Origin of the sequence: Devosia sp. Root436 (genome assembly GCF_001426345.1) — a bacterium.
Classification (GTDB): domain Bacteria; phylum Pseudomonadota; class Alphaproteobacteria; order Rhizobiales; family Devosiaceae; genus Devosia.
In genome coordinates this window covers 658,389-773,731 of sequence record NZ_LMEM01000001.1, presented here as the reverse complement: position 1 = coordinate 773,731, position 115,343 = coordinate 658,389, and the positions used below count along the sequence as shown (strand labels likewise).

At 64.2% G+C, this 115,343-nt stretch carries 103 protein-coding genes, 1 tRNA gene and 2 riboswitches (2 of these 106 cut by a window edge); of the genes, 56 read left to right on the top strand and 48 right to left on the bottom strand.

Translation table 11 applies throughout. The features are described from left to right. Nucleotides 1–1,983: the 3' portion of a molybdopterin oxidoreductase family protein gene (locus ASD04_RS03795; RefSeq protein WP_056252668.1), read on the top strand. The gene continues 111 nt to the left of window position 1, outside the view; 1,983 of the gene's 2,094 nt are visible here — the last part of the coding sequence; its start codon lies beyond the left edge, outside the window; its stop codon occupies nt 1,981–1,983. A 167-nt stretch (nt 1,984–2,150) separates the two neighbouring features. Here the strand turns inward: ASD04_RS03795 and ASD04_RS03790 are convergent, their stop codons facing one another. After that, the gene (locus tag ASD04_RS03790; RefSeq protein WP_244488234.1) at nt 2,151–2,918 is read right to left on the bottom strand and encodes a sulfite exporter TauE/SafE family protein; all 768 of its coding nucleotides are present in this window, start codon (nt 2,916–2,918) and stop codon (nt 2,151–2,153) included. A gap of 296 nt (nt 2,919–3,214) precedes the next feature. On the opposite strand from ASD04_RS03790, the gene ASD04_RS03785 reads away from it, so the two are divergent. Next, nucleotides 3,215–3,655 (top strand): glyoxalase superfamily protein, encoded by a 441-nt coding sequence (locus ASD04_RS03785; RefSeq protein WP_056252666.1) that lies wholly within the window; start codon nt 3,215–3,217, stop codon nt 3,653–3,655. A gap of 100 nt (nt 3,656–3,755) precedes the next feature. Further along, nucleotides 3,756–4,454 carry a glutathione S-transferase N-terminal domain-containing protein gene (locus ASD04_RS03780; RefSeq protein WP_056252663.1) on the top strand — a complete coding sequence of 233 codons (699 nt, stop codon included), beginning with the start codon at nt 3,756–3,758 and terminating at the stop codon, nt 4,452–4,454. Between the two features lie 277 nt (nt 4,455–4,731). Here ASD04_RS03780 and ASD04_RS03775 read toward each other — a convergent pair whose 3' ends face one another. Then, the gene (locus ASD04_RS03775) at nt 4,732–5,256 is read right to left on the bottom strand and encodes a DUF2147 domain-containing protein (RefSeq protein ID WP_156461104.1); all 525 of its coding nucleotides are present in this window, start codon (nt 5,254–5,256) and stop codon (nt 4,732–4,734) included. A gap of 269 nt (nt 5,257–5,525) precedes the next feature. On the opposite strand from ASD04_RS03775, the gene ASD04_RS03770 reads away from it, so the two are divergent. Further along, nucleotides 5,526–5,618 (top strand) — tRNA-Ser (locus ASD04_RS03770). Nucleotides 5,619–5,638: 20 nt separating this feature from the next. On the opposite strand, the gene ASD04_RS03765 is transcribed toward ASD04_RS03770, so the two are convergent. From ASD04_RS03765 to ASD04_RS03735, 7 genes are all read right to left on the bottom strand, one after another. Further along, a complete protein-coding gene (locus tag ASD04_RS03765; RefSeq protein WP_056252657.1) occupies nt 5,639–6,577 on the bottom strand; it encodes a BadF/BadG/BcrA/BcrD ATPase family protein in 939 nt (312 codons plus the stop codon). Nucleotides 6,578–6,579: 2 nt separating this feature from the next. Next, on the bottom strand, nt 6,580–7,245 hold the full coding sequence (locus tag ASD04_RS03760; RefSeq protein WP_056252655.1) for an N-acetylmannosamine-6-phosphate 2-epimerase: 666 nt from the start codon (nt 7,243–7,245) through the stop codon (nt 6,580–6,582). Then, nucleotides 7,242–8,105 (bottom strand): carbohydrate ABC transporter permease, encoded by an 864-nt coding sequence (locus ASD04_RS03755; protein WP_200940219.1) that lies wholly within the window; start codon nt 8,103–8,105, stop codon nt 7,242–7,244. The genes ASD04_RS03760 and ASD04_RS03755 overlap by 4 nt, the downstream gene beginning before the upstream one ends. Beyond that, nucleotides 8,102–9,022 (bottom strand): sugar ABC transporter permease, encoded by a 921-nt coding sequence (locus tag ASD04_RS03750; protein WP_056252653.1) that lies wholly within the window; start codon nt 9,020–9,022, stop codon nt 8,102–8,104. The genes ASD04_RS03755 and ASD04_RS03750 overlap by 4 nt, the downstream gene beginning before the upstream one ends. Nucleotides 9,023–9,092: 70 nt before the next feature. Continuing rightward, the gene (locus tag ASD04_RS03745; protein ID WP_056252650.1) at nt 9,093–10,334 is read right to left on the bottom strand and encodes an extracellular solute-binding protein; all 1,242 of its coding nucleotides are present in this window, start codon (nt 10,332–10,334) and stop codon (nt 9,093–9,095) included. Nucleotides 10,335–10,364: 30 nt separating this feature from the next. Further along, entirely contained in the window at nt 10,365–11,438 is a 1,074-nt protein-coding gene (ugpC, locus tag ASD04_RS03740; protein WP_056252648.1) for a sn-glycerol-3-phosphate ABC transporter ATP-binding protein UgpC, read from the bottom strand. A 268-nt stretch (nt 11,439–11,706) separates the two neighbouring features. Beyond that, complete coding sequence (locus tag ASD04_RS03735) at nt 11,707–12,555, bottom strand: MurR/RpiR family transcriptional regulator (protein ID WP_056252645.1); 849 nt, start codon at nt 12,553–12,555, stop codon at nt 11,707–11,709. 201 nt (nt 12,556–12,756) lie between these two features. Between ASD04_RS03735 and murQ the strand changes: the two genes are divergently transcribed. The 9 genes from murQ to ASD04_RS03690 all read left to right on the top strand — a co-directional run bounded on the left by murQ (nt 12,757) and on the right by ASD04_RS03690 (nt 21,148). Next, complete coding sequence (gene murQ, locus ASD04_RS03730; protein ID WP_056252643.1) at nt 12,757–13,692, top strand: N-acetylmuramic acid 6-phosphate etherase; 936 nt, start codon at nt 12,757–12,759, stop codon at nt 13,690–13,692. Between the two features lie 5 nt (nt 13,693–13,697). Next, nucleotides 13,698–14,186, top strand: coding sequence for a GNAT family N-acetyltransferase (locus tag ASD04_RS03725; protein WP_200940227.1), 489 nt, complete (start codon nt 13,698–13,700; stop codon nt 14,184–14,186). Beyond that, nucleotides 14,183–15,205, top strand: a complete 1,023-nt coding sequence (locus ASD04_RS03720) for a glycoside hydrolase family 3 N-terminal domain-containing protein (RefSeq protein ID WP_056252637.1) — start codon at nt 14,183–14,185, stop codon at nt 15,203–15,205. Before ASD04_RS03725 ends, ASD04_RS03720 begins: the two co-directional genes overlap by 4 nt. 33 nt (nt 15,206–15,238) lie before the next feature. Beyond that, nucleotides 15,239–16,894, top strand: a complete 1,656-nt coding sequence (locus tag ASD04_RS03715) for an ABC transporter substrate-binding protein (protein ID WP_056252634.1) — start codon at nt 15,239–15,241, stop codon at nt 16,892–16,894. A gap of 243 nt (nt 16,895–17,137) precedes the next feature. Then, on the top strand, nt 17,138–18,115 hold the full coding sequence (locus ASD04_RS03710) for an ABC transporter permease (protein WP_056252631.1): 978 nt from the start codon (nt 17,138–17,140) through the stop codon (nt 18,113–18,115). Nucleotides 18,116–18,118: 3 nt separating this feature from the next. After that, complete coding sequence (locus tag ASD04_RS03705; RefSeq protein ID WP_056252627.1) at nt 18,119–19,006, top strand: ABC transporter permease; 888 nt, start codon at nt 18,119–18,121, stop codon at nt 19,004–19,006. Beyond that, the gene (locus ASD04_RS03700; RefSeq protein ID WP_056252624.1) at nt 19,003–19,821 is read left to right on the top strand and encodes an ABC transporter ATP-binding protein; all 819 of its coding nucleotides are present in this window, start codon (nt 19,003–19,005) and stop codon (nt 19,819–19,821) included. Before ASD04_RS03705 ends, ASD04_RS03700 begins: the two co-directional genes overlap by 4 nt. Continuing rightward, nucleotides 19,818–20,726: an ABC transporter ATP-binding protein gene (locus ASD04_RS03695; RefSeq protein WP_056252619.1), complete on the top strand. Its 909-nt coding sequence runs from the start codon at nt 19,818–19,820 to the stop codon at nt 20,724–20,726. Before ASD04_RS03700 ends, ASD04_RS03695 begins: the two co-directional genes overlap by 4 nt. Nucleotides 20,727–20,731: 5 nt before the next feature. Beyond that, on the top strand, nt 20,732–21,148 hold the full coding sequence (locus ASD04_RS03690) for a GNAT family N-acetyltransferase (protein WP_056252618.1): 417 nt from the start codon (nt 20,732–20,734) through the stop codon (nt 21,146–21,148). Nucleotides 21,149–21,351: 203 nt separating this feature from the next. Here the strand turns inward: ASD04_RS03690 and ASD04_RS03685 are convergent, their stop codons facing one another. From ASD04_RS03685 to ASD04_RS03645, 9 genes are all read right to left on the bottom strand, one after another. Next, nucleotides 21,352–22,470 (bottom strand): anhydro-N-acetylmuramic acid kinase, encoded by a 1,119-nt coding sequence (locus tag ASD04_RS03685; protein ID WP_056252615.1) that lies wholly within the window; start codon nt 22,468–22,470, stop codon nt 21,352–21,354. Nucleotides 22,471–22,479: 9 nt separating this feature from the next. Then, the gene (locus ASD04_RS03680) at nt 22,480–23,481 is read right to left on the bottom strand and encodes a serine hydrolase domain-containing protein (RefSeq protein ID WP_056252612.1); all 1,002 of its coding nucleotides are present in this window, start codon (nt 23,479–23,481) and stop codon (nt 22,480–22,482) included. Continuing rightward, on the bottom strand, nt 23,478–25,208 hold the full coding sequence (locus ASD04_RS03675) for an ABC transporter ATP-binding protein (RefSeq protein ID WP_056252610.1): 1,731 nt from the start codon (nt 25,206–25,208) through the stop codon (nt 23,478–23,480). The genes ASD04_RS03680 and ASD04_RS03675 overlap by 4 nt, the downstream gene beginning before the upstream one ends. Then, nucleotides 25,205–26,044: an ABC transporter permease gene (locus tag ASD04_RS03670; protein ID WP_056252607.1), complete on the bottom strand. Its 840-nt coding sequence runs from the start codon at nt 26,042–26,044 to the stop codon at nt 25,205–25,207. Before ASD04_RS03670 ends, ASD04_RS03675 begins: the two co-directional genes overlap by 4 nt. Then, complete coding sequence (locus ASD04_RS03665) at nt 26,044–27,003, bottom strand: ABC transporter permease (RefSeq protein ID WP_056252604.1); 960 nt, start codon at nt 27,001–27,003, stop codon at nt 26,044–26,046. Before ASD04_RS03665 ends, ASD04_RS03670 begins: the two co-directional genes overlap by 1 nt. Nucleotides 27,004–27,052: 49 nt before the next feature. Then, entirely contained in the window at nt 27,053–28,567 is a 1,515-nt protein-coding gene (locus tag ASD04_RS03660) for an ABC transporter substrate-binding protein (RefSeq protein ID WP_056252602.1), read from the bottom strand. 217 nt (nt 28,568–28,784) lie between these two features. Next, nucleotides 28,785–30,029 carry a DNA polymerase IV gene (gene dinB, locus ASD04_RS03655; protein WP_056252601.1) on the bottom strand — a complete coding sequence of 415 codons (1,245 nt, stop codon included), beginning with the start codon at nt 30,027–30,029 and terminating at the stop codon, nt 28,785–28,787. An 82-nt stretch (nt 30,030–30,111) separates the two neighbouring features. Further along, the gene (locus ASD04_RS19670) at nt 30,112–31,356 is read right to left on the bottom strand and encodes an HAD family hydrolase (RefSeq protein ID WP_200940218.1); all 1,245 of its coding nucleotides are present in this window, start codon (nt 31,354–31,356) and stop codon (nt 30,112–30,114) included. A 184-nt stretch (nt 31,357–31,540) separates the two neighbouring features. Beyond that, nucleotides 31,541–32,569, bottom strand: coding sequence for a LacI family DNA-binding transcriptional regulator (locus ASD04_RS03645; protein ID WP_082530950.1), 1,029 nt, complete (start codon nt 32,567–32,569; stop codon nt 31,541–31,543). A gap of 248 nt (nt 32,570–32,817) precedes the next feature. On the opposite strand from ASD04_RS03645, the gene ASD04_RS03640 reads away from it, so the two are divergent. From ASD04_RS03640 to ASD04_RS03615, 6 genes are all read left to right on the top strand, one after another. After that, nucleotides 32,818–34,812 (top strand): ABC transporter substrate-binding protein, encoded by a 1,995-nt coding sequence (locus ASD04_RS03640; protein ID WP_056252595.1) that lies wholly within the window; start codon nt 32,818–32,820, stop codon nt 34,810–34,812. A 249-nt stretch (nt 34,813–35,061) separates the two neighbouring features. Beyond that, nucleotides 35,062–36,054: an ABC transporter permease gene (locus ASD04_RS03635; RefSeq protein ID WP_056252593.1), complete on the top strand. Its 993-nt coding sequence runs from the start codon at nt 35,062–35,064 to the stop codon at nt 36,052–36,054. A 257-nt stretch (nt 36,055–36,311) separates the two neighbouring features. Continuing rightward, complete coding sequence (locus tag ASD04_RS03630) at nt 36,312–37,460, top strand: ABC transporter permease (RefSeq protein ID WP_082530949.1); 1,149 nt, start codon at nt 36,312–36,314, stop codon at nt 37,458–37,460. 5 nt (nt 37,461–37,465) lie between these two features. After that, nucleotides 37,466–39,547, top strand: a complete 2,082-nt coding sequence (locus ASD04_RS03625; protein WP_056252590.1) for an ABC transporter ATP-binding protein — start codon at nt 37,466–37,468, stop codon at nt 39,545–39,547. 64 nt (nt 39,548–39,611) lie between these two features. Further along, a complete protein-coding gene (locus ASD04_RS03620; RefSeq protein WP_056252587.1) occupies nt 39,612–41,285 on the top strand; it encodes a Na/Pi cotransporter family protein in 1,674 nt (557 codons plus the stop codon). Between the two features lie 14 nt (nt 41,286–41,299). Then, on the top strand, nt 41,300–42,103 hold the full coding sequence (locus tag ASD04_RS03615; RefSeq protein ID WP_056252583.1) for an inositol monophosphatase family protein: 804 nt from the start codon (nt 41,300–41,302) through the stop codon (nt 42,101–42,103). Nucleotides 42,104–42,301: 198 nt separating this feature from the next. On the opposite strand, the gene ASD04_RS03610 is transcribed toward ASD04_RS03615, so the two are convergent. The 6 genes from ASD04_RS03610 to ASD04_RS03585 all read right to left on the bottom strand — a co-directional run bounded on the left by ASD04_RS03610 (nt 42,302) and on the right by ASD04_RS03585 (nt 48,052). After that, nucleotides 42,302–43,135, bottom strand: a complete 834-nt coding sequence (locus ASD04_RS03610) for a glycerophosphodiester phosphodiesterase family protein (RefSeq protein WP_056252581.1) — start codon at nt 43,133–43,135, stop codon at nt 42,302–42,304. Continuing rightward, nucleotides 43,132–44,172: an ABC transporter ATP-binding protein gene (locus tag ASD04_RS03605; RefSeq protein WP_056252574.1), complete on the bottom strand. Its 1,041-nt coding sequence runs from the start codon at nt 44,170–44,172 to the stop codon at nt 43,132–43,134. Before ASD04_RS03605 ends, ASD04_RS03610 begins: the two co-directional genes overlap by 4 nt. Nucleotides 44,173–44,181: 9 nt before the next feature. Continuing rightward, the gene (locus ASD04_RS03600; RefSeq protein ID WP_056252571.1) at nt 44,182–45,003 is read right to left on the bottom strand and encodes an ABC transporter permease subunit; all 822 of its coding nucleotides are present in this window, start codon (nt 45,001–45,003) and stop codon (nt 44,182–44,184) included. A 1-nt stretch (nt 45,004) separates the two neighbouring features. Then, entirely contained in the window at nt 45,005–45,883 is an 879-nt protein-coding gene (locus tag ASD04_RS03595; protein WP_056252568.1) for an ABC transporter permease subunit, read from the bottom strand. After that, complete coding sequence (locus ASD04_RS03590) at nt 45,880–47,028, bottom strand: extracellular solute-binding protein (RefSeq protein ID WP_056252562.1); 1,149 nt, start codon at nt 47,026–47,028, stop codon at nt 45,880–45,882. The genes ASD04_RS03595 and ASD04_RS03590 overlap by 4 nt, the downstream gene beginning before the upstream one ends. A 541-nt stretch (nt 47,029–47,569) precedes the next feature. Then, on the bottom strand, nt 47,570–48,052 hold the full coding sequence (locus ASD04_RS03585; protein ID WP_056252559.1) for an SRPBCC family protein: 483 nt from the start codon (nt 48,050–48,052) through the stop codon (nt 47,570–47,572). A gap of 153 nt (nt 48,053–48,205) precedes the next feature. Between ASD04_RS03585 and ASD04_RS03580 the strand changes: the two genes are divergently transcribed. Together ASD04_RS03580 and ASD04_RS03575 are read left to right on the top strand one after the other, a co-directional pair. After that, a complete protein-coding gene (locus ASD04_RS03580; RefSeq protein WP_056252555.1) occupies nt 48,206–48,526 on the top strand; it encodes a hypothetical protein in 321 nt (106 codons plus the stop codon). A 23-nt stretch (nt 48,527–48,549) separates the two neighbouring features. Further along, on the top strand, nt 48,550–50,970 hold the full coding sequence (locus ASD04_RS03575; protein ID WP_056252554.1) for a beta-mannosidase: 2,421 nt from the start codon (nt 48,550–48,552) through the stop codon (nt 50,968–50,970). Nucleotides 50,971–51,104: 134 nt separating this feature from the next. Here the strand turns inward: ASD04_RS03575 and ASD04_RS03570 are convergent, their stop codons facing one another. Further along, on the bottom strand, nt 51,105–52,001 hold the full coding sequence (locus tag ASD04_RS03570) for an N-acetylmuramic acid 6-phosphate etherase (RefSeq protein ID WP_056252551.1): 897 nt from the start codon (nt 51,999–52,001) through the stop codon (nt 51,105–51,107). Between the two features lie 264 nt (nt 52,002–52,265). On the opposite strand from ASD04_RS03570, the gene ASD04_RS03565 reads away from it, so the two are divergent. The 3 genes from ASD04_RS03565 to nagA are packed head-to-tail and all read left to right on the top strand — an operon-like array spanning nt 52,266 to nt 55,272. After that, nucleotides 52,266–53,054, top strand: a complete 789-nt coding sequence (locus ASD04_RS03565) for a GntR family transcriptional regulator (RefSeq protein ID WP_056252548.1) — start codon at nt 52,266–52,268, stop codon at nt 53,052–53,054. Between the two features lie 20 nt (nt 53,055–53,074). Next, nucleotides 53,075–54,085 (top strand): SIS domain-containing protein, encoded by a 1,011-nt coding sequence (locus ASD04_RS03560; protein WP_056252878.1) that lies wholly within the window; start codon nt 53,075–53,077, stop codon nt 54,083–54,085. Further along, nucleotides 54,082–55,272 carry an N-acetylglucosamine-6-phosphate deacetylase gene (gene nagA / locus ASD04_RS03555; RefSeq protein WP_056252540.1) on the top strand — a complete coding sequence of 397 codons (1,191 nt, stop codon included), beginning with the start codon at nt 54,082–54,084 and terminating at the stop codon, nt 55,270–55,272. Before ASD04_RS03560 ends, nagA begins: the two co-directional genes overlap by 4 nt. A 110-nt stretch (nt 55,273–55,382) precedes the next feature. Here nagA and ASD04_RS03550 read toward each other — a convergent pair whose 3' ends face one another. Then, entirely contained in the window at nt 55,383–56,126 is a 744-nt protein-coding gene (locus ASD04_RS03550; RefSeq protein WP_056252538.1) for an SDR family NAD(P)-dependent oxidoreductase, read from the bottom strand. 447 nt (nt 56,127–56,573) lie between these two features. On the opposite strand from ASD04_RS03550, the gene ASD04_RS03545 reads away from it, so the two are divergent. The 3 genes from ASD04_RS03545 (at nt 56,574) to ASD04_RS03535 (ending at nt 62,143) form a co-directional block, all read left to right on the top strand. Further along, nucleotides 56,574–57,917, top strand: coding sequence for a hypothetical protein (locus ASD04_RS03545; protein ID WP_056252535.1), 1,344 nt, complete (start codon nt 56,574–56,576; stop codon nt 57,915–57,917). 228 nt (nt 57,918–58,145) lie between these two features. Then, entirely contained in the window at nt 58,146–61,418 is a 3,273-nt protein-coding gene (locus ASD04_RS03540; protein WP_056252531.1) for an OmpA family protein, read from the top strand. 134 nt (nt 61,419–61,552) lie between these two features. Next, entirely contained in the window at nt 61,553–62,143 is a 591-nt protein-coding gene (locus tag ASD04_RS03535; RefSeq protein WP_056252528.1) for a hypothetical protein, read from the top strand. A 32-nt stretch (nt 62,144–62,175) separates the two neighbouring features. On the opposite strand, the gene ASD04_RS03530 is transcribed toward ASD04_RS03535, so the two are convergent. Then, entirely contained in the window at nt 62,176–63,108 is a 933-nt protein-coding gene (locus ASD04_RS03530; RefSeq protein WP_162245098.1) for an alpha/beta hydrolase, read from the bottom strand. A 257-nt stretch (nt 63,109–63,365) separates the two neighbouring features. Continuing rightward, on the bottom strand, nt 63,366–65,390 hold the full coding sequence (locus tag ASD04_RS03525) for a lytic transglycosylase domain-containing protein (RefSeq protein ID WP_056252524.1): 2,025 nt from the start codon (nt 65,388–65,390) through the stop codon (nt 63,366–63,368). 253 nt (nt 65,391–65,643) lie between these two features. Between ASD04_RS03525 and dapA the strand changes: the two genes are divergently transcribed. Together dapA and smpB are read left to right on the top strand one after the other, a co-directional pair. Then, nucleotides 65,644–66,519: a 4-hydroxy-tetrahydrodipicolinate synthase gene (gene dapA, locus ASD04_RS03520; protein WP_056252522.1), complete on the top strand. Its 876-nt coding sequence runs from the start codon at nt 65,644–65,646 to the stop codon at nt 66,517–66,519. Nucleotides 66,520–66,671: 152 nt separating this feature from the next. Next, nucleotides 66,672–67,169: an SsrA-binding protein SmpB gene (smpB, locus tag ASD04_RS03515; RefSeq protein ID WP_056252519.1), complete on the top strand. Its 498-nt coding sequence runs from the start codon at nt 66,672–66,674 to the stop codon at nt 67,167–67,169. Nucleotides 67,170–67,310: 141 nt separating this feature from the next. Here the strand turns inward: smpB and ASD04_RS03510 are convergent, their stop codons facing one another. Continuing rightward, nucleotides 67,311–67,874 (bottom strand): NYN domain-containing protein, encoded by a 564-nt coding sequence (locus ASD04_RS03510; protein WP_056252516.1) that lies wholly within the window; start codon nt 67,872–67,874, stop codon nt 67,311–67,313. Between the two features lie 248 nt (nt 67,875–68,122). Here ASD04_RS03510 and rpoZ point away from each other — a divergent pair, with 248 nt between their 5' ends. From rpoZ to ASD04_RS03460, 9 genes are all read left to right on the top strand, one after another. Further along, a complete protein-coding gene (rpoZ, locus tag ASD04_RS03505) occupies nt 68,123–68,491 on the top strand; it encodes a DNA-directed RNA polymerase subunit omega (RefSeq protein ID WP_056252514.1) in 369 nt (122 codons plus the stop codon). Between the two features lie 327 nt (nt 68,492–68,818). Beyond that, on the top strand, nt 68,819–71,107 hold the full coding sequence (locus ASD04_RS03495) for a bifunctional (p)ppGpp synthetase/guanosine-3',5'-bis(diphosphate) 3'-pyrophosphohydrolase (RefSeq protein ID WP_056252507.1): 2,289 nt from the start codon (nt 68,819–68,821) through the stop codon (nt 71,105–71,107). Between the two features lie 8 nt (nt 71,108–71,115). Next, nucleotides 71,116–71,532 carry a holo-ACP synthase gene (gene acpS, locus ASD04_RS03490; protein WP_056252500.1) on the top strand — a complete coding sequence of 139 codons (417 nt, stop codon included), beginning with the start codon at nt 71,116–71,118 and terminating at the stop codon, nt 71,530–71,532. An 88-nt stretch (nt 71,533–71,620) separates the two neighbouring features. After that, the gene (lepB, locus tag ASD04_RS03485) at nt 71,621–72,424 is read left to right on the top strand and encodes a signal peptidase I (protein ID WP_056252497.1); all 804 of its coding nucleotides are present in this window, start codon (nt 71,621–71,623) and stop codon (nt 72,422–72,424) included. Further along, a complete protein-coding gene (rnc, locus tag ASD04_RS03480) occupies nt 72,421–73,128 on the top strand; it encodes a ribonuclease III (protein ID WP_056252493.1) in 708 nt (235 codons plus the stop codon). The genes lepB and rnc overlap by 4 nt, the downstream gene beginning before the upstream one ends. Then, nucleotides 73,125–74,048, top strand: a complete 924-nt coding sequence (era, locus tag ASD04_RS03475; RefSeq protein WP_056252490.1) for a GTPase Era — start codon at nt 73,125–73,127, stop codon at nt 74,046–74,048. Before rnc ends, era begins: the two co-directional genes overlap by 4 nt. 78 nt (nt 74,049–74,126) lie before the next feature. Then, complete coding sequence (gene recO / locus ASD04_RS03470) at nt 74,127–74,834, top strand: DNA repair protein RecO (RefSeq protein WP_056252486.1); 708 nt, start codon at nt 74,127–74,129, stop codon at nt 74,832–74,834. A gap of 480 nt (nt 74,835–75,314) precedes the next feature. Then, the gene (parC, locus tag ASD04_RS03465) at nt 75,315–77,585 is read left to right on the top strand and encodes a DNA topoisomerase IV subunit A (protein ID WP_056252483.1); all 2,271 of its coding nucleotides are present in this window, start codon (nt 75,315–75,317) and stop codon (nt 77,583–77,585) included. Next, entirely contained in the window at nt 77,582–77,896 is a 315-nt protein-coding gene (locus ASD04_RS03460; protein WP_056252480.1) for a Dabb family protein, read from the top strand. The genes parC and ASD04_RS03460 overlap by 4 nt, the downstream gene beginning before the upstream one ends. A 119-nt stretch (nt 77,897–78,015) precedes the next feature. Here the strand turns inward: ASD04_RS03460 and ASD04_RS03455 are convergent, their stop codons facing one another. The 5 genes from ASD04_RS03455 to hemB form a co-directional block, all read right to left on the bottom strand. Beyond that, entirely contained in the window at nt 78,016–79,005 is a 990-nt protein-coding gene (locus ASD04_RS03455) for an endonuclease/exonuclease/phosphatase family protein (protein ID WP_056252477.1), read from the bottom strand. 116 nt (nt 79,006–79,121) lie between these two features. Continuing rightward, the gene (locus ASD04_RS03450) at nt 79,122–80,147 is read right to left on the bottom strand and encodes a hypothetical protein (protein WP_056252474.1); all 1,026 of its coding nucleotides are present in this window, start codon (nt 80,145–80,147) and stop codon (nt 79,122–79,124) included. Between the two features lie 149 nt (nt 80,148–80,296). Further along, a complete protein-coding gene (locus ASD04_RS03445; protein ID WP_056252471.1) occupies nt 80,297–81,025 on the bottom strand; it encodes an arginyltransferase in 729 nt (242 codons plus the stop codon). A 59-nt stretch (nt 81,026–81,084) separates the two neighbouring features. After that, nucleotides 81,085–81,594: an RDD family protein gene (locus ASD04_RS03440; protein WP_056252469.1), complete on the bottom strand. Its 510-nt coding sequence runs from the start codon at nt 81,592–81,594 to the stop codon at nt 81,085–81,087. Between the two features lie 65 nt (nt 81,595–81,659). Further along, nucleotides 81,660–82,673 carry a porphobilinogen synthase gene (gene hemB, locus ASD04_RS03435; RefSeq protein WP_200940217.1) on the bottom strand — a complete coding sequence of 338 codons (1,014 nt, stop codon included), beginning with the start codon at nt 82,671–82,673 and terminating at the stop codon, nt 81,660–81,662. 97 nt (nt 82,674–82,770) lie between these two features. Between hemB and ASD04_RS03430 the strand changes: the two genes are divergently transcribed. From ASD04_RS03430 to ASD04_RS03390, 9 genes are all read left to right on the top strand, one after another. Then, nucleotides 82,771–83,160, top strand: coding sequence for a DUF6163 family protein (locus tag ASD04_RS03430; protein ID WP_056252466.1), 390 nt, complete (start codon nt 82,771–82,773; stop codon nt 83,158–83,160). 181 nt (nt 83,161–83,341) lie between these two features. Further along, entirely contained in the window at nt 83,342–83,851 is a 510-nt protein-coding gene (locus ASD04_RS03425; RefSeq protein ID WP_056252463.1) for a MarR family winged helix-turn-helix transcriptional regulator, read from the top strand. Between the two features lie 280 nt (nt 83,852–84,131). Continuing rightward, nucleotides 84,132–85,349: a L,D-transpeptidase family protein gene (locus tag ASD04_RS03420; protein ID WP_056252459.1), complete on the top strand. Its 1,218-nt coding sequence runs from the start codon at nt 84,132–84,134 to the stop codon at nt 85,347–85,349. A 221-nt stretch (nt 85,350–85,570) separates the two neighbouring features. After that, nucleotides 85,571–85,777: a hypothetical protein gene (locus tag ASD04_RS03415; protein WP_056252456.1), complete on the top strand. Its 207-nt coding sequence runs from the start codon at nt 85,571–85,573 to the stop codon at nt 85,775–85,777. A gap of 37 nt (nt 85,778–85,814) precedes the next feature. After that, nucleotides 85,815–85,897, top strand: a riboswitch (ZMP/ZTP riboswitch). Between the two features lie 119 nt (nt 85,898–86,016). Then, nucleotides 86,017–87,321 (top strand): serine hydroxymethyltransferase, encoded by a 1,305-nt coding sequence (gene glyA, locus ASD04_RS03410; RefSeq protein WP_056252451.1) that lies wholly within the window; start codon nt 86,017–86,019, stop codon nt 87,319–87,321. A gap of 9 nt (nt 87,322–87,330) precedes the next feature. Then, nucleotides 87,331–87,807 carry a transcriptional regulator NrdR gene (gene nrdR, locus ASD04_RS03405; RefSeq protein WP_056252446.1) on the top strand — a complete coding sequence of 159 codons (477 nt, stop codon included), beginning with the start codon at nt 87,331–87,333 and terminating at the stop codon, nt 87,805–87,807. Continuing rightward, nucleotides 87,804–88,907: a bifunctional diaminohydroxyphosphoribosylaminopyrimidine deaminase/5-amino-6-(5-phosphoribosylamino)uracil reductase RibD gene (ribD, locus tag ASD04_RS03400; RefSeq protein WP_056252443.1), complete on the top strand. Its 1,104-nt coding sequence runs from the start codon at nt 87,804–87,806 to the stop codon at nt 88,905–88,907. Before nrdR ends, ribD begins: the two co-directional genes overlap by 4 nt. 99 nt (nt 88,908–89,006) lie before the next feature. Next, entirely contained in the window at nt 89,007–89,510 is a 504-nt protein-coding gene (gene nusB / locus ASD04_RS03395; protein ID WP_056252440.1) for a transcription antitermination factor NusB, read from the top strand. Nucleotides 89,511–89,561: 51 nt separating this feature from the next. Next, nucleotides 89,562–90,758, top strand: coding sequence for an MFS transporter (locus ASD04_RS03390; protein WP_056252437.1), 1,197 nt, complete (start codon nt 89,562–89,564; stop codon nt 90,756–90,758). On the opposite strand, the gene ASD04_RS03385 is transcribed toward ASD04_RS03390, so the two are convergent. Together ASD04_RS03385 and bamE are read right to left on the bottom strand one after the other, a co-directional pair. Next, nucleotides 90,755–91,846: a peptidoglycan-binding protein gene (locus tag ASD04_RS03385; RefSeq protein ID WP_082530946.1), complete on the bottom strand. Its 1,092-nt coding sequence runs from the start codon at nt 91,844–91,846 to the stop codon at nt 90,755–90,757. The two genes, ASD04_RS03390 and ASD04_RS03385, sit on opposite strands and share 4 nt — an antisense overlap. Nucleotides 91,847–91,924: 78 nt before the next feature. Further along, on the bottom strand, nt 91,925–92,374 hold the full coding sequence (gene bamE, locus ASD04_RS03380; RefSeq protein WP_056252431.1) for an outer membrane protein assembly factor BamE: 450 nt from the start codon (nt 92,372–92,374) through the stop codon (nt 91,925–91,927). A 122-nt stretch (nt 92,375–92,496) separates the two neighbouring features. Between bamE and ASD04_RS03375 the strand changes: the two genes are divergently transcribed. The 7 genes from ASD04_RS03375 (at nt 92,497) to iolG (ending at nt 97,851) form a co-directional block, all read left to right on the top strand. Further along, complete coding sequence (locus tag ASD04_RS03375; RefSeq protein ID WP_056252429.1) at nt 92,497–93,024, top strand: ubiquinol-cytochrome C chaperone family protein; 528 nt, start codon at nt 92,497–92,499, stop codon at nt 93,022–93,024. Then, a complete protein-coding gene (locus ASD04_RS03370) occupies nt 93,021–93,569 on the top strand; it encodes a DUF177 domain-containing protein (RefSeq protein ID WP_056252426.1) in 549 nt (182 codons plus the stop codon). Before ASD04_RS03375 ends, ASD04_RS03370 begins: the two co-directional genes overlap by 4 nt. Before the next feature lie 79 nt (nt 93,570–93,648). Beyond that, nucleotides 93,649–94,710 (top strand): phosphate acyltransferase PlsX, encoded by a 1,062-nt coding sequence (plsX, locus tag ASD04_RS03365; protein WP_056252423.1) that lies wholly within the window; start codon nt 93,649–93,651, stop codon nt 94,708–94,710. A 5-nt stretch (nt 94,711–94,715) separates the two neighbouring features. Continuing rightward, nucleotides 94,716–95,693 (top strand): beta-ketoacyl-ACP synthase III, encoded by a 978-nt coding sequence (locus ASD04_RS03360; RefSeq protein ID WP_056252420.1) that lies wholly within the window; start codon nt 94,716–94,718, stop codon nt 95,691–95,693. Between the two features lie 248 nt (nt 95,694–95,941). Further along, on the top strand, nt 95,942–96,253 hold the full coding sequence (locus ASD04_RS03355; RefSeq protein WP_056229170.1) for an integration host factor subunit alpha: 312 nt from the start codon (nt 95,942–95,944) through the stop codon (nt 96,251–96,253). A 24-nt stretch (nt 96,254–96,277) separates the two neighbouring features. Continuing rightward, nucleotides 96,278–96,733: a MerR family transcriptional regulator gene (locus ASD04_RS03350; protein WP_056229168.1), complete on the top strand. Its 456-nt coding sequence runs from the start codon at nt 96,278–96,280 to the stop codon at nt 96,731–96,733. An 80-nt stretch (nt 96,734–96,813) separates the two neighbouring features. Further along, nucleotides 96,814–97,851, top strand: a complete 1,038-nt coding sequence (iolG, locus tag ASD04_RS03345) for an inositol 2-dehydrogenase (RefSeq protein ID WP_056252418.1) — start codon at nt 96,814–96,816, stop codon at nt 97,849–97,851. Between the two features lie 136 nt (nt 97,852–97,987). Here iolG and iolB read toward each other — a convergent pair whose 3' ends face one another. From iolB to ASD04_RS03285, 12 genes are all read right to left on the bottom strand, one after another. After that, complete coding sequence (gene iolB / locus ASD04_RS03340; RefSeq protein WP_056252415.1) at nt 97,988–98,788, bottom strand: 5-deoxy-glucuronate isomerase; 801 nt, start codon at nt 98,786–98,788, stop codon at nt 97,988–97,990. After that, nucleotides 98,733–98,984, bottom strand: coding sequence for a hypothetical protein (locus ASD04_RS03335; RefSeq protein WP_200940216.1), 252 nt, complete (start codon nt 98,982–98,984; stop codon nt 98,733–98,735). The genes iolB and ASD04_RS03335 overlap by 56 nt, the downstream gene beginning before the upstream one ends. Nucleotides 98,985–99,031: 47 nt before the next feature. After that, nucleotides 99,032–99,949: a myo-inosose-2 dehydratase gene (iolE, locus tag ASD04_RS03330; protein ID WP_056252412.1), complete on the bottom strand. Its 918-nt coding sequence runs from the start codon at nt 99,947–99,949 to the stop codon at nt 99,032–99,034. 157 nt (nt 99,950–100,106) lie between these two features. Continuing rightward, nucleotides 100,107–101,954 carry a 3D-(3,5/4)-trihydroxycyclohexane-1,2-dione acylhydrolase (decyclizing) gene (gene iolD / locus ASD04_RS03325; protein WP_056252409.1) on the bottom strand — a complete coding sequence of 616 codons (1,848 nt, stop codon included), beginning with the start codon at nt 101,952–101,954 and terminating at the stop codon, nt 100,107–100,109. A gap of 18 nt (nt 101,955–101,972) precedes the next feature. Beyond that, on the bottom strand, nt 101,973–103,910 hold the full coding sequence (gene iolC, locus ASD04_RS03320; RefSeq protein WP_244488233.1) for a 5-dehydro-2-deoxygluconokinase: 1,938 nt from the start codon (nt 103,908–103,910) through the stop codon (nt 101,973–101,975). 108 nt (nt 103,911–104,018) lie between these two features. After that, nucleotides 104,019–104,861, bottom strand: a complete 843-nt coding sequence (locus tag ASD04_RS03315) for a MurR/RpiR family transcriptional regulator (RefSeq protein WP_056252405.1) — start codon at nt 104,859–104,861, stop codon at nt 104,019–104,021. Nucleotides 104,862–104,979: 118 nt separating this feature from the next. Continuing rightward, nucleotides 104,980–105,957 (bottom strand): DMT family transporter, encoded by a 978-nt coding sequence (locus tag ASD04_RS03310; RefSeq protein WP_056252402.1) that lies wholly within the window; start codon nt 105,955–105,957, stop codon nt 104,980–104,982. Between the two features lie 101 nt (nt 105,958–106,058). Continuing rightward, a riboswitch (FMN riboswitch) is annotated at nt 106,059–106,207 on the bottom strand. A 358-nt stretch (nt 106,208–106,565) separates the two neighbouring features. Continuing rightward, a complete protein-coding gene (locus tag ASD04_RS03305) occupies nt 106,566–108,572 on the bottom strand; it encodes an aldo/keto reductase (protein WP_056252399.1) in 2,007 nt (668 codons plus the stop codon). A 141-nt stretch (nt 108,573–108,713) separates the two neighbouring features. Continuing rightward, nucleotides 108,714–109,793 carry a sn-glycerol-3-phosphate ABC transporter ATP-binding protein UgpC gene (ugpC, locus tag ASD04_RS03300; protein WP_056252398.1) on the bottom strand — a complete coding sequence of 360 codons (1,080 nt, stop codon included), beginning with the start codon at nt 109,791–109,793 and terminating at the stop codon, nt 108,714–108,716. 11 nt (nt 109,794–109,804) lie between these two features. Continuing rightward, nucleotides 109,805–110,683, bottom strand: a complete 879-nt coding sequence (locus ASD04_RS03295) for a carbohydrate ABC transporter permease (protein ID WP_082530944.1) — start codon at nt 110,681–110,683, stop codon at nt 109,805–109,807. Further along, nucleotides 110,680–111,489: a sugar ABC transporter permease gene (locus ASD04_RS03290; RefSeq protein WP_156461103.1), complete on the bottom strand. Its 810-nt coding sequence runs from the start codon at nt 111,487–111,489 to the stop codon at nt 110,680–110,682. The genes ASD04_RS03295 and ASD04_RS03290 overlap by 4 nt, the downstream gene beginning before the upstream one ends. 192 nt (nt 111,490–111,681) lie before the next feature. After that, complete coding sequence (locus ASD04_RS03285; RefSeq protein ID WP_056252391.1) at nt 111,682–112,956, bottom strand: extracellular solute-binding protein; 1,275 nt, start codon at nt 112,954–112,956, stop codon at nt 111,682–111,684. 105 nt (nt 112,957–113,061) lie between these two features. On the opposite strand from ASD04_RS03285, the gene ASD04_RS03280 reads away from it, so the two are divergent. Together ASD04_RS03280 and ASD04_RS03275 are read left to right on the top strand one after the other, a co-directional pair. Beyond that, nucleotides 113,062–113,976 carry a helix-turn-helix domain-containing protein gene (locus tag ASD04_RS03280; protein WP_056252390.1) on the top strand — a complete coding sequence of 305 codons (915 nt, stop codon included), beginning with the start codon at nt 113,062–113,064 and terminating at the stop codon, nt 113,974–113,976. A gap of 3 nt (nt 113,977–113,979) precedes the next feature. Beyond that, nucleotides 113,980–115,343: the 5' portion of an adenylate/guanylate cyclase domain-containing protein gene (locus ASD04_RS03275; RefSeq protein WP_056252387.1), read on the top strand. 736 nt of this gene lie beyond the right edge of the window; 1,364 of the gene's 2,100 nt are visible here — the first part of the coding sequence; it begins with the start codon at nt 113,980–113,982; the stop codon falls past the right edge of the window.

The window sequence follows — 115,343 nt, the reverse complement described above, 5'->3', positions numbered from 1 at the left end:
CGTGGTGCCAAGGACGACCCCTATACGGCCGGGGTCATCTGCGAAAAGGTCGCCCGCTATGCCGAGCGCGTCCACCATCCCGAGCGGCTGCTGCACCCTCTGCGCCGCACCGGCCCCAAGGGCAGCGGCCAGTTCGAGCGGATCACCTGGGATGAAGCGCTCGACGAGATCGCCGCCCGCTTCACCCGGATCGAAGCCGAACACGGCGCCGAAGCCATCTGGCCCTATTTCTATGCCGGCACCATGGGCCATGTGCACCGCGATGGCATCGATCGCCTGCGCGCTGCCAAGGGCTATTCCCGCCAATACGAAACCATCTGCATCGGCACCTCCTGGCCGGGCTATATCGCCGGCACCGGCCTGCTCGGCGGCGTCAATCCCGAGCAGATGGCCGAGAGCGATTGCGTCGTCATCTGGGGCACCAACGCCGTCCACACCCAGGTCAATGTCATGACCCACGCCATGCGCGCCAGGAAGGAGCGCAAGGCCAAGATCGTCGTCATCGATATCTATGAAACCGCCACCATGGCCCAGGCCGATCTCGGCCTCGTGCTCCGCCCCGGCACCGATGGCGCCCTGGCCGTATCGGTCATGCACATCCTGCTGCGCGACAACCTCGCCGACCGCGCCTACATGGCTGGCTACACCGATTTCGGGCCGGATTTCGAAGCCCACCTGGCGACCCGGACGCCCGAATGGGCCGCCGAAATCACCGGCCTCACGGTGGAACAGATCACCACCTTCGCCCATCTCGTCGGCACCACCCCACGCACTTATTTCCGCCTCGGCTTCGGCTTCACCCGCCAGCGCAATGGCGCCACGGCCATGCACGCCGCGCTCTGCATTCCCGCCATGACCGGCGCCTGGCAGCATCGCGGCGGCGGCGCCTTCCATTCCAATTCCGGCACCTGGCAGCTCGACAAATCCGCCATATCGGGCGACGCCATGCAGAAGGGCGAGCCGCGCTGGCTCGACATGTCCGAGATCGGCCCCATCCTCACTGGCGATGCCAGGGCCCTCAAAGGTGGGGGCCCGGTCAAGGCCATGATCGTCCAGAATACCAACCCGGCCGCCGTCGCCCCCGACCAGACCCTGGCCCATGCCGGCTTTGCCCGCGACGACCTGTTCCTCGTCGTCCACGAGCAGTTCATGACCGAGACGGCCGAATTCGCCGATATCGTGCTGCCGGCCACCATGTTCCTCGAACACAACGACTATTACACCCGCGGCGGCCATACCCGCGTGCTCTATGGCCCCGCCGTGATCCAGCGCCCCGGCGAAACCCGCTCCAACCATGAAGTCATCAACGCCCTGGCCTTGCGCCTCGGCCTCGATGACGACAGCTTCCGCACTCTCGACCGCGACGTCGTCGCCGAAACCTTCCGTCGCTCGAACTATCCGCCTTTGGACGAGGTCGAAAAATCAGGCTTCGTCGATCGCGAACGCCCCGATGCTGCCGCCCGCTTTGCCGATGGCTTCGCCTGGCCCGACAAGCGCTTCCGCTTCGCGCCGAACTGGCAGGATGTCGCTGACAAAAAGGGCTATCTCTGGGTCTGCGACCCCCAGGACATGCCGCGCTTCGCCGATCACTGGGCCATCAACGAGCCGACCGATGCCGAGCACCCGTTCCGCCTCGCCACCAGCCCGGCCCGCGCCTTCCTCAATTCGACCTTCAACGAAACCCCCGGCAGCCAGAAGCGCGAGGGCGTACCCTCCGTCTTCATCCACCCCGATGACGCCGCCCGCCTCGGGATCCTCGATGGCGAATTCGTCACCGTCGGCAATATCAGGGGCAGCGTCGATCTCACCGCCCGCATCCGCACCGGCCTGCCGTCAGGCGTGCTCATCGCCGAAGGCCTGCACCAGAACAAGTCCCACCGCCGCGGCAAGGGCATCAACACCCTCACCAACGCCACCCCAGCCCCGCCCTACGGCGGCGCCACCTTCCACGATGCCGCAGTCTGGGTCCGGCGGGCTGACTAACGCCGCCGCCCACTTTTCCCCCTCTCCCCTTGAGGGAGAGGGACGGCCTGACGCGTTCAGCGGAAGGCCAGGGTGAGGGATGCTGCGTGCAGGTATGCCAGAGATGAAGGAAGAAACCCCTCATCCGCCCTTCGGGCACCTTCTCCCTCAAGGGGGGAAGGAAGAGCTCAGAGATAGGCGCCCCAGAAGAAATACCCGGTCATGACGACCCCATATACAATCACCGCCACTCGTATCCATTGCGTCGGGATTCGATGGGCGTTCTTCGCCGCGAGATACCCCCCCACGGTCACCCCCACCAGCGCGATGGACCCATGATACCAGTCGATCGACCCGCTCACCGCAAACCGCGCCACCGCCACCAGCGCCACGATGCTCGACACCCAGAGCTTGAGCCCGTTCATCGCATGGATATCACTCAACCCCGCCGTGGCGAGAAAGGCCAGCAGCAATATGCCCAGGCCGGCATTGAAGAACCCGCCATAGACGCAGACCCCGGCCAGGCACACCATCAGCAGCATGGCGCCCAGCACCTTCATGCCGCGCCCGCCACCACTTCTGGCCGCGACAAAGCCGTTGATCTGGTTGCCGAAGACGAACAGCAGCACCGCGAAGGCCATCAGCCACGGCACGACCAGGTCGAACAATTCATCCGACACCACCAGCAGCAGTTCCGCGCCAACATAGCCGAACAAAGCCGCCACCACGCCATAGAGCACCAGCCGGTCCTTGTATGGAGCCATGGCATGCCAATAGCCCAAGGCCCCGCTCGCATAGCCGGGCAGGGCGGCATAGGTGTTCGACGCATTGGCGATCACCGGCGGTATGCCGACGAACAGCAGCGCCGGAAATACGATGAACGAGCCACCGCCCGCCAGCGAATTCACCGCCCCGCCCAGCAGGCCGGCAATCAGCAGGAATATGGTTTCGACCACTTCGGTTTCCCCAACCACGATATCCCCGCATAGCCCGAACGGTCCGGCCCGCCCAACACAAATCGCTGATCGCCCCATCACCGGGATTGATCGCATACCCGCCATGCCGTTGACAAAACCACCCTCCGCGCGCATATCCCGCTCAGGTCGCTGGCACCCGCCGCTCGCCGGAAGCAATTCCGATGGTGAAGTCCAGTCTCCGAGCAGGACACGAACTCCGGTTCATCTTTGCAAGGCGCCTCATGGCAATGCGAGCCCCCATGGAACAGTCGCCTCATGCAATGAGAGGACCTATCATGTCGTTTTCGCTCGATACCCCATCCGCCCAGACCCTGAAATCGGAAGCCAAGGCGCTCCGCGCCGAGCGCGAACGGGCCGGCGAAACCCTGTCGCATGGCGCTGCCCTCGAACAGGTTGCCCGCACGCATGGCTACCGCGACTGGAACACCGCCCGCGCCGCCTTGCCCGATCGCGTCGCCTCGCCATGGCAGGTCGGTCAGCGCGTCAAGGGCCTCTATCTCGATCAGCCCTTCGCCGGCATGCTTATTGGCGTCCAGCTCCTGGGCAACATGCAGAGCTACACCGTGACCATCCAGTTCGATAAACCGGTCAATGTCACGCCGACCTTCATGTTCGCGGCCCTGCGCCATCGCGTGGTGTCCACCGTGGATGTCCACGGCATTTCCAGCGCCATGCGCGGCAACGGCAATCCGCAGATGATCCTGCGGCGGGCCTGACCGTGACGGCCAACGGCGGGGCAGGGCGACCGCAAGTCGCCTTGCCTTGCATCGTAAAACGCCGATATATGGTGCAGCATCAACACCAATGGAACCGGCAATGACCATCCAGACCAAGCCGATCGAGGCCTATTCCCTGCCCACCCCAAACGGGCAGAAAGTCCATATCATGCTCGAAGAGCTTGGCGTTCCGTGGATTTATCACCGCGTCGATATCGGCAAGGGCGACCAGTTCAAGCCCGAATTCCTCGCCATTTCGCCCAACAACAAGATTCCCGCCATCGTCGACCCCGAGGGGCCTGGCGGCGCGCCGATCTCCATCTTCGAATCCGGCGCCATCCTCAAATATCTCGGCCTGAAATTCGGCCAGTTCTACCCCACCGATCCGCGCCAGCAGGTCAAGGTCGATGAATGGCTGTTCTGGCAGGTCGGCGGCTTCGGCCCCATGCTCGGCCAGAACCACCATTTCGCCATCTACGCCCCCGAGCGCATCCCCTATGCGACCAAGCGCTATATCGATGAAACCCACCGCCTCTATGGCGTTCTCGACAAGCAGCTTGAAGGCCGCGACTATGTCGCCGGCGATTATTCCATCGCCGATATCGCCTCCATCGGCTGGGCCCAGGGCTGGCAACGCCAGGGCCAGGACATCGCCGATTTCCCCAATGTAAAGGCCTGGCTCGATCGCCTCGCCGCGCGCCCCGCCGTCGCCAGCGGCCTCGCCTGGGGCAAGGACACCCCCTCGGCCGACCTCTCCAAGGACAAGGACGCCCAAAAGGTCCTGTTCAACCAGCGCTGAGACCGGACGACCGCCGCCCCGCCCGCCGTGGCAGGGCTATCGCATATCGAGTGGGTACGGAGTCACCTCTCCCCTGAGGGGAGAGGTCGACCCGAAGGGTCGGGTGAGGGGTTCAGCGCTACGTCGGGCACCGTGCATTTCACCAGCACTGAACCCCTCGCCCCACCCTCTCCCCTCAGGGGAGAGGGAGCCCACGCTCGGTGGGACTGTTGCAACAGGGCGATGGCCCTGTCTGACAGGGGGAGGGAATGAGGGTGGGGGTGCCACGAGCACCGGCCTACTGTCCCTCGACCACGGGGATCACCCGGACCCAGTCCTGCCCCTGACAGATGATGTTATAGAGCACACAGCCATTGAGCCGGATCAGGTCGGGCCCCAGCATTTCGACATAGCCCGAATAGGTATTGCCGTCCTCGGGATTGTAGATTTCCCCATCATAGACATTGGGCTTGGCGCTGGGCAGCAACGTCAATATCTGCAGCCCCAGCATCGGCCGGCCGCGCAAGGTGGGGTCGGGGTTGCGGATATCGGTATAGCTTTCGGGCGGCATTGCCAGCGCAGCGGCATATTCTTCTTCCGTCAGCCCCTCGCGCGGCACCACGATCTTGCTCAGTGTCCCGCAAAAGCCGTCGAGGCACAGCGCGATGGTGATTTCCGACAGTTCAAGCGTCTGCCAGTTGCCTTCGATCGGGTCGAGCACGCGGTTGGGGGCGGGCACAAAGGGCTCCTGGGCCCACGCACCCGCCATGCCGGCCAGCATCACGCCCGTCCCGACCCAAAGCCTCAAGCCGCCGTTTGCCATGCGTTCCACCCGCCGCCCGAGCACCAATCGCGATTCGCCGCGCCACACGATCTAGAGCATGTCTCCCCAAAGTGGGCACCGGTTTCGGGACAAAGACATGCGCAACGTCAAGAGCTAAAGCGTTTTGAGCGAATCTGAAAGGTCGCGACACGGCTTTAGCCGCCATTCATGGCGGCCATAAAGCAAATACCGCAACAATCGCGCCGCAACCCGCGCCGCGCCAAAAACCGCTTGCCATCCCACCCCCCGCCCGCTATCCACCCCCTGCCGGAGAGGTGGCCGAGTGGTCGAAGGCACGCCCCTGCTAAGGGCGCAGATGGTGATGAACTGTCTCGTGGGTTCGAATCCCATCCTCTCCGCCATTCCCCAATACTCGCGAAGATCAGGCGATCGATGATCGTGCAGCCAGAATCTGGCGCCAGCCTGCATTTCCGACAGTCTGGAGCCGTGCCGCGGCAAGGGCGGCATCTGCCCCAACCAGGCGGACATCGTGGCCGGCTAGGTGTTCCCTTATCGCCTCGACGATCAGCGGGTGCAGGGCAAGCACCCCGCCCGTGAACCCGATTGGCCGGCTGCCGGCGCGGGCGATCAGTGCCTTGGCCAGCTCTGCCAGTTCGGCGCCGGCCTCGCGCAGGATGGAGACCGCGACGGCGTCTCCCGCCTCGGCGGCGCGCGCCACGGCCACGGCGAGCGAGCCGATGCGGCCCCGGTCGCCGGCATAGATGAACTGGCGGGTGTCGTGCCACGCATCGCCGCCGATTTCCGCGAACAGCTGCTGCGCCAGCCCGGCCACGGCGGCGAACGAGCCGGAATGGTCGAGCGCGCGATAGACAAGGTCCAGCGCCCGCAACGCGATCCAGCTTCCCGAGCCGGCATCGTCGATGAGAATGCCGCGCCCGCCGACGCGCACATAGTCGCCGCCCTCGCCGATATGGAGCCCGATCGATCCGGTTCCGGCCGATACCAGGTGGCCCTCGCCGGGAGCGAAATTGGCCATATAGGCCAGCACGATATCGTCGGTGACGACGATATCGTCCGCCGCGGTGCCGAATACCTGGCCGAGCAGGGCTTCGATATCGCCGGCTACGGCGGCCCCATAGCCGGTCAGCCCCGCCACGATACTGCCCGCGGCCAGGCCCGCCTCATCAAGCGCTCCCGCGATACTGGCCAGTGCCGCCAGCAGCCGCTCTTTCTCCGCAGGGTTGAACACATGGGCGGTCGCCCCCGCCGCCTTGCCGCGGGCCAGGATGGTGCCCTGGCCGTCACAGGCCACCCAGCGGCTGGCCGTCCCGCCCACATCGATTCCCAGTTGCGCGGTCACCCTCAACGGGGCACGCCTTCACCCACGAACAGGCGGGTGATTTCGCGCGGATTGGTGATCATCGTGCCGACGACCACGGCATGCGCCCCGGCCTCGAAACCCCGCCGCACCAGAGCCGGCGTGTTATAGCGGCCTTCGGCGACAACCGGCACGGACAGCCGCGCAGCGAGCGTTTCGAGCAAGGCCAGGTCCGGCTCCGCGGGTTTGGGTTGGGTGGCCTCGGTATAGCCCGAAAGCGTCGTCGCCACATAGGTTGCGCCAAGATCGGCGGCGGCCAGCCCTTCGTCAACCGTGGAGATATCGGCAAAGACCTCGGCGCCCAGTTCTTCGCGAATGCGGCGCACCAGCACGGCAGGGGCCTCCCCGTCGCGTGGGCGATTGGTGCAATCGAGCGCCACGATGGTCGCGCCGGCCGCGACGATTGCCGCGGCGGCGGCGAAGTGGGGCGTAATATAGACCGGGTAGCGGTCGGAAAACACCTTGTGGATGCCGATGACCGGCAGGCCCGCCGCCCGGACCGCAACAATGTCCTCCGGGCCGTTGGCGCGAATGGCCACCGCCCCGCCGTCACGCGCCGCCAGCGCCATGGCGCCCATGAATTGGGGGCCGTGCAGCGGATTGTCGGCCCGCGCCTGGCAGGAAACGATGAGGCCGCGCGTCAGCTTCATTTCACCGCTCCCGATGTCATGCCGGCGATGAACTGCCGCGACAGCACGATATACAGCACCACGATGGGCGCGGCCGACAGCGTCAGCCCCGAGAACAGCACGCCCCAGTCGGTGGTATATTCCCCCATGAAGGTGGTGAGGCCCTGGGGCAGGGTCTTGAGGTCGTCGTTCTGGATGAAGACCAGCGGGAAGAAGAAATCGTTCCAGATTGGCACCACGTTCTGGATGCCGGCAATCACCATGGCCGGCCGCACCAGCGGCAGCATGATCGACCACATGATGCGCGCTTCGCTGGCGCCATCCATCCGCGCCGCATCTTCCAGCTCGCTGGGCAGCGTGCGGATGAAGCCGGTCATGATGAAGACCGTCGTCGGCAGGCCCATCGCCGTATAGACAAAGATCAGCGACAGCTGATTGTTGAGGATGGACAGATCCCGCATCAGCATGAACAGCGGGATGATGGCCAGCTTGAGCGGCAGCGTCAGCCCGGCGAGGAAGAACATCAGGATGAAGCTCGCCCCGCTGAACTGGTAGCGCCCGATGGCATAGGCGGCCATGGTGCCCAGCGTCAGGATCAGCACCATCGAGGCGCCGGTGACGAAGAACGAGTTCAACAGGTAGCGCAGGAAATTGGTCTGCGTCCAGATTTTGGCGAAGTTCGCCACCTGGCCGAAATCGGGAATCCCAAACGGCGACTGGAAGATTTGCGGCGTCGTCTTGAACGCCGAGAATACCATGATGACGATGGGCGCCAGCATCAGGATGGTGTTGGCGATGAGGATGATCTGCAGCAGCCCGTCCCGGCCCAGCGTGCCGAGCAGTCCCCGGCGATCATAGTCGATTGTGCCGGCGGCGCTCACAGCTGGATCTCCCTGGCGCGCAGCCGCACCGTGATGATGCCGGCGATGAGGGCGATGAACACGAAGATCAGCACAGCCAGCGCGCTGCCGAGGCCGAAATCCTGCTGGCCGGACGAGACGTTGCCAAAGGCGGTGCGGTAGAAATAGAGCCCCAGCACGTCAGTCGAGCCGAATGGCGAGCCATCGAGCCCGGCCATGATATAGGGCAGCTCGAACCAGTTGAACGCCCCCACGAACAGCAGCGTGAAGACGATGGTGGCGCTGGGCGCCACGAGCGGCCAGACGATCCTGGAGATTTTGACCCATTCGCTCTGGGTTTCCATACGTACCGCGTCGAGGATTTCCCCCGGAATGCGCTGCATGCCGGCCAGGAATACCAGGGTCGGAAACCCCACCATATGCCAGGATTGCGCGGCGATCAGCGACCATAGCGCCGTGTCGCTCTGCCCCAGCCACGGCTGGGCCAGCCAGCCGAGCCCGATGCCCTTGAGGCTGACATTGACCACCCCGAACAGCGGATGCAGGAACAGCTTGAACAGATAGGCCACGATGATGGTGGACAGCACCACGGGCAGGAACACGGCCACGCGATGGAAGCGCGCGCCCGGCAATTCCCGCCACAAGGCATAGGCCAGGATGAAGCCCAGTCCGTTCTGCAGCACCATCAGCGCGAAGAACACCATGATATTGTGGCTGAAGGCGTTGATGGTCCAGCTCCGGTAGGGCTCGACGAACAGCACCGTGAAGAAATTGTCGAAGCCGACGAACTCGCCCCGGCGCAGCCCCTGCCAGTCGAAGAAGGCATAGGCGAAGGCCGACAGGATCGGGTAGACGATGAACACCGCCACGAACGCCAGCGGCGGCACGATGAGGGCGGTGATCCAGAGGCCTCGGCCGGTCATCCGAAGGTGGGGCATTGGGTTCGCTCTCTTCGCGAGAAATACCCCTCCCCCGGGACAGGGGAGGGGTGCCGCCGGGAGGGCAGGCTTAGTTCTGGAAAGGCTCGTACCAGGCCGCCAGGCCGGTGGTCAGCGCCTCGCCGATCGCTTCGGGCGTGGTTTCGCCCGCGAACAGCTTCTGCATCTCGCTCTGGATCAGCACCGAGCCGGAGGGCTCGCCATAGCGGAAATGCGCCAGCATCAGATAGGGGATCGAGGACTGGTTGAGCTCGTTGACCTCGGCCAGCAGGGGATTGTCGAAGCTGACGCCCGGAACGGTCGAGATATTGCTCAGCGTATTGGCGAAGGCCTGGCCGAATTCCTTGCTGGCGAGATAGTTGAGGAACTTGATCGAGGCTTCCTTGTTGGCGCCGGCCGCATTGGCCGCATAGCCGCCGTCGAAATAGAGCCCGACCAGCTTGGCATCCTCGGCGGTCTTGCCCGGCGCGGCGAACACGCCCAGCTCGATATCCGGATTCTGCGCCTTGAACGTCGCCATCTCATAGGAGCCGCCGATGAACATGCCGGCCATGCCCGAGCTGAACAACTGCTGGGCGGAAGGGTAGTCGAGGCCGATAAAGCCATCGGGGAAGTAGTCCTGCGCCACCGCGTTGACCGCAGCCAGGGCGTCGGTGAACCGTGCATCGGTAAAGTCGGCGGTGCCGGCCATCAGCTCGTCATAAAACCCCTTGCCCATCAGCGAGGAACCGAGCCCGAAGGTCACGGTCTCGTTCTGCCAGGCAGTCGCGGTGCCGTTGGCAAAGGGGATCACGCCGGCATCCTTGAGCGTCTGGCTTGCGGCAACCAGCTCATCCCAGCTCTGCGGTTCGCTGAGGCCATTGGCGTCGAAAATGGCCTTGTTGTAGATGACCAACTGGGTCTGGCTGGCAAACGGCACGGCATAGATCTTGCCGTCCGAGCGCATCGACTCCGCCGCCACGGCCGGGGCCGCAAACTCGGCCAGCGCCGGCACCGATTCAGTGGTGAGCGGCTCGAGATACCCGGCCGAAGCCACGTTTTCGAGCCCGCCATAGGCGCGCACCATCATCACGTCGGGGCCGACGCCGCCGGCCAAAGCCGTCGACAGGATGGTGTTGTAATTGGCCGCTTCGAAGGTCTCGAACTTCACCGTAATGCCAGGATTGGCCGCCTCGAACGTATCGATGAACTGTTCATAGGCGGCGCGGTCTTCCTGGCGCCAGCTCCAGAATGTCAGGTCCTGGGCGAGCGCCGGGGCGGCGACGAGCACGGCCCCCAGGGCTGCGCCGATGCGGATGAGATTGGTATTCATTTTTCTCCCTCTCTTTTATCTGGCATGGACTTATTCTGCCGCTTGTTGCGTCAGCCGCCGGCCATCCTCGGCGGAAAAGAAATGCACCGAGCCCGGATCGACGCGGACGGTCACCGGTTCATCGGGTGCGAAACTGTCATTGGGGGCGGTGCGCGCGGCCAGCAGCGTGCCGTCGGCGAGGCGCACATAGACATAGGCATTGTCGCCCAGGTATTCGGTATAGACGACCTGCCCGGCAAAGCCGTCGCCCTGGCCCCTGGCCAGCCTGACTGCATCGGAGCGCAGGCCGAGCCTGAAGGCCGAACCTGCGGGCAGGGCGCCCACCGCGATACTGCCACCATCCGCCATCACCAGCCGCTCGCCATCCCGCGTCACATCGAGCAGCGTCATGCGCGGCGAGCCGATAAAGGTGGCGACGAAGGTATTGGCCGGCGTCTCGTAGAGTTCGCGCGGCGAGCCGACCTGCTCGATGCGCCCGGCATTCATCACCACGATCTTGTCGGCCAGCGTCATGGCCTCGACCTGGTCATGCGTGACATAGATCATGGTGCCGCCGATATCGTGATGCAGCCTGGCAATCTCCAGCCGCACTTCCGAGCGCAAGGCCGCGTCGAGATTGGAAAGCGGCTCGTCGAGCAGGAACACTTCGGGCTTGCGCACCAGCGCCCGGCCGATGGCCACGCGCTGCCGCTGGCCGCCCGACAATTCGCGCGGCTTGCGCTGCAGCAATTCCTCCAGCCGCAGCATCCGCGTCGTCTCGGCGATGCGCCGCTCCACCTCGGCCTTGTCGAGCCCCATCAGGCGCGCGCCAAAGGCCATGTTTTCGTAGACATCCATATGCGGATAGAGCGCGTAGGACTGGAACACCATGGCGATGCCGCGCCGCGATGGCGGCACTTCGTTCATGCGCCGGCCATTGAGCAGGAATTCGCCATCCGTCATCGGGTCGAGCCCGGCGATCAACCGCAACAGGGTCGACTTGCCGCAGCCGGACGGCCCCACGAACACCACGAATTCCCGATCCCCGATTTCGAGGTCGATGCCGTGCAGCACCTCGGTATTCCGGAAGCGCTTCTTGATGCCGCGGAGTGACAGTTGAGCCAAGTTTCCTCCTTGGCCGCCGCCGATGGGGCGTCGCGCCAGCGCGGGCACGCCTCTCCCAGGTATGCGACCGACGATTGGAATACTGAATTCCAAAATGGACGCCTGTCAAGAATAGAATATTACAAGTTCGTCGGGCGCCCGCATAGGGCGTGGAGCGCAAACCACCTCGCCCCTGAGGGGAGAGGTCGGCGCGCAGCGCCGGGTGAGGGGTTCAGCGCCGCGGCTCCTGCCGAGGAGCCTGACCTCTCACCCCGGCCTCTTCAGACCTTCACGCCTTCAGCACCGTCACGGCGCTTTCGCTGTTGTGGACATAGTCATGCGCATCGACCTGCTGTCGCACCAGCAGGATGAACAGCATGTCCATCAGCATCAACTGCGCATCGCGCGAGGTGATGGCCGAGGAGCGGACCCTTTCCTCGTCGGCAACTGTGAACAGGTGGATATCGGCCACGTCGAGCAGCGGATTGGGTTGCAGCCCGGTGACCGAAATCACCTTGGCGCCCCGCCGTTTGGCGACTTCGGCGATGCGCAGCGTTTCAAGGCTCCGGCCCGAATGCGACAGCGCCAGCAGCGTATCCTGTCCGTTCAGCGCCGAAGCATTGGCGATCTGGATATGGCTGTCGCTGTCCATCAGCACCGAGCGCCCAAGTTTCAGCAGCTTGTAGGAAAAATCCCGCGCCACCAGCGAGGATGCGCCGACCCCGGCGAGCTGGATTTTGCGAGCATTTCCCAGCGCCTCCAGGGCCGCGTCGATCGTATGCTCATAGTTGGCAGCCGAAGTCTCGCGCATCGAGAGCAGCTTGCTGCCGATCAGCTTCTGCAGGATGGTCATGTAGCTGTCGCTGGCGTCGATCGTACCGTGGATCACCCCGCCGGGGGCCTGCCATTCCAGCGCCTTGGCCTTGTTCACCGCCAGCTTGAGCTGCTGATAGCCGCCATACCCCAGCTTCTGGCTGAATTTCACTACGCTCGATTGGCTGCGTCCCGTCGCTTCCGCCAGCGCCGCCGAGGACATGGCGAGCATCTCATTGGGGTGGTCGATGATGAATTGCGCGATCTGCCGGTCGGCCGCGGTCAGGGAATCGAGTTGCGCGCTGAGAGCCTTGAGTATCGACATGCCTTCTCCCTTGAGCGTCGGCAACCGGCCCGACGGGTCGCACCACTAATTCCGTGCCCCCTCGATGGCAATGGACCGCTTGCTGTCGCGTCCTGCTCATTGTGCACAGGCGGATCTAATTAGGAATACAATATTCCACACTTCGTTGACTTGAGGAATAATCGCTCCTAGCATCCCGGCAGAATTCGAGTGAGGGACACGATGGCAAAGAGCGTGCTGATGGCCGAGCTGGGGCAACTGGTCTCGGAAGCCAGAAACCCCGCCACCGTGCAGATCGACCTCATGTCGACCCAGCAGATTCTTGGCGCCATGAATGCCGAGGACGCGCAGGTCGCCGGTGCCGTCCAGCAGGAACTCCCCCACATCGCCGCCGCCGTCGACAAGGTCGTGGACGCCTTCAAGGCCGGTGGCCGGCTGGTCTATATGGGGGCCGGCACCAGCGGGCGTCTCGGCGTGCTCGATGCCTCCGAATGTCCGCCGACCTTCGGCGTGCCCGAGGGCATGGTGATCGGCCTGATCGCCGGTGGTGATCGCGCCCTGCGTCATCCCATCGAAGGCGCCGAGGATGACCGCGGGGAAGGGCGCCGCGACCTGGAAAAGATCGGCCTGTCCGCAAAGGATGTCGTGGTCGGCATCGCCGTGAGCGGCCGCACGCCCTATGTCATCGGCGGCCTCGACTATGCCGCAGGCATCGGCGCCGTCACCGTAGCCCTGTCCTGCAATCCGGATTCGGCCATCGCCCGCATGGCCGATATCGCCATTTCCCCGGTGGTCGGCCCCGAAGCCCTTACCGGCTCCACCCGCCTCAAGTCCGGCACCGCACAGAAGCTGGTGCTCAACATGCTGACCACCGCCAGCATGATCCGCATCGGCAAGTCCTATGAAAACCTCATGGTTGACCTGTCGGTGAGCAACGAAAAGCTGGCCGCCCGCGCCACCCGCATCCTGGTCGAAGTCACCGGCTGCACCGCCGACGAGGCCGAGCACTATCTCGCCGAAAGCAACAACAACGTGAAGCTCGCCATCCTCATGGCCTTGACCGGTCTCGACGCCCGCGCCGGCGAACTGGCGCTGGTCGAAGCCGACGGCTTCCTGCGCCGCGCCGCCGCGCAGCATCAGCCGCGCGCGGCGAGCTAGGGGCCATCATGGACCTGCTGGTCAATCTCTATAGCCGCAAGCTGGACGACCTGCGCCAGCGCGCCGAAGCCGTCGAGGCCGTGATCCGCGTCGCCCTGCCGCCCGAGCAGCACATTGTCAAGGACTGGGTTCGCACCCATTTCAGCGAATACTGGGTCAGCGAAGTCGGCGCCGCCATGGCCCATCAGCCGCCCGGTTGCCTCATCGCCGTGGTCGATGGCCAACTGGTCGGCTTTGCCTGCTACGACGCCACCGCCCGCGGCTTCTTCGGTCCTACCGGCGTTGCCGAGAGTCAGCGGGGCAGGGGCATCGGCCTGGCGCTGTTCCATCGCGCCCTCGTCGCCATGAAGGCCCAGGGCTATGCCTATGCCGTCATCGGCTCTGCCGGTCCGGTCGACTTCTACGTCAAGGCTGCCGGCGCCATGCCCATCCCCTCCGACAACGAGGATATCTATCAGGGCCTGCTGCGCATCAAGCCGGGAGCAGCCGGGTGATGACCACGCCACTGGCCCTCTTTGTCGGCATGCCGGGCTACCAGTTGTCGGCCTCCGAAATAGCCTTCTTCCGCGAGGTGAACCCGTTCGGTCTCTTTCTCTTCCGCCGCAATATCGACAATCCCGACCAGGTCCGGCGCCTCTGCGCCCAGTTCCGCGAGGCGGTGGGTCGTGACGATGCCCCGGTCTATATCGACCAGGAGGGCGGCCGCGTGCAGCGGCTCGACAATGGCAATTGGCCATCCTTCCGCAATCTCGGCAGTTTCGGCGCCCTGGCCCGCAAGGACATCGAACTGGGCAAGCGCGCCCTGCGCCTCTCGACCCTGGCCATGGGCTCGATGATGGCCGAGCTGACCATCGGCAGCGGCACGACACCCGTAGTCGACCTCGCCCGTTCAGGCACCCATGACGTCATCGGCCAGCGCGCCTTCGGCGACGATCCCGATCTCGTCATCGCCATGGGCCGCGTGGTCATCGACGCCATGCTCGAAACCGGCGAAATGCCGATCATGAAGCACATCCCCGGCTATGGCCGCGTCACCGTCGATCCGCATTTCGATTGCCCTGTGGTGGACGCCTCCATCGAGGACATGCTGCACACCGATTTCCGCCCCTTCATCGCGCTCCGCGACGCGCCCTGGGCCATGGTGGCGCATCTGATCTTCACCCGCATCGATCCCGAGCGCCCGGCCTCCGTGTCGCCATCGGTCTGTGATCTCATCCGCCGCGACCTCGGCTACGACGGCGTGCTGATCACCGATTGCCTCACCATGGAGGCGCTGAAAGGCACCTGGCCGGAGCGCGTGCGCGCCGCACTCGATGCCGGCTACGACATTGCCCTGCACAGCCAGGGCGATCTTGCCGCGAGCCTGGCCGCGGCACATGCAGCGCGGCCGTTGACCGAGGAAAGCCTCGGCCGCATCGCCCGGGCCCAGGCGCGGCTCGGCACCGCCAGGGTGGACGTCAAGGCGCTCCATGCCGAAGTGGAACAGATTTTCAGGGAGAACGGCTTCGCGTGATGCGCGGCCGCAATAACAGAGGAGAAAACTGGAATGCTTAGAACTTCGCTGATCGCGGCCGTTTCCGCCGCATTACTGGCCTCGGTGGCCCCGGCCAGCGCCCAGGCGGTGCTGACGGCCAGCTCCGAACAGACCACGACCTATGTGCGCAATTTCAACCCGTTCGGCCAGACCTCGGCCCGCGCCACTACCCTCGATTTCATCTATGAGCCGCTGGTGGTGTTCAACCGCCTCAAGGGCAACCAGCCCCATTTCCGCCTGGCCGAGAGCTTCGAACTGGCCGACGACCTCAAGTCGATCACCTTCACCCTGCGCGATGGCCTCAAATGGTCGGATGGCGAAGCGCTGACCGCTGACGACGTCGTCTTCACCTACGACTACATCAAGCAGTTCCCGGCCCTCGATTTCATCTCGGTTTCGGCTTTGCTGGCATCGGTCGAAAAGGTCGATGACCGCACGGTGCGTTTCAACCTCAACGAGCCCAACTCGCTGATCGCCAACACCATCGTCGGCATGCCCATCGTCCCCGAGCATGTCTGGGCCGATATCGCCGACCCGGTGACCTTCGCCAACGAAAATCCGGTGGGCTCCGGCCCGCTCACCGAAATCACCCGCTTCACCCCGCAGGTCTACGAGCAGTGCCGCAACCCCAATTACTGGGATGCGGACAATCTCAAGGTCGACTGCATGCGTCTGCCCCAGCTCGCCGACAACCCGCAGGTGCTCGCGGCCCTGGCCGATGGCACGCTCGATTGGGCGACCAGCTTCATCCCCGACATCGACAACACCTTCGTCGCCAAGGACCCCGAACACCACAAGTACTGGTTCACCCCGTCGAGCCTGGTGTCCTTCCAGCTCAGCATGGTCACGCCCGACGAGAACAACCGCAAGGCGTTCACCGACGTCAACTTCCGCCGCGCCCTCTCCATGCTGGTGGATCGCCAGACCATCATCGATATCGCCGGCTACGGCTATCCGCTGATCAACGACGATCCCTCCATGCTGGGCGAGCTCTACAAGTCCTTCGCCAATCCCGAAGTCGCCACCCAATACGGTCAATACGGCAAGTTCGACCTCGAAGCCGGCGTCGCCGCGCTCGATGCGGCCGGCTATGTCGATGCTGACGGCGATGGCTTCCGCGACAATCCCGACGGCACCCCGATCGCCATCGACATCGAAGTGCCCAATGGCTGGACCGACTGGATCGACGCGGTCCAAATCACCATGGAAAGCCTGACCGAGGCCGGCATCAACGTGAAGATGAGCACCCCGGAAGCCGCCGTCTGGACCTCGGACCTGATCGAGGGCAAGTATTCGATGACGCTGAACGCCCTGGCTTCGGCGGCCGACCCCTACTTCCCCTACCGCCGTTCGTTCAATCCGGACGATTTCGGCAAGAGCCGCTTCACCGCCCCGCATTGGGAAAATGCCGAGGTGATGGACCTGCTCGACCAGTATTCGCAGATCAAGGACCCGGCCGAGCAGAAGGCGATCATGGACAAGATCCAGCTCATCGTCGCCGAGGCCATGCCGGTCATCCCGGTCTATAACAGCCCCAGCTTCTACGAATACAACACCACCCGCTTCACCGGCTGGGCCGATGCCGACGACCCGAAATACTCCCCCGTCGTCTCCAACGCCAACCCGGCCCGCCTGCTCCAGTTGCTGGACCTCGATCCGGTAGAATAAGCTTCGAAGCACGCAGTCGTCACCCTCCCCCTCGCGGGGAGGGTAGCGTCTGTGGAGTGGAGCCGAAGTCACCTCTCCCCTGAGGGGAGAGGTCGACCCGAAGGGTCGGGTGAGGGGTTCAGCGTCGCGGCAGGCGCTGTTGCCTCCACCCGCACTGAACCCCTCACCCCACCCTCTCCCCTCGAGGGGAGAGGGAGCCCCCGCTCAGTGGTCCCCACAGACCCAGGAAAGGAACACATCACCATGGCCTTTCTGCTGCGGCGCCTGGCATTCTACCTCGCGGCTTTCATCGCCGCCGCCACCATCAACTTCTTCCTGCCCCGCCTGATGCCGGGCGACCCCATCGAGATCATGTTCGCCAGCGCCGGCTCGGAGCTGTCGCTGGACAATCTCAACGCCCTCAAGCTGACCTTCGGCTTCATCGACGCGCCGCTGCACGAGCAATATCTGTCCTACCTCAAGAGCGTCTTCACCGGCGATCTGGGCCGCTCCATCAAGTATTTCCCCCTTCCGGTCACCGACCTGCTGGGCCGGGCGCTGATCTGGACCGTGGGCCTGGTGGGCCTCGCCACCCTCATCAGCTTCACCCTCGGCTCCTTCCTCGGCGTCATGGCCGCCTGGCGCCGCGCCACCCTGTTCGACTCCGTCGTGTCGCTGGCCGCCATCTTTTCGAGTTCGGTCCCCGCCGTGGTGGTGTCGCTGATCGTGCTCTTCGTTTTCGGCTATACCCTGGGCTGGTTCCCCAATGGCTACGCCGCCGATCCCATGCTCGATCCGGGCCTCGACTGGACCTACATATCCAGCGTGCTCTATCACGGCGCCTTGCCCATGCTGACCCTGGTCATCGTGCTGACCGGTGGCTTTGCCGTGACCATGCGCAACAACATGATCAACCTGCTCGGCGAGGACTATATCGTCATGGGCCGCGCCAAGGGCCTGACCGACAGCAACGTCATGCTATGGTATGCGGCGCGCAATGCCCTGCTGCCCACCGTATCGAGCCTCGCCATCGCCGTCGGCACCATCCTGGGCGGCTCGCTGGTGACCGAGGTTGTGTTCAACTATCCCGGCCTCGGCAACACGCTCTACCAGGCCATACTCGCCCGCGACTATCCGGTCATCCAGGGCCAGTTGCTGATCATGACCGCCGCCATGCTCATTTCAAACTTTGCCGTAGATCTGAGCTATGTCCTGCTCGATCCGCGCCTCAAGGGGGCCTGATCGATGAAGCTGCTCAATCAATTGCTGCATAATCGCAAGGCCCTGATCGGCCTCGCCATCCTCATCCTGGTCATCCTCGTGGCCATCTTCGCCCCGCTGCTGACCGAATACAGCCCGGTCAAGCGCGTCGGCCGCCCGCATCAGCCCCCATCCTGGGAGCATTGGCTGGGCACCACCCGCATCGGCCATGACGTTTTCTCGCGCCTGGTTCATGGCGCCCGCGTCTCGCTGGCCGTCGGCTTCGGCGCGGGCCTCCTCATCACCGTCATCGGCACCGTCCTCGGCATCATCGCCGGCTACAAGGGTGGGGTGGTCGACGAGGTCATCAACTTCTTCACCAATATGGTGCTGGTGGTGCCAAACCTGCCGCTGCTGCTGGTGTTGGCCGCCTTTATCGGCCAGGCGAGCCCCCTGGTCATCGCCATCATTCTCGGCTTCACCTCCTGGGCCTGGGGCGTGCGCGTCACCCGCTCGGAAACGCTCTCCATCCGCCAGCGCGATTTCGTCAAATCCGCCGAAATGCTGGGCGAACCCGGCTGGCGCATCATGGCCTTCGAGATTTTTCCCAACCTCATTTCCATCGTCGGCATCAATTTCATCGGCAGCGTCATCTTCGCCGTCATCACCGAGGCGACGCTGGAATTCCTCGGCCTGGGCGATCCCAACACCGTCTCCTGGGGCATCATGCTCTACAATGCCCAGAATGCCTCGGCCCTGTCGGTCGGCGCCTGGTGGGATCTGCTGTCGCCCTGCATCGCGCTGGCGCTGCTCGGCCTCGGCCTGGCACTCATCAACTTCGCCATCGACGAAATCGCCAATCCGCGCCTCCGCACCGGCGGCATGCTGAACCGCTGGACCCGCATGGTCCGCCTCGGGGAGGGCAAGCTGTGAGCGATCCGGTCCTCTCCATCCGCAGTCTCAATATCGACTATGTCGGGTCCGACACCGATTTTCACGCCGTGAGAAATGTCAGCTTCGATATCGCCCCCGGCGAATTCTTCGGGCTGGCCGGCGAATCCGGCTGCGGCAAGAGCACCATCGCCTTCGCCGTCAGCCGCCTGCATCGTCCCCCGGCGCTGATCCGCACCGGCAGCCAGATACTGGTCGGCGGACGCGACGTGCTTGCACTCGATGATGAGGAGTTGCGCCGCTTTCGCTGGCGCGAAGTCGCCATGGTGTTCCAGAGCGCCATGAACTCGCTCAATCCGGTGCTGACCGTCGAGGAGCAGTTCTATGACGTGCTGCGGGCCCATGGCAAAATCACCCGTGAAGCCGCCCGCGCCCGCGCCGCCGAACTGCTCAAGCTGGTCGACATCTCGCCCGACCGGCTCACGTCCTATCCGCATCAATGCTCGGGCGGCATGCGCCAGCGCGTCGTCATCGCCATCTGCCTGGCCCTCAACCCCAAGCTGCTGATCATGGACGAGCCCACCACCGCGCTCGACGTGGTGGTGCAGCGCGAAATCCTGCAGCGCATCGACAAGCTGCGCAAGGAACTGGGCTTCTCGGTCCTGTTCATCACCCACGATCTGGGCCTGATGGTGCAGGTCAGCGATCGCATCGGCATCATGCTCGAAGGCGAACTGGTCGAGGTCAACCAGGCCCGCACCATCTATACCGATCCCCGGCACGACTATACGCGGCGTCTCTGGGCCTCTATGCCCAAGCTGCATGGCGCACAAATCCGCCAGGAGAGCGCCCCATGATCCAGGCCTCGCCCATTCTGGCCCTCGACAATGTCTCCAAAGTCTTCGGTCATGCCGACCGGCCGGTCTACGCTGCACGCTCGGTCTCCTTCGCCCTCCATCCCGGCCGCACCCTGGCGCTGGTGGGCGAGTCCGGCTCCGGCAAGACCACCGCGGCCCGGCTCATCATGCGCGAATACCAGCCCGATGCAGGCCAGTTGCTGTTCCGCGGCACGCCGCTGGGCAAGGGCGACGCCAAGGCCCTCAAGGCCTATCGCGCCTCGGTGCAGATGGTGTTTCAGGACCCGTTTTCATCGCTGAACCCGGTCCATACCGTCCGCTATCACCTGGAGCGCCCGCTACGGCTGCATCAGCCGCGCCTTGACGGGGCAGGGCGGACGGCCGCCATCGAAGAACTGCTGGCGCGGGTCAAGCTCGATCCGGCTCTGGTGATGGCCAAGTATCCGCATGAACTGTCCGGCGGCCAGCGCCAGCGCATTTCCATCGCCCGCGCCTTGGCAGTCAATCCGCAGGTCATCGTGGCCGACGAGCCGACCTCGATGCTCGACGTCTCCGTGCGACTGGGCATCCTCAACCTGCTCAACGACATGAAGGCCGAACTCGGCCTGGCTTTGCTCTATATCACCCACGATATCGCCACCGCCCGCTATGTGGCCGAGGACATCATGGTCATGTATGCCGGCCAGATCGTCGAATGGGGCGCCATGGAAAGCGTGCTGGGCGATCCCCGCCACCCTTATACCCGCCTGCTGCTCTCGGCCGTGCCCGACCCCGACCGCCCCTTCGCCGAAACCCCGCCCGACAGCGAGTTGAGCCGCATCGAAACCATCCGCCGCCAATCGGCGCTGCCACAGCCCGAGATTCAGCAGGTGGCCGAAAACCATTTCATCCGCCCGATTCCGTAGATCACATGCCGACCCTCACCCTCACCGCCAATCCCACCCCGGCAGACCTCGCCACCATCGGCGACAGCCTGACCGCCTTCAACGACAGCGACGTCGGTCCTTCCAACCGCCAGCCGCTCGCCGTCCTGCTGCGCGATGAAGCCGGCACCATCCTCGGCGGCCTCTCCGGCTACACCGCCTGGGGCTGGCTCTACATCCAATGGCTCTGGCTGGCCGAATCCCAACGCGGCCAGGGCTGGGCCGCCCGCCTGCTCGACATGGCCGAAACCGAAGCCCGCCACCGCGGCTGCCACGGCGCCTGGATCGACACCTTCAATCCCCTCGCCCTCACCGTCTACCAGCGCGCCGGCTACACCCCCTTCGGCAGCCTCCCCAACTTCCCCAAAGGCCGCACCCGGACGTTTCTGCAGAAAGCATTGTAAGGCAGGGATGCCGCAGTCGACTCCCCCCTTGCGGGGAGGGATCAAGGTGGGGGGCGGTTGGCCATCGATATCGAATGACGGACCAGCTCCATCAGCCCACCGAGCGTGGGCTCCCTCTCTCCTCAGGGTGACTTTCGGCTCCACTCCATATGCGATAGCCCTGCGTCAAAGGGGAAGAGCCGCTCAGTGGTCGAGGCGGGCGCCTACCCCGCAATCTTCCCACCCGTCATCGGCGCCGGCACCCCCGTCGTCGTCGGAAAACTGATCGGCAATCCCCGCAACACCCGCGCCGCCAGAAAAGCAAAACACTCCGCCTCGATGGCATCACCGCGCCAGCCGACTCTATCCGCATCCACCGCCGCCACGCCCGCCCGCTCGCCCAGCATCCGCATCAGCGTCGGATTATGCCGTCCCCCGCCCGATACGATCAGCCGCGTCGGTCGTTGCGGCAACAGGTCCAGCGCCTTGCCCACGGCGCTCGCCGTAAAGGCCGTCAGCGTAGCCGCCCCGGTCTCGAGGTCGAGCCCATCGGCCATGCTCGCGGAAAAATCAAACCGATCCAGCGATTTAGGGGAGGGTGCCGAGAGATAGGGATGTTTCAGCAAGTCATGCAGCCGCACCTCATCCACCACGCCCCGCGCCGCGATGGCGCCATCGCGGTCCATCTCGCCCCGGCCATGCGCCTTGACGAAATCGTTGATCGGCGCATTGGCCGGCCCGGTATCGAAGGCAATGAGCCGGTCGGCACCATCCCACCATGTCACATTGGCCACGCCACCGAGATTGAGCACCGCCGTATCGCCATCGACGCTGCCGAGCCGCCGCAGCAGCGCCCGGTGATAGGCCGCCGCCAATGGCGCGCCCTGGCCGCCGGCCCGCACGTCTGCCGTGCGGAAGTCATGCACCACGCGCGTTCCCAGCATCTCATGCATCAAGGCGCCATCGCCCAATTGCCGCGTGTCGCCGATACGCCCCGGCTGCGGCGCTCGGTGCAACACCGACTGGCCATGAAAGCCCACCGCCCCGATATCGCTCATCTGCATGCCCGACGCCGCGACGAAGCTGCGCACCGCCTCCGATTGCGCCTGCGTCAGCGCCTCTTCCGCCCGGCCGAAAATGTCCGGTTCCGGCCCCTCGAAGTTCCATTTGCGCGCCTGTGCCAGGGTCTCTTCCAGCAGGGCCCGCACCTCTCCGCTATAGGGCGCCAGCGTATAGGGGCCGAAGCTCGCTATGGTCTCCCCATCCGTCTTGACCATGGCAATGTCGATATTGCCGTCCAGCACCGTTCCGGTCATCAGCCCAATCGTCCAGATCGGCTCCATGCTCAGTCCTCAATTCGTGTTGATGGCGTCGCCCACGGCGCGCCGCAGGGCAAAGATGCCGCTGTCGAAATGCCGTGTCGGGTGCACGCGATTGGTCAGCAGCGTCCAGGCATGGCCATGAGCAAAGTCGATCCACAATCCCGTTCCGGTGAACCCGGTATGGCCGATGGTTTCGGGTGAACAATGCTCGCCGCCCGACCATCCCTCATAGGGCCGCTCCCAGCCATGGGTGCGGCGCGCGCTCAGCGCTTTTCGCATGAGGGTGACGTCAAATGCTGACAGTCTGCTAGCGTCAAGCACCCCAGATGCGAATTCGAGTACCGCCGAAACGGTGCCGAAAAGCCCCGCATGGCCCGACCCCTGCAGCGCCGCGCAATTCTCGTCATGAACCTCGCCGCACAGCATCCGGCCCCGCCACGGATCGCTTTCGGTTGCTGCCGCCTGTGCCGGGTCGGCACCCCAGGCTAACCCTTGCCCTGGCTCGATTTCTCTGATCGTCCGCCCCTCCAGCCGCTCGATGGCGATGCCGAGCAGGATGAAATTGATGTCCGAATACACCGCCGGCCCCGCCCGCCAGTCATTCTGCAGCACGAAATGCCGCAACTGGTTCGGGTCGGTGCCATAGGTATAGAGCGGAAACACCCCCGGAAACGGCGTCTGATGGCCAAGGCATTGGCGGAACGTGATTTTTCGCTGCCAATTGTCGGGATTGTACTGCGCGAAATCGGGGATGGCGCTGATCAGCGGCGCATCGAGATCGATCCTTCCCGCCTCGGCCAGCGCCAGAATACGCGGCGTCGTGAACAGCACCTTGGTCAGCGACGCCAGGTCGAACCAGGTCGCCTCGCTCATCGGCCTGACCAGCGGCACACGCTGCGCCTCGCCGATGGCCCGCGTCACCCGCTGCCCCGACGCATCCACAATGCCCAGCACCCCGCCGGGAATGCGACCGGCACCCACCGCCTCGGCCAGCGGCGCAAAGGCGCGATCGAAGGTGACTTCGAGAGTCATGCTGTCTCCATGCGAACAAGATGATCGGGCCCGGCCTCGATCCAGTCGGCCTGCGGCGGCTCGTAGCCCCTGGGCCGGACCAGCGAGGGGACCGGGGTCGTATCGACATCATAGCGCTGGCGGCGGCGGTCCATGCCCGGCACGGCGGCAATGAGGCGCCTCGTATAGCTGTGCCGCGGCCGCGACAGCACCGCGCCGGCACCGCCGATTTCCACAATCTGGCCGGCATACATCACCGCCACGCGGTGCGCGATGCGCTCGACCACCGCCATGTCATGCGAAATGAACAAATAGGCGAGCCCGAACTCACGCTGCAGATCGATCAGCAGGTCGAGCACCTTGGCCTGCACCGAAACATCGAGCGCCGACACCGCCTCGTCCAGCACCACCACGTCGGGGTTGAGCATCAGCGCCCGCGCGATGCAGAGCCGCTGCCGCTGTCCGCCCGAAAACTGATGCGGGTAGCGCACCAGGCAATTGGCCGGCAGGCCCACCTTTTCCAGCAGGAAGCCCATGCGCTCCCGCAACGCCGCATCAATACGCCGCCCCGCCGCTATCGCCGGTTCGGCCAGCAGGCTCTCCACATCGAGCCGCGGATTGAGCGAGGCAAACGGGTCCTGGAACACCATCTGTATTGGTCGCCCGCCCTGTCCGCTGGCGGCGTCCACGGTGCCGCGCGTGGCCTCGACCAGCCCGAGAATGGCCCGTGCAGTGGTGGATTTGCCCGACCCGCTTTCTCCCACGATGGCCAGCGTCTCGCCCTGCACGAGGTCAAAGTCCACGCCTTCGACGGCATGAACCGCCCCGGCATTACGGGCAAACAGCCCCCGGCCCACCGGAAACCGGACCACGAGATCCTTGACCGCCACCATCGGCCGCTCGCCGCCTTCGGCTCGTGCGCCATCAGCGCGCACGGCCCGGCCGCCGCTGAAATGGGGCACCGCATTCAGCAGGTGTTGCGTATAGTCATGCTGCGGCGCGTCGAGAACGGCATCGAGCCGGCCCTGTTCCACCGCCACCCCGTTCTGCATCACCAGCACGTGATCGGCTATGCCGGCGACAAGGCCGATATCGTGGGTGATGAAGATCATCGCCATGCCGGTTTCGGCCCGGAGTTCGGCCAGCAGCGCCATGATCTGCGCCTGCACCGTCACGTCGAGCGCCGTCGTCGGCTCGTCCGCGATCAGCAGGCGCGGATTGCCCGCCAGCGCCATGGCGATCATCACGCGCTGCCGCATGCCGCCCGAAAGCTGGTGCGGATAATAGCGCAGGCGCTGCTCCGCATCCGCAATCCGCACCCGGTCCAGCGCCTCCCTTGCCGCCTGCCGGGCCGCCTGGCCCACCAGCCCCCGATGCAGCCGGAACGCCTCCTCGATCTGCGCCCCTACCGTATGGACCGGATTGAGCGAGGTCATCGGCTCCTGAAAGATCATGCCGATCTCCCTGCCGCGTATGTCCACCAGCGTCCTCTCCTCGGCCTGCGACAGCTCGAGTACTGCCCCGTCCGGCCGGGTCAGGCGCATGGACCCACCCACGATGCGACCCCCGCCGAAATCCACCAGCCGGTTGATCGACAGCGCTGTGACCGACTTTCCGGACCCGCTCTCGCCCACGATGGCCAGCGTTTCGCCGGGATTGAGCTCAAAGCTCACGCCCCTGACCACCGGCTCACTGGCATCCTTGCCAAAGGCGACCGTCAGGTCGCGCACCGACAGCAGCGGGCTCATGCCGTCCTCCGCTGGGTTCGCGGGTCGAGAATATCGCGCAGGGCATCGCCGCAGAGGTTAAAGCCCAGGATGCCGAGCATGATGGTGAGCCCCGGAAACACCAGCAGCCACGGCGCCTGCTGCATGAGGTTGCGCGCCTCGCTCATCATCAGCCCCAGCGACGGGGCCGGGGGCTGCGTGCCCAGCCCCAGAAAGCTCAGCCCGGCCTCGGTCAGCAGCGCCCAGGCCAGCGCCAGCGTCACCTGCACGGTCAGCGGCGCCACCAGGTTGAGCAGCAGGTGGCGGCTGAGAATATAGCGCTGCGAACTGCCGAAGGTCCGCGCCGCGTCGACAAAGTCGCGCCGCTTGAGTGACAGCGTCGGCCCGCGCACCACCCGCGCGAAAATCGGCGTATAGACGATGGCGATGGCCGCGATGCTGGTGAAGGTGCCGGGGCCGGTAACGGCGATAATGAGCAGCGCCAGCAGGATCGCCGGAAAGGCCAGCAATACGTCCATGGCACGCATGAACAGTCCGTCGGCCAGCCCGCCCCACCACCCGGCCAGCAGCCCGATCAGTGTCCCGAACAGCGTTGCCAGCCCCACTGAAGCGAAAGCGATGATGAAGGAATGGCCGATGCCGATCATCAGCCGGCTCGCGGTGTCGCGGCCGAACAGGTCGGTACCCATCCAGTAGGTCGCGCTGGGCGCCTGCAGCCGGTCGATGCGGAATTGCTGGAGCGGGTCATGCGGCGTCAGGCCGAGCGCGCCGCACAGCGCCAGCAGCAGATAGAGCAGGATGATGGCAGCACCCACCCGGCCGGTCGGATGAGCGGCGATGTCCCTGACGATCCGCATCAGCGCGCACCCAGCCGGATGCGCGGGTCGAGCGCGGCATAGGCCAGGTCGACCAGCAGGTTGACGATGAGGAAATTGAAGGCGACGAACAGCACGCAGCCCTGCACCAGCGCATAGTCGCGCTGCCCGATGGCATCGAGCGTCAGCCGCCCCAGCCCCGGCAGCGCGAAAATCTGCTCGACGATGACGGCCCCACCCAGCAGATAGCCGAATTCGACCCCGCTCAGCGTCACCACGGGGATAAGCGCATTGGGCAGCGCGTGATGCCACACCACGCTGCGCCCCGGCACACCCTTGGCCCGCGCGGTGCGGATATAGTCGTCGCTCAGCACGTCGAGCATGGCCGAGCGCGAAATGCGGGTCACCGAGGCGGCAAAGGCAAAGCCCAGCGTCACCGCGGGAAAGATCAACTGGCCGAGATTGGCCAGCGGATCGGTCCAGAGCGGGGTAAAACTGCCCATGGCCGGGACGAAGCCGAAATAGACCGACAGCACGTAGATGATGACGAGCCCGACCACGAAGCCCGGCGTCGATTGGCCCAGCATGGCCAGGATGCGCACCACGACGTCGGTCGACCGCTCATTGTTGGTTGCCGCCAGCACGCCGGCGGGAACGCCGATACCCAGCGCGATGACCATGGCGAGCAGCGCCAGTTCCAGCGTCAGCGGGAAGCGTTCGAGGATGACCGTGAGCACCGGCTTGCCATAGGTGACCGAAATGCCCAGGTCCCCCTGCAGCAGCCCGGCGAGCCAGCGGCCATATTGCACCACGACCGGCTGGTCGATGCCGAAATAGGCCGCAAGCGCTTGCCGCTGCACCGGCGTAAGCAATCCCGCCTCGGTGCCGAGCATGGCGGTGATTGCGTCGCCAGGGATCATCCTGATCGAGAAAAACACCAGCAGCGAAACGCCGAGCAGGATCAGCGGGAAAGTCAGCAGCCGCCGCGCCAGGTAGTTCATGAATCCCGCCCGATTTGTGGGTGGGCGGGCCGTGGCCCGCCCGATTGGCTTATTGGGCCAGCGTGATCTTGGTTACGCCGAAAAGCGTGCCGGTGGCCGACGATTCGAAGCCGGACACGGTCTTGAGCTGCGCCGTGTAGAGGTTCGACGTGGAGAGCCATATCCAGGGCGAAAGCTCGGCCAGCCGGGCCTCGAACTTCTGGAAGATTTCCTTGCGCTTGGCGATGTCGGTTTCGACCCGGCCCTGCTGCAGCAGGCTGTCGATCTCGTCATCGGTGAAGTTCGATACCTTGACCAGGTTGCCCTCCTTGGTGAAGTAGCGGTTATACATCGGATAGGGGTCGGGCCGGCCGCCATTGAGGGCCACGGCCATGTCGAAGTCGCCGGCCAGCCAGCGGTCGACATAGACGTTGAGCTCCATCAGCTCGATTTCGAGCGTGATACCGATTTCGGCCAACTGGCTCTGCAGCACCTGCGCCTCGGCCGAGGCAACCGGCGGTTCGCCCGTTGCGGCGATGACCTTGGCGGTAAAGCCGTCCACGCCGGATTCCGCCATCAGCGCCTTGGCCTTTTCGAGGTCCTGCTCATAGCAGAACAGCGTCGAGGGGTCGCTGGCATAGGCGGGCATGGTCAGCGGCCCCGTCACCTTGCCTTCGCCCACCAGCGCGGTATCGAGAATGTCCTGGCGGTCCACCGCGCAGGATATGGCCTGGCGCAGCTTGAGATTGTCCATCGGCGCCCGCGACGGATTGAGCTGCAGCACGTTATAGGCGAGGCCCGGAACCGCGTTGAGCTGCAGATTGGGCTCATTGGGCACCAGTGTCGCCACCAGCGGATCGTTGAGCAGGGCAAAATCGGTCTGGCCGGCGCGCAGCGAAGCCAGGATGGCCGTTTCGTCCGGCAGCACCGAAATGGTGATGCCGTCATAGGCGATATCGCCACCGGCCCAGTTCGGGTTGACGCTCAGCACTTCCTTTGCATTGGGATCCCACTGGTCCAGCACGAAGGGGCCTGAGCCCAGCGTCGCCGTGGCGATGGAGCCATCGGCAATGGCCTTGGCCGGCACGACGGCGGCATTGATGGTGGCCATGGCCACCAGGATCGGCGCATCCGGCTGCGACAGGGTGAAAACCACCGTGGCCGGATCGGGGGCCTCGATCGCGGAAATCGACAGGAAGTTGGACCGCGCCGCGGCCGCGGTCGCTTCGTCGAGCAGGCGTTCGAACGAGGCCTTGACGTCTTCCGAGGTGACCGCCGCGCCATCGCTGAACTTGGCATTGGCGTCGATCTTGAAGGTCAGCGTCAGGCCGTCGTCGGAAAAGCTCCAGGATTCGGCCACAGCCGGTACGACATCGAGCTTGGCGTCGAGCCGCACCAGCGGCTCATAGATGAGTTCCAGCAGGCGCAGCGAGGAAAACGCGGTCTGCGTATGCGGGTCGAGACCGGTGGCATCCTGCGACCATGCCATGCGCAGCTCGGCGGCCTGCGCCGGCAGCGCCAGCGCCGTTGAAAGCAGCATCGCCGCCATGCCGGCAAGAACGGTTCGGGTGAATTTCATCTGCATTCTCTTCCCCTTGGAAGTGCCTGTTTTTCGGGCGCCAGGCCGCACTTCGATGACCCTGAGCCGCCAGACTTCTCCCCGTTTTCTGCATGCGGCAGCAGCACGTATCCCAGATGCCCGCCGCGGTCGGGGCTGTCTGATATCGAGCTTAAGCGATCCATGGCCGATGTCGAGAGTGGTACTACACTGGTCTGCATTTGGATTGCATTTTCCCCGATGTTCAGAGCTCCTTCTCCGCCAGTTCGCGGAAGGCGTCCGGCACTGCGCGCGGCGCTTCCAGCACCACCGACCCATAGCCGATCGCCTCCCAGCCAAAGCGCCCGCGCACCGCGTCCATTGCCCGGTCGGCCTGCCAGCGCGCGGCGCCGGTTTTCGCGCCGGGACGGCGCGGTTCATCGGCGAGGCCGAGACCGAATTCCAGTTGCAGCCCCGCGGCCGGCGCCAGATGCGATACCGAAATGGCCAGCAGCGAAATGGTGCCTTCGCGCGGATAATCCTGCCGCACGCCGCACACCAGGTCTTCCGCGACCTCGGCTAGAATGGTCGTTGCCGCCACGGCCGCGGGCAGGGTGATCGAGCGGGTCACCGCGCGCAGGTCGGCAAAGCGCACCCGCACCGTTATCGTTCGGCCGGACAGGGACTTGTTGCGCAGGCGCGAGCCGATGCGGTCCGCCAGCAGCCGCAGCGTCGGGCGAAACACATGCTCGCTGAATGGCTTGCGGCCCAGCGCCGATTGCGCCCCGGCCGAGCGGGCGCGGCGATGCGTCTCGATCACGCGCGGATCGCGGTTCCAGGCCAGGGCCGCCAGCCTCTGCCCCGCCGCCTGGCCTATCAGCCGCTGCAGCGATTGCCCCGGCATCTCCGCCAGCTGCCCTATGGTGCGGATTCCGGCCTCGGCCAGTTTTGCATTGGTCACCGGCCCCACGCCCCACATCAGCTCGACTGGCAGGTCATGCAGGAATTCCAGCTCGTGCGCCGGATCGATCAGCACCAGTCCGTCGGGCTTGGCCACTTGCGAGCCGATCTTGGCCAGGTGCTTGGTGCGCGCCACGCCCACCGAAATGGGCAGGCCGATTTCCTCCCGCACGCGCCGCCTTATGGTCTGGGCGATATCGATCGGCGCACCGAACAGATGCGCCGTGCCCGCGACATCGGCAAAAGCCTCGTCGATCGAGATGCGCTCCACCAGCGGCGTATAGTCGCCGAGAATGGCGATGGCCGCGTCGCCGAGCCGTTGATATTCGCTGAAATGACCGCCGACGAACAGCAATTGCGGGCAGAGTTCCCGCGCCCGCCGCCCGGGCATGCCACCGCGCACGCCAAACGCCTTTGCCTCGTAAGAAGCGGCAAGCACCACGCCACCGCCCACGGCAATCGGCTTGCCGCGCAAGGCAGGGTCGAGCATCTGCTCGACCGACGCATAGAAGGCGTCGAGATCGGCATGAAGGATCGTCGCGGCATCCATCCCTGCACCTGTTCCATTGAGTAGAACATAAAGGGAACAAATGCCCTGCGCCGTCAAGCCGGGATCGGCAGGGGAAAGCGGCTCAGCCGGGTGTGGGGTTGGACTTCGCCCGCGCCATCTGCCGCTCGATATCGGCCAGCAGGCCCGGCAGTTCGCCCGGCGAGCGAATGGTATAGCGCGGCACTTCGATGGGGTCGGCCGGAATATGGGTCCGCTTCCTGGACCAGCTCTGCCAGATGCTGATAATGCCCAGATTATTGGCGCCACCGATATCGCGTTCGAGGTGGTTGCCCACCATGACGATGGTTTCCGCGTCCCCCGCCGTCAGGCCCAGCGAACTCATCGCTTTCTGGAACATGCGCGGGTCCGGCTTGGAGCATCCTTCGGACTCGGAAATCACCTGGGCGTGAAAGTGCGGCGCAATGCCGTGGCCGCCCAGCACGGTGTCGAAGCTGCGCACCCGCCCGTCGGCGACCAGCGCCAGCCGGTAGCCTTCCTTCGTCAGGGATCGCACCATTTCCAGCGCGCCGGGAATAAGGCCTGCTTCGATCACATAGCCGTCGGCATCGAATTTTTCGCTGTCCTCGTTGACCAGTGTGTCGCCGCTGTCGAGGAACACCGCCTTGAGCAGGGGTTGCTCCTGCCGGACTTCGGCGAGCACGGCCTTGACGCGACCGGGAATCCAGGCGGCGAGGGCTTCCCAGCTCATGAATTCGATGCTGGACAGCGCGAAACGCTGGCCGAAATCGAAGGCGGGCAGGAAGGCTCGCGCCTGCAGGTAGCGTTTGACGGCGCGATGGTCCTCCGCCATCACCTCGGTCAGCGCGGCGCGGAACATGTCGTTGATGAGAATGCCGGCGCGTCCCGCCAGTTCCTGGCAGGAAACCACGGTGAGCTCGGCGTCCTGTGCCTGCGCGTCGGCTGTGGCCGTGAAGGCATGCTTGCCCGGCGTCGATACCAGCGTCACCCGCCCTTCTTCCAGCGGTAGCGCGCCGCCGGGCAGTTGCATGGCGAGCTTGCCGCCATGGGCGCTGGCTTCGACCGCCACCACGCTGTCATCAGCATCGAGCTTGAGCCAGATATGCTCGAGTTCATAGAGGTGCTGGATGTCCCAGTCCCACCAGATGGCATATTCGATGACCTTGGCGACCCCGGCTTCGAAGACGATGGGAATACCCGTCGAGGGCGAGCGGGCAGGGGTGTCCAGCACCGTCACGCCAACCCGGGAGGGCAGGAACGGCTCGTTGTCGCAAAACCGGACGACCGGCGCCAGGCGCCGCGCCAGGTCGATTTCCGCGCTTGTTGCGGGTCGGGTTGATTGCGGCATGGAGGCTTCCTCGGCACCTGAAATAATAGTCTCCAATCTTGTAATCGTTTTCAGGTTCATACCGCAAGCCGCCTCCGAAGGTAAATTTACGACGAGAAGAAAAGCGCAGGCATCCAGCCGGAAAACAGCCGGCATGCCCGCGGCTTCTCCCGATCATGCCCCTTGCCGTGCCTGCGGGGATAAATCAGGGCAGGGGGACGGTGGAGGCGCGCTGGATCAGGGTGTTTTCCAGCACCACCTGGCGCGGCGACTTGCTGATGCCGCGCATGTGGTCGATCAGCGTGGTGGCGGCGATCTGCCCCATTTCGTGGATCGGCTGGGCGATGGTGGAGAGTGTGGGAAAGGTCACCGCCGATTCCATGATACCGTCATAACCCAGGATCGACAGGTCGCGCGGCAGGTCGAGATCGCGCGCGTGGGCTGCGTGCATAACGCCCAAAGCCAGCATGTCGGTAGTGGCGAATATGGCCGTGAGGCCTGGACTTCCTGAGATCAAGGCCTCCCCGACCTCGCGGCCGATTTCGAAGCTGGCCGTATCGAACGCGGCCGAATAGACGATCTCCACATCCGTAGCGAGATCTTCGGCCGCCTGGCGAATACCGCGCACGCGCTCGCTGCCGACATCGGCCGCGCCACCCTTCTGCGCCACGCTGCCGGCGACCACGCCAATGCGGCGGTGGCCCAGCTCGATCAGGTGGCGCATGCCTTGATAGCCGCCGGAAAAGTTGTCGCAGACCACCGAACTGATCGCGGCAATCTTGGGCTTCATATCGACGAAGGAGACCGCAATGCCCCGGTCGCGCAGCATGTTGACCTGCTTGACGGTGCGCGCCGTGGCGGCCGACGGGCGGATGATGACGCCCTGCACTCGCATCTCCAGCATGGTGTTGAGATAGGCCTCCTCGCGGTCGGCATCGCCATTGGTCGAGCAGAGCAGCACACGATAGCCCTGGTCGAACATCGTGTTTTCAATAGCATAGGCCAAGGCGCTGCTGAACGGTGTGCGCTGCTGGCGCAGCAATACGCCGACGATATTGGACTGCTGGGTGCGGAACGAACTGGCCAGCCCATTGGGCCGATAGCCCAGTTCCGCAATGGCCTTGGTCACCGCCTCGCGCACCGCTGGCCGCACATGCGCGTAATTGTTGACCACCCGCGAAACGGTCGCGATCGACACATTTGCCAGCCGCGCCACGTCCTTAATTGTTACCACACTGTTAACCTTTGGAGTCTCGTAAGGGTCGATAAGCAGCTTGCAGGCTAGGGGTTTTTCACCGTTCCAGCCATGACGGTTTTCATATCTTGTTTTGAAAACGTTTACAATATACCGTCATCCAACCGATAAGCGTGGGGACTAGTTACGAGGTGCAAAAGCACCCTTGGAAGTGAGGCTTCCGGCTCAAACCCACCGGCCGGACCTCGGAGGATGTGACGAACAATCATTTCGTGGGAGGGAAGCATATGCAGAAGGATCGTTTCGGCCTAACGCGGCTACTGGCGACAACGTCGGTGCTGCTCAGTGCAACGGCCATGTCGGGCACCGTCGTCGTGCCGGCTCAGGCCCAGGACGCGGCAAATGCCTGCGCAAGCGGCTATACGGAAGCCCCGCAGCTCAAGGAAATGGTGGATGCCGGCACGCTGCCCGATGTAGCCGAGCGCCTGCCGCTCGAGCCTTTGGTCATTCAGCCGGCCGAGGAAATCGGCGTCTATGGCGGCCAGTTCATCGACAGCTGGGGCGGCGGCAATATCGCCGATATCCGCCAGTTCGGCTATGAGCCGCTGGTGCGCTGGAGCGTCGATGGCTCCGAAGTGGTGCCCGGCATCGCCAAGAGCTGGGACATCAGCGAGGATGCCAAAAGCTATACCTTCCACCTGCGCGAAGGCATGAAATGGTCCGATGGCCAGCCCTTCACCGCCGACGACATCATCTTCTGGTGGGAGCGGGTCGAGAACAATCCCAAGGTCATGACCGGCGGACCGCGTGCCGAACTCAAGAACAATGGCGCCGTGCCCACCGTCACCAAGGTCGACGACTACACCGTGACCTTCGCCTATGACCAGCCGAACGGGCTGTTCCTGCAGAACATGGCCGGCCCCTATGGGCAGCGCGCGGTGCAGTTCCCCAAGCACTACATGGAGCAGTTCGATATCGACCTGAACCCGGACGGTGTCGCCGAAATGATGGCCGCCGTGAACGCTACCGACTACGCCGCCTGGTGGAAGGGCAATGTCGGCTCCTACAACGACCCCGCCCAGTTCAACGATCCCAAGCGCCCCTCGATCCAGGCCTGGATCGGCACCGACTCCATCCTGGGCAAGGAGCGCGTAACCTTTGTTCGCAATCCATATTACTTCGCCGTCGATCCTTCGTGCCAGCAGCTCCCCTATATCGACGAGCGTGTCTGGACCGTGGCCGCCGACCCTGAAGTCACGCTCCTGCAGGCCATCCAGGGCCAGATCACCATGTCGCCGCGCAACGTGTCGACGCCGCAGAACCGCGCCGTGTTCTTCGACAACCAGCAAGCGGGCGACTACCACCTGGTTCCGGCAACGAGCTGCGACTACAACACAGCCGTCCTGGGCTTTTCGGTGAACCATCCCGATCCGGTCAAGGCCGAGGTCTTTGGTTCCAAGGACTTCCGGGCCGGCGTGTCCCTGGCCATCAACCGCCAGGAAATCATCGATACCATCTATCTGGGCCAGGGTGAGCCCTTCCAGCCGGCGCCGCTGCCGAACTCGCCGTTCTACAACGAGAAGCTGGCCAAGGAATTCACCGACTTCGACTTGGCCGCCGCGGCGGAACACCTCGACAAGATCATCCCGATGAACGCCGATGGCGTGCGTGTCGGGCCGGACGGAAAGCCGTTCAAGTTCTCGGTCGAGATCAATGCCGACTTCAAGCCCGATACGGTCGACGCCTTCCAGCTCATCGAGCGCACCTGGAAAGAGGCCGGGCTCGACGTGACGGTCAACTACCACTCGGATGAACTGTTCGGGAACGCCCGCGCCAAGCCCGATGCCGACGCTGCCGTGTGGGTGGGTGAGAATGGCTGTGGCCAGTTGCCGTTGCTCAATCTCGGCCGTTTCATGAACGACTACGGCTACTGGTCGCTCGGCAACTGGTCTGGCTGGGCTGCCTGGGACATCAAGCGTCTCAACCCGGACGCCGAGCTCCCCGAAGGCTGGTCACCGGTCGAGCCACCGGCCAATGTGCAGCGCCTCTATGAGCTGCGTTCCACTATCCCGACCACGGTGGGCGAGGAACAGACCAAACTGATGAATGAATTCACCGACCTGCTGGCCGAGGAATTCCTCACCATCGGCATCGCCAACCCGGCGGGCTACTACCGCTCGGTCAAGAACGACCTGCACAACGTGCCGGCCGAGCTGATCGAAGGCTGGCTCTATCCCGGCCCGGCCCCGGCCAACTTCGCCACTTTCTTCTTCAAGGAGTAAGCTCTCCCAGAGCCGGATGGCCCCGCCAAGGGCCATCCATCCTGGCCGGCTCCGTTCATTCCCATCTGCGGAGCCGGCTATTTTCCAATTGCCGCACGTGCCACGCCCTCGTGGTTCGAGGGTCGCAAGAGCTCCCGCCTCACCACGAGGGCTACTGGGGCACAGCGCCAAGAGTAGCGCTCATGGTGAGGTGCGCTTCTTCAGCGCCTCGAACCACGAGGGCGTGGCACAAAGCAAAGGAGACCGACCATGGGATCATTCATGCTGCGCCGGATCATCTATGTGATCCCCGCGCTGATCGCGGTCTCGCTCATCTCCTTCCTCGTCATCGCCATTCCGCCCGGCGACTTCGTGACCCGCACAGCCGAATTGCGCGCGGCCCAGGGCGACATCATGCCCATAGCCGAACAGGACGCGATGCGCCGGGCCTATGGGCTCGATCTGCCGATCATGGTGCAATACTGGAACTGGATAACCGGCGTGCTGACGCGCGGTGACTTCGGCTATTCCTTCTCGTTCAACCTGCCGGTCAAAGATGTCATCTGGCCGCGGCTGGGCCTGACCGTGGTGCTGTCAGTGGCCAGCCTGCTGTTCATCTGGGTCGTGGCTATTCCCATCGGCATCTATTCGGCGGTGCGCCGCTATTCGGCCGGCGATTACCTGGCGACCTTCCTCGGTTTCCTCGGCCTGGCCATCCCCAATTTCCTCCTGGCGCTGGCGGTGATGTATGTGGCCTTCGCCTGGTTCGGCATGAATGTCGGCGGGCTGTTCTCGCCCGAATATCTCGAGGCGCCGTGGAGCTGGGACCGGGTGCTGGACCTGCTCAATCACCTCTGGCTGCCGATGATCGTGCTCGGCACGGCCGGCACGGCCAGCGTCATTCGCGTCATCCGCGCCAACCTGATGGACGAATTGCACAAGCCCTACGTCACGGCGGCCCGCGCCAAGGGCAAGGGCGAGTTCGGGCTGCTGATGAAGTACCCTGTGCGCCACGCGCTCAACCCGTTCGTTTCCGGGCAGAACGACATTTTCGTCGAGATCGTCTCGGGCGGCACCATCGTCGCCATCGTCATGGGGCTGCAGACCACCGGGCCGCTGCTGCTCGACGCGCTGCGTACCCAGGACATGTATATGGCCGCCAGCTTCATTCTGATGCTGAGCGTGCTGGTCGTGATCGGGACATTGCTGAGCGACCTGCTGCTGGCCTGGCTCGACCCGCGTATCCGGTATCAGCAGGGGTAGGGGCGGATGACGATTGTTCCATCGAATATGCGGAAGCATACCCCCCTCCTAGCGCCGCCAGGCGCTGCGCGCCAAGCTCTGCTTGCCTCCCCCTCAAGGGGGGAGGTGAACCCTGCGGGTTTGGTAAGATGGTGCCCTAGCCCCGATTTCAGCCTCCCCCTTGAGGGGAGGGTAGCGAAGCTTGGCTCGAAGAGCCCTAGCGCAGCTAGGGAGGGGGTGGCGTGCTCCCAAAGTGCTCAAGTGTCGGGAGCCCGTCCATGAGCACCTTCGACGAAACCACCGGACAGGTCGCTCCTATCGCCGCCGTTCACCAGCGCGGGCGCGGCTATGACGGGCACTGGGCCCTGGTCTGGCAGAAATTCCTGCGCCACAGGCTGGGCGTTGCCGGCGGCATCGTGGTTATCCTGGCCTATATCGTGGCGCTGATCCCTGAATTCCTCGCGCCGGTGACGCTGGAGGCCTATAATCCGAGCTACAGCTATGCGCCGCCCCAGGCGATCCAGTGGGGACGCGATGACGGCGAGGGCTGGCGTTTCCTGCCCCATGTCACTGCCTACAAGACCGAGATCGACTACAATTCGGGCCGGCGCCTGTTTGTCCCCGATCCGGAAACCGTCATTCCCATCGGCTTCTTCGTGCAGGGCGAGCCCTACCGGCTGCTCGGGCTGATCCCGACCGACCGGCACCTGTTCGGCGCGGTCGAGGCGGGCCAGCCCTTCTTCCTGGCCGGGGCCGACCGGTTGGGCCGCGACATTCTCAGCCGCACCATCTACGGCACCCGCATTTCCATGACCATCGGGCTGATCGGGGTGGCGCTCAGCCTGGTCTTCGGCATCCTGATAGGCGGTATTTCCGGGCTGTTCGGCGGCGTGGTGGACAACCTCATCCAGCGCTTCATCGAATTCATCCAGTCGGTGCCCGCGATTCCGCTGTGGATCGGGCTGGCAGCGGCCATTCCGCAATCGGTGCCGCCATTGCAGGTCTATTTCCTCATCACCATCATCCTGTCGGTGCTGGGCTGGACCAGCCTGGCGCGCGTGGTGCGCGGCCGGTTCCTGGCCATGCGCAGCGAGGATTTCGTCAAGGCGGCGCGGCTCGATGGCTGCGGGCCGGTGCGCATCATCTTCCGGCACATGCTGCCGAGCTTCCTCAGCCACATCATCGCCACGGTGTCGCTGGCCATTCCCGGCATGATCCTGGCCGAGACGGCGCTGAGCTACCTCGGCATCGGGCTGAGGACGCCCATCGTCAGCTGGGGCGTGCTGCTGCAGGAGGCGCAGAATGTGCGCACCATTGCTTCCGCGCCCTGGCTGCTGCTGCCGGGCGGGGCGGTGGTCATCGCCGTGCTGGCGCTCAACTTCCTCGGTGACGGTCTGCGCGACGCGGCCGACCCCTATTCGGACTGAGGCTGATGGACAATCTGGTAGAAATCCGCGACCTCACCATCACCTTCGCCCATTCGGTGGACGTGGTGACCGGGCTCGACCTCGATATTCCCGCCGGCAAGACGCTGTGCCTGGTGGGCGAGAGCGGCTGTGGCAAGTCGGTGACGGCCAAGGCGATCCTGCAGGTCATCGACCATCCAGGAAGGGTTTCGGGCGGGGCGATCAACCTGCGCCAGGCCAATGGCGCTGTGCTCGATATTGCGGCCACCAAGCCGACCAGTCCAGTAATGCGCCATGTGCGTGGCGCCGATATCGCCATGATCCACCAGGAGCCGATGAGCTTTCTCTCGCCGCTCTACACCATCGGCAACCAGATCAGCGAAGCGCTGACCCTGCACCGCAAGATGAGCGAGAAGGAGGCGCGGGCCGAGGGTATTCGCATGCTCGAACAGGTCGGCATGCCCGACCCGGAACGGCGCTATGACAGCTATACGTTCCAGCTCTCGGGCGGGCAGCGGCAGCGAGCGATGATCGCCATGGCGCTGATCAACCAGCCGCGCCTGCTGATCGCGGACGAGCCGACCACGGCGTTGGATGTGACCACGCAGGCCAATATTCTCGACCTGCTGGCACAATTGCAGCGCGACAGCGGCATGGCGGTGCTGTTCATCACCCACGATCTCGGCGTGGTGGCCGAAATCGCCGACGAGGTGGCGGTGATGTATCTCGGCAAGATCGTCGAGCGCGGGCCGGTGAAGGAGGTGCTGGAGCATCCCAGGCACCCCTATACACGCGGGCTGCTCGCCTCGATGCCGCGGCTCGACGGGGATTTCAAGGCGCCGCTCAAGGCTATTCCGGGCATGGTGCCGCCGCCGGCTCTGCGGCCGACGGGATGTTCGTTTCATCCGCGCTGCGAATGGGCGGTGGCCGGCTTCTGCAACATGATTTCGGTGCTGGAGACCGAGCTTGGCAATGACCACATGGTCGCCTGCCATGCCTATGGTCCGCAGGCGGCAAAGATCGACAAACATGCGACGCGCACCCCGGCGGCCGTTGCGCCCGCGGAGCGGCGCGCCGAGAGCATGGAACCGCTGCTCAGCGTGCGCGACCTGCACAAGCATTTCCCCATCCGCTCGGGATTTTTCCAGCGCCAGACGGGGGCGGTGCGGGCGGTCAACGATATCTCGCTCGATATCTATCCCGGTGAAACGCTGGGGCTGGTGGGCGAGAGCGGCTGCGGCAAGTCCACGCTCGGCCAGACCATTGTCGGACTGCATCGCGCCGATGGCGGCGCCATCCGCTTTGCCGATGGCGAGCACGAGCCGGCGGACCTGCTCACCGCACGGGGCGCCACGGCAAAACGCCTGCGCACCGATATCCGCATGATCTTCCAGGACCCGACCGGTTCGCTCAATCCGCGTATGCGGGTGCGCGACATCATAGGGGAGGTGCTGCAGGTCAACAGCCGGTTCAGCGCCGGCGAGATCGAAGCGAAGGTGCAGGCGCTGCTGTCGAAAGTCGGGCTGAGCCCGGATTATGCCGAGCGCTATCCGCATGCCTTTTCCGGCGGCCAGCGCCAGCGCATCGCCATTGCCCGAGCTTTGGCATCGGACCCGCGGCTGGTGATTGCCGACGAGGCGGTGTCGGCGCTCGATGTGTCCGTGCAGACCCAGATCATCAACATGATGAAGTCCCTGCAGGCGGAGATGGGGCTGACCTATCTCTTCGTCAGCCACGACCTCGGCGTCATCGCCAATATCAGCGACCGCGTGGCGGTGATGTATGCCGGGCGGATCGTCGAGATCGGCAGCACCGAAGCCATTTTCCGCAATCCGCGCCATCCCTACACCGAGGCCCTGCTGGCGGCCATTCCGGGCCGCGGCGTCAGCAAGCCCAGGGACCGCATCCGCCTCGGCGGCCATGTGCCGGACCCCAGCCAGCAGCTTGTCGGCTGCAGCTTTGCCGATCGCTGCCAATATGCCCAACCCGCCTGCCGCGCGGTTATGCCGCCCCTCGAAGGCACCGCGGACCATCGTTTCGCCTGCATCCGGGCGGATGAATTGAGGTTGCGCACGGTTACTGGACAACCGGAACTGGTTGGCGCCTAAAATCATTCGACAGACTCGTGAACTGGCGTACAATGCCTGTTCTAAATCTGTCCGGTAAGGGAACATGCATTCTACGATTCAGTTGATCAACCTGCTTGGCGCCGGGGCTCTGCTGCTCTGGGGGCTGCGGATGATCAAGACCGGCGTCATGCGGGCGTTCGGGGCATCGTTGCGCCTGTGGATCGCCAAGGGCACGGGCAATCGCTTCTCGGCCGTTCTGTCCGGCATCGTGGCGACGCTGGCGTTGCAATCCTCCACCGCCACGGCGGTCATCACGGCGAGCTTTGCCTCCAATGGGGCGATCAAGCCGCGCATGGCCCAGGCGGTGATGCTGGGGGCCAATGTGGGTACGTCCATAGCGGCGGTGATCCTGTCGCTCGATGTGCACTGGTTCGCCTCGGCCATGATCCTGGTTGGCGTCACGCTGTTTTCGCTGAGCAAATATGCGCGCGGCAAGGGCATGGGCCGCGCCGTTCTCGGCCTCGGCCTGATGCTGCTGGCGCTGCAACTGGTCGGCAATGTCACCGACCCGCTGCGCGAATCCGAGGTGATGGTCGCCATTCTCTCGGGGTTAAGCGACGCGCCGGCCTTCGCGCTGATCCTGGCGGCGGTCCTGGCTTTCGTTTCCTCGTCGAGCCTGGCCGTCGTGCTGTTCGTTGCCTTGCTGGCCTCGGCGGGCATCGTGCCGCCGCCGCTGGCGGTGACGCTGGTGGCGGGCGCCAATCTCGGCGGTGCCATTCCGCCGCTGCTGGCGACGCTGCGCGAAGGCACCGAAGCGCGCCGGCTGACGCTGGCCAATCTGGTCGTCCGCGCCATCGGCGCCATCGTGCTGACCAGCTTCGCCGTGCCGGCGGCCGCGCTGCTGCAGACTGTCCTGCCGGACACCGACGACCTGACCATTGCCGCCCATATCGGCTTCAACCTGGCGCTGCTGGGGCTGTTCCTGCCGCTGCTCGGGCCGATCGGCAAGCTGGCTTCCCTGGCCATCCCGAAGCCCGCCACGCCGGAGCGCGGCACGCGCTATCTCGACGATACCGTGCTCGACACGCCTACCATTGCGCTGGCCGCGGCAGAACGCGAGACGCTGCGGGTCAGCGATATCGTGCTGCGCATGCTGGAAGGGAGCCTCGATGCCCTGCGCAAGCCGGGCCCCGCCACGCGCAGCACGGTGTCGCTGCTCGATGACGACGTCGATGCGTTCAACCAGGCCATCAAGCTATACCTGACCCGGCTCGACCAGACCGAGCTGGACGAGGACGATGCCCGGCGTTCCGCGGAAATCATGAGCTTTGCCATCAACCTGGAGCATGTAGGCGATATCGTCGAAAGCGGGCTCTGCGACGTTGCCGGCAAGATCGCCAAGCGGCAACTGAGATTTTCGGCCGATGGCCTGGCCGAAATCGTCGCGCTCTATGAAAAGACTATTCTCAACATGCAGCTGAGCCAGACCGTGTTCATGACCCGCGATCCGCAACTGGCACGGCAACTGGTCGCCGCCAAGGTCGATGTGCGCCGGCTCGAGGCCCGCTCGGCCAGCAAGCATATCCAGCGCGTGCGCGAGCGCGTGCCGGCTTCGGTCGAAACCAGCTCGCTGCATCTCGACATCCTGCGCGACCTCAAGCGCATCACCGCGCACCTGGCCTCGGTCGCCTATCCCATCCTCGAAACCAAGGGTGAGCTCGACGAGAGCCGCCTGCGCCCCAATGCCGTGCTCGAACCGAAGACGGCCTCTGAGTAATTGCGGAGTTTCCCATGAACTACGATGCTGTCCTCGCGGACATGGTTGCTGTCGCCCGCGAAGCCGGAGCCCTGACGCTGGGCTATTTCAAGCGCTTCCGCGACCTCGAAATCGGCATCAAGGGGCCGGCAGACTTCGTCTCCGAAGCCGACAAGGAAAGCGAGCTGCTGATCCGCAAATTCCTGTTCGAACGCTATCCGGACTGGAGCTTCACCGGGGAGGAATTCGCCCCGGTCGACACCGATAACGAACATCGCTGGCTGGTCGACCCTATCGACGGCACGACCAATTTCATCAATGGCATGCACTACACCATCTCCATCGCGCTGCGCCGCGGCAACGAGACGGTCTGCGCGGTGCTCTACAATCCGCCCGCCGACGAGATGTTCACCGCCATTCCGGGGCAGGGCGCCTTCATGAACGGGGAACGGCTCAAGGTGAGCGAACAGGCCGATATTGGCCTGTTCAACGTGGGTACCGGCCTGCCCACCCCGGGCCTGCAGCTCTATCCGGGCGCCTATGAGCGTCTCGACACTATCCGGGCCCCCATCGGCGCCGTCCGCGTCGTCGGCAGCGCCGCCAATAGCTGCGCCTATGTCGCGATGGGCCGGCTGACCGGATATTACGAGGAAACCGGCTTCGTCGATACGGCAGCCGGAATTTTGCTGGTGCAGGAAGCCGGCGGTGTGGTCACCGACTGGTGGGGCCGTGGCCCTGACATCTACGAACGCACCGGCACGCTGCTGGTCGCCAACAAGGCGACGCATGCGTATTTGCTGGACAAGCTCAAGGACGTGCCGCGGAAAGAGCCGAAGTAAGGGAGCACGGTCTCGCCATGCTCACGGATTCCCCTCTCCCCTTGAGGGAGAAGGTGCCCGAAGGGCGGATGAGGGGTTCTGCGCTATCCACCAGCATAGAAACATGGGGAGGTCGCAGGACCCCTCACCCGCAATTTCCTCTGAACGATGAAATTACCCCCTCTCCCACAAGGGGCGAGGGGGGGCTCCATTCCCGCTCTACCCCATCAGCGCCAGCAACCCCTCCGGGTCATCCGTGGTGATCTGGTCGACTCGCAGGTCCAGCAGGTGCTGAACATGGGGGCGCATTTCTGCACTCGCCTCGCGGATGGTCCAGGCGTCGATGCGCTTGCCGTGTCTGTGGTAGGCCTCGACCATGTCGAAACCGGCATTGGCCGCCTGGGTGACGATTTCCCAGTAGAGATAGATCATGTCGGTGCCTTCGAGGGCGGCGACGGAGTCATCGACAAAGCCTTGCAGCGTCCCGCCGGCCAAAGCCGCCTTGAAGCGCTGCTCGTCGCTGGCGTCATAGCCGCTGCGCATGCCGGGTACGGCCTCCGTCAACAGCTTGACCGCCGCAGCCGAGCCGGAGGAGACGATCATGTTTCCGGCAACCGGCCGGGTGGCGCGGGCGAAATTTTCGATAGCGGCGGTGTCGAGAACGGTCTCGTCCTCCTTGTAGTCGAGCTGCAGCAGCGCATCGGGATGCACCTCGCCCTGGGCCATCAGGGCGCAGAGGTCGTCGAGCAGCATGACCTTGTCGGCGATCGGTGCGCCGTCGTTGCCGCGCAGGTGGAGGTCTCGGATCACCGCATCGGCTGTCGTGGCAACCGCACCCCGCCCGGTGGTTTCGCGGTCGAGGGTCTTGTCATGCAGCACTGCCATGCCCTTGTCCGATGTGACCACCAGGTCGACCTCGACGCTGGCACCCAGCCGCATGGCCTCGAGGATGCGCGCACCGGTGAATACCGGGTCGGACGCCTTGCGGCGGCCGCGATGCCATTTGAGCCAGGTGCGGTGGCCCTGGCGGGTGATGCAGATGGGGTCGGTCATGCCCGGTGGATCACCACGCCATCGCGATAGGCGGCAATGGCCTTTGGCGTCAGCGTAACCGTCTGGCCGGCCTTGAACAGGTCGGGATGGGGCACCATCGCCTTGATGCGGGTGGCATCGTTGAGTTCGAGATCCACCAGCCCATGCGTGCCATAGTCGGTGACGCGATGCACCTTGCCCTGGCTGCCCTCGCCGGTAACCGCCAGGTCCAGTGCCTCGGGACGGATGGCCAGGATAGCCGGGCCATCGCTGACCGGCAGGGGCGTCGAATAGCCCGCCTTGCTGAACATGCCGTTGGCGACATTGCCCTCGATGAGGTTCATCGTGCCGATGAAGCCGGCGACGAAGGGCGTCTGCGGTTCGCGATAGATCACCTCAGGGCGGTCGATCTGCTCGGTCCTCCCGTCGCGCATGACCACGATGCGGTCGGCCATCGACAAGGCCTCGTCCTGGCCATGCGTTACGAACAGAGTGGTAATCTTGAGCCGCTGCTGGATATCGCGCACTTCCTCGCGCAGCCGCTCGCGCAGATGCTGGTCGAGGCTGGCAAAGGGTTCGTCGAGCAGCAGGATTTTGGGTTCCAGCACCAGCGAGCGCGCCAGCGCCACGCGCTGTTGCTGCCCGCCGGACAGCTTGGCGACATGGCGCGTGCCATAGCCGTTGAGGCCCACCAGGTCGAGTACGGCATCGACGCGGCGCTTGATCTCGTCCGGAGCAACCTTGCGCAGCTTGAGGCCGAAGGCGAGGTTCTTGAACACGTTCATATGCGTCCACAGCGCATGGCTCTGGAACACCATGCCGGTGGGACGCTTCTCGGGCGGAACATGGGTGATGTCCTCGCCGTCGATGGTCATGACGCCACTGGTCGGGCGCTCGAAGCCGCCCACCATGCGGAGCAGGGTGGACTTGCCCGAGCCCGACGGGCCAAGCAGGCAGACCAGCTCGCCATCGGCCACCTCGAGGGAGAAATTGTCCACCGCACGGACCTGGCCGCTGGCGAAAATCTTGGAAACGTCTTTGATCTTGAGAACGGACATGCGTTTTTCCTAGCCCCCGAAGCCGCGGGCGAACGAACCCGAATTGACGACCCGGCGGGCGAATAGCAGGGCGATGAAGCTGGGCACCCAGAGCAGCACCGACAGCACCGCGCCATACTGGATGACCGGCTGGTTGTTGATGAAGGAGATCATCAGCACCGGCAGCGTACGCACCTGCGGTGCGCCGATCAGCCAGGCGCCCTCGGTTTCGTAGAAGGTGCCGACGAAGCTGAGCAGGATGGCGGCGGCAATGGTCGGCCCGGCCTGGGGCAGGGTGATCGACCAGAAAACGCGGAACGGTCCGGCGCCCACATCGCGCGCCGCCTCTTCCATGCGCCGGTCGACCGACTGGAAGGCGGCCACCGGAATCCAGATCATGAACAGCAGCGTGCCCACCAGTTGGATCAGCACCACGCCCCAGAAGGTGCCGATGAGATTGAGCTGCAGGAAAATCCCGGCAATGGCGACCAGCAGGCCGAATTTGGGGAAGGCATGCCCGGCCAGGAACGAGAAGAACAATATGTCCCGCCCCGGAAAATCGAGCCGGGCGAAGGCATAGGCGGCCGGCAGGCAGATGAGGGCGGAGAGCCCCGTCACCGTCGTCGCCAGCGTCAGGCTCATGGTGATCGAACCCCAGACATCGGCGCGCGCCAGCGTCTGGTTCCAGAATTTGAGGCCGAACTCCTGCGGGATCACCGCGGGGAAGCGCCAGACATTGGTGAAGGCCCAGGTTCCCACCACGATCAGGGGAAACACGATGACCAGCGTCAGCACGACGGCGAAGACGATGCCGGTCCAGTCTACTGGGCGGCGTATGAGCGTGGCGGCCATTTCAGGGTGTCCTGTTCTTGGCGACGGAGCGCACATAGAAGAGCCCGAACACGATGCAGAACCCGAAGGTGATGACCGCTTGGGTGATGGCCGTCCGCGGTTCGTAGAGTTCGCGGAAGGTGCGCTGCATGAACGGCCCCATCATTTCCGGCGCCGCCGGTCCCAGCACATAGGGCAGGGTGAAGGCCGAGAAAATGCCGAGAACGGCGAAGGAGATGGCCACCAGGACCGAATTGGAAATGCGCGGCAGGATGATGTGCCAGAGCAGGGCGAAACGGCCGGCGCCGACATCGCGCGCTGCCTCGATGGCCTGGTTGGAAACATTGCCCAGCCCCGACAGCAGGATCAGTACGGTCAGCGGGATATTGTCCCAGACCAGCCCGATCACCGGCCCCCAGGGGGTCAGGTAGGGCGAGCGGATCTTGGGCAGGCTCATGGCATTGAGCAGCAGGTCGACGGTGCCGTTCGGCCCCAGGACGCGGATGAAGGCGAAGCTGAGGATGATCGAGGGCACGAACATCGGGAAGATGGCCAGGCCCTGTACATAGGCGGCGATCCTGCTGTCCGAAAAGCGCAGATAGAGCGCGATCGGCAGGCAGACAACCAGCAGCAGGATGGCGCAGACCCCCGTCGTCCACAGCGTGAGCGACAGGTTGGACAGGCTATAGCCGTCCGAGAAGAAGAAGCGGTAGGTCTCGAGCGAGAAGGTGTCGCCGCCCTCGGGCAGCCGCATCCACAGCGTCTGGATGATGGCCGAGATGATCGGCCAGATGATGAGCCAGATCACCAGCAATACCGGAACGGCAACGAGCAGGAGGCCGATGGGCCTCCTGCTTTCTGGTGCGGCGAGCACTGGCTGGCCCGCGTCTGATACGGTCACGAAGCCGGGTCCACGTTGGGCGCCACGGCGCGATACCAGCCATCGTTGATGGCCTTTTCCCAATCCCCGCTGGGGAAATTGGGGATGGACTGCGGGATGAGGTCGGCGAATTTCTCGCGCAGTTCAGGCGAGATATAATCCCACGATACGCCCGGGAAGCCGCCCAGTTCGGTGAGCACGGCCGACTGGATTTCCTCGGTGAGGAGGAAGTCGGCGAGCTTGAGCGCGGCATCCTTGTTGGCGCCGTTGCTGAGCACGGCCAGTTTGGTGAAGCCGCCCGGCAGGCCCAGATCCTGGAGTTGCACGAGGCCGGTGGTTTCCGGCAGCACGCCCTGGGCGATGGCCGACAGCGCCTGGTCGGACCAGGCCGGGATCATCGTCACGGCCGACTGGCCGAGCAGTTGCAGCGACTGGGTATTGCCCGACGTATAGGCGCCGCCATCGAACAGCGAGGGCGCCAGGTCCATCAGGATGTCCCAGGCCGGCGTCAGCATCGTTTCGCCGGCTTCGGCGGTGTAGTTGTCGACGGTAAAGGCCGCCGGATCCTGCCCATTGGCCTCGTAGATGGCGCGGCGCACGAAATTGCCGCCCGAACCGCCCTTGTTGGGACGGTTGTAGATGAACTGGCCGGGGTTTGCCTTGATCCAGGTAACCAGGTCCGCCCAGGTCTTGGGCACATTGGCCGGATCGAGCTTGGTGGTGTCATAGGCCAGCAGCACCTGCGAGCCACGATAGGGCAGGTTGGTCGGAATATCGAAGGCCAGCGGATTGACCTTGGAATAGTTGCTGAGGCCAGCCGTCTCGAAGTCGACATAAAGGCCCTTGGCGATGCCATCGACGGTGACGCGCGTATCGAAGCCTTCGAACAGGTCGGCCTGCGGATCGGCGCCGCTGGCCAGGGCGGCCATGGCACGGTCGCCAATCGCCGCGACGCCGGGGCCGTCGCCACCGTCAACCAGGTTGAGTGTCACGCCGGCATTGGCGGCCTCGAATTTCGGCTTCACCACATTGGTCCAGAAGTCGATGACGTTCTGGTCCGAGCTGAAATAGACGTCGATGACGCCCGGTGCGGCAAAAGCCATGCGGGGCAGCATCAGGGCGCCGGCAGCCGTGCCGGCAGCGAGCATGAAATCACGCCGTTTCATTGTAATCTCCCAAAGTCCGTTCATTGGAACGGATGTTCCACAAGGCGGTCAGTTCCGCCCGTAGGTTTCATCGATCTTGCGTCGACCTCTCCCGCCCGAAAGCTAACTACCGGCCGGAAAATTATGCAAGCGGAAACCCGCAGATCGGTGACGCGACGATCCAGACGTAGAAATCACAGCTCTGCGACAGATGTGTAACAGTGGCGTCCGTGGCCCGTTCCGACGGAGAACGACATTGCGTCAAATTTGGATTATAGGATTGAAATAAATAAGGATATTCCAGAATACGTAACGCAATATTGACCCGTTGCGGCCCGTCGGCGGAGTGCCGGATACAGCCATTGCGCCTATCCGATATCGATGCCGCGATGCCTGGTTCCGGATGTGGAATTGATCGGTTTGCGCAGTTCGGAGCGGCGAACGACCAGTTTCGAACGAAGTCTATGCCACGTTCCAAATTTGCAATGTTTGTTCCATTATGATGGTTGCGCCCCGGGTCAGGTCCGGGGCGCAACGGCGGGCGGAAGCGTGGCGCACGGCCCTAGATGCGGGCAGCGAGTTCCTCGAGCTGGGCGGCGCACATGCCCCAGCCTTCGTGAAAACCCATTTGCTTGTGGGTGGCGGCATCCTCGGGGGTCCAGTGGCGGGCGATGGCGGTGTAGCGCGTCTTGCCTTCGCCGGCATCCGCGAAGGTCAGGATGGCGGTGAAGAAAGGCTTGGCCGAGGGCGCCCAATCGCCGGTAAAGGCATCGGTGAAGACCAGCTTCTCGTTGGGCACGATTTCCAGATACTGGCCCGCATTGGGATATTCGGTGCCGTTCTCGTCGGCCATGGTCATGACATTGCCGCCGCCGGGGCGCAGGTCCATCTCGACCTTGGGTGTGGTCCAGGGCCTGGGCGCGAACCACTGCTTGATGAGATCAGGCTGGGTCCAGCACTGAAACACCTTGCCGCGCGGGGCATTGAGCACCCGGGTCAGCACGAGGTCGCGATCGGTATCCTGGGTGGGTAGGGTATTGGTCATTTGCAGTCCTCCTTGATTGGCAGTTTCGCTGAGGCGACGAGCGAGCGGACCGGCTTTCGACATTGCGGCGGCGATTTTTCATGCTGCGGCGATGTCCCCGCTTGGCAGGCAGGCCCGGACGATGTTTGCTGTAGCCAGCCAAGGAGATGTGCCATGACCGACCCATTGCTCCCGATCACCGCTCCGCAAAGCCGCGCCGGCCGAGCCCTGGTCGGCTGGTCGATCTCCGGGCTGGCCGAGGCGACCAACGTGCCGGCCAGCGAAATCGAGCGCTTCGAGGCCGAAACGCTGCTTCCCGACGCCAATTGCCAGCGGGCGATCCGCACGGCGCTGGAAGAGGCCGGCGTGCTGTTCCTGCCCGAACAGGGTGGAACGGGTGTCGGCGTGCGGCTCAAATTCCCGCGCCAGACCGTCAAGCGCCTCCAGACCTGGGAAGGCGAAGGCGGCACCACCGGCGAAGACGACATTCACTGACCGACCGACACTGAAAGCCCGAAATGCCCCTGTCCCGACAGCCCCTCGAACAGGGCTGGACCCTGAATTGCGCCCGCCCGGTTGGCGCGCCGACCCTGCCGGACGCCATTCCGGCCACGGTGCCCGGCACGGTCCATACCGACCTGCTGGCGGCGCGACTGATCCCCGACCCCTATCTCGACCTCAACGAAATCGCGGTCGATTGGGTGGGCCGCTGCGACTGGCGCTATGAGCTCGATTTCGACTGGCACGACGATGGCGCGGCCAATGTCGACCTGGTCTGCCCCGGCCTCGATACGTTCGCGCAGATCGTGCTCAATGGCGCCATTGTCGGCGAAATCGCCAATATGAACCGGGAGTACCGGTTCGATGTCCGGGGCCTGCTGCGCGAGGGCGCCAACAGGCTGACCGTGCTGTTCGAATCGGCCTGGACGCGCGGCGCGGCACTGGCCGCCCAATACGAGCCACGCCCCAACAACTATCCCGGCCCGGCCAACCTGATGCGCAAGATGGCCTGCAATTTCGGCTGGGACTGGGGTCCGACGCTGGTCACGGCGGGAATCTGGAAGCCGATTCGGCTCGAAAGCTGGGCCAGGGCCCGCATTGCCGGCATGCGCCCGGAAGTGACGCTTGAGGGCGCTGACGGCCGGGTGCGGGTGCATGTTGTGGTGGAGGGCGGCGAGGGGCTGACGCTGCGCGCCAGCGTGGCCGGCGTGATCGTTGAATTGCCAGTGGGGGAGGTGCTCGATCTTGCCGTGCCCGGCCCGGCCATTTGGTGGCCGCATGGGCTGGGCAGCCAGCCGCTCTACGATCTGGTTGTGGAACTGTTGGATGAAGCGGGCGCCGTAACCGATTCCTGGGGCAGGAAAATCGGCTTCCGCTCGTTGCGGCTCGATACATCGAAAGACGACAGAGGCACCGCCTTCACCTTCATCATCAATGACGTGTCTGTCTATATCTGCGGCGCCAACTGGATCCCCGACGATTGCTTCCTGCCGCGGGTAACGCCGGAGCGCTATGCCGCCCGGATCGCGCAGGCCAAGGCGGCCAATATCAACATGCTGCGCGTCTGGGGCGGCGGCATCTATGAAACCGACGCCTTCTACGACGCCTGCGACGAGGCCGGCATGCTGGTCTGGCAGGATTTTTTGTTCGCCTGCGCAGCCTATCCCGAGGAGGGTGACCTTCCCGATGAGATCGAGGCCGAAGCGCGCGACAACATCGTCCGCCTCATGCCTCATCCCTCCTTGGTGCTGTGGAACGGCAACAACGAGAATATCTGGGGCTGGTTCGACTGGGGCTGGCAAGGCGTGCTCGAAGGCCGCAGTTGGGGCAAGGGATATTATCTCGACCTACTGCCGCGCCTGGTGACAGACCTCGATCCGACACGGCCCTATTGGGCCGGCAGCCCCTATTCCGGCGCGATGGACATTCATCCCAACGATCCGGCGCATGGCTGTTCCCATGTCTGGGATGTGTGGAACGACGTCGGCTACGAGCATTATGCCGGCAGCGTGCCCCGCTTCTGTTCTGAATTCGGCTGGCAGGCGCCGCCCACCTGGGCGACGCTGGCCCAATCGGTGCATGACCAGCCGATGACGCCGACCTCGCCCGGTGTCTGGCACCACCAGAAGGCGACCATAGGCAATGACAAGCTGCTGCGCGGCCTGGCCGGGCATCTGCCGCTGCCCGCCAATATGGACGACTGGCACTATGCCACCCAGCTCAACCAGGCCCGCGCCATCCGCTTCGGCGTGGAACACTGGCGCAGCCATCGCGGCATCAATATGGGCGCCATCGTCTGGCAGTTGAACGACTGCTGGCCGGTGACCTCATGGGCCGCGGTCGATGGCTACGGCCGCCTCAAGCCGCTCTGGTATGCCCTGCGGGCGGCCTATCATCCGCATCTGCTGACCATCCAGAAGCGCGATGACGGCCTGCAGGTCTTCGCGGTCAACGAGCGGACTTTGTTCTGGCGTGGTCCGGTGACGGTGAAGCGCGTCCGCTTCGACGGTACGGTTCTGGCCGAATGGACCCATTGGCGCCTCTGCGCCGACCGGCTGGATATCGCATCGCTGGCTATCCCGGCCGATGTGGCGGTGCCCGACAATCCGCGGGACGAAATGCTGGTGGCGACCATGCACGACAGCGTGGCGCACTATTATTTCAACGAGGATATAGACCTCGACCTGCCCGAGCCGCTGGCCGACATCGCCGTGGCACGGGATGGCGGGGAGTGGCTGGTGACAGTGACAGCGCGCAGCCTGCTCAAGGAGTTGTGCCTGTTTGTCGACCGTATTCATCCCGATGCCAGCGTGGACGAGATGCTGGTGACGCTGCTGCCGGGGGAGAGCAGGGTGTTCCGGTTGAGTTGTGCGGTGGAACTGGATGGGGAAATGCTGGCGGCGAGCCCGGTTTTCCGGTGTGCCAATCAGCTTAAATAGTGGCACGCCCTCGTGGTTCGAGGGTCGCTACGCTCCCGCCTCACCATGAGGGCTACTGCTGGAGCCGAGTTGGAAGTAGCCCTCATGGCGAGGTGTGCTTCTTCAGCGCCTCGAACCACGAGGGCGTGGCAAGATCACCGCCCCAGCGCCTTTAGCGCCGGCCGCAGCCGGCCTTCATTCGCGGCCAGCAAGTGCTCCGCGCTGGTTACGCCATCGGCCCCGGCCGCCAGCAGGATCGCCGTTTTCACCGCGCCGCCGGCCTGTTCCAGCGCGGCGGCGGCCTCGTCCTCGGGCACCTGGCTTACGGCCATGACGATGCGCCTCGCCCGGCCGCGCAGCTTCATGTTGTCGGCGATCAGGCTCACCATATAGCCGTCATGCACATGGCCGAGATGGATGGCCATCATGGTGGAGAGCATGTTGAGCGCGATCTTCTGGGCGGTGCCTGCGCCCATGCGAGTCGAGCCCGCAATCACTTCGGGCGGCGTCGGCAGGCAGATGGCGACGTCGACGCGATCGAATATGGGTGCGCCGCTGTTGTTGCTGATGCCGATGGTTCTGGCGCCCGCGGCACGGGCCGCTTCCACGGCGGCCATGGGATAGGGCGTATAGCCGCTGGCCGTGAGGGCGATGATGCAATCGCCCGGCCCGACATGGGCCGCCGCGATCTCGGCGCGGGCCGCATCGGCATCGTCCTCCGGGCCGCCCACCATGTCGGTAAGGCCCGCAATGCCGCCGGCCAGCAGGACCTTGATGCGGTCGCGGGACAAGCCATAGGTGCCGGGCAATTCGAGCGCATCGGCCAGCGCCATCAACCCGGAACTGCCCGCCGCGACATAGACCAGCCTTCCACCGCCAGCGAGGCAATCGGCGGCAAGCCGGGCCGCTTCGGCAATATCGGGTACCGCCTGCTGCACCGCGGCGGCGGCTTCGGCCTGCGCGGATGCGAGAATCGCCAGCGCATCCTGTGGGGGCAGCGTATCGAAGCCCCTGGCGCTTGCATGGGTCATCTCGGTTTGGGTTGCGCTCATACCGGTCTCCAGTTGCCGCAATAATGCCAAAAAAATACCACTTGTCTATATGACGGCCGGAATCGGGCATCTCGACCAGAGCATTGTCCGCCAAAACCCCAATTGCGCCAGAACCATGCCTAGATTGTGCAGAAATGCGATTTGGGGCTTGGTAAATGGTATTTTATTGGTATTATCACGCCGGGGGGATGCGTGGCTGGTCAAACGACGGATTTTTAGTGATATGCAACGCGATGACGGGCGCCACAAGGCGAGGGGGAAATAGTGACCGACGTGTCGAACAGTTTCTTTGCCGATGGCCCCGTGGTGCTGCAATCGGGTGGGCCGCTCTATCTCCAGCTCAAGCGCTGGATCGAGGATGCCATCCATAGCGGCGCCATCAATCCCGGCGACGCGCTGCCCTCGGAGCGGGATCTGGCCACCAAGGTCGACGTCTCGCGCGTGACCGTGCGCAAGGCGGTGCTGCAACTGGTCAAGGACGGCGTGCTGGTGCAGCGGCACGGCTCAGGCACCTTCGTCGCGCCGCAGACCCAGCGCGTGGAACAGTCGCTGTCGCAACTCACCTCCTTCACCGAAGATATGGCGCGGCGCGGCATGGCGGTGCGGGCCGAATGGCTCGATCGCGGGCTTTACCTGCCCTCGCCGGAAGAAACCGTGATCCTGGGTCTTTCCTCGGGCGAGCAGGTGGCGCGCATTTCGCGCCTGCGCCTGACCGGCGATACGCCGCTGGCCATCGAGCGCGCCAGCCTCTCGGCGCGGGTGCTGCCCGATCCGGCCAGTATCGGCGACAGCCTCTACAAGCATCTCGACAAATCCGGCAACCGGCCGATCCGTGCCATCCAGCGCATCCGCGCCGCCAACCTGGATGATGAGGATGCCCATCTGCTGCAGGTGCCGTCCGGCTCGGCCGGGCTCAATATCGAGCGCACCTCCTACCTCGCCTCCGGGCGGGTCATCGAATTCACCCGCTCCATTTATCGGGGCGACACCTATGACTTCGTCGCCGAACTGCGGATCGGCGATTCTCCAGTATCCGGAGGCTCCAAGACGTGACTTTGTCGAACCAGACCCATATGCGAAATGAAGTCGAGGCCATTCCCGGCGTCGTTGCCGGTTTCCTCGAGCAAAGCGGGCCGGTGCTCGATGCAGCGGCAGCCGCCTTGCGCGAGCGCAATCCCGTGCTGGTCGCAACGGTCGCCCGCGGTTCGTCCGACCACGCCTGTTCCTACCTCAAATATGCCATCGAGCTGACTCTGGGCCTTCCGGTGGCCTCCATCGGCCCCTCCGTCGCCTCCATCTATGGCAAGGATCTGAAACTCGCGTCCGCCGCGACCATCGCCATTTCCCAGTCGGGCAAGTCGCCCGATATTGTTGGCATGACCCAGTCGGCCCGGCGCTCGGGGGCTGCCACCATCGCCATCACCAACACGGCAGGCTCGCCCTTGGCCGAGGCGGCCGATTTCACCATCGACCTGCATGCCGGGTTGGAAAAATCCGTCGCCGCCACCAAGACCTTCGTGACTTCGGTGGTGGCCGGATTGTCGCTGATAGCCCGCTGGAGCGGCGACGATGCGCTCAATGCCGCGGTGAATGCGCTGCCCGAATCCCTCGCCAGGGCCGTCGCCTGCGACTGGTCCGAGATGATCGGGGCGCTCGACGGCCATAATGCGCTTTATGTGCTCGGCCGCGGTCCCGGCTTCGCCATCGCCAACGAGGCGGCGCTCAAGTTCAAGGAAACCTGCAACATCCAGGCCGAATCCTATAGCGCCGCCGAAGTGATGCACGGCCCGGTCGCCATCGTGACCGAGGGCTATCCCGTGCTGGGCCTCGCCGCGCGCGATGCGGCCGAAGCCTCGGTGGCCGACATGGCGCACAAGCTGGCCGGGCAGGGTGCGCTGGCCTTCCTCACCAGCAGCCGTCCCGGCGCCGCCAGGGCCTTGCCCTTCGCCGCAACCGGCCACCCGATCACCGATCCGCTGGCACTCATCGTCTCCTTCTATGGCTTCGTCGAAGCACTGTCGCGCCATCGCGGCCTCAATCCCGACGTGCCGCCTGCGCTCAAGAAGGTCACGGAAACGATATGAGCGACCTCAGCGCCATTTCAGGCGCCCGCATTTTCGACGGCCATCGCTGGCATGACGATGCCGCGCTGCTGGTGGAGTTCGGCCATGTCTCGGGCATCGTCGCGGCGAGCGCGGTTCCCACCAACGCCGAGCGTGTTGGCCTCGATGGCGGAATGCTGGTGCCCGGCTTCATCGACCTGCAGGTCAATGGCGGCGGCGGCGTGCTGTTCAACAACGATCCGAGCGTGGACGCCATCCGCACCATCTGCGCCGCCCATGCCCAGTTCGGCACCACGGCTTTGCTGCCGACGCTGATCACCGATACGGTCGCGGTCAATGTCGCGGCGATGGCCGCCGGCAAGGCGGCGGCCGAGCAGGGTGTGCCCGGCTTCATCGGCCTGCACCTGGAGGGGCCGCATCTTTCGCTGGCCCGCAAGGGCACGCATGATCCCGCGCTGATCCGCCCGATGGATGGAGACGACCTGGCCCGGCTCATCGCGGCACGCGCCGACCTGCCCAACCTGCTCTGCACTGTCGCGGCCGAAACCGTCACTCCCGGCCAGATCGCGGCCCTCGCCGCGGCCGGCATCATTGTCAGCCTCGGCCATTCCGAGGCCGATGCGACCACGGCTGGCGCCGCCTTTGCCGCCGGCGCCAGCATGGCAACGCATCTGTTCAACGCCATGAGCCAACTCGGCAACCGCGAGCCGGGGGTGGTTGGCGCGGTGCTGACGACGGAGGGCGTCAATGCGGGCCTCATCGCCGATGGCATCCATGTCCATCCGGCTTCCATACAGATCGCGCTGCGCGCCAAATCGGGCGGAGGGCATATCTTTCTCGTCACCGACGCCATGTCGCAGACCGGCACCGATCTCAAGACGCTCACCCTCAACGGCCGCACCATCACCCGCGCCGACGGCGCGCTGCGCCTCGCCGACGGGACGCTGGCCGGCGCCGACCTCGACATGATCGACGCTGTTGCCTTCATGCACCGCAGGATCGGCCTGCCCTTCGAGGAAGCGGTGCGCATGGCCTCGCTCTACCCCGCGGAGGCCATGGGCATTGAAGGGGAGTTCGGACATTTGCGGCCAGGCGCTGTGGCAAGCTTCGTGCATCTGTCGGATGCGCGGCAGGTGCGGGCGACCTGGATTGCGGGCGCGGAGGTGTGGAGCGCCAGAACTAGGGCCAATGCCGGTCACTCAGGCTGAGCCGAAAACGGTGAACTCCGAGAACCGGCGCGCAACGTACATCAGTACGTGAGCACCGGAAGCGGAGGAGATCGCCGTTTGCAGGCCAGCATCAGTGAATGGCGGCCGCCCTAGCCTCGCCCGATATAGGGCATGGTCGTCGCCATCACCGTCATGAACTGCACATTGGCCGAGAGCGGCAGCCCGGCCATGTAGAGCAGGGCATCGACCACATGCTTCACGTCGAATGTCGGCTCCGGCATCATCGTGCCATTGGCCTGCAGCGCGCCGCTGCTCATGCGGCTGGTCATGTCGGTGGCCGTATTGCCGATATCGATCTGCCCGCAGGCGATGCTGAAAGCCCGCCCGTCCAGCGAGATCGACCGGGTCAGCCCGCTGATCGCATGCTTGGTCGCCGTATAAGGCGCGGCGCCCGGCCTGGGCACCTGGGCCGAAATCGAGCCATTGTTGATGATGCGGCCACCCTGCGGATGCTGGTCGCGCATGGCGCGGAAGGCCTCGCGCGCCACGTAGAAGGCGCCGTTGAGATTGGTGTCGACCATCTCCCGCCAGGTGACGACGTCGATATCGCCGAACGAGGTGGCCGGCGCGGAGCGGCCGGCATTGTTGAAGACCACGTCGACCCGGCCATAGGCCTCTCTGACCCCGGTGAAGAAATGCGCCACCGCCGCCGGGTCGGTCACGTCGCATTCGCCCCAGTGGCCCCCGGTCTCGGCCGCGACCGCACGCAGCGCCTCGGCGCGTCGCCCGCATAGGGCCACGTCATACCCTGCGGCGGCGAATCCGAGAGCCGCCGCCCGGCCGATGCCGGAGCTTCCTCCGGTGATAACCGCAACCTTGTTCTGCCTCTGCATGTTCGCTCCAATTGTGGCAGGGCGGATTCGCCTGCCCCCTTGATTCCGGATTTCCGGCACTATCTCGCCGCATCGCCGCTACGTCCATGGCAGGTCCGATCGCACCATATGAACGCGTGTCAGGCCGCAAAAAACGGCGTCGCGGTCTACAAGTCCCTCAAAACAAGGCAATTTTAACGGTTCGTTTAACCGGGTTAACAGGTCGTTTCCATCTGTGTGCTGAATCTGCAACATCCGGTTCCCAACCATGTTGCGCGCCCGGCAAAACGGCTTTTGCGCGATTGCGTCATTTTCCGTCATGCGTAGAGTGGGTCTTGCGAATCCATGCATGGGATCGTTTGTCGGTCGCAGCGCGACGGCAACACACTGCACCACGAATAGTGTGGTCGCGTTACGACAAACCGCCGGGCAACCGGCACAAGAATGACTGACTTTGGAGGTCAACTAATGAAACTCAAGAGCCTTATCCTCGGTTCTGTTGCTGCCGCCGGTCTCTCGACCGCTGGCTTCGCTGCCGATCTGGGCGTCCTCACCTCGCTCGACGTTTGCGACGAGCTGGGCCTGTCGGGCCTGACGATCTCGTCCGACACCAACTGCCTGCAGATCTCGGGCAAGGTGACGTATGAATTCAACTGGGGCAACTACGACGGCAAGCAGGCTATCGCCACCACGCAGTTCGGCGTCCGTAACATCGACGTCCCGAGCGCCCTGGCTCCCGCTTCCGACAACGATTGGGCTTCCAAGGTCGAGACCTGGCTGAAGTTCGTCGGCACCGCCAGCAGCGACTTCGGTCCTGCCAGCACCACGATCGTTCTGCGCCAGCGCGACTACACCAAGGTCGAAAACGCCATCGTCGGCGTTGATGGCGACGCGCACGCTCTCCGCTTCCAGGAAGCCTGGGTGTCGGTTGGCGACAGCACCGTTCTCGCCGCTGGTAAGAAGGGTTCGATCTTCAACGACGGCGACGACGAGCCGTTCAACTTCACCGGCCTGTTCATCTCGTCGGCTGTTGACGCTGGCGTCTCCAAGGGTGCCCCGAAGACTGGTGGCCACGTCATCCAGCTCTGGAGCAACGTTGGCGAAGGCCTGATCGCCAAGATCGGTCTTGAAGCCCTCGACCTGACCGGCTCCACCGCCGGTACCCTGGTCGGCGTTCTCGATTATTCGGGTTCGGGCATCACTGCTCACATCAGCGGCGCCGTTGGCGGCCTGCTCGATGGCGTTCAGACCACCGACGACAACTATGCGATCCACGCCGGCTTCACCGGCACGTTCGACCAGTTCAAGCTCCGCGCTGCTCTGGGTGCCGGCGGCGCATACGCTCCGGGCGGCAACTCGTCCTACTGGAACGCCCTGGTTACCGGCGAAGCCAAGTTCGACATGTTCAAGGTCGCCCTGTCGGGTGAAGCTTCTGGTGGCGTTGCTGCCGGCGGCGGTGCTCTCGACACCGACTACGGCTTCGGCGCATCGTTCGGTGCCACCGTTGCTGACGGCATCGAAATCAACATCGGCGGTCGTTACTTCAACGACGGTACCGCTGGCGTTGCCGATGGCTACCAGATCGCTGCTCAGTTGATCGCTTCGCTCACCGAAACCGTCAAGCTGACCACCGAAATCGGCGTCTATGGCCTGACCCCGGCTCCGGCCGCTCCGGCCTTCTCGTCGGACTTCTACGGCAAGGCCGAACTGGCCTGGACCCCGGGCGGCGGCTTCTCGTCGTCGGTTGGCGCCACCGTTCAGCAGAACGGCGCTTACAAGGTCACCTTCAAGGCTGCCAAGGCCTTCCAGTAATCCTCGGATTACTCTGGCTTACGGAAAGGCCCGGCTCACGCCGGGCCTTTCTGCTTTTGGGTGGCGGGGGTTTCCGCCCCTCGATCATCGTCCCGGGCTTGACCTGAAAGCCCTGCAGTTGCGCTGCAAGACATCCGTATTCCCCGTATGTTGTGCGCTATTGGCTATTCGCTAATCACCGAATCCACTAGCCTTGCACCTCGATTGCGGACTTTCACTGGAACGGGAATGATCAGGGACCTCCTCAAGTGGGTCGTGCCGGGACTTGCCACAGTCCTGGGCGGCACGACTTTGTGCCTGGCGATGACATCGACTTATATTGCCGATGACCTGGCGCAGCGCAGCGCTGCGGCCATGGCCGCCGGCGGCTATGATTGGGCCGAATTATCGCTCGATGCCCGCGATCTGAAATTGATGGGCACCACCACCGATCAGGTGCGCCTCCACTCCGCGGTGGCGCGGCTTTCCGCGCTTGCCGGCGTCCGCTCGGTCACATCGGAGGTGACACTGGCGCCGATGGCGCGACCCTATGCGCTGGTGGCGAGTATCGACCAGGGTGTTCTCGACCTTTCGGGCGCCGTGCCGGATGACACGACACGGCAGCGCCTGTTGACGCTTGCGGGGCTGGAGCAGGCCGGCCTGGACCTGCGGTCGGGCATGCCGGATCGCCGCATCTGGGTGTCCGGGGCCGAATTTGCCATCGACCAGCTGCAATATTTCGACCAGGGCGAAGCCGTGCTGTCCGACCTGACGGTCAGCCTTGATGGCCGGGCCAAGTCCGAGCGCGCTTTTCGCGACCTGCTGATCGTCATGCGCGCGGGGGCTCCGGCGGGCGTCACCCTGGGCGACGTCAATATCGTCCCGGCGCTGGTGTCGCCCTATCGGTGGAATGCCAGCTTCGATGGCAAGCGCATCGATATTTCCGGCTTCGTGCCCGATGACGCCCTGGCCGAGCGCTACCGCACGGCTGATGTTGCCGGCGCGCAGGTCGCCACCGGATTGGCGCTGGGATCGGGCGAACCCACTGGTTTTGCTGACCTTTCCCAAAGCCTTATCGAGCAGCTGGCACGTCTCGAATATGGCACGGCCAGTATCACCGACGGCCAGAGCACCCTTGCCGGGGCACCTGCGACGCTCGAGATCGCGCAGGGCATCGTCGATACGCTGGAACCATCGGGAACCATCGTGGTGCTCGAACCGCCGCGGATCGACGATTACTGGATGAGCGCGACGCGCCAGGCCGGCGGCGTCGTGGTGTTCGACGGCTATGTGCCCGACGAAGCCACGCGCGAGGCTTTCGGCCAGCGCGACGGCGCCGATACCAGCTACCTCAAGCTGGGCCGGGGCACGCCCGAGCGCTACCGGTCGGGCGCCGATTTCGGCCTCGACGCGCTCGAACTGATGAGCGAAGGGCGCATCGCCCTGCGCGACAATGTGCTGACCCTTGCCGGCACGGCCCGGTCCGGCGCCGACTATGATGCGCTGCTGGCCATGGTGGCGGCGGGGGCTCCGCAGGGCCTGGTGCTGGCGCGGGCCGAAATTCTGGCCCCGCGCGCCAGTGCCTACCAATGGACCGCGACCAAGGATGCGGCCGCCATCGCCCTTTCCGGCCTTGTTCCCAATGCCGCTGATGAGGCGGCATTGCTCGCTATTGCGGGAGCAGGCGCAATGGAATCAATGACTTACGCCTCCGGCGAGCCGAACGGCTTCGTGGCGTCTGCCGAAACCGCCATTGGCCTGCTGCACTGGCTGCGCGACGGCAGCGTGGCCTATGACGGCCTGGGCTGGACGGTGACCGGCACGGCCAATTCGGCGATCGACAAAGGCGCCATCGAGGCCGATTTCGTCGCGCGGCAATTGGCTTCTGCCGGCTGGTCCATGGCAGTCGCCCAGCCGCCGCCAGACGTTCCGCAGATCGCGCCCTATACCTGGTCGGCCACGCGGACGGGCGATGGCGTCAGCCTGATGGGGCATGTGCCCAGCCAGAGCTTCAAGAGCTATCTCGCTGTTCACGCAGGCGAATCCGTTGCCGATGCCACCGAACTGGGCCTGGGCGCGCCGGACGATTTCGTGGCCGCAGCCACGGCCGGGCTCGACGCGGTACTGGCGCTTGAAGAAGGCGAAATCGGCTTCGACGGCTCGGGCTGGTCGCTCAGTGGCCGCGCCGCGTCGGAGGCCCAGCGCGATGCTGTGCTGGCGGCGCTGGCCGCCGCAACCGACAGCAGCGGCTGGTCCGTCGCCATCACGGCGCCGGCGCCCGAGCCGGTGGCCACCACATCTTATATATGGTCGGCGACCAAGGCGGCCGACGGCGCGATGACCTTCACCGGTCGCGTGCCGGTCCGGTCGCTGCAGCGATTTCTGGTGGTGCGGGCAGGGGGCGAAGTCAGCGACGAGACGACCATCGACCCCACGGCGCCGCCGGGATTTGCCGATGACCTGCTGGCCGCCCTCGGCGCGCTGGCGGCCCTTTCCGACGGCAGCGTGAGCTTCGACGGCGCAGCCTGGACGGTCAGCGGCACGCTGGCCGGCCCCGATGCCGCGGCTGCGATCGATGCCGCCATTGCCGCGGCGACCACGCCGCCCGCGGGCTGGACCCTCGCGCTGACCGCGCCCGAACCTGCTGTCGCGCCGACGGCAGAGGCGGTCGTTGAACCCGAACCTGCCGTAGCGCCTGAGCCTGCCGTGGAACCCGAACCCGCTGCGGAGCCCGAACCAGTGGCGGTAAATCCGGACTACGCCTTCTCGGTGCGTCGCGCTGCGGATGCCGTCATTCTGAGCGGGCAGGTGCCGTCCGACCCGGCTTTGCGCTACTTTGCCGCCATCAGCGATGGCGATGTCGCGGCGCTTTCGGTGGCCGATGGTGCGCCCGAGACCTTCCTTCCCAGTGCCGAAACTGGCCTGCGGGCATTGTTATACCTCTCCGAAGGGCAGCTCGACTTCACCAGAGGCCAATGGTCCCTGCGGGGCGTCGCCGCCGATGCCGGTGCGCGCGAGGCGGTGCTGGCGGCGATTGCTGCCGATCCGGGCGAGGCGGTCTGGACGACCGCTATCGACCTGCCGCCGCCACCCCCTGAGCCTGCGCCGCCCCCGCCGGCGGAACCGGTTGAGCCGATTTCGGTCGATATATCGGCCTGCGCTGCGCCCATCGCCGAGTTCTCGGCCCGCAATTCCATCCTGTTCCAGTCGGGAGCGGCCCTGATCGCCGCCGGGTCCGATGCGGCGCTGGATGAACTGGTGCTGGATCTGAAAGCCTGTCCCGATGCGGTTGTGCATATCGAGGGCCATACCGACGCCGATGGCGACGAGGCCCTCAACCTGGCGCTGTCGGTGGCGCGCGCCGAGGCCGTGGTCAATGCGCTGGTATCGCGCGGTGTCACGCCGGCGCGGCTCTATGCGGTCGGCTATGGCGAAACCGCACCCATTGCGGACAATGATACGGCGCAGGGGAAACGGCTCAACCGGCGCATCGTGGTGACTGTGCAGCCGGAGCATTATTGACGCGGCGGAGGCGATGACCTGGAATTCGCTGTTCTATCTGCTGGGTGTTTACTGGCCCTATCTGGCGGGGGCGGGGCTCATCGGCCTTGTCGTCGGCTGGCGCAGCTTTGCGCCACCAAAGTCGTGAGGCCAGCGTGACCAACCTGGCCCATATCGTCGAAACAGGACTGCTGCTGCTGGCAGCCTATTTGTTCGGCTGCATGGCCGGCTATGCCACCCGCCGCATACTCCATGCCGCACGCGGCACGCGGCGGGTCGTGCCTGCCCTCGAGGCTGTTGCCGCTCCGCCCGAGCCCCGGCGCTCGCGCAGCCCGGCGGCGCGCCTTGCCGCCAGCGTCGAGGACTTGCCGGTCAGGCCGCCGCCACCACCCGCCAGACCCATGCAGCCGGCAGCGGCCATTGCCCGGAAAGCGGCGCCTGAAAAACCTGCCATCAAGCCACCGGCCACGCCGCGCGGCAAGACGAAGTCGGCCGATCCTAAGCCTGCGACCCTGACCGCTCCACGCAGTGGGGGCGCGGACAATCTCAAGCAGATCAAGGGAATCGGCCCGAAAATTGAAGCATCGCTTCATGCCTTGGGTGTTTTCCACATCGATCAGATCGCCGGTTGGAGCAAGGCCAATATCGACTGGGTCGAGGCGCAACTGGCCTTCAAGGGCCGCATCCGCCGCGAGCGCTGGGTAGAGCAGGCCGTGGACCTCGGCAAGGTCGGGGTCAGCGCCTAGAGTCACCCGTTAGGTCAGAGGAGATCGGCCTTCTACGCTGCCCGTCCCAGCGCCCGCGCGCTGGTCTGCAGGACGAACTCGGCCACTGCCTCGATTTCCTCGCGCTGGTCGAACAGAGCCGGGGAGCCCTGGCCGGCAATGGTGAGGGCCACCGCATCGGGGCGGCGGCGGGTCATTTCGTCGAAGGTTTCGCGCCGCAGCTGATCGGTCAGCTGCGTGCGCAGCAGCATCAGCGGTGCGCAGGTCAGCGCGTCGAACATCGGCCATTGCGCCATAAGCACATCGTCGAAATTGATGCTCGCCAGCGCGTCGATCAGTCGCTGGTCATAGAGCGGGCGGGCACGGCCGCGCCGGTCGATGAAATGGTTGCGGCCGATCAGGGTGTCGAGCCGGTCATCGGGCAGGCCCGGATAATCTCCGCCCAGGATGCGCCGGAAGCCTGCTGTCACCGCCTTGGCGCCGCGCAGCGCCTCGACATGCGCCAGGTTACTGCGCAGCCGCACGATGCCGCGCGAATCCGTCACCGGCCCGGAATCGAGCAGTATAGTGCCGACGATCAGCAGCGGGTGTCGCGCCGCCAGCGTCATGGCGACCTGACCGCCATGCCCCTGGCCCAGCACGATGACCCGCCCAATCCCCAAAGCCGCCAGCACTGAAGCCACATCGACTGCATCGGCCAGCGAGCCATAGTCACCGGACCTTTTCCGGTCATCGGCGCGGCCACGTCCCGGCAGATCGAGCAGCACCACCGGCCAGTCCCCGCCGCCCACCCGGCGGAAATAGGCCGCGAATTCGGTGAAGTCGCTCATATTGCGCTGGTAGCCCGGAATGCAGATCACCGGCAGCCGCCGGCCCGACAATTGCCCGGACACATGCACGGCGGCACGAACGCCCCCGGCAAGCACCACATGGGTCGCGGGCAGGGGCGCGAAGGCGGGGTGATCGGTTGGGACGGTGCGCGGCATGGTCGCCATTTAGGGGCAGGCACCGCGATATCTCAAGCGCTTTTGGGACAGGATTCTGAGCAGAGCAGCTTGTTGGCATGCAGAGTTTCTGGCTTTTGCCCTCCCTCCCCCTTGAGGGGAGGGCCGGGGAGGGGGTGGTTCCGTGGTCCACCGATGGACCCCCTCCCTCGATCCCTCTCCTAAAGGGGGAGGGAGGGCAAAGGGCACACCTCTCCAAGGTTGGGCAACCCGCTATTCGGGATCGGTTTTGAACAGGCCTACCGTATCGTCCGCAAGGCCTGCTGCAGCGTCACCGGGCTGTCGCCCAGCCGCTGGCGATAGACCAGGTAATTGCCCAGCACCCGCTTCACATAGGTTCGCGTCTCCTGGAACGGGATCAGCTCGACCCAGATCACCGGATCGACATTGTCGGCACGCGGATCGCCATAGGCGTTGATCCATTTGTCGGCATTGCCCGGCCCGGCATTATAGGCCGCTGCCGCCAGCACCAGCGAGCCGTCATAACGGTCGAGCTGTGCGCCGAGATAGGTCGAGCCCAGCAGCGCATTATAGGCGCCATCGCTCACCAGCCTGCTGGCCGAATAGTCGACGCCCACCTTGCGCGCCACATCCTGCGCCGTACCCGGCATCAGCTGCATCAGCCCACGAGCTCCGGCTGAGGAGACGGCATCGACCTGGAACATCGATTCCTGTCGGGCGATGGCATAGACGGCGGCCCGGTCGGCCGCCAGTTGCGCGTCGGAGGGCAATCCGTCCTTGGGGAAGCTGAACAGGTCGAGCGGTGTGCCGCGCTGATCGGCGGTGTTGGCAATGGCGATAGCCACATGTTGCGCGCCGATTTCCTGCGCCAGCCGCGCCGCCAGCAGCATGTCCCCGCCAGCACTCAGCCCGTTGCTGAAATTGCGCAGCAGCGGCACCGCCATGCCGGCCTGGCCATTGGCCGTGAGCAGACGAACCGCCCGCACGATGGGGTTGCCGTCGAACAGCGCCTGGCTCTGCCGCCAGTCGGGCAGGGGGCGGAGATCGACGGCCGCCCGGCCCAGTTCGGCTCGCGCCAGTTGGCCATAATAGACATTGCCATACTGCGCTGCCGCCTCGAAGGCGGCGTGCGCCGCTGCGGTGTCGCCCAGCTTGATATTGGCCCGCGCCAGCCAGTAATTGGCCTGGGTCACGCTGTCCGGCAGGGTCGAAAGCGCGGCCATGGCGGTGAAATGCGCCTTGGCGCCGCCGGCATCGTCGAGGAAGGACAGGGCGATCCAGCCGGCGTGGAAATGGGCCTCCACCAGCCGTCCCTCGGGCCCCTTGTTGTAGTCGGCCGCTGCGCGATAGGCGAGGCCCGGCTGGCCGATATCGAGCAGCTTGCGCAGCAGCGTCCGCCGCTCATACCACCACTCTTCGGCATCGGGCACCGCATCCGGCGCCCTGGCCAGCCAGTCCACCGCGCTCTCCCACAATTCAAACTGCCGCGCCCGCTGCGCACGCGAGAAGATGAAGACCGGGTTGGCCTGCATGGCGGGATCGACCTTGTCGAGCAGCGCCTTGGCATCGGCATCGTTGCGCGACACCGCCGCCCGCGCCACCACCAGCGACTTCTGCGCCTCGGAGAGATAGGGCAGCAATCGCTCGCTGCCCCGCGCCCGGTCGTGCATCATCAGGTGCATGGCCCGCGCCCAATGGGCATCGCGATCAAAGAGACTGCCCAACTTGTCGATGACCGTGGCTTCCTGCGTCTCGGTGAGGAAATTGTCGATCCACAGGCTCCTGGCGATGCTGGTGGCGCGGCTGGTTTCGCCCTGCGCCAGATAGGCTTCTGCCAGCATGATCTGCCCGTCGATCGTATTGGGCATGGCGCCGCCCAGGGCCGCCACGACATCGGCCGCGCCAGGCTCGGCCCTGGCCAGCGATTGCTCGATCCGGGTGCGATAGATGCTGGCGGGGGCAAAATCCGGCGCGTCGGCGGCAAAGCTCTGGATGGAAGGGTAGTCGATCTTGCCGGCATTGAAATAGATCGCGGCCCACTGGATCGTCCGGCGCTCGACATCGTCGGGCAGGCGGCGCGCCTGCGCATAGGCCGCCACCGGATCGCCGCCCAGCAACACATCGAGCGCGGCGCGGAACGCAGCCGACCCCCTTGCATCACCCGCCGGGGTGCCGGCATCGACCCGCACCGAACCGGTGATGGTCCTGTCGATCCCGTCATTGGCCTTCGCTAGGAAGAGGGGGGCAAAGCTCGCCAGACCCAAAACCGCCGCGATGAGGCCGGCGCTGAACTGCCGCTTCATCTGGTGTCCTGCCGGTACGCAATACGTTTCCAGCAAGGAGCCCCCATCCTTGCGGTTAACCCATCCTTACCCCATTCGGGTAAACACCGGGTTGCCGCGCCGACGATCCCTGCTGGCCGCCGCCAACGAAAACGTTGTCGTGGCAGCCAAGTGAAAGTATGGTGCGCCACGCAAAGCCGGCCGCCACCAAGGCCGTCCCTACCATCCCGCCACGGCTGAACTGTGGCACCCAAAACCAAGGACATCTCGACAAATGCTGCGAGGATCGATTACGGCGCTCATCACTCCCATGCGTAACGGGAATGTCGATGAGAAAGCCTTCGCCAGCTTTGTCGATTGGCAGATTGCCGAGGGCACGCATGGCCTGGTGCCGGTCGGCACCACGGGCGAAAGCCCCACCGTCAGCCACGAAGAACACCGCCGCGTGGTGGAAATCGCCATCGAGGTCGCCAACAAGCGCGTGCCGGTGATTGCCGGGGCGGGGTCCAATTCCACTGCCGAGGCCGTGGAATTGGCCAGGTTCGCCGAAAAGGCCGGTGCCGACGCCGTGCTTTCCATCGTGCCCTATTACAACAAGCCCAACCAGGAGGGCATGTTCCAGCATTTCTCCGCGGTGGCCAGGGCGGTGGGCATCCCGGTCATCCTCTACAGCGTCCCCGGCCGCACCGTGGTCGATCTCACCATCGATACCATCGCCCGCCTGCGCGACGCCCATGCCAATATTATCGGCGTCAAGGACGCGACGGCCGATCTGGGCCGGGCGAGCCTGCAGCGCGACAAGCTGGGTAAGGATTTCATTCTGCTCTCGGGCGAGGACATTACCGCGCTTGCCTTCAACGCCCATGGCGGCCATGGCTGCATTTCGGTCACCTCCAACATCGCGCCGCGCCTGTGCTCGCAGATGCAGGAATTGTCGCTTGCGGGGGACTTCAAGGGCGCGCTGCTTGTGCAGGACAAGCTGGTGCACCTGCACAAGAACCTGTTCATGGAGCCCAATCCGACCGCGGTGAAATATGCCGCCAGCCGCCTCAACCGCTGCGCCAACGAGTTGCGCCTGCCGCTGGTGCCGGTTGCCAGGGAAACCGAACAGGCCGTGGACTTTGCAATGCGGCATGCCGGATTGCTGTAGAACGCCCGTATCCTTGTTCCACGGGGTCATTCCCGCGAAAGCGGGAATCTCCCTTGCCGGATGAAGTGAGATTCCCGCTTTCGCGGGAATGACTCGGGTGAAGGGGGAGTGAGACAGTGGTAAATTGCAGCGGCGGCGACTAGATAACGGATATGGCCCCCAAGAACGACAAAGCGAAGAACGGCATCATCAGCCACGGTCTCGTGGCTGAAAACCGCCGATCGCGCTATGACTACGAGATCGGCGAGACTATGGAGGCGGGCCTGGTGCTGACCGGCACCGAGGTCAAGTCGTTGCGTCTCGGCAAGGCGCAGATCACCGAATCCTACGCCTCCCCCGAACGGGGCGAGCTGTGGCTCATCAATGCACATATCCCCGAATATCTGCAGGCCAACCGCTTCAACCACGAAGAACGCCGCCCGCGCAAACTCCTGGTATCGAAGAAACAACTGGCCCATCTCGACCAGGAAGTCGCTCGCGCCGGCAATACCATCGTGCCGCTGAAACTGTTCTTCAACGACCAGGGCCGCGCCAAGGTGCTGATCGGCGTCGGCAAGGGTAAGAAGAACTACGACAAGCGCGCCACCGAGCGCGACCGCGACTGGAACCGCGACAAATCCCGCATCATGAAGGAAGGCGGGCGGGGCTAGTGCCACGCCCTCGTGGTTCGAGGCGCTGAAGAAGCGCACCTCACCATGAGGGCTGATGATACATCGAGTTCCCAGTAGCCCTCATGGTGAGGTGCGAGCGTAGCGAGCCTCGAACCACGAGGGCGTGGCACGGGCGGAGCCCTATTCCTCGACCGGCGCCACCACCGGCCGCGTGCTCGGTGGCCTTCCCACCGTCTTGGCCAGGTCCGCCACATCGATGAAGAAATCCGCCTGCCGCCGCAGGTCGTCCGAGATCATCGGCGTCGCGCTGGTGAGCGTCGAGACCACCGTCACCCGCTTGCCCTTGCGCTGCAGGGCCGCCACCAGGGCGGTGAAATCCCCGTCGCCGGAAAACAACACCATGTGATCGTAGAACGGCGCCAGTTCCAGGGCATCGATACACAGCTCGATGTCCATGTTGCCTTTCACCTTGCGCCGCCCCGCGGCATCGGTGAACTCCTTGGCCGGCTTGGTAACCACGGTGAAGCCATTATAGTCCAGCCAGTCGATCAGCGGGCGGATGGACGAATATTCCTGGTCCTCGATCAGCGCGGTGTAATAGTTGGCGCGCAGCAGATAGGCGCGGCCATTGAACTCGGCCAGCAGGCGCCGGTAGTCGATATCGACGCCGATGGCCTTGGACGTGGCGTAGAGATTGGCGCCATCAATGAACAGAACGATCTTTTCCCGGGGGTCGATGGGCATCGCAATCTCCAGATTAGCGGAATATCCGCCCAAAGCCTGTGCCGCCGACGCGGCTAAAAGTATGACTTAAATTCCGCCGAGAACATTATATTAACTTCGCTATTCGCATGTTTTCTTGTTTCCGACAAGACTTCTGCGCTCTCACGATTTTGCATGGCCAATGCGCATCTGATGGGGCAGGGCAACCTTGTGCCATCAGGATCACTGGTGTATGGGAACCGTTCATCCTCACAAGTTTGGAGACGTTCGTGGCCCGCGTCACCGTTGAAGACTGCATCGAAAAGATCGACAACCGCTTCGATCTCGTTCTCATGGCGGCACACCGCGCGCGCATGATTTCGTCTGGCGCCCAGATCACCGTGCCCCGCGACAACGACAAGAATCCCGTTGTTGCCCTGCGTGAAATCGGCGACGGCGCCATCTCGCCGGAAGACCTGCGCGAAGACCTGATCCATTCGCTGCAGAAATATGTCGAAGTCGACGAGCCCGAAAGCCATGCCGCTCCGCTGATCGAAAGCGCCGGCGACGACGATTCGATCAATTTCGACACGATCAGCGAAGAAGAGCTGCTGCGCGGCATCGAAAGCCTGGCCCCGCCGGAACGCCGCGACGACTGATCTGTCGGTCGTGACTGCATTCAGCACCCTCGGCGCGAGCCGGGGGTGTTTTGTTTGCTCTTACGCAACGCTTTGCTCGATGTCATTCCGGCGAAGGCCGGAATCCATCTTGAGATAACCGAACTGGCGACGCATGTGGAACGACCTCAGGATGGATCCCGGCCTTCGCCGGGATGACACTGTGGTTGTGGGGGGCGCATTGCTCGACGGGCGCAGGGTTACTCCGATCTTCCCCTCCCTCGCTGACTCAGATACTCAAACCGTCACGCTTCCCATTTTCCTTCAAAACGCTAAGCTCTTTCCTTCGAGCGAGCGGCGACACCTCCCATGATGCGTCAGTATGAGCTGGTCGAACGCGTTCAGGCCTATAACCCTGACGTCGATGAGCAGTTGTTGAACAAGGCCTATGTGTACGCCATGCAGAAGCATGGCTCGCAGAAGCGCGCCTCCGGCGATCCCTATTTCAACCACCCGCTCGAAGTCGCCGCCATCCTGACCGAGCTCAAGCTCGACGACGCCTCCATCGCCGTCGGCCTGCTGCATGACACGATCGAGGATACCGACGCCACCCGCGCCGAAATCGACCAGCTGTTCGGCGCCGAAATCGCCGCCATTGTCGATGGCCTGACCAAGATCGACCGGCTCAACCTGGTCTCGCGTGAGGAGGCCCAGGCCGAAAACCTGCGCAAGCTGCTGCTGGCCATCAGCCAGGATGTGCGCGTGTTGCTGGTCAAGCTCGCCGACCGCCTGCACAACATGCGCACGCTGCAATTCATGCCGCCGGAAAAGCAGCAGCGTATCGCCCAGGAAACCATGGATATCTATGCCCCGCTCGCGGGCCGCATGGGTATGCAGGACATGCGCAACGAGCTGGAAGAGATCTCGTTCAAGATTCTCCAGCCCGAGCATCACCAGGCCATTGTCGCCCGGCTCGACGAGATGCAGGAGGAGTATCGGGAAACCATCTCCACCATCTCCACCGAGCTGAGCGAGCGTCTCGCCGCCGAGGGCATCACCGCCCGCGTCAAGGCGCGGGTGAAATCGCCCTTCTCGATCTTCAACAAGATCGAGCGCAAGTCGATCGCACTGGAACAGCTCTCCGACATGATCGGCTTCCGCGTCATCGTCGGCTCGGTCGAGGAATGCTATACCACGGTCGGCGTGGTCCATACCAAGTGGAAGGTCGTGCCGCTGCGCTTCAAGGACTATATCTCGGTCCCCAAGCACAACGACTACCAGTCGATCCACACCACCATCGTCGGCCCCGGCCGACAGCGCGTGGAATTGCAGATCCGCACCGAGGAAATGGACCGCATCGCCGAATTCGGCATTGCGGCGCATGCCCTCTACAAGGATGGCGCCTCGGCCAATCTGGGCCGCATCGAACAGGAATCGCAGGCCTATGGCTCGCTGCGCCAGACCATCGGCCACCTGACGACAGGCAATTCTTCCACAGAAGACTTCCTCGAATATACCAAGCTGGAGCTGTTCCAGGACCAGGTGTTCTGCTTCACCCCGCGCGGGCGGCTGATCGCGCTGCCGCGCGGCGCCACGCCCATCGACTTCGCCTATGCGCTCCATACCGACATTGGCGATACCACGGTCGGCGCCAAGATCAACGGCTCCATCCTGCCGCTGGTGACCCAGCTTCGCAGCGGCGACGAAGTGGAAATTATCCGCGACCAGAATCATCTGCCGCCGATGAATTGGCTGGGTATTGCCGCCACCGGCAAGGCCCGTTCGGCCATTCGTCGTGCCGTGCGCCATGCCGCCACCCAGCGCGCCTTTGCCCTGGGCGAGCATGTGCTCAACATGATGCTGGAGCGTGAAGGCGTCATGCTGGATGATAGCGAAGCCCAGGCGCTGGCCGAGGCAATGGGGTTTGCCGGTCGCCGCGATCTGCTGATTTCGGTGGGCGAAGGCAAGATCGGCTCCGAGCCGCTGGGCGTCGAACTCGCCAAGCTCAAGGGCCTGCGCAAGCGCCGCCGCAAGCTCGACCTGCCGGTAGCCGATACCGCCGATGGCTGGTTTGCCCTGCGCGCCACCGACCTGTTCCGCTTCCGCGTGCCCGGCGGCCAGCGCTCCGGCCCGCGCGCCAGGGCGGCGCTGGCGCAGCTCGATTTCCACATGCCGGTGACCGTTTCGGGCGAAGGCGTCGTGCCCGGCGACCGGCTGGTGGGCATCCTGCAGCCCGATACGCCCATGCTGGTCTATCCCATCCATTCCGAAGCGCTGATCGACAAGCATGACAGCGACGTGGCCTGGGTCGATGTGCGCTGGAATCTCAAGGGCGGCGAAGAAAAGCTCTATCCCACGGTCATCACCATGGAGAGCGTCAACAAACCCGGCTCGCTGGCGCAAATATCCTCGGCCATCGCCGCCTGCGACGCCAATATCAACAATCTGGTGATGCGGATGATTTCGCCCGACTTTCACCAGATGATCTTCGAAATCGAAGTGCGCGACCTTGCGCAACTGACCGATGTTCTGGCAACGCTCAAGCGCAGCCCCGGCCTCAGCGCCGTGCAGCGCGCCGGCATGCGCGAAGCGGGCATGATTTCGACCCTGGAATGGGACGGCAAGGTCGACCGGAGATTTGTCGATGACGAGAGGTAAGCTGTGACATGATCATCGGCCTCGGCTCCGACCTCATCCAGATCCACCGCGTCGAACAGACGCTCGAAAAATACGGCACCCGCTTTACCACCCGCTGCTTCACCGAGATCGAGCGCCGCAAATCCGACCGACGCGCCCAGCGCGCCGCCTCCTATGCCAAGCGCTTCGCCGCCAAGGAGGCCTGCTCCAAGGCGCTGGGCACCGGCATTTCCTGGGGCGTCTACTGGCGCGACATGGGTGTGGTGAACCTGCCCTCGGGCAAGCCCACCATGCAGCTGACCAACGGCGCGGCAAAAGCGCTGGCGCGCCTTGTGCCTGATGGTCACGTGCCCCACATCCACCTCACCATCACCGACGATGCCGGGCTTGCTCAAGCCTTCGTCATCATCGAAGCGCTGCCGCAAGCTGGCCCCGAAAAGTTGTAGACTTTTCGGATCAGGCCAGCGGTCAACTCCGATTGACCCGGCAAGCGCAAGGGACTAACCCTGCGCCACTGCATTTCCGGGGAATTTCATGAGCCAGCCCGCCGACAAGCCCATCAAGAAGTCCGCGACCAACGAGTGGTGGGAAACCATCGTCGTCGTGGCCGAGGCCCTGCTGATCGCCATCGTGCTGCGCTCGTTCCTCTACCAGCCCTTCTCCATCCCCACCGCCTCGATGCAGCAAACGCTGATGATCGGCGATTATTTCGTCGCCAATAAATTCGTCTGGGGCTATGGCAAGCATTCCTTCTCGCTTGGCCGCTACGGCGATTTTTCGCTGCTCGATTTCGAGCTGCCGATCAACAACCGCATTTTCGGCCGCGAGCCCAATCGTGGCGATATCGCCGTGTTCCGTCCGGTGCCGCAGAATATCGAATATATCAAGCGCGTCGTCGGCCTGCCGGGCGATACGATCCAGATGAAGCAGGGACGCCTCTATATCAACGGCACCATGATCGAGCGCGAGCAGATCGGTACCGGGCAGGATACCGACAGCAATGGCGATACCCGCGAGGTCATTCTCTACCGCGAGACCTTCCCCGAGGGCACGACCCATATCATCCAGGAAATCTCCGACAACGCGCCGCTCGACAATACGTCGGAATATGTGGTGCCCGCCGGCCACTATTTCATGATGGGCGACAACCGCGACCGCTCGGCCGATAGCCGCGTGCTGAGCCAGGTCGGCTATGTGCCGGCGGTGAACCTCATCGCCAAGGCCGAGGCCCGCTTCTTCTCGATCAAGGATAATATTCCGCCCTGGCAGCTCTGGCAGTGGCCGGCCAATGTGCGCTGGGACCGCATGTTCCAGGGCGTCGATCACCAGCCTCTATGAGCCGCGCCCCGCGCAATCATGACAAGCTGCAGTTCCGGCTCGGCTATCGCTTTGCCGACCCGGACCTGCTGAACCGTGCGCTGACCCATTCCAGTGCTACCTCGCCGGCCAAGCGCATCGAGCACTCCTACCAGCGCCTCGAATTCCTCGGCGACCGCGTGCTCGGCCTCGTCGTCGCAGACATGCTCTATCGCCGCTATCCCAAGGCCAATGAGGGCGAGTTGAGCCGCACGCTCAATACGCTGGTGCGCAAGGAAACCTGCGCCATCATCGCCCGCACGCTCGACCTGGGCAGCGAACTCCATCTCGGCGACAGCGAAGCCCGCACCGGTGGCGCCGAAAAGGAAGCCATTCTCGGCGACGTCACCGAGTCGATCATCGGCGCCATCTATTGCGATGGCGGCATGGGCAAGGCGTATGAATTCGTCGAACGCATGTTCGAGGAATTCCTGGCCGACGGCTCCGCCAACCAGGCCGACGCCAAGACCACTTTGCAGGAATGGGCCCAGGCCCGCGGGCTCGAACCGCCCACCTATACTCAGACCGACCGGCGCGGCCCCGACCACGCCCCCGAATTCACCATATCAGTCACCCTGGGCGACTATGATAGCTTGAGCGCCACCGGCCCTTCCAAGAAGATCGCCGAACACAAGGCCGCCGAGCTGTTCCTCATTCGCCAGAAGGTGTGGAAGGAAAACCGATGAACACACCAGAAGAACTGTCCGACACCTCCTGCGGCTTCATCGCGCTGGTCGGCGCGCCCAATGCCGGCAAGTCGACTTTGCTCAATGTCCTCGTTGGCACCAAGGTCTCCATCGTCACCCACAAGGCGCAGACCACCCGCAGCCAGGTGCGCGGCGTGGTGACGCTGGACAAGGCCCAACTGGTCTTCATCGACACGCCCGGCATTTTCGCGCCCAAGCGCCGGCTCGACCGCGCCATGGTCGACAGCGCCTGGGGCGGGGCAGGGGATGCCGATCTCGTCGCCTTCATCGTCGATGCCGAACGCGGCATCACGCCCGATCTCGAAGGGCTGATCGAGGGACTGGCCAATATCACCCACCCGAAAATCCTCATCCTCAACAAGATCGACACGATCAAAAACGAGGCTTTGCTGGAGCTGAGCCGGACGCTCAACGACAAGCTGCGCTTCGAGGCGACCTTCATGATTTCGGCGCTGAAGGGCCATGGCGTGCAGGACTTCATGGATTGGTGCGTCAAGCACATCCCGCCTGGGCCATGGCACTTCCCCGAGGATCACCTGACCGATCTCACCATGGCCATCACCGCGGCCGAGATCACGCGCGAAAAACTGTTCCTGCGCGTCCACGACGAGATTCCCTACAATTCCACGGTCGAAACCGAGAGCTTCAAGATCCAGAAGGACGGCTCCTACAAGATCGACCAGGTCATCTATCTCTCCCGCGAGAGCCACAAGAAGATCGTGCTCGGCGCCGGCGGCCAGACCATCAAGGCCATCGGCGCGGAATCGCGCAAGGAACTGATGGCCATGTACGAGGTGCCGATCCACCTGTTCCTCTTCGTAAAAGTCCGCGAAAAATGGGGCGACGACCCTGAGCGCTACCGCGAAATGGGGCTGGAATACCCACATGGGAAGGGGTGAGGGCTCGCCGCCCGCAGTGGTTCAGCAGACCTCATGGTGAGCCTGTCGAACCACGAGGGCGTGGCACAGAGTTGATGTATGGAATGGACCGGTGAAGCCCTGCTGATCGGCGTCCGCCGCCACGGCGAGACATCAGTCATCGCCGAGGCCATGGTCGCCGGTCGCGGCCGTCATCTGGGCCTCGTCCGCGGCGGCCGCACCCGCCGCCTCGCCGCCGTCCTCCAGCCGGGCAATACCATCCAGCTCACCTGGCGCGCCCGCCTCGAAGACCAGCTCGGCATGTTCTCCGTCGAACTGCTGACCGCCCGCGCCGCCGCCCTGATCGAGGATCGCACCCGGCTCTATCTCAGCCAGCTCGTCTGCGACCACCTGCGCCTGCTCCCCGAACGCGACCCGCATGATCGCCTTCTCGGCATGGCCCTGCGTCTCATCGATAGCGCCCCCGACGGCGCCGCGCTCGCCCGCTTCGAACTCGCCGTCCTCGAAGACCTCGGCTTCGGCCTCGATCTCACCTCCTGCGCCGCCACCGGCGTCACCTCCGACCTCACCCACGTCTCGCCCAAGACCGGGCGCGCCGTGTCCCGCGCCGCTGCCGCCCCCTATCTCGACCGCCTGCTGCCGCTCCCCAGCTTCCTCACCAGCCGCGGCAATGCCAGCCCACACGACATCGCCGACGCCCTGCGGTTGACTGGGCATTTCCTCGAATCCCAGGTCTGGGGCCCCCGGCAGTTGGAACCGTCGCCGACGCGCGAGATGCTGCTGGCGATATTGAGCCGGGAGGATTGAAGCGCCGAATGAGGGCTGTGCCCGAATGGCTGGAGTGAGGTGGGGTTCTTGACACAACGCTGATCCCACCCACGATGTCATCCCGGCGCAGGCCGGGATCCATCTCGAGATCGCGCCACAGCCGCAAGGTGGACCGTTCTGTCGCAAACCCGCCCATCTCAGGGTGGATCCCGGCCTGCGCCGGGATGACACGGTGGTTTGGGCAGCATAAGCGCTCAAAGACTTATCCCCCTCCGCTACGCTTGCGATACAGCGTGCCTGGCCCGGACCCGCGAAAATCCCGGCATGGTGGCGAGGCAATGGCCTCACTCCTAAAAAACTACCATCGAGGCTTGCGCCTCGCCACCATGCTCACCCGACAACCGCGGCACTGGCGGCGCTTCCGCACGCCCATATCCGTGCAAAACCGCGCCTTTGCCCACAAATCCGCCCCCGCCCGCTATACTGCTTTCCTGATTCGTTCTCCCGGAATGCCTGCTGATGTCTGATAGCGATACCCTCCCGCCTGCCGACGACCAGCGCGTCGTCGATCTCAAGCAGGCGCTTGAGGAGCGGTACCTCTCCTATGCCCTCTCCACCATCACCCAGCGGGCGCTGCCCGATGCGCGCGATGGGCTCAAGCCCGTGCATCGCCGCATCATACATGCCATGCGCCTGCTCAAGCTCGATCCGGGCCAGGGCTACAAGAAATCTGCCCGCATCGTCGGCGACGTGATCGGCAAGTTCCACCCCCATGGCGACCAGTCGATCTATGACGCGCTGGTGCGCATGGCGCAGGATTTCGCGCTGCGCTATCCGCTGGTCGATGGGCAGGGCAATTTCGGCAATATCGACGGCGATGGCGCCGCTGCCATGCGCTACACCGAATCTCGCATGACCGACGTGGCCACGCGCCTCCTCGAAGGCATCAGCGAGAATGCCATCGACTTCAAGCCGACCTATGACGGCGAAGACGAAGAACCGGTCGTCCTGCCGTCCAACTTCCCGAACCTGCTGGCCAACGGCTCAACCGGTATCGCCGTGGGCATGGCGACGTCCATTCCGCCCCACAATGTGGCCGAACTCTGCGACGCGGCGCTCCATCTTATCAATGTCAATCCAGAGGCTTCCGCCCACGACCTGACCCAGTTCGTCAAGGGGCCGGATTTCCCCACCGGCGGCATCCTGGTGGAATCCCCGTCCTCCATCGCCCATTCCTACCAGACCGGCCGCGGCTCGTTCCGCCTGCGCTCCAAGTGGGAGGTGGAAGAGACCGGCCGCGGCGTCTATCTCATCGTCGTCACCGAAATTCCCTATGGCGTGCAGAAGTCGCGGCTGGTCGAAAAGATCGCCGAACTGCTGCTGGCCAAGAAGCTGCCTTTGCTCAAGGACGTACGCGACGAATCGTCGGACGATATTCGCCTCGTGCTCGAACCACGTGCCCGCACTGTCGATGCGGTGATCCTGATGGAGCAGCTGTTCAAGACCACCGATCTTGAAACCCGTTTCCCGCTCAATCTCAACGTGCTCGATCGTGGTACGGCGCCCAAGGTGATGAGCCTGGCCCAGGCGCTCAAGGCCTGGCTCGAACACCGCAAGGAGGTGCTTGTCCGCCGCACCACCCACCGGCTGGAGCAGATCGCCCACCGGCTCGAAGTGCTGGCGGGCTATATCATCGCCTATCTCAACCTCGACGAGGTGATCCGCATCATCCGCGAGGAAGACGATGCCAAGGCCTCGCTGATCGCGACGTTCGAACTGTCAGATGTGCAGGCCGAAGCCATCCTCAACATGCGCCTGCGCTCCCTGCGCAAGCTCGAGGAGATCGAGCTGCGCAAGGAACACGAGACGCTGACCGAGGAGAAAGGGCACCTCGAAGGGTTGCTGGCCTCCGACAAGCGGCAATGGGGCACGATCAGCAAGGAGATCGAGGCCCTCAAGAAGACCTATCCGCTGCTCAATGCCGACGGCACGCCGCATGCCCTGGGTGCCCGCCGCACCGTGCTGGGCGATGCGCCGACCGCCGATGCCGCCGAAGTCACCGAGGCCTTCATCGAGCGCGAGCCCATCACCGTCATCCTGTCCGAAAAGGGCTGGATTCGCGCGCCGCGCGGTCATGGTAGCGACGTTAATGACGAACGCGGCTTCAAGGCCGGCGACCGGCTCAAGCTGTCGCTCAAATGCGAGACCACCGACAAGCTGCTGATGCTGACCACCGGCGGCAAGGTGTATACGTTGGCCGGCGACAAGTTGCCCGGCGGGCGCGGGCAGGGCGAGCCGGTACGTATCATGGTCGATATCGAGGAGGGGCAGGATATCGTCGATCTCTTCGTCTATCGCCCCGGCCAGAAGCGCATCGTCGCCTCGGCTGCCGGCTATGGCTTCATCGTCGGCGAGGACGAGATGATCGCCAATACCCGCAAGGGCAAGCAGATACTCAATGTCGGCGCGCCCGACGAGGCGGCTTTGCTGGTGCCGGTGGCCGGCGATCGTGTCGCCGTCATCGGGCAGAACCGCAAGCTGCTGGTGTTCCCACTGGCGCAACTGGCCGAGATGGCCCGCGGCAAGGGCGTGCGCCTGCAGCGCTACAAGGATGGCGGCATTTCCGACCTCAAGACCTTCTGGGCCGCCGATGGCCTCACCTGGACGGACAGTTCCGGCCGCACCTACACCAAGCCCACCGAGGAACTCACCGACTGGCTCGGCGACCGCGCCACCGCCGGCCGCCAGCCCCCCAACGGCTTCCCGCGCAACAACAGGTTCGTCGGATGATCCGGCATTGCGTCTTCGTCAAATTCCGTAGCGGCGTCAGCGCCGATGAACGCGCCGAGATTTATGCCGGGTTGGCCGCTTTGGTCGGCCAGATCGACGGCCTGCTCGCCTTCGATTCCGGCCCCAACATCTCGCCCGAAGGCCGCAGCCAAGGCTTCAACGACGGCTTTATCATGGATTTTGCCGACGCAGCCGCCCGCGACCGCTACCTGCCGCATCCAGCCCACAAGGCCGCCGGCAGCCGGCTGGTGGCGGCGCTGGAGAGCGGTCGGGACGGCCTGATCGTGTTCGATCTGAAGGTGGGGGCTTAGCGACACGCCCTGGTGGTTCGAGGGTCGCTACGCATGAGGCTACTCTTGGCTCAATGCTCCAGTAGCCTCATGGTGAGGTGCGCTTCTTCAGCGCCTCGAACCACGAGGGCGTGCCCCGATCATTCCACCGAAAACGTGAACACCACCGGCAGGTGATCGCTCGCCGTCTTCCGCCCCGCATGCAACTCGTGCACCACGATGCCGCCCCGCGTCATCACATGGTCCAGTGGCAGGAAGGGGATGGTCTCGCGCCAGGCCCGCAGATAGTACCAGCTCAGCGGATAGGTCACGAGGTTCATGGTTTCTCGGGTAAACCCGTTGCGGGCCACGAAATCGCGCAGCGCATAGGACCAGGGCGTCGAGTTGAAATCTCCAGCCAGGATCATCGGTCCTTCGACCTTATCCACCACCTCCGAAAGCGCGGTAAGCTGCTCATGCTGGCGGGCTACCGGTATCGGCCAGTCCATATGCGTGGTGATCACCGAAAAGGGCTTTCCATCGCCGGTCTGGAATCGGGCGAGGATATGGGCGGTGCGCGTCGTGCCATAGGCATTGTTGGGGCAGGCCCCATCGTCGACCTGAGTGAAGGGAATGCGCGAATAGAGTCCCAGATTGGCGCGCTTGCCGCCCCGGCACCGCACGAAGAACGGATACTTGGCCAGCAGGGCCGGATGCAGGTCGGTCGCCTGCTCGCCGAAATATTCCTGCAGCACGATGATATCGGGATCCTCGGCAAAAATGGCCGCGGTGACCTTGTCCATCTCGTAATTCATGCCGAAGAGATTATGCGTCATCATGGTGATGGTGCCATCGGCCGGCGCCCCCGGCCGTGCCCGCAGCGATCCGGCGATTTCAGGCAGCATCACATTGGCCGATGCCGCGAGGCCCACAAAGGCATAGATGACCGCCACGCTCCGCCAGCGCCCCCGCAGTGCCAATGCCACGATCACCAGGCCAACAAGCGTTCCCGGCAGCAGGAAGATTTGCGCATGGTTCAGCAGGTCGAGTTCCGGCACGGCAAAGCCGAACAGCGCGAGGATGGCAAGCGTGGCCACTCCCAGCGCCCCCAGCACGAGGCCAAGCCGGATCAGCTTAAACAACAAAGACATGGCAGGTCCGGCAGGTGGGCATGAGGGGCGATGTCGCCGAGACATATGGCGCAAGCAAGGCCGGGGCAACGAAAAAGGGCGACCCGAAGGCCGCCCTGTCTCGCGCTTATGAAGGCTTACGCGCCGAACAGGTTCGACGACAGTAGGCCGAACAGCGTCGCCAGCGAGCGCACCACTTCCACCGGGACATTAGTGCCCACGAACTGGCCCGAGGCATCGACCTGCGACGGGGTCTCGGTGGGCACGCCATCGATATCGACGGTCACGATCTTGGATTCCTTCATGATGATCTGTGCCGTGATGCCATCGGCGGCCGCGAACAGGTCGCTATTGGCATCGCCCACGGCAAACAGCGCATCGTCGCTGGCGGCGCCGGCCGAGGGCAGGGTCAGCGTCAGGTCATACTGGGTCTGCGCATCGACGCCGGGCGAGTCGGTCCACGGCATATTGCCCTTGAGCACGTACTCCTTGTCGGCGCAGGTCGCCTTGAGGTCGAGGAACCAGCTTTCGGTCTGGTAGGCGAACACCATGTTGCCCGACCAGGTGCAGCCGGGGTCGGATGGCAGGCCGGCCGAGGGGATGGAAAGGCGCGTCAGGTCGACCGTATCGACACGGTCGTCGATGACAGACCCGCCGGCATTCTGGCCGAGATTGGCCATGATCGAATCCTTGAGCGCCGAGGCGCCGCTGGAGGTGACTTCCGGCTTGAGGTTCATCGAGCCCGAGAAGGCGCCGGCAGACGGGGCGACCTTGCCCAGAGCCAGGTAATTGACCGCCATGCCCGAGCCATCGGTATAGCCATCGGCATTTACCGTGTAGCCGCCCGAATACTGGGTGCGCGGCAGCAATTGCTGATTGGCCGGATTGACGATGGAGCCGCTGCCGGCCACGGCACAGGCCTTGTCCGACCGCACGACGAGGAACTGGGTATAGCCGGCCGAGCAGGTGAGCTCGAGCTGGGTCCTGACCTGGGCATCGCCGATGGTGACGGCGAAGACGTCCTTGCGGGACGGATCCTTGAGCGACGGCATGGTAGCCGAGGCGGTAAAGTCGACATTGGGCGGCACGGTGGCCTGTGCGAAGGCCGTCGCCGGCAGCGCTGCCAGCAGGAGGGACGCGAGATAGATGCTTCTGATCTTCAACGAAGTTCTCCATGGACAAAAGATGGAATAAGGGCGCCCCGGTTCCCATCGGTCCACAGCCGCCCACGCTGACCATTGCCAGTAAGCAGCTGAACAATAGCTGACAGTATGCGTCAGAAACAATTCAGCTTTCGAAGTAACGCGCTGGATTAATCAAGCGAACACCAGCCCAGCGTGCCCCGCTGGACTTCCAGCGGCTTGTATAAGGCCTTGTAGGCCATCTTGGGGGAATCCTTGACCCAGTAGCCGAGATAGACGTAGCGCAAGGCGGCCGAGCGCACCTGTTCGATATGGTCGAGAATGAGATAGGTCCCCAGGCTTCGCGAGGCCAGATCGGGGTCGTAGAAGGAATAGACCATCGAAAGTCCGTCGGGCATCACGTCGGTTAGGGCCACCGCCACCAGGGTCTGGTCGGGGTGGTTGCGCAGGCGATATTCGACCAGCACGGACTGCACCGGCGTATCCTCGACCATGTATTCATAGTCGACGAAGCTCATCTGGTTCATGCCGCCGCCGGCATGGCGCGACTCCAGATAGCGCTTGAACAGGTCGTACTGCTCGCTCGTCGCCGTGGTCGGCCGCACTTCCACGGACAGGTCGTCATTGTGCTTCAGCACACGGCGGAAGCGGCCAGACGCGACGAATTCATTGGCCACGATCCGCACCGACTGGCAGGCATTGCACCCTTCGCAGGCCGGCCGGTAGATCAGGTTCTGGCTGCGGCGGAAGCCGTTCTCGCTCAACAGGTGATGCAGGTTCGCCGCGCGCCGCCCGGTCAGGTGCGTGAACAGCTTTCGCTCCTGCTTGCCGGGCAGATACGGACACGGCATGGCCGCGGTCAGGAAGAGCTGGGTGGTTTCCGGCGTCTGGTCGGTCATCAAAGACCCTTGAGTGCATTCAGGAGAATGTACTCCCGCGCCTCAAACCCGGCAATGCTTCAATATGCGCCGCTGGCCTGCGCTGTCCGGGCGCGCCAATGCCGCACCATGGGCGAGCGGCGCACCATCAGCGTGCCGGTGATCAGGTCGTGGATCATCTGCCGGCGCGGCGTGAACAGGGCGAACAGCAGCGACAGCGGCCAGGAAATCCAGGTCGTCAGCCAGAACACTGCCGCATGGATGATCGCCATCCACCCGTCGAGCGGCTGATTGCGCGTCGGCGTCAGCACGATATCCATCATCTGCATGCCCACCGTGGCCCGCTTCGGCGAGCCGAGCGTGGCGCCGTAGTAAAGCACGATCGTCGCGGGAACCACGAAGACCAGCGCCACCCAGGCTAGACCGAAGGTCAGGAACCCGGCGATCAACCCGACAAAGGCGAAGCTGAGGATCATGAGCCCCATGACGAAGAGGTCGATAAAGAAAGCCACGACGCGGCGCGTCAGCACACCCTCGAACAGTTCGGGAGCAGTGGCGGGATCGGGCAGGGCGGTCTGGTTCTGGTTCATGAGCAGAACATTGTCACGGGTGGGGCAGGGTGCAAGAGCACAGCCACAAAAATGTGCCTTGTGCCTTACCGCCCAAGTTCCCGCGCCACTTCCAGCGCGAAATAGGTGAGCACGCCATTCGCTCCGGCGCGCTTGAAGGCGTGGAGGCTTTCGAGGATCGCGCCCTTGCGGTCGATGGCGCCGGCGGCCGCAGCCATTTCGATCATCGCGTATTCCCCGCTCACCTGATAGGCGTAGATGGGGATGTTGAAGCTGTCGCGCGCCCGCCTGACAATATCGAGATAGGGCAGGCCGGGCTTGACCATCACGCTGTCGGCACCCTCGGCAATGTCCTGCTCGATTTCGCGCATGGCCTCGTCGGAATTGGCATAATCCATCTGATAGGTGCGCTTGTCGCCCTTGAGCCGGCTGCCCGAGCCTACCGCCTCGCGGAACGGCCCGTAGAAACAGGATGCGTATTTGGCCGCATAGGCCATGATCTGGACCTGCTCGTGCCCCTCGTCATCCAGCGCCGCGCGGATGGCGCCGACACGGCCGTCCATCATGTCGGAGGGGGCGATGATGTCCGCGCCAGCCTGGCTCTGCACCAGCGCCGAGCGGATCATCACCGCCACGGTCTCGTCGTTGAGGATTTCGCCGTCGCGCACCAGCCCGTCCTGGCCGTCGCTGGAATATTCGTCCAGCGCCACATCGGCGATCAGCCCCACTTCGGGCACCGCGCTCTTGATGGCGCTGAGGGCGCGGCACATCAGGTTATCGGGATTATAGGCCTCGGCGCCGTTCTCGCTGCGCAGGCGGTCCGGCGTATTGGGAAACAGCGCCAGCGCCGGGATGCCCGCATCGCGCGCCGCCCTGGCGGCTTCGACGCAGAGATCGACGCTCAGCCGCTCGACCCCAGGCATGGTGCGAATCTGCGTCTTCTCGTTTTGCCCCTCGATGACGAAGAGCGGCCAGATCAGGTCGGCCGGCGTCAGTACGGTTTCGCGCACCATGGCGCGGCTCCAGGCCGTGCGGCGCGTGCGGCGCAGCCGCTGGCCGCCGAGAAACGCCATGTCGTGCTTCTGCCAGTCGTCGGCCATTACCGTCTCCTTGTCCCTGCGGCTCCCGTCTATCAGCGCCGCAGGCGCCATCCAAGCTCCGGCTTGTCGCATCCGCCCGCGCCGGATAGAAAACCGCATGGACTTCAGCGCGCAACCCATCTCCATCTATATCCGCATCGTCGCCATCATCAGCCTGTTGCTGGGCCTCAACGATGCGGCGCGCCTGTTGGGGGTCAATCTGGGCGATGTCAGCCCCATCACCACCATGGGCCTGACCGGCTTCGTCTATCTGGCCATCTTCGCACTGGCGCGGCTCTTCGCGGCGGTCGGGCTGTGGATCAAGGCGAGCTGGGGCGCCGTGCTGCTGGTCGGCGCTACCGCGGTCGAGCTGGCGCTCTACCTGCTCGGCAACCCCGATGTCCGCATGTCGGCCTTCGGCTTTGCTGTGCGGCTGGTGCTGCTGGCCTCGATCTCCATCATCTTCGTGCTGTCCATCCGCCTCAACCGCGCCCGTGCTGCCGACTAGTTCACACCTGCGTAAGGTTACAAATTTATGCACTGGTGTAACGAAGAATAAAGCCAAATTCTCATTGTTTTCCAGTAAGATGTGCTTAATCACGTCGCTTAGGGCGATCTTAGTCCGCACGCCGTAGTTTGGCCTCATGAGATGCGAAAAATCGCACAGACTGCAAAACAGTGAGGCACAAATGGCAATCAAATCCAACGCAGCCGAGGCCATCGTCCCGGAACGTCCGCAGAGCCTGAAGCCGCTCTATCTGGAAGCGGTTTCCCGCGTGGAACGTCTCCACCGCCGGCTGCTCGATCTCATCAAGGATGAGTTCGACCGCATGGGCTGGGACGATATCAACCCGGTCCAGGCCCTGCTGATGTTCAATATCGGCGATGCCGAACTGACCGCCGGCGAGCTGCGCTCCCGCGGCTACTACCTGGGCAGCAACGTCTCCTACAATCTCAAGAAGCTGGTCGAGACCGGCTACATCTTCCAGGAGCGCTCCCGCTCCGACCGCCGCTCGGTCCGCATCAAGCTGACCCCGAAGGGCGAGGAAGTGGCCGAAGTGATCGACGAGCTCTATGACCGTCACCTCAAGTCCATCGACAAGGTCGGTGGCCTGGGCGACGACGAATTCGACGGCCTCAACAAGGCCCTCGCCCGCCTCGAGCGCTTCTGGGTCGACCAGATCCTCTACAAGCTCTAGGCTCCCGCTGCTGTTGCAGTCGTGCCACACCCCTATGCAAACGCCGGTCCCTCGGGGCCGGCGTTCTCATTTCTGCCGCAAACCCGCGTGATCTGCGTCGTTAGTGGTTTGCAACCATTTCCCGCGTATTGGTGGTTCAAGAAGTCTGAACAGGTTCACATGCCCTTGAGCGCGTTGTGACCCGCGGGATGCGATGGTAGAAATTGGCCTGCTTTGGGGGCTGAAAATTTCGGGTGAATTGATGCGGCTGAATCGACGTTCTCTGCTCCGGTACACGGCCATGGCCGGGGCATCCCTGGCATTGCCCGCGGTGGTCCGCGGCCAGGAATCGGTGTTCGACATGATGAATCGCGGCAATGTGCTGCGCAATGTCGACAAGGATGGCAACACGGCAGCAGCCGAAGCGCTGATCGCCACCAACGAGCCGATTCTGTCGTTCGACACGGTCCACAACCTGCAACTGGCCATCTCCCAGTATGAGCCTTTCGTGGCTGCCGGCGGCTGGGAGGAAATTCCCCAGGAAGCCTTCCGGCTGATGATCGGCAAGTCCAGTCCTGCCGTGATCGCCCTCAAGCGCCGCCTGATCTCGTCCGGCGACATGCCGCTGGTGCCCAATGTCAACGATCTGTTCGATGAAGATACCGATCGCGGCGTCCGCACCTTCCAGGCGCGCCATGGCCTGGTTCTCAATGGTCAGGTGGACGAGGCGACCTGGTATGCGATGAATGTGCCGGCCGCCACGCGGCTGCAGCAACTCTATCTCAATTTCACGCGCGTCCAGAGCATGGCCGCGAACCTCAATCCGCGTTACGTTGTGGTCAACATTCCCGCCGCCACCATCGAAGCGGTCAACGATGGCATGGTCGAGCAGCGCCACACGGCGGTCGTCGGTCGCGTCGATCGAGCGACCCCGATCATGGCCAGCAAGATCAGCCAGATCAATTTCAACCCCTACTGGCATGTGCCCAAGTCGCTGGTCGAGCGCGACCTGACCAAGTATATGCTGGAAGACCCCGAATACCTGGCCAAGCAGAATATCCATATCTATGACGGCAGCGGCAACGAAATCTCGCCCGCCAGCATCGATTGGAACAACCTCGGCAACGCGGTCAACTACATGTACCGCCAGGAGCCGGGCGCGGCCAATTCCATGGGCCACTGCAAGATCAACTTCTACAATCCCTACGATTGCTACCTGCACGATACCCCGACCAAGGCGCTGTTCGGCGAGAATGCGCGCTTCCATTCGTCGGGTTGCGTGCGTGTCGAGGGTGTCAACCAGTTGGTCAACTGGCTGCTGCGCGACAATGGCGATTGGGACCAGACCAAGGTCGACATGACTTTCGAATCGCTGCAGCGGCTCGACGTGGAGTGCAAGGCCCGCGTGCCGATCCACACCACCTACATCACCGCCTGGGCCAACCGCCAGGGCACCGTGAGCTTCCGCGACGACGTCTATAAGTTCGACGAGCAGGGCAAGGTCAGTTTCGAGGCCTAGCCAAACGCCTCCCAAACCACGATGTCACCCCGGCGCACGCCGGGGTGACATCGTGGTCTTCTCGCCTGCCTTGCGGCTGGGCCATCTCAGGATGGATTCCGGGCGGAGCCTGTCCTCGAGCGAAGCGATCCGCGGGCTGGCATGACACCGCGCATGTGAAAACTCCGCATGCTTCCGCCAATGCCAAAAACCGCCTATCCTCCCCGCGAGGGGAACGTGCCATGGCCGACGGCGAGGTCTATTTCGAGTTCGTGCAGGTCGGCCAGCAGATGCGGGTCGCCGCCATCGATGCTGCCACGGGCACCGAAGTCATCGTCATTACCCCGGTCCGCGCCACGAAGCTGCAGATGCAGCAGGTTGCCCTGGCCAAACTGCGCCGCAAGTTGGGCGAAGCGCCGCCGACCCGGCCGGCGGGCAAGTTTGCCTGATCCCTCTTTCCTTCGCGCCGCTTCTGGGACATAACTGCCCCGTTCGCGCGACTGGCGAGAAAAGATGGGCAACCATCGGGGAACGCGAACCTTGTAGAGCCGCTCGCCTGGGCACCCATCCGCAACCAGGGAGCCCTTATGTATCTGTCCCTTCTTTCCCGGCCTTGGAATCGCAGTTCGCGACATGATAAAGCCATGGCCATGCTGACCCGTTTCGTCTCCTGCGAGGTAATTGTCCCATGAGCGCCGCCACGTCTTCCTCGCTCTTTCCGAAGTTCTTCTCCAATACGCTGGCCGAGACCGATCCCGAGATCGCCGAAGCCATCCGGAACGAACTGGGCCGCCAGCAGCACGAAATCGAGCTGATCGCCTCGGAAAACATCGTCTCGCGCGCCGTGCTCGAAGCCCAGGGCTCGATCATGACCAACAAGTATGCCGAGGGTTATCCCGGCAAGCGCTATTACGGCGGCTGCCAGTTCGTCGACGTCGCCGAAACCCTCGCCATCGAGCGCGCCAAGCAGCTGTTCGGCGCCAAATTTGCCAATGTGCAGCCCAATTCCGGCAGCCAGATGAACCAGGCGGTGTTCCTGGCTTTGCTGCAGCCGGGCGATACTTTCATGGGCCTCGATCTCAATTCGGGTGGCCACCTGACCCATGGTTCGCCGGTCAATATGAGTGGCAAGTGGTTCAATGTCGTCTCCTATGGCGTGCGCCGCGACGACCATCTGCTCGATATGGATGAGGTCGAGCGCCTGGCCCATGAGCACAAGCCCAAGCTGATTCTGGCCGGCGGCACCGCCTATTCCCGCGTCTGGGACTGGGAACGCTTCCGCCAGATCGCCGATTCCATCGGCGCCTGGCTCATGGTCGACATGGCCCATATTGCCGGTCTCGTGGCCGGCGGTGTGCATCCGTCGCCCATTCCGCATGCCCACGTCACCACCACGACGACCCACAAGAGCCTGCGCGGCCCGCGTGGCGGCATGATTCTCTGCAATGACGAGGATATCGCCAAGAAGATCAATTCGGCGGTTTTCCCGGGCCTCCAGGGCGGGCCCCTGATGCATGTCATCGCCGCCAAGGCCGTGGCCTTCAAGGAAGCGCTGCAGCCCGAGTTCAAGGCCTATGCCCGCCAGGTGGTGGACAATGCCCGCGCGCTGGCCGAAGCCCTCAAGAGCCACGGTCTCGACGTGGTTTCCGGCGGCACCGACAATCACCTGATGCTGGTCGACCTGCGCCCCAAGAATGCCACCGGCAAGCGCGCCGAGCAGGGGCTGGGCCGCGCCTTCATCACCTGCAACAAGAACGGCATCCCCTTCGATCCGGAAAAGCCCTTCGTGACCTCGGGCATCCGCCTCGGCACCCCCGCCGGCACGACGCGCGGTTTCGGCGTTGCCGAATTCCAGGAAATCGGCAGCCTGATCGTCGAGGTTCTCGACGGCTTGCGCGAAGCCAATTCCGATGAGGGCAATGCTGCGGTCGAGGCGGCCGTCGGCGCCAAGGTCAAGGCGCTCACCGCGCGCTTCCCGATCTACGCCAACTAGGATTTTTCGATGCGCTGTCCCTATTGCGGCAACGACGATACGCAGGTCAAGGACAGCCGCCCGACCGAAGATTCCGGCGCCATCCGCCGCCGCCGCGTCTGTAATGGATGCGGCGGCCGCTTCACCACCTTCGAGCGCGTGCAGTTGCGCGACCTGACCGTGGTCAAGAAGAGCGGCCGCAAGGTGCCATTCGACCGCGAGAAGCTGGCGCGGTCGGTCTATACCGCCCTGCGCAAGCGCGCTGTCGAGGCCGAACGCACCGAGCGCATGATATCAGGCATTGTCCGCCAGCTCGAAAGCCTGGGCGACGTGGAAGTCACCTCCGACCAGATCGGCGAATATGTCATGGATGGACTCAAGGGCCTCGATGACGTCGCCTTCGTCCGCTTCGCCTCGGTCTACAAGAACTTCTCGGCTGCCGACGATTTCCGCAATTTCCTCGCCGAACTTGCCGAAGGGCAGGGCATCCTGCGGGACGACGAGTGACCGAGCTTTCGCCCGAGGACAGGCGCTGGCTCGATGCCGCTGCGCACTATGCGGCGCCCTTTACCGGCACCACCGCCGACAATCCGGCAGTCGGCGCCCTCGTGGTCGATCCACGGACGCAGATGCTGGTGGCGCGGGCAGTGACCGCCAAGGGCGGCCGTCCGCATGCCGAGGCCGAGGCGGTGGCTCAAGCCGGTTTCGAAGCCGCCGGCTGCACGCTCTACGTCACGCTCGAACCCTGCCACCACTGGGGCCGTACCCCGCCATGCGTGGATGCGATCATTCGCGCCGGCATCATGCGGGTCGTCATCGGCGCCGCCGACCCCGATCCGAGAACCGCCGGCGGCAGCGTGGCCCAGCTCGAATCCGCGGGCGTCGAGACGGTTCTCGCCAATCATGCGCCGTCCTTGGCTCTGCATGCCGGCCATATTTTGCGTCACACCGCCAATCGCCCCTTCGTCACCGCGGCGCTTGTCGTCGCGGCCGATGGCATGATCGGTCGCCAGGGTGAGGGCAGGGCGCCTGTCGAGGGTCCGGCCCGGCAATGGATCGAAATGCTGCGCTCCCGCTCCAACGCCGTGCTTGTGGGTGCGGCAACGGCGCGCGCCGACAATCCCACGCTCACGGTATCGCTGCCCGGCATGGCCGGTCCGACGCCGCTCCGGATTGTGCTGGCAGGCGCCTCTGGCGTTGATCACAAAGTGAATCTGATTGGCGGCTTTTCCGGCTATCGCACTGCGATCATTGCTGAAACTGCCGCCCCGGTCGATGCACCGGTTTCGGTGGAAACCATGCGCGTTGCCGGCAAGGCTGGTCGTCCTGATCTGACAGCGGCGCTCGCGGCGCTGGCCGAGCGGCATATTCAGAATCTGCTGGTCGAACCCGGCCAGCGCCTCGCCGCCGCCCTGCTCGAAGCCGATCTGGTGGACCGTTTTGCCCTGATCACGCGCGCTGATCCCATCGGTGCCGATGGCGTTCCCGCCAGCATGGACGGGCCGATTGCCGACGTTATTGCCGCCGCCGGGCTTGTCGAAGCCGGCCGGCAGGTGCTTGGCGACGATAGTTTGATCCTCTACGAGCGGCCGCCACAGGCAGATTGAGCCGCAGCCCTGTTGAAGTTCCGCCCGTGGACGACTATGGGGTTGCGATGCCCTTGGGCGACGCGGCCCCGCGGCCACACAGCAAAGTTGAAAATTCGAATGGCCGACGCCCCCAAACGCGATCCGCAAACCGCCCGCCCTGCCAATCAGCGCGGTGCCGCGCGCCTGGCCGCCGTGCAGGCGCTCTACCAGATGGATGTCGGTCGGGCGACGCTCGAGGATACGCTGGCACAGTTCGGCGCCTTCCATCTCGGTCGCGAAATCGAGGGCGAACAGTACTTGCCGGCCGATGCCGACTTCTTCCGCCAGATCGTCACCGGCGTCGCCAAGCACCAGCTCGCCATCGATCCGGCCGTCGATCGCGCTTTGGCCGAAGGCTGGCCGGTCGAGCGGGTGGACGCCACCCTGCGCGCCATCCTGCGTGCCGCCGCCTTCGAATTGCTGCGCCGCAAGGATATCCCGCCCCGGGTCGTCATCACCGAATATGTCGATGTGGCCAAGGCCTTCTACGAGGACGACGCCAGTGGCCTCGTCAATGCAGCGCTTGATGCCATTGCCCGCGAGGCCGGCGTGGCGCTGAACGAGGGCGACAAGCCCAGTTGACCGAACTGGACTGCTCAGTCTAGTTTGCGCCTCCCTCGCCGGAGTCGATCCGTGGTCACCGAGCCCTCTCGCAGCCAGTCTTTCCGCAATATTGGCCTGCTCGCTGCCGTGCAGGCATTCGGCGGCTCCAATTCGTCCATCGTCATGTCGGTCGCCGCACTGGCCACCGTCAATTTTGCGCCCGATCCTGCCATGGCGACCTTGCCGGTAACGGCAATGATCGTCGGGTTGGCGCTCTCGACCTCCACGGCCACGATGATCATCTACCGGCTCGGGCGGACGCGCGGGCTGATGCTGGGCGCAGCTGTCGCCATACCGGCTTCGCTGATGGCGGCGCTGGGTGTCATGCTGGGCAGTTTCTATCTGTTCGCGGCTGCCTTGTTCCTGGTCGGCGTGTCAGGTGCCTTCATCCAGCAGGTCCGCTTCGCCGCTGCCGATAGCGTGGCACCCAATTTCAAGAGCCAGGCGATCTCGTGGGTGCTGTTCGGTGGCGTCGCCGCCGGCTTTTTCGGCCCGCAACTGAGTTCGCTCACCCGCACCTGGATCGCGGGCTCCGAATATGCGGCCAGTTTCCTGGTGATCGCCGTGCTGTCGCTGGCATCCATCCTCGTACTGATACCGACCCGGCTGGCGCCGACCATCGCGCCGGGCAGTGGCGCCGATACCGGGCGTCCGACCCGGATACTGTTGCGCCAGCCCGAGATCGTGCTGCCGATGATAACGGCCGCGCTCACCTATGCGCTGATGACGCTGGTCATGGTCGCGGCTCCCTTGGCCATGGTTCACCTCTGCGGGCATTCGCCCGGCGATGCCAGCAGCGCCATCCAGTGGCATGTGGTGGCGATGTTCGCCCCCAGCTTCGTCACCGGGTCGATCATCCGCCGTGTCGGCGCGCCATTGGTGACGGCAATCGGCCTGCTGACCATCATTGCCTGCGCCATGGTCGCGCTCAACGGCATCACCGTCGGTCATTTCACCCTGACGCTGATCCTGCTGGGCCTGGGCTGGAATTTCGGCTTCATCGGCTCCACCACCATGCTCACCAGCGCCTATCGGCCCGAAGAAGCGGGCAGGGTGCAGGCCATCAACGAGCAGGTGGTATTCGGCGTCAGCGCGCTGGCCTCGCTGGGCTCGGGCTTCCTGCTGCAGTCGATCGGCTGGGAGGCCATCAATCTGCTGGCCATTCCCTTGGCCACACTGGCAATCCTGTTGCTGGGCTGGTCGGCGATGAGGCCAGCCAGAGCTTAGTCGACCGCCGTTGTTCCGATATGCAGCGGCTCGCGCTCACCGAGCCCGGCAGCATATTTTTCCTTGGCCCGGACGGTCTGGAACAGGGCATCGACATCGGCCGACCCGAAGGCCTGGATGGCCTGGTAGAGGTCGGCGCCATAAACGCCATCAACCGCGCCATCGTATCGCCCCAGCGCCTTGAGCGCGGTTTGCAGCGCCTCGACCGTTGTCACCGAATTCAGGGCATCGCCACCCCAGAAGGTGTCATAATTGTTCTGGCTCCACGCGCTCTTCGTGCCCCAATAAGCCAGCAATAGCCAATATCCCGCCCGTTCCAGGTCCTGCCGGGCGGTATATTGCCCCTGCAGCAGGGCATCGATCTCGGTCGATCCGGTGCCGAAAGTGTAGAACAGGCCAAGCAGCGTCATCGCGGCCGGGTCGCCATGCACGGCGGCATAGCGGACATAGTCACCCAGGGGCAGCGGCAGGTCGCTCGCACTGACATAGCCATTCCAGAACATGTTGGCGAGGTGGCCGGCGCAGACATAATTGCCATGCGCCATGCCTTCGGCGGCCACGATGTCGTAGGACGGGCCGTTACCATCGAGGTCCGCCAGTCCGAAGGTGCGGAGCGCCTCGCAGCGTATGGACGCGCCGAACACCCCTGCGCGCGCGTCGATCATGTAGCCGAGGCTCTCCTCCGTACCCACCCCGGCGGCTTCGTCGAACATGGTGCCCAGCGCATATTGGGCCACGGGGAGGCCGCTTGTGGCCAGCCGGCGATAGACTTCGGTGGCGTAGAGATTGTCGTCCTGCGTACCGCCACTCTCGGCAAACTGGTCCCGCGCCACGGCATTATAGAACTGCACCTCGGCATCGTCGGGAAACTGTGCGATGGCGCTGCGGCAAGTGGCGAGCGCGTTGTCCAGCCCCATGCGGGGCACCCAGTCGAAATGTTCGCGATCGCCAAAGGCCCCGATACAGGCCAGCCGCAGGGTCTGGTCCTGCACCTTGCTCTTGGCCAGGGCCGGCCCGCTCGACAGGCCCGCGAATATGAGGATTGCCGCAATGGGCAGCATCGTTCCAGACGTCGTTCCGTGCAACATGCAAAAAGCCCGCTACTAGAGGCCGCCAGATCGAGAGGCAGCTTAGTGCGGGCCTTGCAGGCTGTCGACTACGGGCGTCTAGAACGACTGCAGTATCTGGTCGATGAACGTGCGATCCTCGCCATAGGACGGCGTGCGGCGGCTCTCGATGGCGATGGACTTGCCATCCTTGAGGCCATAGACAGCCTTGTCGATGACCTTCTTGTTCTTGTCGAAATACACCACCAGCACGGTGCGCGAGTCGATCATCGTCATGCCGAAGGCGGTCTGCCGCACCTTGGTCTCGACATAATAGAATGCAGACTGGTCGCCGAACGTATTGGTCGATTGCGGCGAGCCGAGCACCAGCGTTACCAATTGCTGGCTCTGGCCGGGGCGGATTTGCGCCAGGGCGCTTTCGGAAATCTCATATCCCTGGGTCCGCTTGGTGATCAGCGACGTGCTGCTGGTGCAGGCTGCCAGGGTGATGGCGAGCAGGGCTGCGGCGGCAAGCGGCGCGATGGAACCGGAGGCGGTACGCAAGGGCATGAATTTGACTTTCCCGATGGCTCTCGACTATAGGCACGGCAACAAGGCGGCGACCCTCTGGCCGCCGAAATGTTTAGCTGCCAACCTGTCCGTATGGCAAGCGAGATGCTGAGCGCAATCCCATGATCCTGTCCCTGTTTCGCAAGAATACAGCTACCGAACCGGTTTATGCCGTCTATAGCGCCATTGTGGCGCAATCCCGGCAACCCCGGTTCTATGCCGAGTGGCAGGTGCCCGATACGGTCACCGGCCGCTTCGACATGATCAGCCTGCATATGGCCCTGCTGTTCCGCCGCCTGCGCGCCGAAGCCGGCGAGCAGAAGGATTTCAGCCAGGCGGTGTTCGACCTGTTCTTCAAGGACATGGATCGCTCCCTGCGCGAAATGGGTGTCGGCGATCTGGGTGTTCCCAAGCGCATCCAGAAGATGGGCAACATCTTCTTCGGCCTGCTGGCGGCCATGAACGAAGCTATGGATCGCGCCGACGCGGAAGCATTGCAGGCCGTGCTGTCGCGCAACATCTTCGATGGCGCGTCCGGTCCCCATGTCTCTGCCCTGGCCGATTACCTGCTGGCCGAAGACAAGGCCCTTGGCGCGCAAACCGCCGAGACCATCACCCGGGGTTCGCTCAGTTTCGAGGCGGCAGCGTGAGCGGCGGCGCCACACCGCTGTTTGACGCCGTGGTCCGCATCGATCGCCTGCCGGCGACCGGGCGCGACGTCCAGGTTGCGCTGGATGAGCCCACCCGCGCCGCGCTGGCCGAAGCGCTGAAGCTGGGCGCCATCGATTCCTTCACCGCCTCGCTGACGGTCGTGCCTCTGCGCGGCGGTATCCGTGCTCAGGGGCGGCTTATCGCCGATATCGTCCAGCCCTCCGTGGTAACCTTCGAGCCGGTGGGCCAGCATATCGACGAAACCATCGATCGCGTTTTTCTCCCCGAGGCGCATGCCCACACGCCGACTCCCGGCTCGGAAGTCTTCGTCGATCTGGAAGACGAGGACTTCCCTGACCACATCGACGGCCCTGAGGTCGATCTCAGCGCCCTGCTGATCGAGACCCTGGCGCTGGCCATCGATCCTTACCCGCGCCTACCGGGCGAAAGCCTGGACTCACTGGGTATCGATGTCGCCGGCGCGCCCGCCGGCCCCTTCGCCGCGCTCGAAAAGCTCAAGAAGTCCACCGATATTGACCGTTAGCACCAAGGGGCAGGGCTTGCACCGACTCTCCGATGGGGTATGTTTGGCTGCCTCCTCGTGAGGCGCAGAACGGGCTGAAATGACCGATACAATAACAATATCAGTGGATGCCATGGGAGGCGACAATGCACCCCGCGCGGTTATCCACGGAGCCTATCTGGCCCTTCGCGAGCGCAAGAATACCCGCTTCATCTTCCATGGGCGGCAGGAGCAGATCGCGCCGCTGCTCGATGAATTCCCCGAGCTGAAGCCGGCATCGACCATTCGCCACGCCGAAGCGGTCATCGCCATGGACGAAAAGCCGAGCCAGGCCCTGCGCAAGGGCAAGGGCACGTCGTCGATGTGGATGGCCATCCAGGCCGTCAAGGATGGCGAGGCCGATGTCGCCATTTCCGGCGGCAATACCGGCGCGCTCATGGCCATGGCCACCTTCTGCCTCAGGCCGATGAAGGGCATCGCCCGCCCCGGGATTGCCGCGATCTGGCCCACCTTGCGCAGCGACATCATCGTGCTCGACATGGGCGCCACCATCGGCGCCGACGCCAAGCAACTGGTCGATTATGCCATTCTCGGCTCTGCCCTGGCGCGGTGCCTGTTCGATGATGACGCGCCCACCGTGGGGCTGCTCAATGTCGGCACCGAGGAGGTCAAGGGCCTCGACTACATCAAGGAAGCCGGGCGCATCCTGACCGAGGCCAGCGGTTCGGGCTTCACCTATCATGGCTTTGTCGAAGGCGACGATATCGGCAAAGGTACGGTCGACGTCGTCGTCACCGAGGGCTTTGTCGGCAATATCGCGCTCAAGACCGCCGAAGGCACCGCCCGCCAGGTCGGCTCCTATCTGCGCAGCGCCCTCAAATCCAACCTGATGAGCCGCATCGGCGCACTGTTCGCCACCTCGGCGCTCAATGCCCTGCGCCGCAAGATGGACCCGCGCACCGTCAATGGCGGCGTGTTCATGGGCCTCAACGGCATCGTCATCAAATCTCACGGCGGCACCGATGAAATCGGCTACAAGAGTGCGCTGAGCCTGGCCTACGAAATGGCTCGCAGCCGCCTGATCGACAAGATCGGCGATACCATGCACCGCTTCCCGATCAAGGTGGCCGCTGCTGCCCCCGAAGCAGAACACGAGGCGTAACCGGCGTGACCAAGACGCGTACCATCATCCGCGGTGTCGGCGGCTACCTTCCCGAAAAGGTGCTGACCAACGCCGAACTGGCCACCATGGTCGAAACATCCGACGAGTGGATTCAGCAGCGAGTCGGCATCAAGGAACGGCACATCGCCGCCGAAGGCCAATTCACCTCCGATCTGGCCGTCGAGGCGGCGAAGAAGGCCATGGCCGCGGCCGGCGTGACCCCCGATGACATCGATCTCATCGTGGTGGCCACGACCACGCCGGACTATACCTTCCCGGCCGCCGCAACGCTGGTCCAGATGAAACTGGGCATGCATCACGGCATGGCCTTCGACATTCAGGCCGTGTGCTCCGGCTTCGTCTATGCCATCGCCACCGCCGACAGCTACATCAAAAATGGCCTGGCGACCCGGGCCTTGGTCATCGGTGCCGAAACCTTCTCCCGCCTGCTGGACTGGACCGACCGGACCACCTGTGTCCTGTTCGGCGATGGCGCTGGCGCCGTGGTGCTGGAAAAGCTCGAGCTTGAGGACGATGCACCCGAGCGCGGCGTGCTGGCCTCGGCGCTCCGCTCCGATGGCCATCATTGGGACAAGCTCTATGTCGATGGCGGGCCGTCCACCACCGGCACTACCGGCCATGTCCACATGCAGGGCCCCGAAGTCTTCCGCCATGCCGTGGGCAAGATTACCGACGTGGTCTATGCCACGCTCGAGAAGACGGGCTACACCGTCGCCGATCTCGACTGGTTCGTGCCGCATCAGGCCAACCGCCGTATCATCGAGGGCGCGGGCAACAAGCTCGGTCTGCCGCCCGAAAAGGTCATCATCACGGTGGATCGCCACGCCAACACCTCGGCGGCTTCCGTACCCCTCGCATTGAGCGCCGCAGTGGCCGATGGCCGCATCAAGCAGGGCGATCTCGTTATGCTCGAAGCGATGGGTGGCGGCTTTACCTGGGGGGCGTCCCTCATTCGCTGGTAGTCGCAGCGCGAGCCGATTGACCTTAGGCGTTTCAAGGCGTTAGTGTCTTTTCGGGTGGAGGAACCCAGCGTAGAAACCGGTCGCATGAGGGGTTTGTGACGGTCCGGTATCGCTGAGCGAAGGGAAGGATTCCCGCGGTTATGGCTCGACCCCATGCTGGGGTGGTGCCGGCAGCAACTTTGATCAGGGACGCGAACCAACGCGTCTCGGCATGGGGATTTGCACCTTTCGGCAACACGGGGGTACGAATGACGCAGAAGACGATAACGCGGGCCGATCTGGCCGAAGCAGTCTATGGAACGGTTGGACTGTCGAGGACCGAGTCGGCGGAGCTGGTGGAAAGGGTGCTCGAGCTCATCGGGGATGCCTTGATTACCGGCGCGAACGTCAAGCTGTCATCCTTTGGCTCCTTCCAGGTGCGGTCCAAGAACGAGCGCATCGGCCGCAATCCCAAGACCGGCGAAGAGGTTCCGATCCTTCCGCGGCAGGTTCTTGTGTTCAAGCCATCCAACGTGTTGAAGTCCAAGATCAACAAATCTATGGTTCGTGCTGGAAAATAAGCCATCCAGCGAGTCTCAGCCTCCGTGGACAAGTCGCCAGACGCCTTCCGGACGATATCCGAAGCAGCCGATGAGCTGGACCTGCCCCAGCATGTCCTGCGCTTCTGGGAGACCCGTTTCTCCACCATCAAGCCGTTGAAACGCGGCGGCGGTCGCCGTTACTACCGCCCCGAGGACGTGCTGCTGCTGCGCGGCATCCGCCACCTGCTCTACGATCAGGGCTTCACCATCAAGGGCGTGCAGCGCATCCTCAAGGATCAGGGCAGCCGCTATGTCATCGCCGTGGGCGAGGGCAGGCCGCTCGAAGACATCCTCCCCATGATCGAGCAGGCGGAAGCCGCCGGCGACGAGGCCGAGATCGAAGAGGCCGTGATGCTGGCCAGCGCCGGCCTCGACCGCGAGTCGCGCGACAAGCTCTCCGATGTGCTGCGTGAGCTGCTGGAATGCAAGCGCATCCTGGAACGCGCCAGGGAAGCCTAGTGTTTCTGGAATGAACGTTCTAGATTGACACTATGGCGGTGCATATGTTGCATCAGGCTACTATTCCTGGAGTTCACAAAATGACCGTTCGTTTTGGCCTGCTCGGCGCTGGCCGCATCGGCAAGGTGCATGCCAAGGCTATCTCGTCCAATCCCAAGGCCCAGCTTGTAGCGGTGGCCGACGCCTTCGAAAAGGCCGCCAGCGACCTCGCCACCCAATATGGCTGCGCCGTGCGAAGTGTGGATGCCATCCTGGCCGCATCAGATATCGACGCGGTGGTGATCTGCACGCCGACCGATACGCATGCCGACCTGATCGAGCGGTTCACCCGCGCCGGCAAGGCCATTTTCTGCGAAAAGCCTATTGATCTCGACGTCGAGCGGGTCAAGGCCTGCCTCAAGGTGGTCGATGCCGCAGGCGGCACGCTCATGGTCGGCTTCAACCGCCGCTTCGACCCGCATTTCCAGGCGGTGCGCGATGTGATCGACCGGGGCGAGATCGGTACGGTGGAAATGGTCACCATCGTCTCGCGCGATCCCGGCGCGCCGCCCGTCGACTATATCAAGCGCTCCGGCGGCATCTTTCGCGATATGACCATCCACGATTTCGATATGGCCCGGTTCCTGCTCGGCGAGGAGATCGAGACGGTCACCGCCCAGGCTTCCGTGCTGGTCGACAAGGCCATCGGCGCGGCCGGCGACCATGACAGCGTCTCGGTGATGCTGGCCACCGCCTCGGGCAAGCACGCCACCATCTCCAATTCTCGCCGGGCCACCTATGGCTACGACCAGCGCATCGAGGTCCACGGCTCCAAGGGCGCCGTCTCCGCCGAGAACCAGCGCCCGGTCTCCATCGAGGTCGCCAACGCCGCCGGCTATACCCGCCCGCCGCTGCACGACTTCTTCATGACCCGCTATACCGAGGCTTATGCCCGCGAAATCAGTGCCTTCATCGACGCCGTTGAATCGAAATCTCCGGCCTCGCCCAGCGGAATCGACGGCTTGATCGCCCTGGCTTTGGCCGAAGCGGCGCTGAAATCGGTCAAGGAGGGCAGGGCGGTGAAGGTGAGCGAAGTCACCGGGGCACTGGCGGACAAGAGCGTATTCCAGGGACGGTAGTGCCACGCCCTCGTGGTTCGAGGGTCGCTACGCTCCCGCCTCACCATGAGGGGTACTGTGGTATTGAGTTCCAAGTAGCCCTCATGGTGAGGTGCGCTTCTTCAGCGCCTCGAACCACGAGGGCGTGGCACGGAGTCTACTTCAACAGCCACTCATGCTCGGCCGCATTGTGGAATTTCCACACCCGCTTCGGCCCGGCCATCACGTTGAGATAGTAGAGATCATACCCCGCCGTTGTCGCCACGGGGTGATAGCCCCTGGGCACCAGCGTCACGTCGCCATCTTCCACCGCCATTGCCTCATCGAGGCTCCGGTCATCGGTATAGACCCGCTGGAAGGCGAAGCCCTGCGGCGGGTTCAGCCGGTGATAGTAGGTCTCTTCGAGCTGGCTCTCGTGGGGCAGGTTGTCCTGGTCATGCTTGTGCGGTGGATAGGACGAGGTGTTGCCCTGTGGGGTGATGACTTCCACCACCAGCAGCGAATGGGCCGCACCGTCATCCTCGGGCATGATGTTGTAGACATGGCGCACATTGGCGCCCTTGCCGCGCGAGATGCGCGGATGCTTGCCCGGCGGAATGACCCTGGCCTTGTAGTCCCCACCACCCGGCGCGGCGCAGACGGCCAGTTCCACTGCCGTTGCCGCGTCCACGGCCCATTCGCTGCCGGCCGGCACGTAGACCGCCCATGGAGCGCCTTCGAACGGGGTCATGCGCTCGCCCAGTTCTCCGAAATCTTCGCCATCCACGGCAATCCGCGCCTTGCCGCCCACCAGCACCAGGCATAGCTCCTGCGTCCCGCTCTCGCCGCCGGTCACCTCGCCTGCGGCCAGCTTATGAACGGCAAAGCCCACATAGGTCCAGCCGGCGGTATCAGGCGTTACCTCATGGACGAGACCCGTCGTCCCCTTCGGGCGCACTCGGAGGTTGGATTGGCTCATTGGGTGGCTCCTCCTTGGGAAAGGCATAGAAGAAATTGTAGAGTGAATAAGCCAGCGCCGCGCCCACCAGCAGCGCCCAGAACATGTCGCCGCTCCACAGCAGCTCCCAGCCGAGCCAGGCAGCCAGGAACACCACGACGGCCACGCGCCGCCACAGCGGCCGGAACCAGTTCAGATCACTTTGCTTGAGCGCCATCGGGTCCTCTTGGACGAAATCCTCATCGACCCATGCTCTAGCACAGCTCACCCCTTGGGAAAGCCCTCGGTCTCCACTGTATAGCCCGCTGCCGTCATCACGCGCATGAGTTCCTTGTGGCCTACCTGCGCCATCCTGAGCGGCGGGTTCTTGACCGGATCCTGTTCGGCCTCCACGACAAACCAGCCCTCATAGCCGTAATCGGCGAATTTCTGCACGATGGCGCCGAAATCCAGCGACCCGTCGCCCGGCACGGTGAAGGCGCCCAAAGCCACCGCGTCGAGAAAGCTCTGCCGGCTGCGATCCAGCCCATCCACCACCGAGCGGCGGATATCCTTCACATGGACATGGGTGATGCGGGCATGATGATTGTCGATGGCCCGCAACACGTCGCCACCCGCAAAGGCCAGGTGCCCGGCATCGAGCAGCAGGGGAATGCCTGCGCCCGAATAGCGCATGAAGGCATCGAGCTCCGGCTCGGTCTCCACCACGGCCGCCATGTGGTGGTGATAGGCCAGCGGCATGCCCTGTTCCGCACACCATTCCCCGAATTGCGTGACCTTTTTCGCATAGGCCTTCATCTCGTCGTCGGAGAGCTTAGGCTTCTGCGCCAGCGGGACTTCGCGCTTGCCCTGGATGGAACGGCCCACCTCGCCATAGACGATGCAGGGCGCATCCACCGCCTTGAACAATTCGATCATCGGCGCGATGCGGTCCTGGTTGGCCGACAGTTCCTCATCGACCAGCGTGCCCGAGAACCAGCCGCCGCACAGTGTCACGTCCGCTGCCTTCAGGATGGGCAGCATCACCGCGGGATCATCAGGGAAGCGGCGACCTTTCTCCATGCCGGTAAAGCCCGCCGAGCGCGATTGGCGCAGGCATTCTTCCAGCGACACATCATCGCTCAATTCCACCAGATCGTCGTTCCACCACGCAATGGGCGACATGCCGAGTTTGGCTTTCATGGTTTGCTCCAGAGGATCATTTCAATCACGGTGTCATTCCGGCGAAGGCCGGAATCCATCCCGAGATGGCCCAGCGCACCCAGAGCGCCGAAAGACCTCAGGATGGATCCCGGCCTTCGCCGGGATGACATCGTGGATGTGGGGGGCTTTCCGAACACTATCCCGCCCGCTGCGCCTTCAGCGCCTGCACATAGGCCTCCCGCGCCGCATTCACCTGCGGTCGGTCTGACACCTCCGGCACCGCTACATCCCACCAATGCCCGCCGGCATCGGTGGTCACCAGCGGATCGGTGTCGATGACGATGACCGTCGTCCGGTCTACGCTCTCGGTTTCCTGCAACGCCGTTTCCAGCTCGGCAATGGACGCCGCCTTGCGCGCCACCGCGCCCATCGACGCTGCATGGGCAGCAAAATCGATTCCGGGCAGAGTGACATGGTTGGTATCCTTCAACAGATTGTTGAAGTTGGCCCCGCCGGTCGCCATCTGCAGCCGGTTGATGCAGCCATAGCCGGCATTGTCCAGCAGCACGATTGTCAGCTTGGCGCCCAGCATGATCGAACTGGCGATTTCCGAATTCAGCATCATGTAGCTGCCATCGCCCACCATCACGACCACGTCGTCCTTGGGCCGTGCCAGCTTGACGCCGAGGCCACCGGCAATTTCGTAGCCCATGGTCGAGAAACCGTATTCCAGATGATAGCTGCCCGGTGCATCGGCCTTCCACAGCTTGTGCAATTCCCCCGGCAAGCCGCCCGCCGCGCAGACCAGCGTCGCATTCTGCCGGGCGCGCTGCACCGCGCCGATCACCTGGGCATCCGATGGCAGTTCGGCATTGGTGCTGGCGGTCGCCTTGTCGGCGTCGACCAGCCAGTCGTCCTTGCCGGCCTTCGCCTTGTCGGTCCAGTCCGCGTCGGCCCGCCAGCCGGTCAGCGCCGCATTGAGCGCCTCGAGCCCCGCCCGCGCATCGGCGACGAGGGGCAGGGCCTGGTGCTTGTGCGCATCGAAGACCTGCACGTTGAGGCCGATGATTCTGAGATCGGCATTCTTGAACAGCGCCCACGAGCCGGTGGTGAAATCCTGCAGCCTCGTGCCGACGGCCAGCACCACATCGGCCTCTTCGGCCAACTGGTTTGATGCCGACGTCCCCGTCACCCCGACCGACCCCATATTCAGCGGATGGTCATGCGGCAGGCTGGATTTGCCCGCCTGCGTCTCCAGCACCGGCACGCCATGGATTTCGGCAAACTTGCGCAGCGTGTCGGAGGCCTCCGAATAGAGCACGCCACCACCGGCGATGATCACCGGCTTGCTGGCCTTCAGCAAAGCCGCCGCCGCCGTGGCGAATTCGTCGGCGTCGGGCATGATCCGCCTGACGGTCCAGACCTTCTCGGCGAAGAAGCTCTCAGGATAGTCATAGGCTTCGGCCTGCACATCCTGGCAGAGGCTGAGTGTCACCGGGCCGCATTCGGCCGGATCGGTGAGTACCTGCATGGCGCGACGCAAAGCTGGAATGATCTGCTCGGGCCGGGTGATACGGTCGAAATAGCGGCTCACCGGCTTGAAACAGTCATTGGCCGAAATCGTGCCGTCGCCGAAATCTTCCACCTGCTGCAGCACCGGGTCGGGCAGGCGATTGGCGAAGACATCGCCCGGCAGCAACAGCACCGGCAGGCGGTTCACATGCGCCAGCGCCGCAGCGGTGACCATGTTGAGCGCCCCCGGCCCGATGGACGAGGTGCAGGCCATAAAGCGGCGGCGGAAGCTGGCCTTGGCATAGGCAATGGCGGCATGGGCCATGCCCTGCTCGTTCTGCCCGCGATAGGTCGGCAGCGTGTCCTTGACGCCGTGCAGCGCCTCGCCGATGCCGGCCACATTGCCATGGCCGAAAATAGCGAACACGCCGCCGAAGATCGGGACGATCTCGCCGTCGATTACGGTCTTCTGCATGGTCATGAACCGCGCCACGGCCTGCGCCATCGTCAGTCGGATCGTTTTCTGGCTCATCGGCTCGTTCCCTAAATTCTACGCAGCGCGACTAGCGCCCAGCCGTTCCCACACCTCGACCAGCGCACCGAACTTGTGCGCCATCTCGTCGACGGCCTGTGCGTCGCTGATCCTACCCGCCAGCCAGCCCTTTGCCGACTCGGCAAATATCGTGCGGCCCACGGCAAAACCCTTGACGCTGCGCGAGGACCGGGCGGCGGCAAAGCCCGCCTCCAGCGCCTCCTGCGGGGCTTCGAGCCCCAGCAGCACCACGCCGCGGCAGAGCGGATCGCGCGCCTCGATTACCGCGTCGATGGCGTTCCAGGCGGTCCGGCTGGCCTGCGGCTCGAGTTTCCACCAATCCGGCTTGATGCCTGCGTCGTAAATCTCGCGCAGCACCTGCGCCACGGTGTCGTCGCCCAGCACGCCATGCTTGCCCGCAATGATCTCGATCAGCAGGTCACGGCCAATCTTGCGTGCCGCTTCATAGGCCGCCCGCAGCTTGTCGATCTGGGCGCGTTTCAGCTCGGCGGCATCGTCCGGATGGTAGAAGCACAGCACCTTGATGCAATGATCCACCGGCCAGTCCACCAGTCGCGAGCCCAGATCCTGGCTGAATTCGAATTGCAGTGGGCGCGATCCGGGCAACTCGATCGGCTTGCCGATCCAGAAATCCCTGAGCCCGCTGGCGGCATAGAGCGCATCGCGGCCATATTTGTCGTCGAGCAGCATGCCGAAACCGGGTCGGCCATTGGCCACTCGTGCAGCGGCCTGCACGGCCAGCACCTTGAAAGCGGGGATGCGTGCCAGTTGCGCGGCCTCGCCATTGGCGAGGTCTTCCAACTGGCTGCGATGGTCGATGGCCAGCGCCATGAGGCTGGGAATGTCGCGGCGCCGGGTGGTGGCCCAATGCACGTGATTGATCGCCTCATCCTTGCGCAATGCCCGCTCCGGGCTGCCATGTTCGAGGAAATAGCTCAGCTCCGCCCAGGTCGGGATTTCGGGAGCACACAGCAGGCGGCTGACGGCGAAGGCGCCGCAGGCATTGGCCCAGGTGGCGCTGGTGGCGTGTTTTTCGCCACGCAGCCAGCCGCGCAGGAAGCCGCTCATGAAGGCGTCGCCGGCCCCCAGCACGTTATAGACCTCGATGGGGAAGCCCTTGCCGACAATACCGTCTTCCAGATCGTCCGGGATCGGTCCGTCATAGACGATGCAGCCCATGGGACCGCGCTTCAGGACGATCGTTCCGGAGGAGAGCGAACGGATCGTCCTGAGCGCGGAGAGCAGGTCGGTTTCACCGGAGGCGATGAGCACCTCTTCTTCGGTACCGACGATGAGGTCGCAATCGGCCAGCACGGTCTTCATCTGTGCCGATACGGTGTCCGAGGCGATATAGCGGCTGTCGCCGGCATCGTGTCCAGCCAGGCCCCACAGATTGGGGCGATAGTCGATATCGAGAACGACCCTGGCGCCATTGGCCCTGGCGATGGCCATGGCCTTGCGCTGGGCGGCATTGGTATGGGGCTTGGAAAAATGCGTGCCGGTGACCAGCACCGCGCGAGCCGAGCGGACAAAGGCTTCGTCGATATCGTCCACGTCGAGGGCATTGTCGGCGCAGTTGTCGCGATAGAAGATCAGCGGAAACGAGTGCTCGTTTTCGACCGCCAGCAGCACCAGCGCCGTCAGCCGCTCGGGGTCCGTGACGATGCCCTTGGTCTCGACGCCTTCGCGGACCAGCTGTTCGCGGATGAAGCGGCCCATCTGTTCGTTGCCGACGCGGGTGATCAGCGCCGATCTGAGGCCCAGCCGAGCCGTGCCCACCGCGATATTGGTCGGGCAGCCGCCGACCGACTTGGCGAAGCTGCCGATATCTTCCAGCCGCGTGCCGATCTGCTGGCCATAGAGGTCAACCGAGGCGCGGCCAATGGTGATGACGTCGAGCGGCAGCTTTTCCTGCTGCTGATGCACATTCGTCACGCGAGTCTCCCCTGGCCAGTTCCACCCTGTCCAAGCACGAAACATAAGTTCCGACTATTCGTCAATGTGGAATGTTCATTCCAATTGTGGAACTCGGCTTACTGTTGCTCAGCCGCGCCGGCGCTTCTCCGCGATCGACACAGTCAGCGCCATGGCAAAGGCCATGCTGGCCGACAGCGAGCGGAAGCCGGCATGGTCGGCCTCGACCACTTCGAACCACTCCCGCGAACATTCGGCCAGCGGGGAAAAGGCGGAATCGGTTAGCGACACCACCGGAATTCCGCGCCCCGCGAGGGTCCGCGCCTGCGCGGCGCTTTCCGAGGCATAGGGCGAGAAACTGATGGCGAAGGCGGCATCATTGGGCGTCGCCATGGCCAGCAGGTCGTCATCGATACCGGCCGAGGTGCCGACCAGTTGGCAGCGCACTTTGAGCTTGCCGAAGGCATAGGCCATATAGCTGCTGATGGGGTAGGAGCGGCGCTTGGCGATGAGATAAATGGTTTCGGCATCGGCCAGCAAGGTCACCGCGCGCTCGAAGGCATCGGGTTCCACGGCAGCGGCAATGGCATCGACCGAGCGATGCGCCGCGGCGATGAAGCCATTGAAGATGGTGGTGCTTTCCGCCAGCGCCGCGCCATCCTGCTCCAGCGCCCGCAGGCGTTCTTCGTAGGATGAGGTACGCTCGCGCAGGCGGGCGCGGAACAGCAGTTGCAGGCCCGAAAACCCGTCAAAGCCGAATTGCTGGGCGAAGCGGACCAGTGTGGAAGGCTGCACGTCGGCCGATTGCGCGATGCTGGCCGCGGTGCCGAAGGCGATCTCGTCGGGGTTGTCCAGCGCATAGGCCGCCACCTGGGTCAGCCGCTTGGGCAGCTCGCTTTTACGCTCCAATATCGCCGCCCGCAGCGTATCGAAGTCCTGGGGTGGTGCGACTTTGGCGATGATTTCGGACATTGGTTCACTCCGGCACTCGCCAATAATCGTCAAATCCACGCCGCCGATCAAGCAGAACTGGAAAGTTCATTCCGTAATTGGAACAGGCTGCTCCCGGCGAACCGGGAGCAGTAGCGCGTCAGGCCAGGCTCAGCGTGCGCCGCCGGCCCGATTCCATCCAGAAGATGAAGCAGGACGCGGCCAGGATCAGCGCGGCGCCCGGCCAGAACCAGACAGACGGCACCTGCGACAGGAAGAACCAGCCCAGCAGCCCGCTGAGCGGTACCTTGAGATCGCCGAAGGGCTGCAGATAGGTGGCGTCGGCCGCCCTGTAGGCTACGGCGAGCAGATATTGCGCGGCCGCGGTCAATGCGCCGAGCAGGACCAGCAGCAACAGGGCATTGCCGCCGGGCAGGGCGAAGACGTTATCGACCAGGCCCGATGGCAGCAGGCCAGGCGTCAGTCCGCCCAGCGCCCAGACGGCGAGCAGGATCAGCAGATGGTTCGGCGTCACCAGCACCAGCAGCGAGATGGTCAGCGTCTCGGGGACCTCGCCCTGCTTGCTGAGATACTTGGTCAATACGTCGGTCGTGGCCCAGAGCGCGGCCGCCACGATGGGAATGAGCGTCGACCAGCTCAGGCCTTCCGCACCGACGCCCGAAACGATGATGGCGCCGGCAAAGCCGACCAGGGCCGCCCCGATCCGGACGGCGGAAGCGCGTTCGCCGAGGAACAGCGTCGAGCCGAGGATGATGAAGAGCGGGCCGGTGGCCAGGAGGGTCACCATCTGCCAGATCGGTACGCCGGTGGCGAAACCGTAAACGAAGACGTGCACGCCGAGTGCCGAGACGAAGGCACGGATTTCGTGGGCGATGGGGTGGGTGGTGCGCAGCTTGCCGAGCCCGATGCGCAGGATCAGCGGCAAAGCCAGCAGCGAGGCGATGACATATTGCCAGAAGGCCATGCCGGTCGAACTCATGCCGTAGCCGCCATATTCAACCGGGGTCGGCAGTGCCGATTGCAGCAGATTGCTCCCGGCAAAGGCGAGGCTTGCCGCGATCATGAAGAAGGCGCCCGTTGCGGCGCCGTTGCTTGGAATAGAGGAAACCTGGCTCATTAAAAGTCCTTTCCGTAACCAGTTTCCTCAGGGTTACGGGAAGTCTCGCCGATGCCACGCCCGGCCCGAAAAGGGTGCGGACGCCGGCAAGCCAGCGTTGGTCCCGTTCTCTTTCATCCGGACTATACCGTCGGCTCCGGAATTACACCGGATCTGCTGACCTCCTGGACCTCCGTCCAGAAGCGCTCGCGGGCTTGGCGTCGCCGCCTTTACCGCCGGTGGGGAATCGCACCCCGCCCTGAGAACAATGCCGGACTATCGCCCGGCGACGATGAACATAGGCAGGGGGGGCGATACGGGCAAGTAGATACAAAGGTGTAACTGTGCGTCCTTTGCGAACGGTGGAGAAATTTTGTTCGGGCCAGGCAGTGTCGTCCCGCCTCAAGCTGGGATGGCATCGGGGGAGGGACCCTCGCCGATCCCCTTCTCCCCTTGTGGGAGAAGAGCCTGCCCCGGACTTGATCCCGGGTGCCCGAAGGGCGGATGAGGGGTGTCGGGCTATCCACTCGCATTGAAGCATAGGATAGCGCAGACCCCTCACCCGGAAATCCGCTGCACGCGGATTTCCACCCTCTCCACAAGGGGAGAGGGGTAGCTCCACTCCGCTCCTAGCCGTTGTCCAGCCACGCCACCTGTTCCGGTGTCAGCTTGATCTCGAACGCCTTGAGACTGTCATCCAGCTCGCCCAGCATGCGCGGCCCGATCAGGGGCACGGACGGGAAGTCCTGTGCCAGCACGAAAGCCAGGGCCACATGGATCGGGCTGTGGCCGAGCTGCTTGGCCAGCTCGATGGCACGGTCGCGGCGGGCGAAGTTCTTGTCATTGTACCAGCAGCGCACCAGCTCTTCATTGTCGGTCTTGTCGCGACCGGCGCGGTCGGTGAAGAAGCCGCGGCCCTGGCTCGACCAGGAGAAATTGGTGACCTGCTTCTCCTTGAGCCATGCCTTCCAGTCGTCGGTGGAGGCGGTGACGCAGCCATCCCAGATCGGCACCAGCATTTCTGACAGGGCGAAATTGTTGCTGAGCGCCATCGGCTTGGTCTTGCCGGTGCGGGTGGCATAGGCCACGGCCTCGTCGAAGCGTTCCCTGGTCCAGTTGGAGCCACCGAACGGCCCGCGGATGCGGCCCTTCTTCACCTCGGCATCCATGGCGTCGACGAACTCGCCCACCGGTACGTCGAGATTGTCGCGGTGCATGAAATAGACATCGACATAGTCGGTCTGCAGCCGGTCGAGCGACACGGTGAGCTGTTTGGCGATGACGTCGGGGTAGCAGAGCGGGCTATGGGCGCCCTTGCCGATCAGCACCGCGCCTTCGCGGGTGCCGCGATTGCGGTGCCATTCGCCGAACAGCTTTTCGGTATAGCCGGCGCCATAGACGAAGGCGGTGTCGAAGATATTGCCGCCCTTTTCCCAGAAGGCGTCGAGCAGGATGGAACCCGAGGCGAAGCTGCGGAAATCCTCGAAGCCAAGCGCCACGGCCGAAGCCTGCTTGGAAAGGCCTGGTATGGCACGCTTGGGGATGACGCCTTTGTTGGGACCAAGCTTGCGGTTATCGAGCGTATTGACCCGGTTGGCCGACTTTTCGACCGAATATTCGATCCCGGCATCCTTGCGCCAGGCATCGAGCACGCGGGCATTGCCCAGGCTATCGGCCCAGCTCATGCCCGGCGCCGCCAGTTCCTGACGCCTGGCGAAAATGGCTTGGGCAGCGGCATCGGCCTCGAAGGAATAGACATGGGCCGTCTCGTTGACACTGACCGTCTCGGTCTTGCCCTGCTTGACGATGTCGATGCGGCCTAGCCCCTGGTCGCGGTTGCCGTTGGCGAACCAGAAATCGGGCACTTCGATACGGCCGTCCGAACCATGGATACGCAGCACATTGTCAAGATTGGCCATCACCGCGCAGGACACCTGCGCCACGATGCCATTCTCGAAGGTGAGAATGGCGGCGGCCCAGTCGTCGGTGCCTTCGGCATTGAGCTTGGCGGTGCCCGAAACCTTGACCGGGTCGGCAAAGGGCTTACCCATGGCCTGGCCGGCGATGAAGCGGGCCATCGAGACCGGATAGCCGCCGACATCGAGAATACCGCCACCGGCGAGCTTGGAGGCGAAGAGGCGGTGTTCCGGCTGGAACTTGCCCATCGAGAAGCCGAAGCTCGACTGGATCATGCGGACTTCGCCGATGACGCCCGAGCGGATCAGTTCGGCCAGCTTGGCGGCCTGCGGATGCAGCCGGTACATGAAGGCCTCCCCGGCAAAGGTGCCGGCCTTGCGGTGGGCATGGAGGACCGCATCGATCTCGAAGGCCGAGAGGGCGAAGGGCTTTTCCACCAGCACATGCTTGCCGGCCTCGGCCGCCTTGATGGCCCATTCGGCGTGGCCGGTATGGGGCACGGCGATATAGACCGCGTCGATTTCCGGGTCGTCGAGCAAGGCCTGATAGCCGTTGACCACGCGCACCCCGGGGAAGTCGGTAGCCAGGTTCGGCTTGTTGGGGTCGCGCGTGGCGATAGCGGCCAGCACGCCGTGCCTGCTGCCGGCAAGGCCGCCCCGGAAGGCCTTGGCAATGCTGCCCGGCCCGATAATGCCCCAGCGGATTTTTTGATCGGTCATTTCAGTGGTCCTTCTTGAAGTCGGCGGGCACGGGGGCCCAAATTCGCTGGACGTCATCCCCGCGAAAGCGGGGATCCCCTTTCGTTTGGCAGGGATTCCCGCTTTCGCGGGAATGACGCCGTGATGGTGAGACGGTCCGCGCTATCTGAGGCGCCGGCCCTTGCTGTCGAACAGGTGGGCCTTGTCGGCGCTGATCGAGACGGTGATCCGCTCGCTGCCGGTTTCGTGTCGCGATTCCTCGCGCTCGATCACCAGCGCCTCGCCGCCGGCATTGGCATAGACATAGCTGGTCGAGCCCAGATGCTCGGCCACGTCCACATCGAGCGTGATATCGGCATTGCCGGCGCCGGCCGTGCCGAAATGCTCGGCGCGGACGCCGACAGTGACAGGATCGCCCACCACGCCGCTGGTGACCGGCAGGGTGAGGCGGGCCTTGTCGTGATGGATCAATTCCACCGTGATCTTGCCCGTGGCCTTGTCCACGATCGTCGCGGGCAAAAAGTTCATCTTGGGCGAGCCGATGAAGCCGGCAACGAACTGGTTGGCCGGATCGTCATAGAGGTCGAGCGGGCGGCCGACCTGTTCGATGATGCCGTCGCGCAGCACCACGATCGTATCGGCCAGCGTCATGGCCTCCACCTGGTCGTGGGTCACATAGATGATGGTGGTCTGCAATTCCTTGTGCAGCCGGGCGATCTCGATGCGCATATGCACGCGCAATTCGGCGTCGAGATTGGATAGCGGTTCGTCGAACAGGAAGACCTGCGGATTGCGCACGATGGCGCGCCCGATGGCGACGCGCTGGCGCTGCCCGCCCGAGAGTTCCTTGGGGAAGCGATCGAGCAGGGGTTCCAGTGCCAGGATGCGCGCCGCGTCGCCCACCTGCCGGGCGATCTGCTCCTTGGCGACGCCGGCAAAGCGCAGGGCAAAGCCCATATTCTCGCGCACCGTCATATGCGGATAGAGCGCATAGGACTGAAACACCATGGCGATGCCGCGCTTGGACGGATCGACATCGTTCATGCGCTGGCCGCCGATATCGAGTTCCCCGGCGGTGATGTGCTCCAGCCCCGCAATCATGCGCAGCAGGGTGGATTTCCCGCAGCCGGAGGGGCCGACAAACACCACGAATTCCTTGGACTTGATGTCGAGGTCCACGCCCTTGATGACTTCCACGTTGCCGTAGGACTTGCGCACGCCTCTGAGGGACAAGCTGCTCATGGTTCTGGTCCTTATTTGACCGCGCCCAGCATGCCTTCGACGAAGCGGCGCTGGAGGAGGAAGAAAATGATGAGGGTGGGCAGGGTGGCCAGCACCGTGGCGAACAGCGTCATGCCGTAGTCGGGAACATAGGCCGAGGTCAGCGCCGAAACGATCAGCGTGATGGTCTTGTTCTCGGCGGTCTGCAGCACGATGAGCGGCCACAGATAGTTGTTCCAGTTGGCCATGAACACGATGATCGTCGCGGCCGCATAGGTCGAGCGCATCACCGGCATGTAGACGTAGAGAAAGATTTGCCACTCCTTGAGGCCGTCGATCTTGGCGGCATCGCGCAGCTCGCTGGGGAAGGCCTTGGTGGCCTGGCGGAAGTAGAAGATAATGAAGATCGAAGCCACCGTGGGCACGATCACCGCCACATAGGTATTCACCAGCTTCGCCTGCGCGATCATCACGAAGAGCGGCACCATCATCGCCGCGAAGGGGATGGAGAGCAGCAGCAGCAGCAGGCCGAAAATGCGCTCCCGCACCCGCGAGCGGAACATCTCGAAGCCGTAGCCGGCCAGCGACGAGATGGCGAGCGTCAGCACGGTTCCGACAACGGCGATGAAGGCCGAGTTCCAGAACACGCGCAGCGCGTCGACCTGGGTGAAGAAGGTGGTGGCATTCTGCATGAACGCCCCGCCGAAGCTCGCCTTGCCCTTGATGATATCGGCCGACGTATTGGTCGTGCCCACGATCATCCAGAAAAACGGGAAGACCGAGATGAAGGCCGCGATCGAGAGCAGCAGATAGACGATGCTGCGCCGGACCAGACCCCAGAAATTGCCCGGCAGGATCGACGTCCGGGCGACCGGCTTGGCGGCGGCTGACGCCATGGTTGTGTCGGTCATGACGACCTCCGGTCGCGGGCGATGAGGAACTGGATGAGGCTGAGGATGCCGACCACGACCACGATGACCCAGGAGACGGTCGCCGAATAGCCGAAGCTGGGCATGAACTTGAAGGTCAGGTTGTAGATGTACAGCGACAGGGTCAGCGTCGAATCCGACGGGCCGCCATTACCGGCGGTGAAATTGTAGACCTCGTCGAACAGTTGCAACGTGCCGATGGTGGAGATCACGGTGGTAAACAGGATCACCGGCTTCAGCATCGGAATGGTGAGGTAGCGGAACCGGGCCCAGGCCGGGACGCCGTCGATGCGCGCCGCCTCGTAGATCGAGCGGTCGATATTCTGCAGCGCGGCCAGGTAGAAGATCATGTTGTAGCCGGTCCAGCGCCACGTGATGGCGAGGATGATGACCACCTTGGCCCAGAACGGATCGCTGAACCAGGCGATCGGCGCGCCGATGATATGCAGCGCCATCAGCGCCTGGTTGACCACCCCGTCATTGGCGAACATCGACTTGAACAGTGTCGAATAGGCGATCAGCGAGCAAACGCAAGGCAGGAAGATGGCGGTGCGGAACAGGCCGCGAAAGCGCAGGGTCGCGTCGTTCAGCGCCACTGCGAGCAGCAGCGCCAGCACGATCATGATCGGCACCTGCACGATAAAGAAGGTGAAGGTATTGCCCAGCGCCCGCAGGAATACCGGATCCTTGGTCAGGCGCTCGATATTGGCGAAGCCGCCAAAGCTCAGATTCATGCCCTTGCCGACCTGGAAGCTCATCCAGAGCGACCAGATGATCGGGTAAATCATGAACAATCCGAGCAGGATGAGGGCAGGGGCGATGAACGCCCAGCCTGTAAGATGCTCCCTGCGAGCCAGTCTCGCCTGTGCCAAACTATCGTCCTCCCCGATGGTGCAGCGTCATCATGCCCGATAGTGCCGGGCGCCGCGACCGCGGCGCCCGGACTGGAAAGCGGAGCGGGCTCCGCTTTCCATCGGAGGTTACTGCATCTGCTGCTGGGCCTGGTCGCTGATCGCCTGCAGCGCGGCGGTGAGATCGCCGCCTTCGATGATCGTGGGGAGTTGCGCCTGGACCGCGGAGTCCACTTCGGCGGTGAAGGTGCCGTAGTCGACGCTGGGGATCTGGCTCAGCCAGGTGGAGAAATTCTGCCACACGGGCGCGCCGCCGAAGAACTCGTCGGTGGCCTGGTAGGCCTCGCCGTCACGCGCGGCGAGCAGCGAGCCCACGGCGCCCTGCGCCGTCAGGATTTTCTGGTAGAAGTCGACATCGCCGCCCCAGACGGTCTTGAGGAAGTCGATGGCCTCTTCCTTGTTGTCCGAGGAGGCCAGCACATACCAGCTCGAACCGCCCTGGTTGGAGGCGTTGACCGAGCCCTCGACATCGAGGCGCGGAATGGGGGCGACGCCCCACAGGCCCGACTGATCGGCATTGGCCTTGATCGTGCCGGTGATCCAGACGCCGACGGGAACCATGGCGACTTCGCCCGAGGTGAAGGCGCCGGTATATTCGGCCCAGCCGGAGACGGGCTTGACCAGGTCGGCCTGGTAGAACTTGGCATAGGTCTCCAGCGCCTTCTTGAGCGGGGCGTTGTCGACGATGTTGAGGCTGCCATCCTCGTTGAAGTACCAGGCGCCGGCCGACTGCATCATCATGCGGATAAGGCCGGTATCGTTGAGGTCGAGGTCAAGCAGCGGCTTGCCGGTCTTGGCCTTCACTTCGGTCCCGATCTCCACCAGGCGGTCCCAGGTGATGTTTTCGAGGTCGGCGGGAGTGAAACCGGCTTCCGCGAGCATGTCGGAGCGGTAGAACAGGCCCGTCACGCCGGAGTCGAAGGGAAGGGAGTAGGACTTGCCGTCAAGCGTGGCCGCCGCAACCTTGTACTGGGCGAAGACCGACATATCGATCGAATCCGACAGCGGCTCGAACGCGCCGGGGAAGGACTGCAGGTATTTCTGGGCCACGTCGTCCTGTATCAGCACGATATCGGGCAGGCCGTCGGTGCTGCCGGCGAGGAGCTGGGTCTGCAGTTTGGCGCGGATATCGTCCTGGCTGGCCGAGTCATCGACGATGATATTGGCGTCGGGATTGATGGCGGCATAGCGGCTGGCCGCTTCCTTCATGGTGGCGCCGTTGAAGTTCGGGTCCCATGCCCAGACGGTGACGTCGCCGGCCGATGCGGCAGTGACGCTCAGAAAGCTGATTCCGGCCAGAGCCAGACCGAGCATACGTCCATGCCGCGAAACGATGCGGTTCATTGTAGTCCTCCCTTTTCATTTGCTCTTACGCTGAGCGCTTTCTAAGCTATCCACCTGACGCGTGGCGTCCCTCACAAAGGGCATGCAGAGTTGGCGGAAAGTAAGATGGCACAAAGGGCGTATTACGAACCCCTGGCCAACGGGGTGGAGCGGCTGCCGACGGAACTGCAGATGTTCCACGCATCGCCCCTGGTCATGCGGGGCGCGCATTGGCATGCGCAGGTCGAGGTCAATTACATCGTCCGCGGCTGGGCCCATTACCGCATGAGCGGCCACCAGGTCCGCTTCAATGCCGGGGATATGGCCCTGTTCTGGGGCGGTCTGCCCCATTGGCTCGACGACGCCTCCGATGACCTGGTCTATGCCGGTGGCCACCTGCCGCTGGTGCATTTCTTCCGGCTGCGCCTGCCACAGAACGTACAGTCGCGCCTGATGCAGGGCGCGACGCTCATCACCCAGTCCACCGATGCGGCCGACCCCTACAATTTTGCGCGATGGAACGACTATGCCCGCTCCGGCGACCCGATGAAGGCGGGCATGGCGGTGGACGAGCTGCTGCTGCGCATCGAGCGGGTGCGCTTCGAGCCCTATACGCTGCTGCCGGGACCGGAGGCGGTGGTCAGCGCCGTGGATGGGCTGGACCATCATTCCTCGCCCATCGTGGTGCGCATCTGCGATTTCATCGCCGACAATTTCCGCGAGGAGATCGATTCCTCCGACATCGCCCAGGCCGCCGATATCCATCCGAAATACGCGATGAACGTGTTCAAGAAGTCGACAGGCATGACGCTCAACGATTATGTGAACCTGATGCGGCTCAGCTACGCCCAGGCTCTGCTGATGCAGGACGACGCAAATGTCTTGCAGGTAGCCATGGATAGCGGCTTTGGTTCACTCAGTGCATTCAATAAGTCGTTCCGCAAGATCGCCGGCATGTCGCCGACCGATTTCCGCCGCGACGTGCGTTGCCGGCCCAGCCTGCCGATGGTCCGCGCCCACGCCACTGCGCCGATGAACTGAACCATGCTGACGCGGCGACTGGTGGCACTGTTGTTCGGCGCCGCCGTCGTCATTGCGCTGGTATTGCTGCGCGCTGCCGATCCCTATGCGGTGCGGGTGGTGCGCGAGACCACCTTCGACACCTTCCAGCAGCTCAAGCCACGAACCGCGCCCGCCGACCTGCCGGTGCGCATTGTCGATATCGACGAGGCTTCGCTCGCCACCATCGGGCAATGGCCCTGGCCACGGCGCGACATGGCCGAGATCGCCAGCCGCCTGACCGAGCTCGGCGCGGCAGTAATCGTGTTCGACGTGCTGTTTTCCGAGCCCGACCGCTGGTCGCCCTCCACCGTCACGGGGGCAGGGGCCGATTATGATGCCCTGTTCGCCAACGCCCTATCGGCCGGCCCGACGGTCCTGGTGATGAGCCGCGCCGTAGCGGGCAGCCAGCCGCCGGCGCCCAAGGCGGGTTTCGCCATGACCGGCAACGACTTCCTTGCCGGCCTGCCCTCGCTCGATGGCGTCGCCGCGCCGCTGCCGCTGCTGGCCGCTGCCGCGACAGGCCTCGGCGTCGCGAGCCTCGACCGCGAAGGGGCAGGGGTCGCGCGCCGCCTGCCGCTGCTGTGGTCGAACGGCACGGCACCGATGCCAACTCTGGCGGTGGAAGCGCTGCGGGTGGCGCAGGGCGCCTCGACGCTGGTCGTACTAGGGGATACCGCCGGGGCGGGCACCGTGGCGGGGCTGCGGGTCGGCCAGTTCGACGTGCCGACCGGGCCCAGTGGCGACATGTGGCTCTACTACCGCGATCTGCCGCCATCAACCTATGTGTCGGCCGCGCAATTGCTGGGCGATGGCTACAGTGACCTTGCGCCGCTGCTGTCCGGCCACATCGTGCTGGTGGGTGCCTCCGCCGCCGGCCTGCTGGATATTCGTGCCAGCGCGCTGGGCGAGGCAATACCGGGCGTTTCCATCCATTTGCAGGCGCTGGAGCAGATCCTGACCGGCACATTCCTGCACCGGGCCGACTGGGTCGGCGGGCTGGAATTGCTGGTCATTGCCATAAGCGGCCTCGCGGTGGTGCTGGTGCTGCTGCTGACGGGGCCCCTGGTAGGTCTGGCGTTCTCGCTGATGATCGCGGCGGTCGCCACCGCGGGGAGCTGGCTGGCCTTCAGCCAGTTCGGCGTGCTGCTCGACCCCAGTTTCGCGCTCTTTGCCGCTCTTGTGACCTACGCCGCCATGACGTTTTTCCGGTTCGCGGTGACCGATGCCGACAAGCGCCGCATCCGCAAGGCCTTTGCCCACTATGTCGAGCCGTCGCTGCTGACCCAGATCGAGGCCAATTCCGGCCTGCTCAAGCTGGGCGGCGATGTGCGCGAGATGACGGTGAT

Excerpts from the sequence above, each read along its gene's own strand:
- ASD04_RS03305 (WP_056252399.1), bottom strand. The coding sequence starts at position 108,572 with ATGACCGATCAAAAAATCCGCTGGGGCATTATCGGGCCGGGCAGCATT.
- parC (WP_056252483.1), top strand. The coding sequence starts at position 75,315 with ATGTCTGATAGCGATACCCTCCCGCCTGCCGACGACCAGCGCGTCGTC.
- ASD04_RS03600 (WP_056252571.1), bottom strand. The coding sequence starts at position 45,003 with ATGGCCGCCACGCTCATACGCCGCCCAGTAGACTGGACCGGCATCGTC.
- ASD04_RS03385 (WP_082530946.1), bottom strand. The coding sequence starts at position 91,846 with ATGTTGCACGGAACGACGTCTGGAACGATGCTGCCCATTGCGGCAATC.
- ASD04_RS03735 (WP_056252645.1), bottom strand. The coding sequence starts at position 12,555 with ATGTCGATACTCAAGGCTCTCAGCGCGCAACTCGATTCCCTGACCGCG.
- ASD04_RS03775 (WP_156461104.1), bottom strand. The coding sequence starts at position 5,256 with ATGGCAAACGGCGGCTTGAGGCTTTGGGTCGGGACGGGCGTGATGCTG.
- ASD04_RS03585 (WP_056252559.1), bottom strand. The coding sequence starts at position 48,052 with ATGACCAATACCCTACCCACCCAGGATACCGATCGCGACCTCGTGCTG.
- ASD04_RS03710 (WP_056252631.1), top strand. The coding sequence starts at position 17,138 with ATGGCCTTTCTGCTGCGGCGCCTGGCATTCTACCTCGCGGCTTTCATC.
- recO (WP_056252486.1), top strand. The coding sequence starts at position 74,127 with ATGGAATGGACCGGTGAAGCCCTGCTGATCGGCGTCCGCCGCCACGGC.
- ASD04_RS03550 (WP_056252538.1), bottom strand. The coding sequence starts at position 56,126 with ATGCAGAGGCAGAACAAGGTTGCGGTTATCACCGGAGGAAGCTCCGGC.
- ASD04_RS03425 (WP_056252463.1), top strand. The coding sequence starts at position 83,342 with ATGGCAATCAAATCCAACGCAGCCGAGGCCATCGTCCCGGAACGTCCG.
- ASD04_RS03355 (WP_056229170.1), top strand. The coding sequence starts at position 95,942 with ATGACGCAGAAGACGATAACGCGGGCCGATCTGGCCGAAGCAGTCTAT.
- ASD04_RS03760 (WP_056252655.1), bottom strand. The coding sequence starts at position 7,245 with ATGAAGCTGACGCGCGGCCTCATCGTTTCCTGCCAGGCGCGGGCCGAC.
- ASD04_RS03315 (WP_056252405.1), bottom strand. The coding sequence starts at position 104,861 with ATGTCCGAAATCATCGCCAAAGTCGCACCACCCCAGGACTTCGATACG.
- ASD04_RS03545 (WP_056252535.1), top strand. The coding sequence starts at position 56,574 with ATGAAACTCAAGAGCCTTATCCTCGGTTCTGTTGCTGCCGCCGGTCTC.
- ASD04_RS03455 (WP_056252477.1), bottom strand. The coding sequence starts at position 79,005 with ATGTCTTTGTTGTTTAAGCTGATCCGGCTTGGCCTCGTGCTGGGGGCG.
- ASD04_RS03695 (WP_056252619.1), top strand. The coding sequence starts at position 19,818 with ATGATCCAGGCCTCGCCCATTCTGGCCCTCGACAATGTCTCCAAAGTC.
- ASD04_RS19670 (WP_200940218.1), bottom strand. The coding sequence starts at position 31,356 with ATGCCGCAATCAACCCGACCCGCAACAAGCGCGGAAATCGACCTGGCG.
- ASD04_RS03280 (WP_056252390.1), top strand. The coding sequence starts at position 113,062 with ATGGCACAAAGGGCGTATTACGAACCCCTGGCCAACGGGGTGGAGCGG.
- ASD04_RS03785 (WP_056252666.1), top strand. The coding sequence starts at position 3,215 with ATGTCGTTTTCGCTCGATACCCCATCCGCCCAGACCCTGAAATCGGAA.
- ASD04_RS03285 (WP_056252391.1), bottom strand. The coding sequence starts at position 112,956 with ATGAACCGCATCGTTTCGCGGCATGGACGTATGCTCGGTCTGGCTCTG.
- ugpC (WP_056252398.1), bottom strand. The coding sequence starts at position 109,793 with ATGAGCAGCTTGTCCCTCAGAGGCGTGCGCAAGTCCTACGGCAACGTG.
- ASD04_RS03580 (WP_056252555.1), top strand. The coding sequence starts at position 48,206 with ATGACCGACCCATTGCTCCCGATCACCGCTCCGCAAAGCCGCGCCGGC.
- ASD04_RS03615 (WP_056252583.1), top strand. The coding sequence starts at position 41,300 with ATGAACTACGATGCTGTCCTCGCGGACATGGTTGCTGTCGCCCGCGAA.
- ASD04_RS03290 (WP_156461103.1), bottom strand. The coding sequence starts at position 111,489 with ATGATTTACCCGATCATCTGGTCGCTCTGGATGAGCTTCCAGGTCGGC.
- acpS (WP_056252500.1), top strand. The coding sequence starts at position 71,116 with ATGATCATCGGCCTCGGCTCCGACCTCATCCAGATCCACCGCGTCGAA.
- ASD04_RS03375 (WP_056252429.1), top strand. The coding sequence starts at position 92,497 with ATGATCCTGTCCCTGTTTCGCAAGAATACAGCTACCGAACCGGTTTAT.
- plsX (WP_056252423.1), top strand. The coding sequence starts at position 93,649 with ATGACCGATACAATAACAATATCAGTGGATGCCATGGGAGGCGACAAT.
- ASD04_RS03590 (WP_056252562.1), bottom strand. The coding sequence starts at position 47,028 with ATGAAACGGCGTGATTTCATGCTCGCTGCCGGCACGGCTGCCGGCGCC.
- iolD (WP_056252409.1), bottom strand. The coding sequence starts at position 101,954 with ATGAGCCAGAAAACGATCCGACTGACGATGGCGCAGGCCGTGGCGCGG.
- ASD04_RS03685 (WP_056252615.1), bottom strand. The coding sequence starts at position 22,470 with ATGGAGCCGATCTGGACGATTGGGCTGATGACCGGAACGGTGCTGGAC.
- ASD04_RS03530 (WP_162245098.1), bottom strand. The coding sequence starts at position 63,108 with ATGCCGCGCACCGTCCCAACCGATCACCCCGCCTTCGCGCCCCTGCCC.
- dapA (WP_056252522.1), top strand. The coding sequence starts at position 65,644 with ATGCTGCGAGGATCGATTACGGCGCTCATCACTCCCATGCGTAACGGG.
- lepB (WP_056252497.1), top strand. The coding sequence starts at position 71,621 with ATGAGCCAGCCCGCCGACAAGCCCATCAAGAAGTCCGCGACCAACGAG.
- ASD04_RS03745 (WP_056252650.1), bottom strand. The coding sequence starts at position 10,334 with ATGAATACCAATCTCATCCGCATCGGCGCAGCCCTGGGGGCCGTGCTC.
- ASD04_RS03415 (WP_056252456.1), top strand. The coding sequence starts at position 85,571 with ATGGCCGACGGCGAGGTCTATTTCGAGTTCGTGCAGGTCGGCCAGCAG.
- ASD04_RS03705 (WP_056252627.1), top strand. The coding sequence starts at position 18,119 with ATGAAGCTGCTCAATCAATTGCTGCATAATCGCAAGGCCCTGATCGGC.
- ASD04_RS03620 (WP_056252587.1), top strand. The coding sequence starts at position 39,612 with ATGCATTCTACGATTCAGTTGATCAACCTGCTTGGCGCCGGGGCTCTG.
- dinB (WP_056252601.1), bottom strand. The coding sequence starts at position 30,029 with ATGGATGCCGCGACGATCCTTCATGCCGATCTCGACGCCTTCTATGCG.
- ASD04_RS03540 (WP_056252531.1), top strand. The coding sequence starts at position 58,146 with ATGATCAGGGACCTCCTCAAGTGGGTCGTGCCGGGACTTGCCACAGTC.
- ASD04_RS03635 (WP_056252593.1), top strand. The coding sequence starts at position 35,062 with ATGGGATCATTCATGCTGCGCCGGATCATCTATGTGATCCCCGCGCTG.
- ASD04_RS03560 (WP_056252878.1), top strand. The coding sequence starts at position 53,075 with ATGCGAAATGAAGTCGAGGCCATTCCCGGCGTCGTTGCCGGTTTCCTC.
- ASD04_RS03715 (WP_056252634.1), top strand. The coding sequence starts at position 15,239 with ATGCTTAGAACTTCGCTGATCGCGGCCGTTTCCGCCGCATTACTGGCC.
- ASD04_RS03525 (WP_056252524.1), bottom strand. The coding sequence starts at position 65,390 with ATGAAGCGGCAGTTCAGCGCCGGCCTCATCGCGGCGGTTTTGGGTCTG.
- ASD04_RS03625 (WP_056252590.1), top strand. The coding sequence starts at position 37,466 with ATGGACAATCTGGTAGAAATCCGCGACCTCACCATCACCTTCGCCCAT.
- ASD04_RS03445 (WP_056252471.1), bottom strand. The coding sequence starts at position 81,025 with ATGACCGACCAGACGCCGGAAACCACCCAGCTCTTCCTGACCGCGGCC.
- ASD04_RS03420 (WP_056252459.1), top strand. The coding sequence starts at position 84,132 with ATGGCCGGGGCATCCCTGGCATTGCCCGCGGTGGTCCGCGGCCAGGAA.
- ASD04_RS03605 (WP_056252574.1), bottom strand. The coding sequence starts at position 44,172 with ATGTCCGTTCTCAAGATCAAAGACGTTTCCAAGATTTTCGCCAGCGGC.
- ASD04_RS03750 (WP_056252653.1), bottom strand. The coding sequence starts at position 9,022 with ATGCCCCACCTTCGGATGACCGGCCGAGGCCTCTGGATCACCGCCCTC.
- ASD04_RS03460 (WP_056252480.1), top strand. The coding sequence starts at position 77,582 with ATGATCCGGCATTGCGTCTTCGTCAAATTCCGTAGCGGCGTCAGCGCC.
- ASD04_RS03660 (WP_056252602.1), bottom strand. The coding sequence starts at position 28,567 with ATGCAGATGAAATTCACCCGAACCGTTCTTGCCGGCATGGCGGCGATG.
- ASD04_RS03430 (WP_056252466.1), top strand. The coding sequence starts at position 82,771 with ATGGACTTCAGCGCGCAACCCATCTCCATCTATATCCGCATCGTCGCC.
- ASD04_RS03495 (WP_056252507.1), top strand. The coding sequence starts at position 68,819 with ATGATGCGTCAGTATGAGCTGGTCGAACGCGTTCAGGCCTATAACCCT.
- iolE (WP_056252412.1), bottom strand. The coding sequence starts at position 99,949 with ATGAAAGCCAAACTCGGCATGTCGCCCATTGCGTGGTGGAACGACGAT.
- ASD04_RS03570 (WP_056252551.1), bottom strand. The coding sequence starts at position 52,001 with ATGAGCGCAACCCAAACCGAGATGACCCATGCAAGCGCCAGGGGCTTC.
- nagA (WP_056252540.1), top strand. The coding sequence starts at position 54,082 with ATGAGCGACCTCAGCGCCATTTCAGGCGCCCGCATTTTCGACGGCCAT.
- nusB (WP_056252440.1), top strand. The coding sequence starts at position 89,007 with ATGGCCGACGCCCCCAAACGCGATCCGCAAACCGCCCGCCCTGCCAAT.
- nrdR (WP_056252446.1), top strand. The coding sequence starts at position 87,331 with ATGCGCTGTCCCTATTGCGGCAACGACGATACGCAGGTCAAGGACAGC.
- ASD04_RS03510 (WP_056252516.1), bottom strand. The coding sequence starts at position 67,874 with ATGCCCATCGACCCCCGGGAAAAGATCGTTCTGTTCATTGATGGCGCC.
- iolB (WP_056252415.1), bottom strand. The coding sequence starts at position 98,788 with ATGAGCCAATCCAACCTCCGAGTGCGCCCGAAGGGGACGACGGGTCTC.
- era (WP_056252490.1), top strand. The coding sequence starts at position 73,125 with ATGAACACACCAGAAGAACTGTCCGACACCTCCTGCGGCTTCATCGCG.
- hemB (WP_200940217.1), bottom strand. The coding sequence starts at position 82,673 with ATGGCCGACGACTGGCAGAAGCACGACATGGCGTTTCTCGGCGGCCAG.
- ASD04_RS03670 (WP_056252607.1), bottom strand. The coding sequence starts at position 26,044 with ATGCGGATCGTCAGGGACATCGCCGCTCATCCGACCGGCCGGGTGGGT.
- ASD04_RS03665 (WP_056252604.1), bottom strand. The coding sequence starts at position 27,003 with ATGAACTACCTGGCGCGGCGGCTGCTGACTTTCCCGCTGATCCTGCTC.
- ASD04_RS03610 (WP_056252581.1), bottom strand. The coding sequence starts at position 43,135 with ATGACCGACCCCATCTGCATCACCCGCCAGGGCCACCGCACCTGGCTC.
- rnc (WP_056252493.1), top strand. The coding sequence starts at position 72,421 with ATGAGCCGCGCCCCGCGCAATCATGACAAGCTGCAGTTCCGGCTCGGC.
- iolG (WP_056252418.1), top strand. The coding sequence starts at position 96,814 with ATGACCGTTCGTTTTGGCCTGCTCGGCGCTGGCCGCATCGGCAAGGTG.
- ASD04_RS03630 (WP_082530949.1), top strand. The coding sequence starts at position 36,312 with ATGAGCACCTTCGACGAAACCACCGGACAGGTCGCTCCTATCGCCGCC.
- ASD04_RS03675 (WP_056252610.1), bottom strand. The coding sequence starts at position 25,208 with ATGAGCCCGCTGCTGTCGGTGCGCGACCTGACGGTCGCCTTTGGCAAG.
- glyA (WP_056252451.1), top strand. The coding sequence starts at position 86,017 with ATGAGCGCCGCCACGTCTTCCTCGCTCTTTCCGAAGTTCTTCTCCAAT.
- ASD04_RS03640 (WP_056252595.1), top strand. The coding sequence starts at position 32,818 with ATGCAGAAGGATCGTTTCGGCCTAACGCGGCTACTGGCGACAACGTCG.
- bamE (WP_056252431.1), bottom strand. The coding sequence starts at position 92,374 with ATGCCCTTGCGTACCGCCTCCGGTTCCATCGCGCCGCTTGCCGCCGCA.
- smpB (WP_056252519.1), top strand. The coding sequence starts at position 66,672 with ATGGCCCCCAAGAACGACAAAGCGAAGAACGGCATCATCAGCCACGGT.
- ASD04_RS03690 (WP_056252618.1), top strand. The coding sequence starts at position 20,732 with ATGCCGACCCTCACCCTCACCGCCAATCCCACCCCGGCAGACCTCGCC.
- ASD04_RS03440 (WP_056252469.1), bottom strand. The coding sequence starts at position 81,594 with ATGAACCAGAACCAGACCGCCCTGCCCGATCCCGCCACTGCTCCCGAA.
- ASD04_RS03575 (WP_056252554.1), top strand. The coding sequence starts at position 48,550 with ATGCCCCTGTCCCGACAGCCCCTCGAACAGGGCTGGACCCTGAATTGC.
- ASD04_RS03335 (WP_200940216.1), bottom strand. The coding sequence starts at position 98,984 with ATGGCGCTCAAGCAAAGTGATCTGAACTGGTTCCGGCCGCTGTGGCGG.
- ASD04_RS03780 (WP_056252663.1), top strand. The coding sequence starts at position 3,756 with ATGACCATCCAGACCAAGCCGATCGAGGCCTATTCCCTGCCCACCCCA.
- murQ (WP_056252643.1), top strand. The coding sequence starts at position 12,757 with ATGGCAAAGAGCGTGCTGATGGCCGAGCTGGGGCAACTGGTCTCGGAA.
- ASD04_RS03680 (WP_056252612.1), bottom strand. The coding sequence starts at position 23,481 with ATGACTCTCGAAGTCACCTTCGATCGCGCCTTTGCGCCGCTGGCCGAG.
- ASD04_RS03310 (WP_056252402.1), bottom strand. The coding sequence starts at position 105,957 with ATGAGCCAGGTTTCCTCTATTCCAAGCAACGGCGCCGCAACGGGCGCC.
- ASD04_RS03295 (WP_082530944.1), bottom strand. The coding sequence starts at position 110,683 with ATGACCGACACAACCATGGCGTCAGCCGCCGCCAAGCCGGTCGCCCGG.